The sequence below is a fragment of the Erwinia pyri genome (assembly GCF_030758455.1).
Classification (GTDB): domain Bacteria; phylum Pseudomonadota; class Gammaproteobacteria; order Enterobacterales; family Enterobacteriaceae; genus Erwinia; species Erwinia pyri.
The window spans coordinates 570,891-686,233 of the sequence record NZ_CP132353.1; the positions used below are offsets into that span (position 1 = coordinate 570,891).

General features: G+C 53.8%; 95 protein-coding genes, 1 tRNA gene and 3 pseudogenes (2 of these 99 cut by a window edge). 43 read left to right on the top strand and 56 right to left on the bottom strand.

What is annotated here, in order from left to right:
- Nucleotides 1-376: the 5' end (the start) of a ubiquinone anaerobic biosynthesis protein UbiU gene (gene ubiU / locus Q3V30_RS02735; protein ID WP_306210239.1), read on the bottom strand. 620 nt of this gene lie to the left of the window's left edge; only the first 376 of its 996 coding nucleotides appear in the window; the start codon lies at nucleotides 374-376; its stop codon lies beyond the left edge, outside the window.
- 206 nt (nucleotides 377-582) lie between these two features.
- On the opposite strand from ubiU, the gene ubiT reads away from it, so the two are divergent.
- Together ubiT and Q3V30_RS02745 are read left to right on the top strand one after the other, a co-directional pair.
- On the top strand, nucleotides 583-1,110 hold the full coding sequence (gene ubiT / locus Q3V30_RS02740) for a ubiquinone anaerobic biosynthesis accessory factor UbiT (protein ID WP_306210241.1): 528 nt from the start codon (nucleotides 583-585) through the stop codon (nucleotides 1,108-1,110).
- Nucleotides 1,104-1,610, top strand: a complete 507-nt coding sequence (locus Q3V30_RS02745; RefSeq protein ID WP_306210243.1) for a GNAT family N-acetyltransferase — start codon at nucleotides 1,104-1,106, stop codon at nucleotides 1,608-1,610. The genes ubiT and Q3V30_RS02745 overlap by 7 nt, the downstream gene beginning before the upstream one ends.
- On the opposite strand, the gene Q3V30_RS02750 is transcribed toward Q3V30_RS02745, so the two are convergent.
- Nucleotides 1,594-1,905, bottom strand: coding sequence for a GIY-YIG nuclease family protein (locus Q3V30_RS02750; RefSeq protein ID WP_428979232.1), 312 nt, complete (start codon nucleotides 1,903-1,905; stop codon nucleotides 1,594-1,596). The two genes, Q3V30_RS02745 and Q3V30_RS02750, sit on opposite strands and share 17 nt — an antisense overlap.
- Nucleotides 1,906-1,977: 72 nt before the next feature.
- On the opposite strand from Q3V30_RS02750, the gene Q3V30_RS02755 reads away from it, so the two are divergent.
- Entirely contained in the window at nucleotides 1,978-2,406 is a 429-nt protein-coding gene (locus tag Q3V30_RS02755) for a YhbP family protein (RefSeq protein WP_306210245.1), read from the top strand.
- 31 nt (nucleotides 2,407-2,437) lie between these two features.
- Here Q3V30_RS02755 and Q3V30_RS02760 read toward each other — a convergent pair whose 3' ends face one another.
- Nucleotides 2,438-2,959 (bottom strand): type 1 glutamine amidotransferase domain-containing protein, encoded by a 522-nt coding sequence (locus tag Q3V30_RS02760; RefSeq protein ID WP_306210247.1) that lies wholly within the window; start codon nucleotides 2,957-2,959, stop codon nucleotides 2,438-2,440.
- A gap of 168 nt (nucleotides 2,960-3,127) precedes the next feature.
- Between Q3V30_RS02760 and Q3V30_RS02765 the strand changes: the two genes are divergently transcribed.
- Nucleotides 3,128-3,763, top strand: coding sequence for an NAD(P)H-binding protein (locus Q3V30_RS02765; protein ID WP_306210248.1), 636 nt, complete (start codon nucleotides 3,128-3,130; stop codon nucleotides 3,761-3,763).
- A 73-nt stretch (nucleotides 3,764-3,836) separates the two neighbouring features.
- Here Q3V30_RS02765 and nrdG read toward each other — a convergent pair whose 3' ends face one another.
- Together nrdG and nrdD are read right to left on the bottom strand one after the other, a co-directional pair.
- Nucleotides 3,837-4,301 carry an anaerobic ribonucleoside-triphosphate reductase-activating protein gene (gene nrdG / locus Q3V30_RS02770; RefSeq protein WP_306210250.1) on the bottom strand — a complete coding sequence of 155 codons (465 nt, stop codon included), beginning with the start codon at nucleotides 4,299-4,301 and terminating at the stop codon, nucleotides 3,837-3,839.
- Nucleotides 4,298-6,430: an anaerobic ribonucleoside-triphosphate reductase gene (gene nrdD, locus Q3V30_RS02775; protein ID WP_306210252.1), complete on the bottom strand. Its 2,133-nt coding sequence runs from the start codon at nucleotides 6,428-6,430 to the stop codon at nucleotides 4,298-4,300. Before nrdD ends, nrdG begins: the two co-directional genes overlap by 4 nt.
- 399 nt (nucleotides 6,431-6,829) lie before the next feature.
- Between nrdD and Q3V30_RS02780 the strand changes: the two genes are divergently transcribed.
- A complete protein-coding gene (locus Q3V30_RS02780; protein ID WP_306210254.1) occupies nucleotides 6,830-9,406 on the top strand; it encodes a DEAD/DEAH box helicase in 2,577 nt (858 codons plus the stop codon).
- Between the two features lie 3 nt (nucleotides 9,407-9,409).
- On the opposite strand, the gene treC is transcribed toward Q3V30_RS02780, so the two are convergent.
- Nucleotides 9,410-11,068 carry an alpha,alpha-phosphotrehalase gene (treC, locus tag Q3V30_RS02785; RefSeq protein ID WP_306210256.1) on the bottom strand — a complete coding sequence of 553 codons (1,659 nt, stop codon included), beginning with the start codon at nucleotides 11,066-11,068 and terminating at the stop codon, nucleotides 9,410-9,412.
- Nucleotides 11,069-11,282: 214 nt separating this feature from the next.
- Between treC and Q3V30_RS02790 the strand changes: the two genes are divergently transcribed.
- Nucleotides 11,283-13,673: a beta-N-acetylhexosaminidase gene (locus Q3V30_RS02790; protein ID WP_306210258.1), complete on the top strand. Its 2,391-nt coding sequence runs from the start codon at nucleotides 11,283-11,285 to the stop codon at nucleotides 13,671-13,673.
- Between the two features lie 183 nt (nucleotides 13,674-13,856).
- Here the strand turns inward: Q3V30_RS02790 and ridA are convergent, their stop codons facing one another.
- The 5 genes from ridA to argF form a co-directional block, all read right to left on the bottom strand.
- A complete protein-coding gene (gene ridA / locus Q3V30_RS02795; protein ID WP_306210260.1) occupies nucleotides 13,857-14,243 on the bottom strand; it encodes a 2-iminobutanoate/2-iminopropanoate deaminase in 387 nt (128 codons plus the stop codon).
- Nucleotides 14,244-14,379: 136 nt separating this feature from the next.
- On the bottom strand, nucleotides 14,380-14,844 hold the full coding sequence (gene pyrI / locus Q3V30_RS02800; RefSeq protein ID WP_306210262.1) for an aspartate carbamoyltransferase regulatory subunit: 465 nt from the start codon (nucleotides 14,842-14,844) through the stop codon (nucleotides 14,380-14,382).
- Between the two features lie 12 nt (nucleotides 14,845-14,856).
- Nucleotides 14,857-15,792: an aspartate carbamoyltransferase gene (gene pyrB, locus Q3V30_RS02805; protein WP_306210264.1), complete on the bottom strand. Its 936-nt coding sequence runs from the start codon at nucleotides 15,790-15,792 to the stop codon at nucleotides 14,857-14,859.
- 11 nt (nucleotides 15,793-15,803) lie between these two features.
- Entirely contained in the window at nucleotides 15,804-16,001 is a 198-nt protein-coding gene (locus tag Q3V30_RS02810) for a hypothetical protein (RefSeq protein ID WP_306210266.1), read from the bottom strand.
- An 80-nt stretch (nucleotides 16,002-16,081) separates the two neighbouring features.
- Entirely contained in the window at nucleotides 16,082-17,089 is a 1,008-nt protein-coding gene (gene argF, locus Q3V30_RS02815; protein ID WP_306210268.1) for an ornithine carbamoyltransferase, read from the bottom strand.
- Between the two features lie 159 nt (nucleotides 17,090-17,248).
- Between argF and rraB the strand changes: the two genes are divergently transcribed.
- The 4 genes from rraB to Q3V30_RS02835 all read left to right on the top strand — a co-directional run bounded on the left by rraB (nucleotide 17,249) and on the right by Q3V30_RS02835 (nucleotide 21,093).
- Nucleotides 17,249-17,668, top strand: a complete 420-nt coding sequence (gene rraB / locus Q3V30_RS02820) for a ribonuclease E inhibitor RraB (RefSeq protein ID WP_306210269.1) — start codon at nucleotides 17,249-17,251, stop codon at nucleotides 17,666-17,668.
- A 121-nt stretch (nucleotides 17,669-17,789) separates the two neighbouring features.
- A complete protein-coding gene (gene miaE, locus Q3V30_RS02825) occupies nucleotides 17,790-18,548 on the top strand; it encodes a tRNA isopentenyl-2-thiomethyl-A-37 hydroxylase MiaE (RefSeq protein ID WP_306210271.1) in 759 nt (252 codons plus the stop codon).
- A gap of 412 nt (nucleotides 18,549-18,960) precedes the next feature.
- The gene (locus Q3V30_RS02830) at nucleotides 18,961-20,295 is read left to right on the top strand and encodes an OprD family porin (RefSeq protein WP_306210273.1); all 1,335 of its coding nucleotides are present in this window, start codon (nucleotides 18,961-18,963) and stop codon (nucleotides 20,293-20,295) included.
- Between the two features lie 12 nt (nucleotides 20,296-20,307).
- On the top strand, nucleotides 20,308-21,093 hold the full coding sequence (locus tag Q3V30_RS02835; RefSeq protein WP_306210275.1) for a histidine phosphatase family protein: 786 nt from the start codon (nucleotides 20,308-20,310) through the stop codon (nucleotides 21,091-21,093).
- Here the strand turns inward: Q3V30_RS02835 and Q3V30_RS02840 are convergent.
- The 4 genes from Q3V30_RS02840 to pepA form a co-directional block, all read right to left on the bottom strand.
- Complete coding sequence (locus Q3V30_RS02840; protein ID WP_306210276.1) at nucleotides 21,088-21,591, bottom strand: GNAT family N-acetyltransferase; 504 nt, start codon at nucleotides 21,589-21,591, stop codon at nucleotides 21,088-21,090. The genes Q3V30_RS02835 and Q3V30_RS02840 overlap by 6 nt on opposite strands.
- Nucleotides 21,592-21,745: 154 nt before the next feature.
- A complete protein-coding gene (locus Q3V30_RS02845) occupies nucleotides 21,746-24,601 on the bottom strand; it encodes a valine--tRNA ligase (protein ID WP_306210278.1) in 2,856 nt (951 codons plus the stop codon).
- 5 nt (nucleotides 24,602-24,606) lie between these two features.
- Nucleotides 24,607-25,062 (bottom strand): DNA polymerase III subunit chi, encoded by a 456-nt coding sequence (locus Q3V30_RS02850; RefSeq protein WP_306210280.1) that lies wholly within the window; start codon nucleotides 25,060-25,062, stop codon nucleotides 24,607-24,609.
- 5 nt (nucleotides 25,063-25,067) lie between these two features.
- Nucleotides 25,068-26,579, bottom strand: coding sequence for a leucyl aminopeptidase (pepA, locus tag Q3V30_RS02855; RefSeq protein WP_306210282.1), 1,512 nt, complete (start codon nucleotides 26,577-26,579; stop codon nucleotides 25,068-25,070).
- A gap of 268 nt (nucleotides 26,580-26,847) precedes the next feature.
- Between pepA and lptF the strand changes: the two genes are divergently transcribed.
- The 4 genes from lptF (at nucleotide 26,848) to Q3V30_RS02875 (ending at nucleotide 31,188) form a co-directional block, all read left to right on the top strand.
- Nucleotides 26,848-27,948, top strand: a complete 1,101-nt coding sequence (gene lptF / locus Q3V30_RS02860) for an LPS export ABC transporter permease LptF (RefSeq protein ID WP_306210284.1) — start codon at nucleotides 26,848-26,850, stop codon at nucleotides 27,946-27,948.
- A complete protein-coding gene (gene lptG, locus Q3V30_RS02865) occupies nucleotides 27,948-29,024 on the top strand; it encodes an LPS export ABC transporter permease LptG (protein WP_306210286.1) in 1,077 nt (358 codons plus the stop codon). The genes lptF and lptG overlap by 1 nt, the downstream gene beginning before the upstream one ends.
- 564 nt (nucleotides 29,025-29,588) lie before the next feature.
- Nucleotides 29,589-30,002 carry a DUF2382 domain-containing protein gene (locus Q3V30_RS02870; RefSeq protein WP_306210288.1) on the top strand — a complete coding sequence of 138 codons (414 nt, stop codon included), beginning with the start codon at nucleotides 29,589-29,591 and terminating at the stop codon, nucleotides 30,000-30,002.
- Nucleotides 30,003-30,024: 22 nt separating this feature from the next.
- Complete coding sequence (locus tag Q3V30_RS02875) at nucleotides 30,025-31,188, top strand: DUF2382 domain-containing protein (protein ID WP_306210290.1); 1,164 nt, start codon at nucleotides 30,025-30,027, stop codon at nucleotides 31,186-31,188.
- A gap of 10 nt (nucleotides 31,189-31,198) precedes the next feature.
- Here the strand turns inward: Q3V30_RS02875 and Q3V30_RS02880 are convergent, their stop codons facing one another.
- Nucleotides 31,199-32,500 carry a DUF445 domain-containing protein gene (locus tag Q3V30_RS02880; RefSeq protein WP_306210292.1) on the bottom strand — a complete coding sequence of 434 codons (1,302 nt, stop codon included), beginning with the start codon at nucleotides 32,498-32,500 and terminating at the stop codon, nucleotides 31,199-31,201.
- A gap of 255 nt (nucleotides 32,501-32,755) precedes the next feature.
- Between Q3V30_RS02880 and Q3V30_RS02885 the strand changes: the two genes are divergently transcribed.
- A complete protein-coding gene (locus Q3V30_RS02885) occupies nucleotides 32,756-33,376 on the top strand; it encodes a LysE family translocator (protein ID WP_306210294.1) in 621 nt (206 codons plus the stop codon).
- A gap of 127 nt (nucleotides 33,377-33,503) precedes the next feature.
- On the opposite strand, the gene Q3V30_RS02890 is transcribed toward Q3V30_RS02885, so the two are convergent.
- Nucleotides 33,504-34,013, bottom strand: coding sequence for a YjjA family protein (locus Q3V30_RS02890; protein ID WP_306210296.1), 510 nt, complete (start codon nucleotides 34,011-34,013; stop codon nucleotides 33,504-33,506).
- A gap of 321 nt (nucleotides 34,014-34,334) precedes the next feature.
- Here Q3V30_RS02890 and Q3V30_RS02895 point away from each other — a divergent pair.
- From Q3V30_RS02895 to Q3V30_RS02905, 3 genes are all read left to right on the top strand, one after another.
- A tRNA-Leu gene (locus Q3V30_RS02895) sits at nucleotides 34,335-34,419 on the top strand.
- Nucleotides 34,420-34,583: 164 nt separating this feature from the next.
- Entirely contained in the window at nucleotides 34,584-35,834 is a 1,251-nt protein-coding gene (locus Q3V30_RS02900) for a tyrosine-type recombinase/integrase (RefSeq protein ID WP_306210298.1), read from the top strand.
- Nucleotides 35,835-36,270: 436 nt separating this feature from the next.
- The gene (locus tag Q3V30_RS02905) at nucleotides 36,271-37,191 is read left to right on the top strand and encodes an AbiJ-NTD4 domain-containing protein (protein ID WP_306210300.1); all 921 of its coding nucleotides are present in this window, start codon (nucleotides 36,271-36,273) and stop codon (nucleotides 37,189-37,191) included.
- Nucleotides 37,192-37,285: 94 nt separating this feature from the next.
- Here Q3V30_RS02905 and Q3V30_RS02910 read toward each other — a convergent pair whose 3' ends face one another.
- From Q3V30_RS02910 to Q3V30_RS02935, 6 genes are read right to left on the bottom strand one after another with little or no spacing between them, the layout of a single operon-like run.
- Complete coding sequence (locus tag Q3V30_RS02910) at nucleotides 37,286-39,604, bottom strand: primase-like DNA-binding domain-containing protein (RefSeq protein ID WP_306210302.1); 2,319 nt, start codon at nucleotides 39,602-39,604, stop codon at nucleotides 37,286-37,288.
- A gap of 9 nt (nucleotides 39,605-39,613) precedes the next feature.
- On the bottom strand, nucleotides 39,614-39,949 hold the full coding sequence (locus Q3V30_RS02915) for a DUF5375 family protein (RefSeq protein ID WP_151036754.1): 336 nt from the start codon (nucleotides 39,947-39,949) through the stop codon (nucleotides 39,614-39,616).
- Nucleotides 39,939-40,208: a hypothetical protein gene (locus Q3V30_RS02920; RefSeq protein ID WP_067709579.1), complete on the bottom strand. Its 270-nt coding sequence runs from the start codon at nucleotides 40,206-40,208 to the stop codon at nucleotides 39,939-39,941. Before Q3V30_RS02920 ends, Q3V30_RS02915 begins: the two co-directional genes overlap by 11 nt.
- On the bottom strand, nucleotides 40,205-40,732 hold the full coding sequence (locus Q3V30_RS02925; RefSeq protein WP_306210309.1) for a host cell division inhibitor Icd-like protein: 528 nt from the start codon (nucleotides 40,730-40,732) through the stop codon (nucleotides 40,205-40,207). The genes Q3V30_RS02920 and Q3V30_RS02925 overlap by 4 nt, the downstream gene beginning before the upstream one ends.
- Nucleotides 40,733-40,745: 13 nt before the next feature.
- Nucleotides 40,746-40,994 carry a hypothetical protein gene (locus Q3V30_RS02930; protein ID WP_306210311.1) on the bottom strand — a complete coding sequence of 83 codons (249 nt, stop codon included), beginning with the start codon at nucleotides 40,992-40,994 and terminating at the stop codon, nucleotides 40,746-40,748.
- Nucleotides 40,991-41,248, bottom strand: a complete 258-nt coding sequence (locus tag Q3V30_RS02935) for a helix-turn-helix transcriptional regulator (RefSeq protein WP_306210313.1) — start codon at nucleotides 41,246-41,248, stop codon at nucleotides 40,991-40,993. Before Q3V30_RS02935 ends, Q3V30_RS02930 begins: the two co-directional genes overlap by 4 nt.
- 517 nt (nucleotides 41,249-41,765) lie before the next feature.
- Between Q3V30_RS02935 and Q3V30_RS02940 the strand changes: the two genes are divergently transcribed.
- The 4 genes and pseudogenes from Q3V30_RS02940 to Q3V30_RS02955 form a co-directional block, all read left to right on the top strand.
- Nucleotides 41,766-42,476, top strand: a complete 711-nt coding sequence (locus Q3V30_RS02940) for a hypothetical protein (RefSeq protein ID WP_306210315.1) — start codon at nucleotides 41,766-41,768, stop codon at nucleotides 42,474-42,476.
- Nucleotides 42,473-42,724 (top strand): ogr/Delta-like zinc finger family protein, encoded by a 252-nt coding sequence (locus tag Q3V30_RS02945; protein ID WP_306210317.1) that lies wholly within the window; start codon nucleotides 42,473-42,475, stop codon nucleotides 42,722-42,724. Before Q3V30_RS02940 ends, Q3V30_RS02945 begins: the two co-directional genes overlap by 4 nt.
- A 331-nt stretch (nucleotides 42,725-43,055) precedes the next feature.
- Entirely contained in the window at nucleotides 43,056-45,638 is a 2,583-nt protein-coding gene (locus Q3V30_RS02950) for an NB-ARC domain-containing protein (protein ID WP_306210319.1), read from the top strand.
- A 254-nt stretch (nucleotides 45,639-45,892) separates the two neighbouring features.
- A pseudogene (locus tag Q3V30_RS02955) lies at nucleotides 45,893-46,749 on the top strand (tyrosine-type recombinase/integrase); the annotation flags it as partial.
- Nucleotides 46,750-47,224: 475 nt separating this feature from the next.
- On the opposite strand, the gene Q3V30_RS02960 reads toward Q3V30_RS02955, so the two are convergent.
- A complete protein-coding gene (locus Q3V30_RS02960; protein ID WP_306210321.1) occupies nucleotides 47,225-48,811 on the bottom strand; it encodes a hypothetical protein in 1,587 nt (528 codons plus the stop codon).
- A gap of 604 nt (nucleotides 48,812-49,415) precedes the next feature.
- On the opposite strand from Q3V30_RS02960, the gene Q3V30_RS02965 reads away from it, so the two are divergent.
- From Q3V30_RS02965 to Q3V30_RS02975, 3 genes and pseudogenes are all read left to right on the top strand, one after another.
- Nucleotides 49,416-49,589 carry a hypothetical protein gene (locus tag Q3V30_RS02965; protein ID WP_428979233.1) on the top strand — a complete coding sequence of 58 codons (174 nt, stop codon included), beginning with the start codon at nucleotides 49,416-49,418 and terminating at the stop codon, nucleotides 49,587-49,589.
- The gene (locus tag Q3V30_RS02970; RefSeq protein WP_125289134.1) at nucleotides 49,579-49,914 is read left to right on the top strand and encodes a DUF5375 family protein; all 336 of its coding nucleotides are present in this window, start codon (nucleotides 49,579-49,581) and stop codon (nucleotides 49,912-49,914) included. The genes Q3V30_RS02965 and Q3V30_RS02970 overlap by 11 nt, the downstream gene beginning before the upstream one ends.
- 9 nt (nucleotides 49,915-49,923) lie before the next feature.
- Nucleotides 49,924-52,228 (top strand): annotated as a pseudogene (locus tag Q3V30_RS02975) (primase-helicase zinc-binding domain-containing protein).
- 342 nt (nucleotides 52,229-52,570) lie between these two features.
- On the opposite strand, the gene Q3V30_RS02980 reads toward Q3V30_RS02975, so the two are convergent.
- Nucleotides 52,571-55,633: an NACHT domain-containing protein gene (locus tag Q3V30_RS02980; protein ID WP_306210324.1), complete on the bottom strand. Its 3,063-nt coding sequence runs from the start codon at nucleotides 55,631-55,633 to the stop codon at nucleotides 52,571-52,573.
- A gap of 1,676 nt (nucleotides 55,634-57,309) precedes the next feature.
- Between Q3V30_RS02980 and Q3V30_RS02985 the strand changes: the two genes are divergently transcribed.
- The gene (locus Q3V30_RS02985; protein WP_306213292.1) at nucleotides 57,310-57,465 is read left to right on the top strand and encodes a hypothetical protein; all 156 of its coding nucleotides are present in this window, start codon (nucleotides 57,310-57,312) and stop codon (nucleotides 57,463-57,465) included.
- Nucleotides 57,419-58,531 (top strand): DUF4153 domain-containing protein, encoded by a 1,113-nt coding sequence (locus Q3V30_RS02990; protein WP_346433467.1) that lies wholly within the window; start codon nucleotides 57,419-57,421, stop codon nucleotides 58,529-58,531. Before Q3V30_RS02985 ends, Q3V30_RS02990 begins: the two co-directional genes overlap by 47 nt.
- Before the next feature lie 72 nt (nucleotides 58,532-58,603).
- On the opposite strand, the gene rtcR is transcribed toward Q3V30_RS02990, so the two are convergent.
- A complete protein-coding gene (rtcR, locus tag Q3V30_RS02995) occupies nucleotides 58,604-60,184 on the bottom strand; it encodes an RNA repair transcriptional activator RtcR (RefSeq protein WP_306210326.1) in 1,581 nt (526 codons plus the stop codon).
- Between the two features lie 184 nt (nucleotides 60,185-60,368).
- Between rtcR and Q3V30_RS03000 the strand changes: the two genes are divergently transcribed.
- The gene (locus Q3V30_RS03000) at nucleotides 60,369-61,592 is read left to right on the top strand and encodes an RtcB family protein (protein WP_306210328.1); all 1,224 of its coding nucleotides are present in this window, start codon (nucleotides 60,369-60,371) and stop codon (nucleotides 61,590-61,592) included.
- Nucleotides 61,593-61,597: 5 nt separating this feature from the next.
- Nucleotides 61,598-62,392, top strand: coding sequence for a nucleotidyltransferase domain-containing protein (locus Q3V30_RS03005; protein ID WP_306210329.1), 795 nt, complete (start codon nucleotides 61,598-61,600; stop codon nucleotides 62,390-62,392).
- A gap of 226 nt (nucleotides 62,393-62,618) precedes the next feature.
- Here the strand turns inward: Q3V30_RS03005 and Q3V30_RS03010 are convergent, their stop codons facing one another.
- The 3 genes and pseudogenes from Q3V30_RS03010 to Q3V30_RS03020 all read right to left on the bottom strand — a co-directional run.
- Entirely contained in the window at nucleotides 62,619-62,945 is a 327-nt protein-coding gene (locus Q3V30_RS03010) for a helix-turn-helix domain-containing transcriptional regulator (protein WP_306210331.1), read from the bottom strand.
- Between the two features lie 12 nt (nucleotides 62,946-62,957).
- Nucleotides 62,958-63,290: a type II toxin-antitoxin system RelE/ParE family toxin gene (locus Q3V30_RS03015; protein WP_306210333.1), complete on the bottom strand. Its 333-nt coding sequence runs from the start codon at nucleotides 63,288-63,290 to the stop codon at nucleotides 62,958-62,960.
- A 113-nt stretch (nucleotides 63,291-63,403) separates the two neighbouring features.
- A pseudogene (locus Q3V30_RS03020) lies at nucleotides 63,404-63,700 on the bottom strand (integrase core domain-containing protein); the annotation flags it as partial.
- 134 nt (nucleotides 63,701-63,834) lie between these two features.
- On the opposite strand from Q3V30_RS03020, the gene Q3V30_RS03030 reads away from it, so the two are divergent.
- Nucleotides 63,835-64,080, top strand: coding sequence for a hypothetical protein (locus Q3V30_RS03030; RefSeq protein WP_428979234.1), 246 nt, complete (start codon nucleotides 63,835-63,837; stop codon nucleotides 64,078-64,080).
- A 170-nt stretch (nucleotides 64,081-64,250) separates the two neighbouring features.
- Here Q3V30_RS03030 and symE read toward each other — a convergent pair whose 3' ends face one another.
- The 9 genes from symE to Q3V30_RS03075 form a co-directional block, all read right to left on the bottom strand.
- On the bottom strand, nucleotides 64,251-64,592 hold the full coding sequence (gene symE / locus Q3V30_RS03035) for an endoribonuclease SymE (RefSeq protein WP_306210335.1): 342 nt from the start codon (nucleotides 64,590-64,592) through the stop codon (nucleotides 64,251-64,253).
- A 316-nt stretch (nucleotides 64,593-64,908) separates the two neighbouring features.
- Nucleotides 64,909-66,153 carry a tryptophan permease gene (mtr, locus tag Q3V30_RS03040; RefSeq protein ID WP_306210337.1) on the bottom strand — a complete coding sequence of 415 codons (1,245 nt, stop codon included), beginning with the start codon at nucleotides 66,151-66,153 and terminating at the stop codon, nucleotides 64,909-64,911.
- Between the two features lie 424 nt (nucleotides 66,154-66,577).
- A complete protein-coding gene (locus Q3V30_RS03045; protein WP_306210339.1) occupies nucleotides 66,578-67,720 on the bottom strand; it encodes a hypothetical protein in 1,143 nt (380 codons plus the stop codon).
- A 62-nt stretch (nucleotides 67,721-67,782) separates the two neighbouring features.
- On the bottom strand, nucleotides 67,783-68,376 hold the full coding sequence (locus tag Q3V30_RS03050; RefSeq protein WP_306210341.1) for a class I SAM-dependent methyltransferase: 594 nt from the start codon (nucleotides 68,374-68,376) through the stop codon (nucleotides 67,783-67,785).
- On the bottom strand, nucleotides 68,376-69,389 hold the full coding sequence (locus tag Q3V30_RS03055; protein WP_306210343.1) for an HNH endonuclease family protein: 1,014 nt from the start codon (nucleotides 69,387-69,389) through the stop codon (nucleotides 68,376-68,378). Before Q3V30_RS03055 ends, Q3V30_RS03050 begins: the two co-directional genes overlap by 1 nt.
- A 134-nt stretch (nucleotides 69,390-69,523) precedes the next feature.
- Entirely contained in the window at nucleotides 69,524-70,351 is an 828-nt protein-coding gene (locus tag Q3V30_RS03060) for a hypothetical protein (protein ID WP_306210345.1), read from the bottom strand.
- Entirely contained in the window at nucleotides 70,348-71,940 is a 1,593-nt protein-coding gene (locus Q3V30_RS03065) for a hypothetical protein (protein ID WP_306210347.1), read from the bottom strand. Before Q3V30_RS03065 ends, Q3V30_RS03060 begins: the two co-directional genes overlap by 4 nt.
- 14 nt (nucleotides 71,941-71,954) lie before the next feature.
- Nucleotides 71,955-73,439: an OmpA family protein gene (locus tag Q3V30_RS03070; protein WP_306210349.1), complete on the bottom strand. Its 1,485-nt coding sequence runs from the start codon at nucleotides 73,437-73,439 to the stop codon at nucleotides 71,955-71,957.
- Between the two features lie 661 nt (nucleotides 73,440-74,100).
- Entirely contained in the window at nucleotides 74,101-76,173 is a 2,073-nt protein-coding gene (locus Q3V30_RS03075) for an FUSC family protein (RefSeq protein WP_306210351.1), read from the bottom strand.
- A 358-nt stretch (nucleotides 76,174-76,531) separates the two neighbouring features.
- Here Q3V30_RS03075 and aroD point away from each other — a divergent pair, with 358 nt between their 5' ends.
- From aroD to Q3V30_RS03105, 6 genes are all read left to right on the top strand, one after another.
- Nucleotides 76,532-77,422 carry a type I 3-dehydroquinate dehydratase gene (gene aroD / locus Q3V30_RS03080; protein ID WP_306213050.1) on the top strand — a complete coding sequence of 297 codons (891 nt, stop codon included), beginning with the start codon at nucleotides 76,532-76,534 and terminating at the stop codon, nucleotides 77,420-77,422.
- Nucleotides 77,423-77,583: 161 nt separating this feature from the next.
- Nucleotides 77,584-78,345 carry a gluconate 5-dehydrogenase gene (idnO, locus tag Q3V30_RS03085; RefSeq protein ID WP_306210352.1) on the top strand — a complete coding sequence of 254 codons (762 nt, stop codon included), beginning with the start codon at nucleotides 77,584-77,586 and terminating at the stop codon, nucleotides 78,343-78,345.
- A 384-nt stretch (nucleotides 78,346-78,729) separates the two neighbouring features.
- Entirely contained in the window at nucleotides 78,730-79,626 is an 897-nt protein-coding gene (locus tag Q3V30_RS03090; RefSeq protein WP_306210355.1) for an ABC transporter substrate-binding protein, read from the top strand.
- Complete coding sequence (locus tag Q3V30_RS03095) at nucleotides 79,623-80,540, top strand: amino acid ABC transporter permease (RefSeq protein ID WP_306210357.1); 918 nt, start codon at nucleotides 79,623-79,625, stop codon at nucleotides 80,538-80,540. The genes Q3V30_RS03090 and Q3V30_RS03095 overlap by 4 nt, the downstream gene beginning before the upstream one ends.
- Nucleotides 80,533-81,294: an amino acid ABC transporter ATP-binding protein gene (locus tag Q3V30_RS03100; RefSeq protein ID WP_306210358.1), complete on the top strand. Its 762-nt coding sequence runs from the start codon at nucleotides 80,533-80,535 to the stop codon at nucleotides 81,292-81,294. The genes Q3V30_RS03095 and Q3V30_RS03100 overlap by 8 nt, the downstream gene beginning before the upstream one ends.
- A gap of 26 nt (nucleotides 81,295-81,320) precedes the next feature.
- Nucleotides 81,321-83,663, top strand: coding sequence for a molybdopterin-dependent oxidoreductase (locus Q3V30_RS03105; protein WP_306210360.1), 2,343 nt, complete (start codon nucleotides 81,321-81,323; stop codon nucleotides 83,661-83,663).
- Nucleotides 83,664-83,773: 110 nt separating this feature from the next.
- Here the strand turns inward: Q3V30_RS03105 and Q3V30_RS03110 are convergent, their stop codons facing one another.
- Genes Q3V30_RS03110 through Q3V30_RS03120 form a run of 3 tightly spaced genes read right to left on the bottom strand, consistent with a single transcriptional unit; the run spans nucleotide 83,774 to nucleotide 86,840 of the window.
- Nucleotides 83,774-85,135 (bottom strand): MmgE/PrpD family protein, encoded by a 1,362-nt coding sequence (locus tag Q3V30_RS03110; RefSeq protein ID WP_306210362.1) that lies wholly within the window; start codon nucleotides 85,133-85,135, stop codon nucleotides 83,774-83,776.
- Nucleotides 85,129-86,292, bottom strand: coding sequence for an amidohydrolase (locus tag Q3V30_RS03115; protein ID WP_306210364.1), 1,164 nt, complete (start codon nucleotides 86,290-86,292; stop codon nucleotides 85,129-85,131). The genes Q3V30_RS03110 and Q3V30_RS03115 overlap by 7 nt, the downstream gene beginning before the upstream one ends.
- On the bottom strand, nucleotides 86,289-86,840 hold the full coding sequence (locus Q3V30_RS03120; protein WP_306210366.1) for a GNAT family N-acetyltransferase: 552 nt from the start codon (nucleotides 86,838-86,840) through the stop codon (nucleotides 86,289-86,291). The genes Q3V30_RS03115 and Q3V30_RS03120 overlap by 4 nt, the downstream gene beginning before the upstream one ends.
- Nucleotides 86,841-87,162: 322 nt before the next feature.
- On the opposite strand from Q3V30_RS03120, the gene Q3V30_RS03125 reads away from it, so the two are divergent.
- Entirely contained in the window at nucleotides 87,163-88,233 is a 1,071-nt protein-coding gene (locus Q3V30_RS03125) for an iron-containing alcohol dehydrogenase family protein (protein WP_306210368.1), read from the top strand.
- A 54-nt stretch (nucleotides 88,234-88,287) separates the two neighbouring features.
- Nucleotides 88,288-89,589: an LLM class flavin-dependent oxidoreductase gene (locus tag Q3V30_RS03130; RefSeq protein WP_306210370.1), complete on the top strand. Its 1,302-nt coding sequence runs from the start codon at nucleotides 88,288-88,290 to the stop codon at nucleotides 89,587-89,589.
- A gap of 85 nt (nucleotides 89,590-89,674) precedes the next feature.
- Here the strand turns inward: Q3V30_RS03130 and Q3V30_RS03135 are convergent, their stop codons facing one another.
- From Q3V30_RS03135 to Q3V30_RS03150, 4 genes are read right to left on the bottom strand one after another with little or no spacing between them, the layout of a single operon-like run.
- A complete protein-coding gene (locus Q3V30_RS03135; RefSeq protein WP_306210372.1) occupies nucleotides 89,675-90,793 on the bottom strand; it encodes an NAD(P)/FAD-dependent oxidoreductase in 1,119 nt (372 codons plus the stop codon).
- 48 nt (nucleotides 90,794-90,841) lie between these two features.
- Complete coding sequence (locus tag Q3V30_RS03140) at nucleotides 90,842-91,615, bottom strand: amino acid ABC transporter ATP-binding protein (protein WP_306210374.1); 774 nt, start codon at nucleotides 91,613-91,615, stop codon at nucleotides 90,842-90,844.
- Between the two features lies 1 nt (nucleotide 91,616).
- Nucleotides 91,617-92,429, bottom strand: a complete 813-nt coding sequence (locus Q3V30_RS03145; protein ID WP_306210376.1) for an amino acid ABC transporter permease — start codon at nucleotides 92,427-92,429, stop codon at nucleotides 91,617-91,619.
- A gap of 58 nt (nucleotides 92,430-92,487) precedes the next feature.
- Complete coding sequence (locus tag Q3V30_RS03150; protein WP_306210378.1) at nucleotides 92,488-93,318, bottom strand: ABC transporter substrate-binding protein; 831 nt, start codon at nucleotides 93,316-93,318, stop codon at nucleotides 92,488-92,490.
- A gap of 202 nt (nucleotides 93,319-93,520) precedes the next feature.
- Here Q3V30_RS03150 and Q3V30_RS03155 point away from each other — a divergent pair, with 202 nt between their 5' ends.
- On the top strand, nucleotides 93,521-94,603 hold the full coding sequence (locus Q3V30_RS03155) for a LacI family DNA-binding transcriptional regulator (RefSeq protein ID WP_306210380.1): 1,083 nt from the start codon (nucleotides 93,521-93,523) through the stop codon (nucleotides 94,601-94,603).
- Here Q3V30_RS03155 and fucO read toward each other — a convergent pair.
- From fucO to Q3V30_RS03185, 6 genes are all read right to left on the bottom strand, one after another.
- Nucleotides 94,575-95,726, bottom strand: coding sequence for a lactaldehyde reductase (gene fucO, locus Q3V30_RS03160; protein ID WP_306210381.1), 1,152 nt, complete (start codon nucleotides 95,724-95,726; stop codon nucleotides 94,575-94,577). The two genes, Q3V30_RS03155 and fucO, sit on opposite strands and share 29 nt — an antisense overlap.
- A 149-nt stretch (nucleotides 95,727-95,875) precedes the next feature.
- Nucleotides 95,876-97,450 carry an APC family permease gene (locus Q3V30_RS03165; RefSeq protein ID WP_306210383.1) on the bottom strand — a complete coding sequence of 525 codons (1,575 nt, stop codon included), beginning with the start codon at nucleotides 97,448-97,450 and terminating at the stop codon, nucleotides 95,876-95,878.
- A gap of 324 nt (nucleotides 97,451-97,774) precedes the next feature.
- Nucleotides 97,775-98,968 carry a D-alanyl-D-alanine-carboxypeptidase/endopeptidase AmpH gene (ampH, locus tag Q3V30_RS03170; protein ID WP_306210385.1) on the bottom strand — a complete coding sequence of 398 codons (1,194 nt, stop codon included), beginning with the start codon at nucleotides 98,966-98,968 and terminating at the stop codon, nucleotides 97,775-97,777.
- Nucleotides 98,969-99,111: 143 nt separating this feature from the next.
- Entirely contained in the window at nucleotides 99,112-100,683 is a 1,572-nt protein-coding gene (locus Q3V30_RS03175) for a methyl-accepting chemotaxis protein (protein WP_306210387.1), read from the bottom strand.
- Between the two features lie 107 nt (nucleotides 100,684-100,790).
- Entirely contained in the window at nucleotides 100,791-103,088 is a 2,298-nt protein-coding gene (opgB, locus tag Q3V30_RS03180) for a phosphatidylglycerol--membrane-oligosaccharide glycerophosphotransferase (RefSeq protein ID WP_306210389.1), read from the bottom strand.
- Between the two features lie 453 nt (nucleotides 103,089-103,541).
- Nucleotides 103,542-105,281 (bottom strand): glycerol-3-phosphate dehydrogenase/oxidase, encoded by a 1,740-nt coding sequence (locus tag Q3V30_RS03185; protein WP_306210391.1) that lies wholly within the window; start codon nucleotides 105,279-105,281, stop codon nucleotides 103,542-103,544.
- Nucleotides 105,282-105,613: 332 nt separating this feature from the next.
- Here Q3V30_RS03185 and Q3V30_RS03190 point away from each other — a divergent pair, with 332 nt between their 5' ends.
- On the top strand, nucleotides 105,614-106,765 hold the full coding sequence (locus Q3V30_RS03190) for a porin (RefSeq protein WP_306210394.1): 1,152 nt from the start codon (nucleotides 105,614-105,616) through the stop codon (nucleotides 106,763-106,765).
- 174 nt (nucleotides 106,766-106,939) lie between these two features.
- On the opposite strand, the gene Q3V30_RS03195 is transcribed toward Q3V30_RS03190, so the two are convergent.
- A complete protein-coding gene (locus Q3V30_RS03195) occupies nucleotides 106,940-107,329 on the bottom strand; it encodes a tautomerase family protein (RefSeq protein ID WP_306210397.1) in 390 nt (129 codons plus the stop codon).
- 136 nt (nucleotides 107,330-107,465) lie between these two features.
- Between Q3V30_RS03195 and Q3V30_RS03200 the strand changes: the two genes are divergently transcribed.
- Both Q3V30_RS03200 and mug read left to right on the top strand, forming a co-directional pair.
- Nucleotides 107,466-108,389: a LysR substrate-binding domain-containing protein gene (locus Q3V30_RS03200; protein ID WP_306210399.1), complete on the top strand. Its 924-nt coding sequence runs from the start codon at nucleotides 107,466-107,468 to the stop codon at nucleotides 108,387-108,389.
- 2 nt (nucleotides 108,390-108,391) lie between these two features.
- Entirely contained in the window at nucleotides 108,392-108,919 is a 528-nt protein-coding gene (gene mug / locus Q3V30_RS03205) for a G/U mismatch-specific DNA glycosylase (RefSeq protein ID WP_306210401.1), read from the top strand.
- A 367-nt stretch (nucleotides 108,920-109,286) separates the two neighbouring features.
- Here the strand turns inward: mug and rpoD are convergent, their stop codons facing one another.
- The 3 genes from rpoD to rpsU form a co-directional block, all read right to left on the bottom strand.
- Nucleotides 109,287-111,128 (bottom strand): RNA polymerase sigma factor RpoD, encoded by a 1,842-nt coding sequence (gene rpoD, locus Q3V30_RS03210; protein WP_306210403.1) that lies wholly within the window; start codon nucleotides 111,126-111,128, stop codon nucleotides 109,287-109,289.
- 170 nt (nucleotides 111,129-111,298) lie between these two features.
- Nucleotides 111,299-113,044, bottom strand: a complete 1,746-nt coding sequence (gene dnaG / locus Q3V30_RS03215; protein WP_306210405.1) for a DNA primase — start codon at nucleotides 113,042-113,044, stop codon at nucleotides 111,299-111,301.
- 112 nt (nucleotides 113,045-113,156) lie between these two features.
- Nucleotides 113,157-113,372, bottom strand: coding sequence for a 30S ribosomal protein S21 (gene rpsU / locus Q3V30_RS03220; protein WP_001144069.1), 216 nt, complete (start codon nucleotides 113,370-113,372; stop codon nucleotides 113,157-113,159).
- Nucleotides 113,373-113,675: 303 nt separating this feature from the next.
- On the opposite strand from rpsU, the gene tsaD reads away from it, so the two are divergent.
- Complete coding sequence (gene tsaD, locus Q3V30_RS03225) at nucleotides 113,676-114,689, top strand: tRNA (adenosine(37)-N6)-threonylcarbamoyltransferase complex transferase subunit TsaD (protein WP_306210407.1); 1,014 nt, start codon at nucleotides 113,676-113,678, stop codon at nucleotides 114,687-114,689.
- Between the two features lie 92 nt (nucleotides 114,690-114,781).
- On the opposite strand, the gene plsY is transcribed toward tsaD, so the two are convergent.
- Nucleotides 114,782-115,343, bottom strand: the 3' portion of a protein-coding gene (gene plsY, locus Q3V30_RS03230) for a glycerol-3-phosphate 1-O-acyltransferase PlsY (RefSeq protein WP_306210409.1). Its footprint extends 56 nt past the window's final position; 562 of the gene's 618 nt are visible here — the last part of the coding sequence; the start codon falls outside the window, past its right edge; its stop codon occupies nucleotides 114,782-114,784.

The following is a 115,343-nucleotide window of genomic DNA, read 5'->3' on the forward strand; positions in this document are numbered from 1 at the left end:
CCGCTTCCACATTAGTCGCTGAAGCCTGGACAGAGACGTGACGCTCAATATGCGGGTAGCGGCTGGCGGCATATTCCAGCATCGCAATATCCGCCAGAATCAGCGCATCCACGCCCGCCTGCGCTGCCATATCTACAGCGCGCTCCCAGCGCTGATACCCCTGCGGATGGGCAAAAGTATTAATCGCAACGTGCAGTTTACGTCTATGCTGATGAACGTAACGGGCCGCTTCCTGCAGGCGTTTCTCTGTGAAGTTCAGACCGGCAAAGTGGCGGGCATTGGTGTCATCTTTCAGGCCGATATAGACGGCATCTGCGCCGTTTTCGATCGCCGCTTTCAGGGCGGGCAGATTACCTGCAGGACAAAGCAGTTCCATATGAAGAAATTCCGGATAAACAGAGGAAACGTTGAGTTTAGTCAGCCTCAGGACGACAACTTTTGATTTAAGGCAGCTAATGGCGTATTGATGGGAAGAAGATTTACCGACAAAAACCGGAAAGTTCGCGCGCTTTTTTGATCCACCTGCCCGATCTGTTTTGCTGATATGGCAGAATAGCCGAAATTTACCTAAAAGGAGTCAGAATGGTGTTGAACCCATTACGCGCTCAACTTGTGCGAAAAGGCCCCCAATGGCTGCGAATTCCCGTGCAACTTGTGCCTTTCATGCTGAAGAAACAGCTGCTGCAGCAGATCCTCAGCTGGCAATTTCATCATGCTCTGACCGAAGGTGAGTTAGACTTTCTGGAGGGGCGCTGGTTAGGTATTGAGATCCGCGATCTGGGGCTGCGCTGGGCAACAACGGTTGAGCAGGGGAAATTACGGGTAGCGGACCACGCACAGGCTGACGTCTGGTTTCGTGGCGACGCGAACGATCTGCTGCTGGTGGCTGCACGCCGACAGGATCCCGATACGCTGTTCTTCCAGCGCCGGTTAGTGATTGAAGGGGATACGGAACTGGGGCTTGAAGTGAAAAATCTGATGGATGCGATTGAGCTTGAATTCATGCCGGCGCCATTGCGCTTTGGCCTAATGCAACTGGCCGATCTGGTTGAGGCTGGACTGACTGAGGACGCGAATTCCCCAGCGGATCGCGCGGGTGCACCATGTTAATTCGTACTGAAATTGGGGTAGATGCCGCCAGCATAGACAGTCTGCTGCGCCGCTGTTTTGCCACCCCAGCGGAGGCTGAGCTGGTCCAGCAGCTGCGTGAAGATGGTCTGCTCACGCTGGGCGTTGTCGCCACCGACGAGGAGGGACAGGTGCTTGGCTACGCGGCATTCAGTCCGGTTACGCTGAATGGCGAAGATAACCAGTGGGTGGGATTAGCGCCATTAGCGGTTGATGAAAGCGTTCGTGGCCAACAGTTGGGCAAGCAGCTTATTTATGAAGGGTTGGATACGCTGAATGAGTTTGGCTATGCCGCCGTGGTGGTAGTGGGCGATCCGGCCTATTATGGACGCTACGGATTCGAGCCAGCCGCCCGCCACCAGCTGCGCTGCCGCTGGCCGGGGACGGAAGCCGCTTTCCAGGTTTATAAACTGGCCGACAATGCTTTCACCGGTACGGAAGGGCATATCGATTACGCCGAGCCTTTCAACCGCGTGCGTTAAGCCACAGGCTTAACGAAACAGGCTGGTGCTCAATCAGCCTGATTTTTTCCTGCCTCTTTAACTGCTTTACCTGATACTCCAGGCGTGAAGCGCTGGAGCGGTCGCCCGCATCACACTGGAACAGCAGTTCCAGCGGCCCTTTGCCACGCAGCGCTTTCGCCCCTTTGCCACACTGATGCTGCCCAAAACGCCTTGCCACGTCATTGGAAATGCCGGTGTAGAGCATACCGCTGGCGGTGCGCAGGATGTAAAGGCGCCACGGCGCAGGTTCACTTTCACTCATCGGTTCAGCCATCTTAATTCCTCTCTGCGCAGCATAGCAAAACCCGCCGCAGATGTGGCAAAGTAACGTTTTCAGGGAGAAACCATGTTTGATAACGATCAACTGAGCGCCATTACCCGCTATCTGAAAAAGCAGCATGTGCTGTCGCTCTGCAGCGGCAATCCGGTGTGGTGCGCTAACTGTTTTTATCTCTTCGATGCTGAAAAGGTCGCCTTCTGGCTGATGTCGGAAACCACAACTCGTCACGGCGCGCAGATGAAGGATGGCGCACAGGTAGCAGGCACCATCAATGGTCAGCCCAAATCCGTGCTGCTGATTAAAGGCGTGCAGTATGCCGGGCGGATAGCGTTGCTGGAAGGCGAAGAGGAGCAGACGGCGCGCAGGGCCTATATCAGACGCTTCCCGATTGCGGCCAAAGTGACGGCACCGTTGTGGGAAATTGAGCTGGATGAGTTAAAGATGACCGATAATGCGCTGGGCTTCGGCAAAAAACTGAGTTGGATGCGGGAATAAAGGGCCGGGAACTCTCCCGGCCACTCTCTTATCAGACAGTTTCAAGAATACGCAGTGACTCGCGGTTAAAGGCGGGCAGATCGTCAGGCGTACGGCTGGTGACAAATTTGTCATTGTCCACCACCACTTCTTTGTCATAGAAGTCGGCGCCAGCGTTCTTCACATCAATCGCAATCGCCTTCACGGAGGTCATTTTGCGGCCACGCACGGCGTTGGCGCTGATCAGCAGCTGCGGCCCGTGGCAGATGGCGAAAATGGGTTTACCCAGTTCCACAAATTTTTTGGTGAATTCCACGAAGCGGTCATCGCTTCTCAGGCTGTCCGGCGAATGGCCGCCTGGCAGCAGCAGCGCATCAAACTCTTCGGCGCTGACGTGATCGATATCTTTATCGATCTTCACGGTGGCTTTTCCCTGCTTACCGGTGACAGTGATCCCCGCTTTTTTCTCAATGGTCACCACCTGGTGGCCTGCTTTGGTATAGGCTTCTGCAGGGGACGTGAATTCTGAGTCTTCAAATTCATCGGTAATCAGTACCGCAATCTTCTTGCTCATCTTTTCCTCCGGTGATTATGTTGTTCAACACCCTTAAGTGTGGTTGGTGATCCTGAAAAATCAAGCCAGACTGAAAGTTACCGCTTAAGATCGCGGATAATAGTGAGGATTTAACGGCCTGTTGTGCCATCTCTGCAGCACACTATTTATTACCAAAGGGAGAGGTTTATGAGTCGGGTACTGCTTACCGGAGCAACGGGGCTGGTGGGGAAGCATCTGCTGCGTATGCTGATTGAAAAGCCAGAGGTCAGCGAAATTATTGTTCCCACGCGCCGCAAACTTCCGGACTACCTTAAAGTCACTAATCTGGTTGAGGAGGATCTCACTGACGTCCTTGGCCCACTGCAGACGCAGGTCGATCTGGTGTTCTGCTGTCTGGGAACCACCCGCAAACAGGCGGGCAGTAAAGAGGCTTTTGTGCATGTGGATTACACGCTGGTGGTGGATACCGCCATTGCGGGGCAACGTCTGGGGGCGCAACATCTGGTTGTCGTCAGCGCCCATGGCGCGAATACGCACTCGCCGTTTTTCTACAGCAAGGTGAAAGGCAAGATGGAGGAAACGTTGCAGAACCAGCAATGGCCCCGCCTGACCTTTGTCCGCCCGTCACTGTTGCTGGGCGAGCGCGATACCAAAAGAAGCGGCGAATCACTAATGGCGCCCCTGTTCCGGCTGCTGCCGGGTAACTGGCGCGCCGTGTCCGCCAGAGACGTTGCCGCAGTAATGATGCGGGAAGGATTCTCTTCCTCCGGGCAGGGAGTGAAAATTATCGAATCCGCTGAAATCCCACGAAACAGTGCGTGAAATGCTCGCCGGGGAATGGAGAGAGGCAAGCTGACTGCCAGTGTGGCGTTGGGGGCCGGGCGCACTGCTGCCCTTAGCGCAAGTAGTGCACGATCTGGTTGCTGCTTCCCCGCCAGAGCAGCGCCGGATCGCGCAGCGCCTCAACATACCTGCCGTCAATCATCACGTTTATCAGATCTACCGCCCGTAGCTGCTCTGCTGTCAGCTCCTCCAGACGATAACCGCTCCACAGCCAGACATCCTTACCGGAACACTCACGACGTATGCGCTTCAGCAGTCTTACTACCTCCGGCACATTAGCAGGATGCAGGGGATCGCCTCCCGACAGGGATAACCCCTGGCGCGGGATACGCGTATCGTTGAGGTCGGCAATCAGCTGCTCTTCCTGCTGAACGGTAAAAGGCCTGCCTGAATTCAGACGCCAGGTACTTTTGTTATAGCAGCCGGGACACTGATGCTCGCACCCCGCCACAAACAGCGTACAGCGGGTACCCGGCCCGTTGACAATATCCACCGGGTAGTACTGATGAAAATTCATCCCAGTGGCCCGTTCAGGTGCTTAACCCGGCGTCTGACCTCCTCCTGTTTGCCGGCATTAAACGGACGCGCGTCCGGGCTGCCCAGATAACCGCATACCCGACGGGTGACGGAGACCCGGGCCGCATCGTGATTGCCGCATTTCGGACAGGTGAAGCCTTTGCTGGTGCAGGAAAACTCGCCGGTAAAGCCGCAGTCGTAGCACTCATCAATCGGCGTGTTGGTGCCGTAATAGGGGATGCGGCTGTAGCTGTAATCCCAGACATCCTCCAGCGCTTTCAGGTTGTGCTGAATGTTGGGATATTCGCCATAACAGATGAAGCCGCCATTGGCGAGGGGCGGATAGGCGGCCTCGAAATCTATCTTGTCGTAAGGATTGACCTTTTTTTCCACGTCCAGATGGAAGCTGTTGGTGTAATAGCCTTTGTCCGTGACGCCCGGCACCACGCCAAACTCGGCCGCATCGAGCCGACAGAACCTGTCGCACAGGTTTTCGCTTGGCGTGCTGTAGAGGCTGAAGCCATAGCCGGTTTCCGCCTTCCAGCGATCCGTTGCCTGGCGCAGATGGCTGACAATAGCGATCGCTTTAGCCTGTAACCCTTTGTCATCATAAGGGTGGATTTTACCCCCGCTCAGGGCGTTCAGGGTTTCATGCAGGCCGATATAGCCCAATGAAATCGAGGCGCGTCCATGTTTGAATATCTCCGCCACCTCATCATCAGCTTTCAGCCGTACGCCGCAGGCCCCTTCCATATATAAAATCGGCGCCACGCGCGCTTTCACCTTTTCCAGCCTGGCGATACGCGTCATCAGCGCTTTTTTCGCCAGTGCCAGGCGTTGATCCAGCAGCGTCCAGAAGCGCGCCTCCTCTCCTTTTGCCTCCAGCGCGATACGCGGCAGGTTCAGGCTGATTACGCCAATATTATTCCGCCCTTCGTGGACTACTTCGCCATTCTCTTCCCAAATCCCTAAGAAACTGCGGCAGCCCATCGGCGTTTTAAACGAGCCGGTCGTTTTCACCACCTGCTCATAGTTAAGAATATCGGGGTACATCCTTTTGCTGGCGCACTCCAGGGCAAGCTGCTTGATATCGTAATTCGCATCGCCCGGCAGGCGGTTAAGCCCCTCTTTGATGGCAAACACCAGCTTGGGAAACACGGCCGTTTTATGATTTTTCCCCAACCCGGCGATGCGGTTGCGCAGAATAGATTGCTGCACCAGCCGGGCAGACCAGCCGGTACCCAGCCCGAAGCCGAAGGTGACAAACGGCGTCTGGCCGTTAGCGGTATGCAGAGTGTTGACCTCATATTCCAGCGACTGAAAAGCGTCATAGCACTCTTTTTCGGTGCGCTGTTGCGCATAGGCTTCCGCCTCCGCTATCTGCCACTCCTGCGCCGTTCTGCGGTGCTTCTCCAGGCTGGCCTCCACAAAAGGTGCCAGCACTTCATCTATCCGGTTGATGGTGGTGCCGCCGTAGATATGGCTGGCAACCTGAGCAATGATCTGGGCGGTGACGGCGGTGGCGGTGGAGATAGATTTCGGCGGTTCGATTTCCGCATTGCCCATCTTGAAACCCTGAGTCAGCATCCCTTTCAGGTCAATCAGCATGCAGTTAAACATCGGGAAGAAGGGGGAGTAGTCCAGATCGTGATAATGCAGCTCGCCACGCTCGTGGGCCATCACAATATCGCGCGAGAGAAGGTGCTGGGTGGCATAGTGTTTTGCGACAATCCCCGCCAGTAAATCCCGCTGAGTGGGAATGACTTTACTGTCTTTATTGGCGTTCTCGTTCAGCAGCGCAGGGTTAGTTTGCTCCACCAGCCCCCGGATAGCTTTATTCAGTTTGCCCCTGCGTTCACGGGCGAGATCGCGATCGTGACGATATTCAATATAGGTGCGGGCAAGCTCCGGGTAACGGCCAGCCATAAGATGGTTTTCAACGGTTCGCTGAATATCGTGAATATCCAGGCTCTCCTGTTGCAGGAGCTGACGGCAGATCTCTGCGGTGGCTTCTGCACAATACTCTTCATCATCAATCGCCGCAGCGCGGGCGGCCCCTCTGATCGCTTCGCCAATGCGCGACGCGTCAAATGGCACGTTACAGCCATCTCGTTTGATTACCCTGACCACTCGCCGTCTCCTTACCTGATATCTATATATAGTTTTATTCAGGCATGATAAACCCTATATGTAGTGATTGCGCGAGTTTAACTGGGGATTTCTTGATCCAGAACATTGACTGGAAAACTCTGGAGGCTTCCTCGCCAGCGCTCTGATAACGGCTGATTTTCAGGCGAAGAAGAGAACAGGCCGACTCCAGCAGGGGAGGTCGTTGCAGGCGCGGGACGGAGCCAGTGGGGAAGATTTACGGAAGCTGGCGATGGCTCTCTGGCCAGAGAACGCGCAGGATCGCATTTTTTGCGCCCCGAATAGCCAGCTGTGGTTGCATTAGTAGCAGAGGAATTCATATTATTGCCTGTTATGCGGAGCAAACAGGGTTTTGCTCAGGTCATCCCGGGATAGAGTCTGATGCTTTCTGTGACGTACAATGAGAAACAGGTTAGCCGATGGATCGGTGCGCGCACCGTCGCCAGGGCTAAAAGCCTGGTAGAGAAAGCGCAGAATATTCAGTGGCAAAACAATCTGCTGACCGGTGAAGTGCCGGGCAGAAAGGTAGAACCGTTTCAGGTTATGGTGCATTTCAGCCGCCCGCAGGGCAAGCTCCATGCCAGCGGCGAATGCACCTGTCCGGTGAAGAACAACTGTCGCCATGTGGCGGCCGTGATGCTGGCTAACCTGCAGCACCCTGTTGCCACAGCGGTGAAAGAACCGGCAGCAGAGAGCCTCTCTGTGCAGCCCGTTCCCACGCTCAGGCTGGAGTCCCGCGCAAAATTTGTCAGTGGGTTTGGCCGCTACGGCCACCGTCAGAAAAAGCTCGATTTCGCTGCGGTGCATTTTGACTATGCCGGGATCGCGGTGGCCGCGGGCAGCAGCGGCGAGCGTTTCACTAACCAGAAAGGCACGCCGTTTCTGATCCAGCGTCACGCTGCACTGGAAGAGAGCTGGCTGAATGAAATCAATGCCGCCGGGCTGAACACTATCCCCGCCGGCCATATCTATACGCCGGAATCGGCGCCTTTACCGCCCTCCATATTTGCGCCCGATACGCCAACCGGGTGGCGGGACTTTATTCGCCTTCAGCTTCCCAAACTGCGCAGGCGCGGCTGGAAGGTGAGCATGGATGAGGACTTCACCTGGAACGTCACGGAGATTGCTGAAATTGCCGGCAGGGCGATTCAGGATCAGGATGGCTGGTTTAACCTGGAGCTGGAGGCGAACGTAGGCCGCCGTCAGGTACGAATGCAGCCGCTGCTGGCGGGGCTGTTTCAGAAAGACCGCCGCTGGTTTTCCGGCAATCTTAACCAGATCCCCGATGAGGAAGTGATCGAGCTCAGAAGCGATCGTAACGAGCGGCTGCATATCAACGCTGGCGTGATGAAGCCGCTGGTGGGCAATCTGATCGACCTCTTTGCTAAGGGGATGAGCACGCCGCTGCGCATTGCCCCTTATGAGGCGGGGCGATTAACGGCGCTGAATGAGACCGGGCGCTGGCAGTTCCACGGTGAGAGCGGCGTTTATCAGCTGGCGGAGCGGCTACGCTCCAGCGAGGGGATCCTGCCCGTTGAGCCGCCAAAAGGGCTGCAGGCACAGCTGCGTGATTACCAGCAGCAGGGGCTGAACTGGATGCAGTTTCTGCGCGCCCACGATCTCTCTGGCGTGCTGGCGGATGATATGGGGCTGGGGAAAACGATCCAGACCCTGGCGCACCTTCAGCTGGAAAAAGAGGCGGGCAGGCTGGATCGTCCGGCGCTGATCGTGGTGCCGACCACGCTGGTCTATAACTGGACGCAGGAAGCGAGCCGTTTTACGCCGGAGCTGAAAGTACTGGCGCTCACCGGCCCCGATCGTAAAGCCTTTTACGACGACATCCAGCACTACGACGTGGTGCTGACCACCTATTCACTGCTGTGGCGCGATCAGCCGCAGCTGCTGGGCCACAGCTATCACCTGTTGATCCTGGACGAAGCGCAGTATGTGAAAAACAGCGCTTCCCGCGCTGCCTCGGTGATCCGCTCGCTGAAGTCCCGCCACCGCCTCTGCCTCACAGGCACGCCGCTGGAAAACCACCTTGGCGAACTCTGGTCGCAGTTCGATTTCCTGCTGCCCGGTTTCCTTGGCAGCGAAAAGGAGTTTACTCAGGAGTGGCGTATTCCTGTGGAACGTAACGGCGATCGGGTGCGCCGGGAGCTGCTGGCGCGGCGCGTCAGGCCCTTTATGCTGCGGCGACGCAAGCAGGAGGTGGCGAAGGAGCTGCCGCCAAAAAATACCATCGTACGTTCCGTGGAGCTGGAGGGCAGCCAGCGCGAGCTGTATGAATCGGTGCGCAGTGCGATGCAGGAGCGTGTGCAGCTGGCGGTGCAGCAGCAGGGCGCGGGGCGCAGCCATCTGCTGGTGCTGGATGCGCTGTTAAAGCTGCGGCAGATTTGCTGCGATCCCCGGCTGGTGAAGATGGATAAGGCGGCGAAGGTAAAACACTCCGCCAAGCTGGCGCTGCTGCGGGAGATGCTCACCGACCTGCTGGCGGAGGATCGTCGCATTCTGATCTTCTCACAGTTCACCGCCATGCTCTCTCTGATTGCTGAGGAGCTGCAAAAGGCGCGCATCCCGTTTGTGACGTTAACAGGCAGCACCCGCGACAGAACCGAGCCGGTAAGGCGTTTTCAGGAAGGGGAAGTGCCGGTGTTTCTGATCAGCCTGAAAGCGGGCGGCGTCGGGCTGAACCTCACCGCCGCCGACACGGTGATCCACTACGATCCCTGGTGGAACCCGGCGGCGGAGAACCAGGCAACGGACCGGGCCTACAGGCTGGGCCAGGAGAAACCGGTCTTTGTCTATAAGCTGATTGTGGCGGGCAGCATTGAAGAGAAAATCGTGGCGATGCAGCAGCAGAAGGCGGAGCTGGCAGAGGGCATTCTGGAAGATGAGCTGAGCGAGCCGGGCCAGTTCACCAGCGATGACCTGGCCTCGTTGCTTGCTCCGCTCTGACGCTTAGCGCTTCTGATACCACCAGACCGCTTCCCACGGCCGCAGCATCACTTCGCCAGGCGTGACGTGGGTATCGGGGTAGTTGCTGATCAGCACATCCCACTGGCCGCTGTAGGCGGGTGGATGCCATACCTGCGTCTCGGAACTGAAATTGGTGGCAACCACCAGCGTCTCTTTTTCATAGCGGCGGCAGTAGCACCAGAGCCAGGGATGCTCTGGCAGCAGATCGAGATAGTCGCCCCAGGTGAGGATCGCATACTCTTTTCTCAGCTGGATCAGCCGCTGATAGGTGTAAAACACCGAGCCTTTATCCGCGACCGCCGCCTGCGCATTGATCGTCTCCATGTTATCGCACATGCCGATCCACGGCGTGCCGGTGGTGAACCCGCCGTTTTCACTGGCATCCCAGGGGATGGGCGTCCGGCCATTATCGCGTGATTTACTGGCGAGGATCTCCAGAAGGTTATCGCTGTCGCGCCCCTGCGAACGCAGCTCCGCATACATGTTATGGCTTTCAATATCACGGTAATCCAGGATGCGGGTAAAATGGGGATTGGTCATCCCCAGCTCTTCACCCTGGAAGATGTAGGGCGTGCCCTGCATACCGTGCAGCACCAGCGCCAGCATTTTGGCGGACTGCACGCGATACTGCCCCTCATCGCCCCAGCGTGACACCACGCGGGGCTGATCGTGATTACACCAGAACAGCGCGTTCCACGCCTTGTTATGCATCCCCTGCTGCCAGTGGGTGAAGATCGCTTTCTGCGCCACCAGATCCAGCGGCGTCAGCGTCCATTTCTGACCGTTGTAAAAATCCACCTCAACATGATCGAAGCTGAACACCATCGACAGCTCTTCGCCTTCCAGCGAGCCGTAGCGCTGGCAATGCTCCAGCGTTGCCGAGGACATCTCGCCCACCGTCATCAGCTCGCGCGGGCGGAACACGTCACGGCTCATCTCCTGCATAAATTCATGAATGCGCGGGCCGTCGGTGTAGAGGCGCAGGCCGTCCCCGTTGGGATCGTCAGGAAAATCCTGATGCTTGGAGACCAGATTCACCACGTCCAGCCGCAGCCCGTCGATGCCGCGATCTGCCCAGAAGTTGACGATTTGCTTGAGTTCCGCGCGGAGATTGTCGTTCTCCCAGTTCAGCTCCGCCTGTTCCGGCGCCCAGAGGTGCATATAGTACTGCGCGCTTTCCGGGTGCCAGCGCCAGGCGCTGCCGCCAAATTTTGACTGCCAGTTATTCGGAGGCTGGTTGGGCGTGCCGTCGCGCCAGATATAGTAAGAGCGATAAGGGCTCTCTTTATTCAGCGCTTCGTAGAACCAGTGGTGCTGCGTGGAGCTGTGGTTAAACACCATATCGAGAATAAGGCGCATTCCGCGGGCGTGCGTCTCCTCCACCAGCCGGTCAAAGTCGTTCAGCGTACCGAAAATGGGATCGATAGCGGTGTAGTTCGCCACGTCATAGCCATTGTCTACCTGCGGAGAGATATAAAAGGGCGTCAGCCAGATAGCATCCACGCCCAGCTCCTTCAGGTAATCGAGTCGCTGTATCACCCCCGCCAGATCGCCCATGCCGCTGCCGGTGGTGTCCTGAAAACTCTTGGGATAAATTTGATAGATAACGCCGTTCTGCCACCACGGTGGAATTTTTGTCATTGCTCAATCCTGATTCTCAGGTGAAAAGGTCTGGCTGCGCACAAGAGTGTTCTAACGCCTTGTTGTTCTTCCCTAAGATTAGCCATTAACTCGCAAGGTGTCACAAAACAAGAAGCGGGTTGTTTCCTGAGCGACCTGTAACTTGATGTGTAAAACGAATTATGTTTTATGGGTTTTTTGCTTTTTTTGCCCGTCGCCCCTCTGGAGAAGTGTAATGATCGGATCCCTGCGTTTTACCCTGCTTGCCACATCATTATTGGTCTCACTCTATGCTCATGCCACCCCTGCTGGCAACCTGCCGTTGATGCCCTGGCCTCAGCAGGTTGAGCAGCCGGAAGGGGGCGGCAGCCTGGCGCTGAATAACCAGCTCTCTATTAACATCAAAGGTGATGCACTGCCGGGCGCAGTGGAGCGCTGGCGTCAGCGGATTGGCCTGCAAACCGGCTGGCAGATGCTGCCGCAAAGCGGGGAGGCGGCGAACGCCACCATCAACATAATTATCGCCAAAAGTGTCGATCCTCTTCCCCAGCCGGACAGCGATGAGAGCTATCATCTGCAGGTAAACAGCGAGGGCGCTAAGCTGGAGGCAGCCACCCGGTTTGGCGCGATGCGCGGCATGGAGACGCTGCTGCAACTGATACAAAACAACGACAAAAACAGCGCTATTCCCTATGTGGATATCCATGACAGCCCACGCTTTCCGTGGCGCGGGATCCTGATCGACTCCGCCCGCCACTTTATGCCGCTGGAGACGATCCGCCGGCAAATCGACGGCATCGCCAGCGCCCGCATGAACGTCTTTCACTGGCACCTCACTGACGACCAGGGTTGGCGCTTCGCCTCCACCCACTTTCCTCAGTTTCAGCAGAAAGGCAGCGACGGCCTGTTCTATACCCAGGATCAGATGAGAGCGATCGTGCAGTACGCGGCGGATCGTGGCGTTCGCGTGGTGCCGGAGATCGATCTTCCTGGCCACGCTACGGCACTTGCAGCGGCGATGCCGGAGCTGATCAGCGCGCCCGGCCCTTATCAGATCGAGCGCGGCTGGGGCGTATTTAAGCCGCTGCTGGATCCCAGCAACGAGCAGGTTTATGCCTTTATCGACACGCTGATTGGCGAGGTCACAGCACTCTTCCCCGATCCCTGGCTGCACATTGGCGGCGATGAGGTGGACGCCACGCAGTGGAAGGAGTCCAAACCCATTCAGGCGTTTATGCAGCAGAAAGGGTTGAAGGATGAGCAGGCGCTGCAGGCCTATTTTAATCAGCGAGTCGAGAAGATCCTGGCAAAACATCAGCGGAAAATGGTGGGCTGGGATGAGATAGCCCATCCCGATCTGCCCAAAAGCATCCTGATCCAATCCTGGCAGGGGCAGGATGCGCTGGGGGAGGTCAGCAAGCAGGATTATCGCGGCATTCTCTCCGCCGGGTTCTACCTCGACCAGGCGCAGCCTGCGGCCTATCACTATCGTAATGAAGTCTGGCCGGAGGGGCTGAACGGGCAGGACCGTCTGCAAAAAGAAGACCATGCCCAGAGCTGGCAATTTATTCTGCCGCGCCTGAAGGGAAGCGCGGTGAAAGGCAGCTTTACGCTGGTGGAGCGGGACGGGCAGTGGCGGGGCTTTATCGATTTTGCCGGCAAGTCGCGCCGCCTGGTGCGCAACGTTGAGTGGCTGGCGCCGCAGCAGGTTACCTTCAGCGTCGATACATGGATGGGCGAACTGCAGCCGGTGGTCACGCTGACGGGAGAGAAACTCACGGGCTATATGCGGGTAGGCAACGTGCGCTATCCCACGCAGGGCAGCAGGCTGAAAGCCGTGCCTGAAGGCATTCAGCCCAGCGTACCAGGCGAGCAGCAAATGAAGGAGAACCTGCTGGGCGGCGAAGTGGCGCTGTGGGCGGAAATTGTCAGCCCGCAGGTGATTGATCTGCGCCTGTGGCCGCGAGCCTATGTGGTGGCCGAGCGACTCTGGTCGGCGAAAGATGTCACCGATGAGCAGAATATGAGGCAGCGGCTGGCGCAGGTGGAGAGCTGGTCTGCCGTTTCAGTGGGTTTACAGCAGCATGCGCAGGCGCAGACCCAAATGATCCGCCTGGCAAACAGCAGCAGCATCATTCCGCTGGAAATTTTTGCCGAAGCGCTGGAGCCGGCACAGTACTACACCCGTCAGCACCTGAAGTTTCAGGCGGGACACTACGATCTCAGCGAGCCGCTGAACCGCCTGGCCGATATCCTGCCTGCCGAAAGCAACAAGGTTCGAGAGCTGGACCGGCAGGTTGATACGCTGATTGCCAGTCGGGATAACCGCCAGGCTATGCAGGCTATTCGTCACCAGCTGCGGCAGTGGCAGCAGAATGTGCCGGAAGTGATGCCGCTGCTGGCGCAGAATTATCAGCTGAAGCCGTTAAGGCCGGTGGCGCAGCAGCTGCAGGAGATCGCCAGCATGGGCTTATCATTGCTGGATGCGATGGAGCAGAATCGGGAGTTTGGCGCGGGGGAAGTCACCGCAATGCAGGCGAAGCTGGACAAGGCCGCCGCTGTTCAGGATGAAGTGGTACTGACACTGGTTTATCCAGTAGAGAAACTGCTGCGGGCGTTACGATAAGCGTAAAACCCTCTCCTGCGTGCGGGAGAGGGAATGGCTGGCCGCTTCGCTGTTTACCGTATCAGTAAGCAGAGCGGCTGCCTGCTTCTTCACCTCTGCGGGAGAGGAATGGCTGGCCGCTTACCATTTCAGTAAGCGCTGAACGCCTGTCTGTCTCTTCACCTCTGCAGGAAAGGCAGGCGCTTAGCGGCGAACGGCGATCGCTTCGATTTCGATTTTTACATCTTTAGGCAGGCGGGCAACTTCCACGCAGGAACGGGCCGGGAAGCTGGCCTGATGCTCAGTGAAAAACGCTTCATAAGTGCTGTTAACGGTGGCGAAATCGTTCAGATCCTTGACGAAGACGGTGGTTTTCACAATATCGCCCACCTTCAGACCGGCAGCTTCCACAATCGCCCTGACGTTTTCCAGCGACTGGCGCGCCTGAGCGGCGATATCGTCGGCAACGGAGCCGGTTTTAGGATCGACCGGGATCTGGCCAGATGTGATGATCATGCTGCCCAGATCGACGCCCTGCACGTAAGGACCGATAGCGGCTGGTGCGTTTTCAGTGCTGATTTCGCGAGACATAATTTCTCCCTGTAGATGAAGTTGTGGGTGAGGGGGAGAAGCGTCTCCCGCTGTACCACCCGGATATCGCTGGCATCCTGCCTGAGTCAGGACAGGAGGCCACAAATGCGGCCCATTATAGGCCGCTGAAGACTGATTACCAGTTCGCCAGCACCACGTGGTGAGCAAAGGATTTTTCACAATATTTGCAGGTCAGACGCACGTCTTCTTCACGCTTTTTCACCGCAAAGCTGGAGTTAACCGGCTCGCTGCGGCTGATGCAGTTGCTGTTAGGGCAGGTCAGCACCTGTTCGATACGTTCCGGCAGCGCCGGGGCAATTTTGCCGACCACTTCATAATTATCGATGCGGTTAACGGTGGCATGGGGCGCATAGACCGCCAGCTGGTTGATCTGATCGTCGGTAAGAAAAGTGTTCTCGATCTTAATCAGATCCTTACGGCCCATCTCGCCGGAAGGCAGATTCAGACCGATGGTGATGCGCTGATCGGTTTCTGTCAGGCGGAACAGCGACAGCAGCTTAAAGCCAATCTGTGCCGGAATGTGGTCGATGACCGTGCCGCGTTTGATCGCTTCGACCTGCAGTTTGTTATCTTGCGTCATGATGTTTACCTCTTACAGAACCGGTTCGCTGTTCAGGACCAGCGCAAGCAGCGCCTGGCGTGCGTAGATGCCGTTTCCGGCCTGCTGGAAGTACCAGGCGTACGGCGTTTTATCCACATCAGTAGCGATCTCGTCGATGCGCGGCAGCGGATGCAGTACCTTCATGTTGTCACGGGCGCCAGCCAGATCGGCCGCGCGCAGCACAAACTGCGCCTTCACGTTGGCGTATTCCGAGGGATCGAGACGCTCTTTCTGGACGCGGGTCATATAGAGAATATCAACCTGCGGCACCACCTCTTCAATGCTGTCGTGGCGGCTCCAGATAATGCCTTTCTCATCCAGCACGTCGGTGATGTAGGCGGGCATCGCCAGCGCGTCCGGGGCGATAAAGAAGAAGCGGTTGCCGTCAAATTTCGCCAGCGCCTGGGTCAGGGAGTGCACGGTACGGCCATATTTCAGATCCCCAACCATCGCCACGTTAAGGTTGCTCAGACGGCCCTGGGTCTCCTGAATGGTAAACAGATCGAGCAGCGTCTGGGTCGGGTGCTGGTTGGCACCATCTCCGGCGTTCAGAATGGGGATGCCGTTGGAGAACTCAGTCGCCAGCCGCGCCGCGCCTTCCTGCGGATGACGCATAACGATGGCGTCCACGTAGGTGCCAATCACGGAAATAGTATCGGCCAGCGTTTCGCCCTTTTTACCGAGCGAGGTGTTGCTGCCGTCTGCAAATCCCACGACGGAAGCGCCCAGGCGGTGCATCGCCGTTTCAAAAGAGAGGCGGGTACGCGTGGAGGCTTCAAAGAAGCAGCTCGCCACCACGATGTGCTTCAGCAGTTCCGGCTGAGGAGTCGCCTTGAGGCTGGCGGCAGTGTGCAGCACCAGCTCCAGCTCTTCCCGGTTAAGGTCATTGATTGAAATGATATGTTTTTGAAACAGGGGATTAGCCATGATCTCTCCTCTTAACCTTCCGCCTTCAGGGCCGGCTCTGGCCTGAAAGCTGTCGGCATGCCAACGCTGCGAGCTGAAAAATGGGCAAAAAAAAGCCCCTCAACGAGGGGCGTTTTTTGATGATCGGCGGTGCCAGGGAAGAAGAAACGGCGCTGCCCGCCTGCGGACAGGCTGGTAACTCCAGCAATGTGAACGGTACTCAGTTTCATGCATCCTCCCGGCAAACGGTGGCGATTATACGCGTTCAGTTTGCGGCGGCAAGCAAAAATCCGCGGCTTTGAGCGGCCGATCAGAGCCTGGTGAGCGTCGCGACCATTACCGCTTTAATAGTATGCAGGCGGTTTTCCGCCTGGTCGAACACCACGCTGTGCGGGGATTCAAAGACTTCATTGGTGACTTCCATGCCGCCGTGCAGATCGTACTCTTCAGCCATCTGCCGGCCCAGCGTGGTCTGGTCGTCATGGAAGGCAGGCAGACAGTGCAGGAACTTCACCTTCGGGTTACCGGTTAATGCCAGCATCGCGCTGTTGACCTGATAGGGACGCAGCAGGGCAATGCGCTCTTTCCACACCTCTTTCGGCTCGCCCATTGAGACCCAGACGTCGGTGTAGATGAAGTCCGCGCCGTGCACGCCTTCCGCAATCTCTTCCGTCAGGGTGATTTTCCCGCCGGTTTTCTCTGCGGCTGCGCGGCACTCCGCCACCAGCTCCTCTTCCGGCCAGCACCCTTTCGGCGCTACCAGACGCAGATCGAGGCCGACCAGCGCTGCCGCTTCCATCATGGTGTTGCCCATGTTGTTACGCGCGTCGCCCACGTAGGCAAAGGTCATCTGGCTGAACGCTTTTTCCGGCAGATGCTCTTCCATAGTGAGCAGATCAGCCAGCAGCTGCGTAGGGTGAAACTCGTTAGTGAGGCCGTTCCATACCGGCACGCCCGCATGTTCAGCCAGCGCCTCCACCAGCGCCTGGCCGTGACCGCGATACTGAATGCCGTCATACATCCGGCCCAGCACGCGGGCGGTATCTTTCATCGACTCTTTGTGGCCAATCTGGCTGCCGCTCGGGCCGAGGTAAGTGACGTTAGCGCCCTGATCGTAAGCGGCAACTTCGAAAGAGCATCGGGTACGGGTCGAGTCTTTTTCGAAGATGAGCGCGATATTTTTGCCTTTCAGGTGCTGAATTTCTTCGCCATTTTTCTTATCCATTTTAAGCGTGGACGCCAGCGCCAGCAGATTGGTCAGCTCTGCGGGCGTGAAATCCAGCAGCCTGAGAAAATGGCGTTGATATAAGTGACTCATAAAGCACTCCAGGTGACAATTATTGAATTAAAATTCAATCTAACCGTATGAATATGCATTTTCAACCCCGCCGTGCAGAAACTTTTGTTTAAAGGTAGTGGCGGGAACGGCACTGTGGGAAAATACTATCAAGAGATGCCACATACTGAGGAACGGATCATGGCAAACGAAGCCTTGCTGGAAGAGCAGCGTGAAGAGACGCGGCTGATTATTGAAGAGCTGTTAGATGATGGCAGCGACCCGGATGCCCTCTACACCATTGAACACCACCTCTCCTGCGACAGCTTCGACGCGCTGGAAAAGGCGGCGGTGGAAGCGTTCAAAATGGGTTATGAAGTGACCGAGCCGGAAGAGCTGGAGCTGGAAGATGGTAGCAAAGTGATGTGCTGCGATATTCTCAGCGAAGGTGCGCTGAATGCCGAGCTGATCGATGCTCAGGTTGAGCAGCTGGTGGATCTGGCCGGTAAGTTCAACGTCGATTACGACGGCTGGGGCACCTATTTTGAAGATCCTGACGCGCAGGATGAAGAGGAAGATGGCGACATCATCGACGAAGAAGATAACGGCATCCGCCACTGATTGCGTCTGACCAGGCCCGGCGCTGCGCCCGGCCTGCTTATTATCAGGAGGCCCGTTCGCGCTCCGCAAGACTCAAAGGGTGAACGCCGCTTCGCCCTTATCTATTTTCCGGACGCTCTTCATGAATACCGAACCACTCCTTGCCCCCATTCACGCTTTCCTGCACTGCCGCACGCCGCAGGCATGGACAGATGAAGCCCGCAAGCCTGAGAACCTGCCGCTGCTGCTGACCGACCATCTTGTCTGCGAACTCAAGGCAGCCCAGACCGCCATGTGGCTGATCCGCCGTTACGTGGCAGACAAAGAGAGCAGCGAAGCGCTGCTGGCCTGGCTGAAGCCGTGGGAAGAATTTATTCACCTGCAGAACAACGATCTGACCTTTCTGGAGCAACAGAAAGGGTTATCGAAGGCGGTGATCAGCCGTGCCGACGTAAAGTACGGCGATATGCTGGTGGACAAGATGGTGCTGCTGATTAAAGAGGAGCTGCACCACTTTTATCAGGTGCTGGAGATCATGCAGGCGCGCGGCATTCCCTACAGAAAAATCACCGCCAGCCGCTATGCCAAAGGGCTGCTGCGTGAAGTCACCACTCACGAACCGCAAACGCTGGTGGATAAACTGATCTGTGGCGCCTACATCGAAGCGCGCTCCTGCGAACGGTTTGCCAACCTGGCGCCGCATCTGGATCGGGAGCTGGCGGACTTCTACGTTTCGCTGCTGCGTTCAGAGGCCAGACACTATCAGGATTATCTGGCTCTCGCAGAGCAGGTAGCAAAAGCGGATATCAGCGAACGCGTCAGAAAAATTGGCGAGACGGAAGCTAAGCTGATCCAGGAGCCAGACAGCCAGCTGAGATTTCACAGCGGCATACCGGCTTAACAGATGAAAACGCTGCTGTTTAATTTAAACCTGACGCTTAGCGTTTAACTTAATTGTCAAAATCAATAAAAGTTAGTAGATATAAAAGCAGCAAAAATAATTAAAGTTTCCTGTTATTAAAAGCAGTAAATTTATAAGGTCATGAGTCGGATGGCTATTATTTTTCTCTGTTTTTTATTTGCGTAACAGATCACAAAACTTATAATTAACTTTTTTTATTTAGTAAGTGTTGTGTATATTTCTGGCAGCACATCAGGATTGTTACCTCGGGCAAAACCTGATTCACGAAGTTAAGCTGAATAAGCTTCGGGAATCAGGTTTTTTTTTCGTGCAATCCGCAGTGTTAATGCGAAAGGTAAAATAAAAATCCGTTGTAAAAATAATTAAGGAGTTATTTAACAAGGAGAGAACAATGAAAAACAGGATTGTTTTTATACTGGCGATTTCGCCTTGTTTTTATTCTCTGCCGGGGCAGGCTGTCCAGAAACCTGATGCCACTGTTTCGCTTACAGACAGCAATTTTTTTACCCAGACCCAGCTGAATATGACGCTGAGGAACCAGTGGAAATACCTCAAAGAGAACGAAGCACAACCGAAAACGGTTCACAATGCCTGGGGGCAGGCTATCCAGTTTGATTATCTTTCCGGCTATCTGTGGGATGTGGTGGGCGTGGATGCCACCTGGAACAGGGCGATAAAGCTCGGCGCCAGCGATTATTTTGTGACGCGCGGCCTGCTCTACAATCACGGTGAGGGGATGGATAAAGAGAACGCCCACGGCTTCAGCAAATTCGGTCAGCGTTATCTCAAGCTGAAGTTGGGTAACGACTCGACAGGGATCAAAGCGAAGGCAGGCTGGCAGGCATTAACAAATTTCGGCGTGTTAACTACCGCTAACCGCCTGTCCCGTAACAGCTACCTGGGTTATAGCAGCACCTTTAACTGGCAGAAGCTGAGTCTGGATGCGGCTTACGTTACCAAAGCTATCCGGTTTGATTCTCCGCAAAGCCTGCATTTAGAGACCAACGATAAGAAAAATATCCGTGCGATTTATACCGCTGGGGTGACTTACCGGCAGCCGGATAACCTCTTCTCCTATTCCTGGGGCGAGGCGGATAATTATCTGCGGCGTCATCGGCTGGAAGCCGCCTGGCAAATAGCGCCGGCGTGGCATCTCTCTTCCCAGGTCTATGGCAGCGAGGGGTTGGATAAATACACTTCAATGCCCGCCAGTAAAAGAGAGTTCGATCGTCATGCCTGGCATTACGTGGGCCAGGCCCAGTGGCAGAATAACGGCTGGAAACAACGGATGGTGCTGGCCTGGACATCAGCCCCCAGGAGAAATGGTGTGGGTTACTATGCCCGGCCATTAACCAAAAATACCCGGGGGCGTTTCAATGCATTAACTTCCGCGGGAAAAGATTATATGAGAGATAAGGAGCTGGCGTTAGTTTCTCTGACGGAATATCAATTTATCCGCGATTTGGTCAGCGGAATACAGCTTAACTATGGCCAGTTTTCTTATAAAAACCAAACCGTGCGCAGTGGTGAAGTAGCGCTGGTTAATAGCTGGAATCCTTCAACTCGTGCATTAAAGAATCTCTCTGTTTTTACCCTCTTCGGTTACGGGGTTTCTTATAAAAATAACAGGGAAACACCGCTGTTTAATGACCAGGGGAAACCTGTCCGCTCGCCCAGTTTATCGGCGGAAATCGCAATTAATTATAAGTTTGGCTTATTCAACTAACAGGATGGCTATATGAACGCAAAAATAAAAGTGCTGATAATTATGCTGCTTACGATGTTCAGCGTGACAGAGTGCCTGGCTGCAGATGTTTACCTTTATCTGACGCGGCACGGCAAAACCATGTTCAACACCGTACACCGCGCGCAGGGTTGGGCAGATACGCCGTTAACCTCTGAAGGCGTGGAAGGAGCACAAAAGTTAGGCCGGGGAGTGCAGTCAGTGAAATTTATTGCGGCCTGGTCCAGTGATGCTGGCAGAGCGAGGGAAACCGCGCAGCTGGTGATGCAGGGTTGGAAAAAGCCGTTGCCACTGCAGGAGAGCAGGGGGCTGAGGGAAATCAACTTTGGCTTATTTGAGGGGGACTTGGACGAAAACATGTGGGGCGCGGCAGCGAAACAGGTGGGTTATCCGTCACAGGCGGCGCTGATGACCGCTTTCTCCGACCGTAAAATCGACCTTGATCAAATGATTGACGCGATAAAAAGCGCGGAAGCTCAGGGAACGGAGGCATTAAAAGGCATCAAATCTACCGGCGCTGCCGAAAGCTACCGGCAGGCGGCTACCCGTCTGACCAGAACTATTACTGACATTGCGCAGCAGGCGCAACGTCAGGGCGGCGGCAATGTGCTGGTGGTTAGCCACGGGTTAGCAATTATGGTGCTGCTGAAAGAGCTGGGAGAGACGTCGGTTAATCATGGCCTGAGCAATGCCGGCGTCACTAAAATTCGCTACACTGATGCAGGAAAGTTTGTTATTGAGTCGATTGATGACCTGAGCTACGTGCAGAACGGTTCATAGCTTACGCAGCATTGTCACTTCGCAGTCGACGTGTCCGGTGTTGCCCATCGGGCCGTCGATATGCTCAAAGCCAAGATGCTCATACAGGCGAATGGCGCGGGTCAGCGATGCGGTTGTTTCGAGATAGCAGCGCTGGAAACCGCGTTCGCGGGCAAAATCCATCGCCTGCATTGCCAGTTCGCGCGCCAGCCCCATGCCGCGCACCGCGGGCATAAAGTACATCTTCTGCAGCTCGCACACCCCTTCTTCACTGCCGTGCAGCGGCGCAACGCCACCGCCACCCACAATCTTCCCTTCCAGCTCAATCACCCAGTAGGCGCTGTCCGGCTCGCTGTAAAGCTCAAACAGATGGTCAAGGTTGGGATCGGCGACGGTAAAGCCTTTATCGGCGGTAAGGCCAAATTCGGCGGAAACGTCGCGGATCACGCGGGCAATATGCGGGTTATCAGCGTGTTGCATCGGGCGAATCCGAAGCGAAGTATTGGTGAAAATAGTCATAGCGGTGCCGTGTTAGTCTGCATGAACGCAGTGTAATAATATTAAGCGGGGTGATGCAATCTTCACCTGCTCAGGCCAGCAATTATTGTAGCCCGGCAATAAAAAAGGCCCGGTGAGAAGCTCTCAGCCGGGCCTGGTGCAGGGCGCTTACTGCTTACAGCGCTTTGATCACCGCCTGCTGTTCAATCAGTTTCGCTTTCGCCTGACCGAACTCGGTCATACGCTCGCGCTCTTTGGCTACCACCGCCTCTGGCGCGCGGGAGACAAAGCCTTCATTGGAGAGCTTGCTTTCGATCTTGCCGATTTCCACTTCCAGCTTGGTGACTTCCTTCGCCAGACGCTCCAGCTCAGCCTCTTTGTCGACCAGATCCGCCATCGGGATCAGCAGCTCTGCGCCGTCGATGATTTTGGTCACCGAAACCGGTGCTTTCTCATCAGCGGTCAGACAGGTGATGCTCTCCAGACGCGCCAGCGTTTTCAGGAAGCTGTGGTTATCGCTCACGCGACGAACCACATCAGCACTGGCACCGCGCAGCAGCACATCCAGCGGTTTGGAAGGGGAGAGGTTCATCTCCGCACGGATATTACGCACGGCAACGATAGCCTGCTTCAGCCACTCGGTATCGCTCAGCGCCGCTTCATCCACCTTAGCGGTGTCGAAAGCGGGCATCGGCTGCAGCATGATGGTGTCGTCGCTGATGTTCTTCAGCACTTTCACCCGTTGCCAGATGGTTTCAGTGATAAATGGAATAATCGGGTGCGCCAGGCGCAGCAGAGATTCCAGCACCTCAACCAGCGTATGGCGGGTGCCGCGCAGCTGCGCTTCCGTTCCGCCATTCATTACCGGCTTGGCCAGCTCCAGATACCAGTCGCAGAACTGGTTCCAGGTGAACTCATACAGGATGCCGGCCGCAATATCGAAGCGGAAGGTATCCAGCGCTTCGCGGTAGGCTTTCACTGTCTGATTGAATTCAGCCAGGATCCAGCGGTCCGCCAGCGACAGCTCCAGCTCACCGCCGTTGAAGCCGCAATCCTGCTCTTCGGTGTTCATCAGCACAAAGCGGCTGGCGTTCCAGAGCTTGTTACAGAAGTTACGGTAGCCTTCCAGGCGCTTCATGTCCCAGTTGATGTCGCGGCCGGTAGAGGCGAGCGCCGCCAGGGTGAAGCGCAGGGCATCGGTGCCGTGCGGCTCAATGCCGTTCGGGAACTGCTTCTCGGTGCGCTTGCGGATCTTGTCGGCCAGCTGCGGCTGCATCATGTTGCCGGTACGCTTAGCCAGCAGATCTTCCAGCGAAATGCCGTCAACCATATCCAGCGGATCGATGACGTTGCCTTTCGACTTCGACATCTTCTGCCCTTCATCGTCACGGATCAGGCCGGTCATATAGACCTTTTTGAACGGGACCTGAGGCTTGCCATCTTCATCCTTGATGAAGTGCATGGTCAGCATGATCATGCGGGCGATCCAGAAGAAGATGATGTCGAAGCCGCTGACCATCACGCTGGTAGGGTGGAAGGTGCGCAGCGCCTCGGTGTTCTCAGGCCAGCCCAGCGTGGAGAAGGTCCACAGGCCGGAAGAGAACCAGGTATCCAGCACATCTTCATCCTGGCTCAGCGCCACGTCGGCGGCCAGATTGTTCTCTTCACGCACTTCTTCTTCGGTGCGGCCTACATAGACGTTGCCTTCCGCATCATACCAGGCCGGGATGCGGTGACCCCACCAGAGCTGACGGGAGATACACCAGTCCTGAATATCGCGCATCCAGGAGAAGTACATGTTTTCATACTGCTTAGGCACGAACTGAATCTCGCCCTGCTCAACGGCTTCCACCGCCACTTTTGCCAGCGGCGCGGTACGCACGTACCACTGGTCGGTCAGCATCGGCTCGATAACCACGCCGCCACGATCGCCGTAAGGCACGGTCAGGTCGTGTGGCTTCACTTCGTCCAGCAGGCCAAGCGCATCCACAGCGGCAACAATCGCTTTACGCGCGGCGAAACGTTCCAGATTCTGGAATTCAGCCGGGATGGCGGCGTCGTAAACGTCCGACTCTTCACCGTTGCAGTCATAGACCTGCGCCAGATCGCGAATATCGCCATCAAAGGTCAGGATGTTGATCATCGGCAGCTTGTGGCGGCGGCCCACTTCGTAGTCGTTGAAGTCGTGCGCCGGGGTGATTTTCACGCAGCCGGTGCCTTTCTCCATGTCCGCGTGCTCGTCGCCCACGATCGGAATGCGGCGATCCACAAACGGCAGCACCACAAACTTGCCGATCAGATCTTTATAACGCGGATCTTCCGGGTTCACGGCCACGCCGGTATCGCCCAGCACCGTTTCCGGGCGGGTGGTGGCTACTACGAGATAATCTTTGCCGTCAGCGGTTTTTGCGCCGTCAGCCAGCGGATAGCGGATATGCCACATTGAGCCTTTCGACTCGCGGTTTTCCACTTCCAGGTCGGAAATAGCGGTGCGCAGTTTCGGATCCCAGTTAACCAGGCGTTTGCCACGGTAGATCAGATCTTCTTTGTAGAGGCGCACAAACACCTCTTTTACCGCATGAGAGAGGCCATCATCCATGGTGAAGCGCTCACGCTCCCAGTCCACGGAGTTGCCCAGGCGGCGCATCTGGCGGGTGATGGTGCCGCCAGACTCTGCTTTCCATTCCCAGATTTTGTCGATAAACGCTTCACGACCGTAGTCCTTACGCGTTTTGCCCTCTTCAGCGGCGATTTTACGCTCCACCACCATCTGCGTGGCGATCCCCGCATGGTCGGTACCTGCCTGCCACAGAGTATTTTTACCCTGCATGCGCTGGTAGCGGATCAGCGTATCCATGATCGTTTGCTGGAAGGCGTGACCCATATGCAAGCTGCCGGTCACGTTCGGCGGCGGGATCATGATGCAGTAGCTTTCCTGGCTGGTATCGCCATTAGGTTTGAAGTAGCCCTGCTGTTCCCAGTGCTCGTAAAGCGGCTGTTCGATCTCTTGCGGGTTATATGTCTTTTCCATTTCTGCTATGTCTTAGGCACGGGGGGCGGTGCCGTATTCAAGTGGAATCCAACGCTGCGATACGCTTTGTAGCGGTCGCGCGCCAGCTGTTTCAATGATTCTTCGTAAGGAACGAAGTCTACCACTTCATAGAAAGCGGTGGCAAAATCTGCAAACTGCGGCAGCAGGCTGATCAGCAGGTCACGCGGGGCGTTTCCGCGACGCTGTGGCCACGCCAGCTCAACCGGTGCGCCATACTTCGGCCCTTCGCCCGCCAGATTGTGCGGCACAAAGGCGTTCGCCGGACGCTGCCAGAGCGCTTCGTCCAGCCGGACAGCCTGCGCTTCATCCTCGCAGGCTACCAACACGCGTTTTCCCTCGCGCCAGCGCGCCTCTGCTATATCGCAGACCAGCGCCTCAAGGGCGCTGATCCCGTCAACCGGGGTATCGGTTTCCAGCAGATAGAAGGTTGCGGTTTTCATCAGTTTTAATCGTCGCCGTTAAGGCCAGCGCGGTTCAGCAGGAACTGGGAGAGCAACGCCACAGGACGGCCGGTGGCCCCTTTGGCTTTGCCGGAGCGCCAGGCCGTACCCGCGATGTCCAGATGCGCCCAGTTATATTTACGGGCAAAACGCGCCAGGAAGCAGGCAGCGGTGATCGCGCCGCCAGGACGGCCGCCAATGTTCGCCATATCGGCAAAATAGGAGTCGAGCTGCTCCTGATACTCATCCGCCATCGGCAGACGCCAGGCGCGGTCACCCGCCTGTTCAGAGGCGCCAATCAGCTCATGCGCCAGCGGGTTGTGGTTCGACAGCAGACCGCTGACGTGGTGTCCCAGCGCAATCACGCAGGCACCGGTCAGGGTCGCGACATCAATCACCACATCCGGATCGAAACGCTCCACGTAGGTCAGCGCGTCGCACAGCACCAGACGACCTTCCGCATCGGTATTCAGCACTTCCACGGTCTGACCGGACATGGTGGTCAGCACGTCGCCCGGACGGTAAGCCCGGCCGCCAGGCATGTTTTCACAGCCTGCCAGCACGCCGACTACGTTCAGCGGCAGATTCAGCTCGGCCACCATACGCATCACGCCATAGACCGACGCCGCGCCGCACATGTCGTACTTCATCTCATCCATCGCTTCGCCCGGCTTGAGGGAGATGCCGCCGGAGTCGAAGGTGACGCCTTTACCCACCAGCACGATGGGCTTGCTCTCTGCGTCAGGGCTGCCTTTATATTCAATAACCGACATCAGCGACTCGTTCTGCGAGCCCTGGCCTACGGCCAGATAGGCGTTCATGCCCAGCTCTTTCATCTGTTGCTCGCCAATGACGCGAGTGGTGATGTTTTTGCTGTAGGCATCCGCCAGCTGACGCGCCTGGGAAGCCAGGTAGGCGGCGTTACAGATGTTTGGTGGCATATTGCCGAGATCTTTCGCGGCTTTAACGCCGGCAGCCACGGCCAGGCCGTGCTGAATGGCGCGTTCGCCGCTGGTGAGTTCACGGCGGGTAGGCACGTTAAAGACCATTTTACGCAGCGGACGGCGCGGCTCGGTTTTGTTGCTTTTCAACTGATCGAAGCTGTACAGCGTCTCTTTAGAGGTCTCTACTGCCTGGCGTACTTTCCAGTAAGTGTTGCGGCCTTTAACGTGCAGCTCGGTCAGGAAGCAGACCGCTTCCATTGAACCGGTATCGTTCAGCGTGTTGATGGTTTTCTGGATCACCTGCTTGTACTGACGCTCATCAAGCTCGCGCTCTTTGCCGCAGCCAATCAGCAGAATGCGCTCAGAGAGGATATTGGGCACGTGATGCAGCAGCAAGGTCTGGCCGACTTTGCCTTCCAGTTCGCCACGGCGGAGCAGGGCGCTGATGTAGCCATCGCTGATTTTATCCAGCTGTTCAGCAATCGGTGACAGCCTGCGCGGTTCAAACACGCCGACCACGATACAGGCACTGCGCTGCTTTTCCGGGCTACCGCTTTTTACACTGAACTCCATGCACTCTCCTGAATCTTAAAGACAACGGCGCTTGCTGCGGCTAGAATGTAGCGCTTTCGTCAAGCTCGGTGCCAGGCATTACGCCACTGGGGTATCGGGCGTCTGAATGAGTTTTGGTGATAATACGTTTTTTTTTGCATCACCAGAACGCGATTGTTGTCATACTATTTTAGCTATGACGGAGGCCATTGATGAGAAAAAATGGCGTATAAGCGATGAAACTAGCGATTTTCCTGCAAAAAGACAAGTTTTCACAGGCGTACTCAGCGTGATCATCATTAGATATCTGGTTAGGGAAACGCTCAAAAGCCAGCTGGCTATCCTCTTCATCCTGCTACTGATCTTCTTTTGTCAGAAGTTAGTCAGGATTTTGGGTGCCGCGGTGGATGGCGAAATTCCAACAAATTTAGTCCTGACATTATTGGGCCTTGGCGTGCCAGAGATGGCGCAGCTTATCCTGCCACTGAGCCTGTTTTTAGCCATTTTGATGACGCTTGGGCGGTTATACACCGAAAGCGAGATCACGGTGATGCACGCCTGCGGCCTGAGCAAAGCGGTGCTGGTCAAGGCGGCGATGGTGCTGATGCTCTTCACCGCGATAGTGGCTGCCATTAACGTCGCCTGGCTTGGCCCCTGGTCTTCCCGCTATCAAAGTGAAGTGACGCAGAACGCCAAAGCTAACCCGGGCGCCGCCGCGCTGGCTGCCGGACAGTTCCAGCAGTCGGGCGACGGCCAGTCGGTGATGTTTATTGAGAACGTTAAGGGCAACACCTTTGGCAATGTCTTCCTGGCGCAGCTGCGGCCGAAAGGCAACGCCCGTCCTTCTGTGGTGCTGGCTGATAAAGGCCATATGACCCAGCGGCCAGACGGCTCGCAGGTGGTGACGCTGGAGAAAGGGACCCGCTTTGAAGGCACGGCGATGCTGCGCGACTTCCGCATCACGGATTTCGTCAACTATCAGGCGATTGTCGGGCACCAGGATGTAGTGCTGGACCCGAACGATGCTGAGCAGATGGATTTCACAACGCTGGCGCAGTCTGACAAGCCGGAGTTCAGAAGCGAGTTCCACTGGCGCATCACGCTGGTGTTCTCGGTGCTGGTGATGGCGTTAATGGTGGTGCCGCTCAGCGTGGTCAACCCGCGTCAGGGCCGCGTCCTGTCGATGCTGCCCGCTATGCTGCTCTATCTGATCTTCTTCCTGCTGCAGAGTTCGCTGCGCTCCAGCGGCCAGAAAGGCCGCCTCGATCCCGCTATCTGGATGTGGGTGGTGAATATCTCTTACCTGGCGCTGGCCGTGCTGCTTAACCTGTGGGATACCGTGCCCATGCGGCGTTTCCGTGCCCGCTTCAGCAAGGGAGGCTCCGTCTGATGTTTGGCGTACTCGACAGATATATCGGTAAAACGATCTTCAACACCATCATGGCGACGCTGTTTATGCTGGTGTCGCTCTCCGGCATCATCAAGTTTGTAGATCAGCTGCGCAAAACCGGGCAGGGTGAATACACCGCGCTGGGCGCCGGGTTGTATACCGTGCTCAGCGTGCCGAAAGATATTGAAATCTTCTTCCCGATGGCCGCGCTGCTTGGCGCGCTGTTAGGGCTGGGGACGCTGGCACAGCGCAGCGAGCTGGTGGTGATGCAGGCTTCCGGCTTCACCAGGATGCAGATTGCCGCCTCGGTGATGAAAACGGCTATCCCGCTGGTGCTGCTGACCATGGCAATTGGTGAGTTTGTGGCGCCGCAGGGCGAGCAGATGGCGCGTAACTACCGTGCGCAGCAGCTGGTGGGCGGTTCGCTGCTCTCCACGCAGAACGGCCTGTGGGCGAAGGATGGCGACAACTTTATCTTTATTGAACGCATTAAGGATAACAGTGAGCTGACCGGCATCAGCATCTACAGCTTCAACAAAGAGCGTCGCCTGCAAAACGTGCGCTACGCCGCTTCCGCCAAGTACAACGCGGATAAAAAGTCCTGGGATCTGGTGCAGGTGGATCAGTCTGACCTCACCAACCCTAAGCAGGTCAGCGGCAGCCAGACCCTGAGCGGTGAATGGAAAACCACGCTGACCCCGGACAAGCTGGGCGTAGTGGCGCTGGATCCCGATGCGCTCTCTATCAGCGGCCTCTATAACTACGTGAAGTATCTGAAGCAGAGCGGTCAGGTTGCCGGGCGTTACCAGCTGAATATGTGGAGCAAAATCTTCCAGCCGCTGTCGGTAGCGGTGATGATGCTGATGGCGCTGTCGTTTATCTTTGGCCCGCTGCGCAGCGTGTCGATGGGAATGCGGGTGGTCACCGGTATCAGCTTCGGCTTCCTGTTCTACGTGCTGGATCAGATCTTCGGGCCGCTGAGCCTGGTCTATAACATCCCGCCTATCCTGGGCGCGTTGTTACCCAGCGCAGCGTTCTTCGCCATCAGCGTCTATATGCTGCTGAAACGACGTTAGTCAGGTTTGGCGGCACAGCGTACCGGTCATAGCACCGGGCTGGTTGTCACCTTCAACAGATGAGTGATACCGCAGCAGAACTCAGGCCCGCCAGCGAAAGTTGGCGGGCCTTTTTTATTGCCCGCAAAGAGTACTGTCACTCTTCCCGCTTACTGCAGAATGTCACTTTCAGTGACCGCAACGTAGGCGTAAAGACTTCAGGCTCGCACCGCTTTACTCTCCCTTATGTCACTTTTCCGGCGCAGCGTTGACAGAACCTCTGGTACTGGCCGGTTCAGACAAAAACGTCATATAGCTTTTTGATTTGCCGCTTCGCTTATTGCAATCAGTTGTGTTAATTGCAATTTCTTTTCCGATTTTACAACTTCAGGAAATTAATACAGAGGCATCTTTATCTCATAGGCGAAATAACGTTAACAATAAGGTCCAGCCGTTATTCTGCTTTGTCAGTGAAAAAAATTTTCCATTACATTTTATTTTCCTTCCCCCCGATAAAGCGCTGCGGCTGCGCTAAGATTTAATCACATTGAGTAATTAATACCTGGCCTTGTTAAAGGAGTCGCTATGGGCGGCAAATCCGATCCCCCGCAGCCCGCTTCCGGTGAAGAACAACGGCTGCCGCTGATAGAAGAACATGCCACTCTCGACAAGGCCCGCGTGCTGGACAGCCGCATCAGCATCGAGCGAACCACCATCTCTGCTGAAGAGCTGCTCGAAACGGAATTAGCGCGTGATGAGGTGGAGATTAAACATATTGCTAAAAACCAACTGGTAGAGGATGACTACTCTGCTGAGGTCCGGTATGAAGGCGACCTCTTAATTATTCCGGTCATAGAAGAGCGTGTTGAAATTATTCGCCGGAAAGTGCTGAAAGAAGAAATACATATCCGCAAAGTTAAAACAGTAGAGCCTTATCAACAAAACGTTTTGATAAGAAGCCAGGAGGTGAAGATTCGTAAGGAGAAAGGAAAACCCTAAACCCATTTACGAGGAAACTGTTATGGCCCATGAAAAAATCGTTACCGCATTTAACCAGGAACAGCAGGCGCAGGTTGCCCGTGAAAAGCTGATTGCCGAAGGCATTGCCGAGAAAAATATCGATATCATCTCCGGTGAGCGCCTGCGGGTAGCGGATAAAGAGATCCGCCATCCCAGCTTCTGGCAGCGCATTTTTGGTGACGATGTGGATGAAAATTACGCCAGCGAATATAACCGTGCGCTGCAAACTGGCGGAGTGTTGCTGACCGTTCGCGTCTCGCAGGAGGAAGCAGGTAACGTCGAGATGCTGCTGGATCAATACTCCAGTGATTACTCAAGCCTTACGCCGAACGCCGGGCAGGGAACGGATCGTGAGTTCCTGGGAGAGACGGATGACCGCCTTGCCAGAGGACCGGGTGGCAGCTACGAGACTGACAAGAATGACTCTCTCGCCGCTACGCTGGGCGGCACTCCGGTGACGGGTAAGAACGATTCTCTTACCGGCACGGCGGGCAGTGGTTATGCCGCGGACAAGGATGACCCTCTTACCGGCACAGCGGGCAGTGGTTACGCGGCGGATAAGGATGACCCTCTTACCACCACTTCGGGCGGGAGTTACGGCACGGCTACTGATGGCCATCTCTCCACCGGTGCAGACAGCCTTTTGGGTACAGAGAAAGAGGACCGTTTCGGCACTGACGAACCGCTGTACGATGAAGGCGCAGATCGTCCGCTGCTCGACGAGGGTGTGGCGCCGGTCGGCAGTGGAGGACTCCAGCGCGATGATGAGCACGAAGGGCTGACGCTGGCCGAGGAAGAGGTGGAGATTGGTAAACGTCAGGTCAGCGACGGCTTTGTTCGCCTGCGTCGTTACACGGTGGAAGAGTCAGTCTCTGAAGACATTTCACTCTATGATCAGCATGCCGAAGTGTTCCGCCATGCGGTAGATGAGCCGACCTATCTCAACGACGTGGACTGGTCCGACAAAACCATTTCGGTGGAAGAGTCTCACGAAGTGCCGGTAGTCAGTAAAACGGCCCACATCAGAGAAGAGGTGGGCGTACGAAGCGAAGGCACCGAGCGCGTGGAAACCGTGAAGGATAGTGTACGTCGCCAGGAAGTGGAGGTGGAAAAAGAGAGCAGCACCGACCACGACCTGACGCGCCTTGATGACGACCGTAAATAATCTTCTGCCTTTATGACGCTCCCGCGCGGATCCAACCGATCAGCGCGGGAAGCTGCGTCAGCCCCCATAAGATCAGACCAATCACGCCCCCCACCACCGTGCCGTTAATGCGGATGCGCTGCAGATCTTTGCCGATGTTCAGCTCAACCTGATGTGACATATCGCTGGCATCCCAGCTTTTCACCGTATCGCTGATATGGCTGCTGAGGAAGGCGGAGAACTCCGGCGCGGCGCTGGTGGCCGCTTCTTCCATATGCTGATTCAGCGAGGCGCGCAGGCTGGCATCCTGCATCAGCGTCTCGCCCAGCCACTGCCCGGCCGCGCTGACCTTGGCATGCAGCGTGGAGTCCGGCTTATCGAGATCCTCCTTCAGCCAGTTGCGCAGATCGCCCCACAGCTGGCTGATATAGGTGTTCAGCGCCTCATCCTGCTTGAGATAAGCTTTGATCTCCTCCGCTTTCTCCGCCATCTCCGGATCGTTGCGCAGCCGCTCGATCAGCCGCTGTACCGCGCGGTTAAAGCCCTGACGGATCTCGTGTGCGCCATCCTGCTCAATATCGTTAAGGATCGACTTCACCGCGTTAGCGGCCAGCTCCGCGCTTTTTTCTCCCACCCATTCCGTCGGCAGCATCTTCTCTTTCAGCGGATGCTCCCGCTTCAGCCAGCGCATCACCTGCTGGGCGATAAAGTCGTGCGTGGCGGGCTTGTTCACCAGATGCAGCACCTGCGCAATGGCGTCATCCAGCAGCGCCTGATGTCGGTTATTTTTGGTCAGGCTCTCCAGCACCATAGCGGCGGACTGCGTCAGATCGACCTTATCGATCGCCTTATGGATGGCGCGGCGCATAAATGCCTGAATGCGCGTGTCGTCCGCCAGATCCAGAAAGCCGCGAACAATCTTCAGCAGGTAACCGCCAAGCCGCGCAGCGTTGTCCGGCTGGCTCAGCCAGGTGGCGATGATCTGCGCCGGATCGTGACGGCGGATCAGCGTCAGCAGGGATTCAGTGTTGAGGAATTTATCCTGCACGAACATCGCAAGGTTATCGGCGATGCGATCTTTATTGCGCGGGATAATGGCGGTATGGCGGCCCACCAGCGGGATCGGCACGCGGCGGAACAGCGCGCTGACGGCAAACCAATCCGCCAGCGCGCCGACCATTGCGGCTTCCGACACCGCTTTCAGCGCGCCAACCCAGTGATTGTTGGGATACCACAGCGGGTAAAGCACGGTGGCGATAAAGAGAAGGGCAGCCATGCACAGCAGCAGCAGCGGCAGACGTTTTGCTCTGATCAGTTCTGATTCTTTATCCATAGGTGCACTACTCTCCCGGTTACTGCTTTCCCTAATCCAGCCCATTGCCGGGCTCTCCCTGGTGGCGCGTTTAACGCAGTCTCTGACTGTAGCAGGGCTGGCGGCAGATTGTTAATCCCGTTCGTCTGGCTGCAGGCTGCTATTCATGATTTGTTGGCAGGATTATGACCGGCACGCGGCGAAGCGAGAAGGGGATTGCCCTTTTTGGCCCGCCATGCCTATGTTATATCGGGATAGTTATCAGAGGCGAGAAAATTGGAAACGACAATTCTGTCAGTAGTAACGATTGGCGGCGCGCTGGCGCTGGGGGCCATGAGCCCTGGCCCGAGCTTTATTTTAGTGGCAAGAACGGCGGTGGCCTCTTTACGGCGGGCCGGTATGGGCGCGGCGCTGGGCATGGGCTTTGGGGCAGTTATCATATCCCTGATCGCGCTGCTAGGGCTGAACACGCTGCTGGCGGCGGTGCCGTGGTTGTGGCTGACGCTGAAGACCGGCGGCGGGATCTATCTGCTGTGGATGGCGTATAAGATGTTCAGAGGCGCGCGCGAGCCGCTGCATGTTGAAGGCGGAACCGGCTCCGGAAAAAGTTTCCGTAAGGCTTTTCTGCACGCTTTTATTACCCAGATCAGCAACCCGAAAACGGCGGTCGTCACCGCCGGGATATTTGCCGCGCTGCTGCCTGCGCAGATCTCCCCGATGATGTATGTGGCGCTGCCCGCCGTATCATTGCTGGTGGATGGTCTGTGGTATGCCTTTGTGGCTTATGCACTCTCTTCACGCGGCCCGCGCACCACTTACCTGCGCTACAAGGCGATGTTTGATCGTCTCGGCGGCGGCGTAATGGCACTGCTGGGCATCAGGCTTATCGTGAAATAAAAACGAGCCGCACGGTGGCGGCTCGCGGGAAGGCGGTGAGGGGACAGCCTCACCGTTTCAGAGAGAGTGAGGAGAGAGCTGTGATCGGTACAGGTTCGGCCCTGTATAATCAGCAGCCCCGCCTTTATCAGGAGATAAAGTTTTTGCCCTGCTTCAGCACCAGGTCACAGGCTTTGGTTTTCACCTTCTTGCCCATAGTGGTATCGCCCAGGCTGCTCAGGTTCACCTGCTGGTTGTTGCCAGTATTCAGCAGACCCATCAGACCCTGTTTGTAGTCGGTGGTTTCCTGCTGTTTGGTGGTATCGGTCAGGCCCAGCTTGCCCAGCAGCTGATCTTTCACCGAGCTGACATTGTTATCCACCAGATTGTTCTTCATGCAGTACTGCAGCACGCCCGTGGCGTTGGTCATGGTGCTGGAGCTGAGCGACTGATTGCCGCCGTTCAACAGGCCGGTCAGTGCACCCAGCGAGGTGCCGGTTGGCTGCGGTGAAGTGGTGGAGGAACTGGAGGAGTTAGAATTCTGGCTGAGCGAAGAAGCCGCGCTGCTCAGCTGATCCTGCCAGCTGGCCGCCGAGGCCACGCCAGCGAACAAGGAAGTTGAAACCGTCAATGCCAAAACCATCTTAGAAGCTTTCATAGTTAACCCTTTACGTTTGTTATCCGGCGCGTGCCCTCCTGGCATCACGCTTTATCTCCCTTTGGGACTACCGGATTGCAGGGGAGTTCCGCGTAAACAGGGAAGAGAAGGACGGGAGCGGGGCTTTGAGATTTGTCTTAAGGGTAGGGGGATGAAAGGGGAACAGGGCAGGGGAAATATGTTTGATTCCTCTCCGGGCGGAGAGGTGCATCCTCTCTCTGCGCTGCATTTTTCAGCACTTGCATCACATTGGGGCGGATAGTAGTTGCGTGCTGAGAGGGTAACGGTATAATCCACAACGTTTTCCGCATACCCTTCAGTGCCGAAGTGGCGAAATCGGTAGACGCAGTTGATTCAAAATCAACCGCCGCGAGGCGTGCCGGTTCGATTCCGGCCTTCGGCACCAGTATCCTATCCCTCCCCGTCCGGGGAAGTCCAAAAACCATTTAAAATCAACGTTAACGGTTTTTCTATCGTCCATATGCGTCCGAGGTCATCCATTGACATCCGGCAAGTTTGGGGGTCAGAATGGGGGTCACTTCGCTTCGATAAACTTTTGACCCCCAAATTATGCCTTTAACTGATGTGGCGGCCCGTACCGCTAAGCCTCGAGAGAAAGAGTACAAACTCACTGACGGCCACGGATTGTATCTTCTCGTCAAACCAACCGGTTCTAAGCGCTGGTATCTCAAGTACCGTTTTGAAGGGAAAGAGAGCCGAACGGCGTTAGGTGCTTATCCTCTTCTTTCCCTGGCAAAAGCGCGTGAGAAACGTGATGAGATACGACTTTTGATTGCAGAAGGTGTCAGTCCCAATGCGAAAAAAGAAGAAGTAAGGCAACAGGAAGAGGCAGCACTTAACACTTTTGAAAAAGTGGCTTATGACTGGCATGCGAACAATAAACGCTGGTCTGTCGGCCATGCTGAGCGAGTATGGCGCGACCTTGAACGCAATATCTTTCCTGCTATTGGAAAGCGAAATATTGCTGATTTAACAACTCGCGATCTGCTATTGCCTCTGAAAGAGGTAGAGCAGAGCGGCCGCCTGGATGTGGCTTCCCGCTTGCAGCAGAGGATCACGGGTATTATGCGTTATGCGGTTCAGATTGGTATTACTGAGCGGAACCCTGCTCAGGATCTTGCTGGAGCCATTATAACGAGAAAAGCTACTCACAGACCGGCTCTACCTTTAGAACGCTTACCTGATTTTCTTCAGCGTATCGAAATACATAAAGGCCGCCTGCTTACCCGTTTAGCTCTCAGGCTAAGCCTGTATGTCTTTATCCGTTCCAGTGAATTGCGGTTTGCACGGTGGAGCGAAATCGACCTTAAAAAAGAGCTGTGGACTATTCCTGCCGAGCGCGAAGCGATTGAAGGGGTCAAACACTCCCATCGTGGTTCGAAAATGCGAACCGCCCATCTGGTGCCGCTATCAAGACAGGCTTTAACCATTCTGGAAGAAATCCGGGAGCTGAGCGGAAACAGAGACTTAGTGTTTCCTGGCGATCATCATCCCACAAAACCAATGAGTGAAAACACCATTAATCACGCTCTTCGCAGGATGGGATATGACACGAAAACAGAGATATGCGGCCACGGGTTCAGAGCTATGGCGTGTAGTGCATTAGTTGAATCTGGCTTATGGTCTCGTGATGCTGTTGAGAGGCAGATGAGCCATCAGGAACGTAATGGGGTTCGTGCTGCCTATATCCATAAGGCAGAGCACCTTGAAGAGCGGCGGCTTATGGTGCAGTGGTGGGCTGATTATTTAGACAGCAATAATGCATATCATCTAACCCCGTATGAGTTCGGCAGGCGCTAAGCCAGAAAAAAAAGATTTTACGGAAAAAGTGTTCACCCTGTTCACCTTTCATTTTTGTTGTTTATTATCAGGATATTGAAGGGTGATCACTTGCGGGGGGAGTCTTCACTACTCTTCACCCGGGGTGAACACTGTTCACCTTCAGACGTGAAAATCGGTCTAGCCAGTTTGGTTTTTCATATAGGTATGTATCACACTGAACCACCTAGTTAACTTCACAGCTTGGCAAATCAAAGTCAGGCCGAAGAGTATGGCGAAGTGTCACTGATTTGCATATTGCCCATCGCCTAAGTCCAAAGGCTGCTATGTGCGACAAGCGGAAATGGGTGCGGGATGGTTTTTTTCCGTCGATCTCAGTGCATTTACTCAATTATGCTTGCTCAACAATTGAATCAGCCATAGATTTGCGGAAAGTCATAAACTTCTGGGGGTGAACGTGGCTTATTTTAGCGATAAAGAGAAAGGCTCTGTACCGAGAACGAACAATGATGTCTCTATGATCGTCTGGACCGGGCTTGTCTCCTACATCAATGTTCTGGTAAATAAGGGTTATTTTGGGAATAATTTCCCAGAAGAATGCCCTGACGGGCAAGGGTGCATTGGTACAAATGAAGATAATTTCAAAGCTGCACTACAGGCGGAGATACCAAATATAGGATGGCCATTGGGAGTCGATCCTGAAGATGTAGATCGGTATGGCCACAGGTCAAGAACACAAGTTACGTTCATACCAGACTATCTCGTCGTTATGGATTTACTTCAATTTTGCTATAAACATGTTGCCGCTCCTATTGAAGGCAATGATTACCACTCGTACTACCGTCACACTCATATTCACGATTTTGATGTTGATACTGGAAGAAATGAATTCCTCGAAAAAGTTAACGTCATTTTTGCCCGAAATGGTATGGCTTATGAGCTTAAAAAATCAGGAGAAATTATCCGGATTCTTAGTCCTGAATTAGTCAAAATGATGTCCAGCGTGAATGATCCTGCGGAAGTTGAGCTAAAAAAAATACTTTCTCGTGCAAATGCTAAAATAGTAAGTTTTGATGTTCAGATTCGCTATGACGCAGTGAAAGAACTCTGGGACTTCTGGGAGCGGATGAAAAGTGTACACAACCCATCAAATAAGAAAATATCAGCTAAAAAATTACTTGATGACGCAGCTGCTACACCTGAGTTTCGAAATATTTTGGAAGTTGAAGCTAAATATTTGACCGATATCGGTAACGAATATTTTATACGTCACGCCGAAATGAATCAGGTGAAAATTCAAGAGAGCGATCATATTGAATACCTGTATCATCGCATGTTTAGTTTAATTCATCTGCTCATGAAAACTTTTACCCATTAACTGGCCTGATTCCTATATTTAAGGAAAAAAGCTACTGACAGCGTCCGCTCCTGGCACAAACCGGCCGGAGCCGGTTAGTTGTCTGTCGTCTGGCTTATGCATCGCAGCGCGGCAGCCAGTCTGCCTCGCAGTCTTCGCTCAGCTCCAGGCTGGTCTGTATGCCGTTCTTTGTCTTGCGCTTCAGCAGCTCAATCTCATACTCCTTCAGTGTCTGCGGCACCGCCTGGCCGAACGCGGTCAGGCTCATGGGGTGCTGATGGCCTCTTGCCTCCATAAAAGACAGGTAGGCGTGATAGAGGTAGCGGCGTGGATTCATGGGCCTGATATTGGCGTTGCCGATAAACAGCCCGGTTGGCGTGCTCAGCGGGGTCAGGTAGCCGCAGAAGTCAACCAGCGGGTCGGCGCTGCGCTTGATTTCCAGCGCTTCTTCCGACGACTGCTGCGCCTGCAACAGCTCGCGGGCGTCGTCAGGACGGGTGAAGCGCTGCATCAGGTGGCGCACGATAACCCCCAGCTCACCGGCAATCTTGTCCAGCAGTTGCGGGTCACGCTCGCTGGCCGGTATCACGTCCGGGAACGGCAGGATTACCCGCCGACGTGACACGCCGCCGCTGCGGTCGCTGAAGCGCATAGGGTTGTTGTTCACCGCCAGTATCACCGCCGGGATATGGGTTGAATAGGCGTCGCGGTACTTCGGATCAATTGCCACGGCGTCGCCGCCGGTAATTGCCTTGATGCCCGCGCCGTCGCCGCTCCACTTCTCCTGGTCCGGCAGGATAATTAAGGAGTAGCCCACCACCGCGGCGCGCTCGCGGGACGACTCCAGCGTGTCGATGGTGGCGGCCGTGGTGTTGTCCTCTCCGGCCAGCAGGCGGGCAATGGACGCCATCACGCTTTTACCGCTGCCGCCGGGGCCGGTGACCTCAAGGAACAGCTGCCAGTCATAGCGGTTTGCCAGCACCATAAATAACGCCGCGAGGATGCGCTCCTGCTTTGCCTCATTGCGTCCGGCCGCCCGCGTCAGCCATTGCCAGAAGTATGGCGCATCGTCGGCCAGATTCTCGCCCGCCTTCGGCGTGGTGTAGTCGACGCTGTTAACGGTGCGAAGCCAGTTCTCTTTTTTGTGCGGCCCAAAGGTGCCGGTCGCGGTGTCAAACACGCCGTTACGAAAGCCAATCAGCCGGCGGGCCGGTGCGCCCATCTGCGGCACCATCAGCTTGAGCGTGTCCACGATGCCGCCGATACCGGTTGCCGAGAACGGCGCGCGCACCTTCTGAAACAGCGCGGCAATCTCGCGGCTGAGCACGCGGTAAGGCAGCACCTGCCACGCGCCGCCCTCGTAGCGGCAGAGGTCTTCACCCACGACCGGCACGGCCAGCGTGTTGTGGTAGTGCGCGGCCAGCAGCTCTGCCTTCTGGCTGGCGCTCATCGCCTTCAGGTCGGCCTCGCTCACCGACTCAAACGGGCTGAGCGCTCTCGGCTGGGTGAAGGCGGTCAGCATGGCCTGCGTGGTCATTTCCCCTTCAGTCTGAAACACGTCGTTCCAGTCGCCTGTGACGGGCGGCAAAGCGGGCCTGCCGTTGCAGCGCTTCGCGGCGGCTTCGGCGCGCAGCTGCCCGGTGCCGTTCTCGTCGTTATCAGCGGCAATCAGTATCATCGCCTCCGGGTATTCGGCGTGGAGGCGATCTGCCAACGCGGGCAGGTTGTTGGCGCTCAGGGCAACGTAAACCGCCTGGCCGGTAAGCCGGTGCACTGTCAGGCCGGTGGCGTACCCTTCGGTCAGCCAGAGGGTATCGCCCGGTTCGCCGAGGCGGTGAAAGGCCTCTTTTACCTGACCGCCCGCCAGCGTGCGTTTGGTGCCGTCAGCGTTAATCAGCTGGGCGTTGACCGTTTCGCCGGAAATGCCGGTCAGCGGCACCAGCAGGTCGCCGGGCTGATAGGTGGTGTCGCTGATGCGCTTTGCGGTGGTCAGCGTCAGGGCGCTGTCGTCAGCCAGCCCCTTGCCGGTCAGGTAGGCGTTCCCGGCCTGCGCTTTCGCACCGGCAATAAGCCGTGCGGCCTCTTTTGCGGCGTTAAGGCGCGCACGCGCCTTCTCTTCGCCGGTTTTGTCTGTGGATGTCTGAACCAGCTTAACCGGCAGCGTACCCATCAGGTCGGCCACCCGGCAGGCGGCCTCCTTTATGTTAACGTCCAGCGCCTTTCCAACCAGCGCCAGCCCGTCGCCCCCACCACAGCAGTTACAGACCCACGTGCCGCGCCCGGCCTTGTTGTCAAAGCGGAAGCGGTCTTTGCCGCCGCAGACGGGGCACGGCGTGTGCTGACCGGCGGCGTTAATGCTGATGCCCAGCGCGGGCAGCAGCTGAGGCCAGTGACCGGCGGCTGCGCGCACGGTGTCGGTGACGATATGTTTCATGCGGCCTCCTTAATGCAGCGTGGCTTTGGACGCGGCCAGGCGGCCACACAGCAGTTCATCCATCATGGTTTCACCCATGCGGGTTAGTCGCGGTGCGGCGACCAGCACGTCGGGCTGTACCATTTCGCTGAGCATGGTGCAGGCCATGTCCATGCCGTTCTCCGGGCCGTACTTCCGCACGTAATAGCCTTCCAGCTCCAGCGCGATGGTCATCTGCACCTCGTCAAGCGAGGCGGAAACGTTGAGGCCGTAGTGCTCACAGGCGCTCAGGTAGCCCTGGGCAACGGCGCGGCGGTAAACGGCGGTGCGAACCTCAACGGGCAGGCAGGAATGATTAGTTGTCACGGGCGGAGACCTCCATATCGGTGAGCATGACGGATTCACAGGTGTTGACCACTTTACCCAGCTGGTCGGTAAGCAGCGCCACCACGGACGCCAGCGCATTGCCATCGGGGCCGCCGTGGCGGTTACCGGAGCATTCGATAATTTCGAGCATATCGAGCACGGTCACGCCAACGCTGTGGGCATGCTGAAGGCGCAGAAAATCGGCATGGGGAATGGGATAGCTGGCGTGTTGGTTATGACGGGCTGACAGGGTATTCACGCGGCCACCTCACACAGCGGCAGGCGACCGGCAAAGGACAGCACGTAATCGCGTGCCAGCAGGCGGCGGGCGACCATTTCGGTTTCGGCGGTGGTGCGCAGCATGCAGGGACGGGCGGCGGTATCGGCACGGCGAACGGCGGCAAATAAAAAGGTGAACTGCATGCGTGCAGAAATGAGGGTTGCGGCCATAGTGGCAGACTCCTTGAAGTAGCGGTTTCTGCTACCACCAGAGTTCCTACACTCGGGGGTGGTAGCCCAGACGGGGGTAGGAATACCGGCCTTCAAGGACACCGGCCAGCCCGAGGGCTGCCCCGCCTGAGCCACCATTGTCTTAAAGGCACAACGGCACAAGAACCGCTGCGCTAAAAAATGGCGCACTGAGGCAACGACGTAAAAAAACACGCATGGCGCGTGTCGTGTCGCCTTGAAGTAACTCGGGTTCCTACGCCCGGCTGCCGATTTTGCGGCAGCGGGGAAACTGTATACCGGCGGCTCGCCAGAAAAAAGCCTTTTTTTAAACATCGGGCCTTTTTCCTCAGCAATCGGTCAGGACGTGATCGGATTGCGGCGGATTTGATCGGAAGTTCTCGCTTTGTGCGCCTTCACTTCCCTTTGCAGGCTTAGACTTGTCGGCGAACACGGAAATATGGCCGTGACGGCCGCTGTTAAATGCGGGCAGCGTGGGCGCTTTGCCACCGGCGGCGGAAAGCAGGCTTTCCGCCACGTAAACGGCCTCTTCCTGGCTGAGCGGGTAGCTGCGGGTGCCAACATTGAGCTTAATCATGCCGCACCTCCGGCACGCTGCGCGATGCGGGACTGCATCCAGTCGTCAATCTCTGACGCCAGCCAGGCAACGTTCTTGCCGCCGAGGGAAATCTGTGACGGAAACTGCTCACGGCAAATCAGGTCGTATATGGTCGAACGGGACAGCCCGCAGATGCTGATAACTTCCGGCAGGCGCATAAAGCGGTCGCGGGGGTATTGCAGGTTGTTCAGGGGCGGCGTTGCCGGGACTGAAACTGAAGCGGTGGAAAGCATGGTGTTACCTCATTCTGTATCCGGGCGGCGCTGGCCGGTTCCGGTCGTGGTGTGCTGGTAACCCCCTATTGTGAGAATATTTTTGCCCGTGTAAACAAGCCCCTGTCGTGTGATAAATGAACAAAAATGCGCTCTGTTCTACCCTGTTGCACAGTATGAGTCAATATAGGTCAATATAGGGCAGTTGAATAAATCCACCTATTAATGTCGTTTTATTAAAAGGTAAAAACATTCAAATAGGCTCGCCAGAAAAAGGCTGTTTAAAAAATCGGGTGAACAGTGGTGAACACCCGGTGAACAGTTAAACCTCAAGTGTTCACCCCTTTACTTACTGTATTTATTATCTTTTTCCTAAAGGTGAAGAGTAGTGAACAGTTTTATATAAAACTAAAAGCTCAGTGGGGGTATCAGGCCAATATGTGGCCGTGTTTGCTGAGCGACAGGCAGGCAGCAATGAAATGATTTGTCCGGTGGTGAACGACAGAATAGCGACAACCTTTACAGAGAGAGAAAAGCTATGAGCACCCCGGAAAAGAGCAGCACCCTGGCAGCCTTTGAGCAGGCCCGAACCGCACATCTTGAGAAGATGAAAGAGTACAACGCTATCTGCGCCGACATTACCCGCTGCACCAAAGAGCGTGAAGCGGCCATTGATGCAGGAAAGGAAGCCGAAACAAACTGGCGTATGCGTTTTCGCACCCTGCGCGGCAACCTGACCGACGAGCTGAAGGCTGAACACAGCCAGCGCATTGCCAGCCGGGAACTGGCCGACGAGTTTACCGGGCTGATTGCCGAGCTGGAGCTGGATAAGCAGGTCGCCATGCTGAATGCATGCGGCACGGGTAAGGATTATATCTACGCGCACAAGCTGGCGTTTAACGAGTTTGTCGATGCGACCTGGCAATCGGCGCTGCGTAACGTCAGCCCGTCGCTGTTATGGGCCATCCGCCTGCGTCTTCAGCGTGAGAAGGTGAATCCCCGTGACGACGACGAGCGCAGCGACGTACAGGTTGTGGCGGAGCTTATCGGGAATGCGCTGACCCGTGCGGCGGCTGCGGTGCCTGAGAAAGCGCTGACGGAAGCGCCGGTGCTGGAGAATATTGGCCTGTGGCGCCCGGCACTCACCGGGGTGGATATGGCGCTGTATGCCAGCCCGGGTAAGCGAAACAAGCAGTGGGATGCCATCCATGTACACCGCCCATGGATAAGGGAGGGTAAAAAGAAATGATGCACTGCCCATACTGCAAAAGCCCGGCACATACCCGTTCAAGCCGGTATATGTCTGAACAGGTGAAGGAACGTTATCACCAGTGCACAAACCTTGACTGCTCCTGCACCTTCAAAACTAATGAGAGCATAACGAAAGTGATAACCGCGCCGCCGCAACCTGAACCGACCCCCGCAGTGATCCCGGAGCCGGTCAAAGAACGCCAGACTATCGGGCGCTACGGTTCATCCTTCCGCTCCCTCCATTAACCATAACGGCCGCTGAAAACAGCGGCTTTATTGTTTCCGCGTTCCGTCCTTTCAACGCCCTTTTTCTGGCCAGCCTGGTTTGTAAATAGCGATGCATGCATAAGGTGCATGGATTTGCATGCAGAGTGCAGCGCCTGAGATGCCCAGTCAGCCCACGTCTGGCCCGGTTTTGCACGGCTCATGCATCTGCATAAAAAACGATGCATAAAGCGGGCAGGCGAGGTGGGGGTAGCATTGCGCGCTTATAGTTGAAGTGGTTAAAAAAACTATTGCAAGCAAAGAGAACATAAGAGATATTTAAGTTATTAGGAATAATCTTAAAGGGGCGGACATGCAAGTCTTTATTGATCAAATCATGCGTAAAGTTGAAACATCTAAAAGCGAATCAGATTTTACTTTTTTCTTTAATTTATTAGTAGCTGGAGAAGCTTTAACAAAATTAATTGCATTAACAGTTACCGCTAGCTTGAAGAATGATAAAGACAGGCATCAATACAGGATTCTACATGGTTTGGTTCGTGCAAATGGTATTGGTGAATGGAGTCGATCGATTGAAGATTTACTTACCGGAACGGCTTCACAATATCTTCCTGATGCCATGCGCACACATCAAACTGAGTTTACTAAAAAATGCCCTGAAGCCGAATGGCAATACCAATCCGTGCAAGATCTTTATTTGGCAATGAAATGTTTTAATTTACTTCCAGATTCTATACCCGTTAAGCGTGATTTAAAAATGTGGTTCAAAGGATTTACCGAGTTAAGAAATGCAACAAGAGGGCATGGCGCTACAATGAGTAAGGCCGCTTCAGCCGCCGCTCCACATCTTGAAAAAAGCATAAGAAGAATAATTGATAACCTTTCATTATTAAAGCTGCCTTCAGCTTACTTAAAAAGGAATATGAGTGGTAAGTTCAGAGTTACGCCTTTAAATATAATAAATGAGCATCTTGAAGAGGTTAAAAAGACAGATATTTATTCATATGAAGAAGGCGTTTATGTCTATTTGGATAAGCTTATTTTAATACCTTTGCTAAAAAGCGATCCAGATCTCAAAGATTTTTATATAGCTAATGGTGGGTTTACGCACTCCCATTATGAGATGCTTTCATATGTTACCGATGATAAAATTCATGAGGAATCTAAGAACTATACTGCACCTAAAGGTCAACTGCCGCCGAGCGAGTCTGAGGGTTTGGGGGTATTAATGACTTATGGTAATTGTTTTTCTAATGTACCTGGCCTAAGTTATGATTATATTAACAGGGGTGAATTGGAGAATGAACTTTATGAACTATTGATTGATGATAGGCATATTGCTATTACTTTATTAGGTAGAGGGGGTATTGGTAAGACATCTCTAGCCTTAAAGGTTATTCCTAGGCTTTATGATACTGAAAGGTTTGATGCTATCGTTTGGTTTAGCTCACGCGATATAGACTTATCTTCTAATGGTGCCAAGTTAGTACGCGCTGATGTAATGTCAAACAAAGACATAGCACACTATTATTCTCGGCTGTTCAAATCAGATGAAGAAGTAAAAAAGAAAGATTTTGATCCGATTAGCTATTTTCAGGGCCAGCTTACCAAAGCAGATGCTGGGGCAACTCTATTTATATTTGATAATTTTGAAACTGTCGATAACCCTATAGAAACTTATAAGTGGGTTGATACATTTGTACGTAACCCCAATAAAATTTTAGTCACTACAAGACTCCGTGATTTCAAAGGTGACTATCCATTACAAGTACAAGGTATGAGCTATGTAGAGTCAATGGAGTTGATAAAAAGAACCTCAGGTAACCTCAAGGTAGAAAAACTATCTCAGGATAATAAGGATAAAATATATCGGTTATCTGCGGGCCATCCCTACATAATGAAAGTATTGATTGGGGATTTTGCACGAAAAGATACAAAAGGAAATATGGAGCGTCTTATTGCAGGTAGTGATGAAATACTTACCGCGCTTTTTGAGCGAACATATTCCGTGCTTACCCCATGCGCTCAAAGGACTTTCTTAACACTTTCATCATGGAATTCAGCAGTACCAAGATTGGGGTTAGAATCGATATTAATGTTTTCATTGGAGGACGCACTTGAAGTTGAAAAAGCAGTAGATACCTTAATTCAATACTCAATGATTGAAGAGTTAAAAGCTAGTGATGGACACTATTTTTTACAACTTCCTTATGTAGCATATTCTTTTGGAAACAAAAAGCTGAAGATTAGTTCACTTCAGCATATTATAAATACCGATGTTATTCTTATGAGGAAGTTTGGGGTTTCAAGCATAGATGATAAAAAAATATCTTTAAGGGATAATTTCACTCGATATCTATCTTCAGTGCATCATAATGAAGATTTTCATAAAGTTCACAAGATTATCTTGGAAAGGATATGCTATACATTTAATGATGGTTGGAGGCTTCTTGCTAACTGGGCTATGGAACCTGATGTACTTAAGTTCAATGTATTTGCAGAAGAATGTATTCAAAGATATCTTGAAAATGAAAAGTCAGAAAAAAACAAGCATAACGCATGGTATGTATATGCGTCAATCGCAGAGCGTTTATCGAAACCTTATGAACAAATCCTTGGTTTAACACAAGCATCTTCTTATGAGTCAATTCTTATTGATGATTTATCTAATATCACTAACAAAATAAATCACTTATTCAAGACGCATGAATTTTCTTTGGGTGAAAGCATTAAAGAAGAGCTGTTGATAAAGCTTTTCACATTGATTTATAAAAGAAGAAATGAAGCTGATGCAATTGCATGCTCTAGGTTCGCATGGTTAGGGTTACATTTAAATAAAGAAAGAGAAGCTAAATCATTAATTGAAATAGGGTTGCGAAATGAACCGGGAAATATATTTTGTCAAAGGCTCAAAAGAAAGTTTGAACGGGAGTAGTTTAGCTGTATTAATGCACCATAATTTATGATTATTGATAATAGATGCTTTCACAGGATCTGAAAGCATCATAAAAGAGTCATTAATCCTCCTTACATCAGGGGTGGGGTCATATTTGGGGTCTAAGTTGGTTGTTATTGTATAAAATTCATGTATAAACAATGATTTATAATATTTCTTTGAGTCCGGCCTTCGCACCATGAATGCGTATGAAAAAATCAGTCACCTTATGGGTGGCTTTTTTTTTGCCTTTGATTCGGCGCTTATCTACAGGCAAAGAACATCTAAATGTTTATTTAACGAATGCCATTAATGCCAATAGTAGGTATGACGTTGCTCAACGTCTGAAGTAGCGTGTAACGGCAATCACGCGTTGTGTTGTCCAGAATGACTACATTAATTCAAATCCTTCTATTGATGTGGTAGGAGCACTTTCAACTACAAAATCCTGTCACTATCCCGCTTTAACCTTTAGCCGCTTCCCTCAGTTTTTGAACATATTGCTGCATATCGTGGACGCAAGATGACTCGCATCGCTGTAGAGCTTTCGTTACTTACCTTTGTACATTCCAGTGAACTTCGCTTAGCACGGTGGGATGAGTTCGATTTTGAAAGAGCCTTGTGGCGAGTTCCTGCACAGCGCAAAGAGATAGAAGGTGCTCGTTACTCTCACGGTGGCATGAAGATGAAGGAGGAGCATCTTGTACCGCTAAATCGTCAGGTTTTAGCCTTGTTGGAAAAGCTGAAGCAATTAAGCGGTGATAACGAGAGACTTTTCCCCGGCGATCACGATCCCAAAAAAGTCATGAGCGAAAACACGGTTAACAATGCCCTGCGTGCTATGGGGTATGGCACGGAGACCGAGGTTTGCGGGCATGGCTTCAGGACAATGGCACGAGGCGCGCTGGGTGAGTCAGGATTGTGGAGTAATGATGCGATAGAGCGGCAGTTGAGCCACTCCGAGCGTAATAATGTACGCGCTGCATACATTCATACTTCTGAGCATCTTGATGAACGCAGATTAATGGTGCAATGGTGGGCTGATTTTCTTGAGGTCAATCGAGGTAACACAATTACACCTTATGAATTTGCTAAACTCACAGCAAAGTAATTTAACTGATTTTTTATATTAAATAATTTGGAGTGCTGCGAGAAAATCATAACAGAATGAATTTAGGTGATTTTTTAATAATAACAAGCTCAACTTTAAGACGTTATTTTAGAGGGAGGTGCTGGAGTTCACTCTGAGATGATAGTAAAAAAGAAATTTTCACACGTAATGATATACGTCAGGAGGATAATTATTGAGGCTGCTGTACAAGAGGGTTTTAGTTAATCAGTCTTCAGAAAAAAGCGGCCAAATACAATGTGAGGCCTCTCTCGTCTAGACTATCCGAATAGTAATTCAGCTTACTTAACTTATTGAATAACTTATGTTATACCATTTTAATTTATCCTGTAAAGATATTGAATCAAGTCTAACTATTTTTTTTAAATTTTTGCATTCATTATTGGAGGGTTTATTTAGAAATAAAATAATGGTTGTTCGTATTATTATTTTTTTTCAAAATCACACAATTGAATAATTAAGGTTTTGCCTGCGAGAATGAGTTGTAATAGTAAAAATCCATATCATCATTCTCGAATCTCTGGTTTACTTTATCAGAAACTATCTGACATTGCTTCTTAACTCCCCTAAGATCGTCTGCACGAATTAATTTTTCAATATTTATTGCGTAATCATCAAATGTCATCGCTTTATTTTGATATGTGAAAGAACCTTTAGCAACGCAAGCAAGGCAAATAGAAAAAGATGATAAAAATAAAGGAATGGCAATAAATATTCGTAATTCCTTACTAGAATCAATGTCATCATTGGAATCTGGAATCTCTAAACGAAGAACTGGTTCGCCACCCGGAACTTTGCTAATTAAAGCGTGCATTCTTTCTATATCTTGTTGTTTCTTGATTAATTCATTTAAACTTACTTTGCAATCTTTATCGACTCTGAAGTAAGAAGCAACTTGTATCAAAGTCAAAGCTATTTGTTCTGCCTTAATGATTTCGTTAGTAATTGGATTTGCAGAAAATGAATTGTTCGAGGCAAAAAAAGATGTTTCGTTACCCTCATTGTTTTTTATTGTTAATTTAAGATCACCGTTAGGTGCGTTTAATATCTTCATTAATAAAAGTAATTCTCTAAGATCAGCTAAATGAAAGACTTTATCATATGATTCAAAATCTATTTTTATTTTATTATTTTTAATCCGAACTATTAAATCAAAAAAATCCGAGCGAATCCTAAAACTTGCCAGATCAACTGGAGCATTAAACGCAATAGTAGAAACAAAAAATTCACACTTAAAAGAGACATCTTCTTTTTCATCTTCGAATCTTATAGATCCTGTTGAAAATGCTTCAACTGATGTTATCTCAATAATGGCTTTTTCAGCGGTCAGATCTTCCATTCGAAAATTAATATCAAATCTAGTGTCCCAACCTTGCACATCTTTTATATTTATTCTGGTCGGGTATCCAAGAGTGGCATTAATAAGAGGCTTATAATCGTCATCATTAACAATTTTAAAATTTAACGCATAACGACTTTCCTTATATCCTATGTCACCTAAATCTCGCAGTTTATCTTCACAGTACCTTTTCATCCCAAATGGGATATGTTTTTCAATGGCGTTTTTGAGTGCGCTTTTATTAAGTAGAACTATTTCATCCTCGCCAGAATAATTTACCGTGAAAGAGAGTTTATGAAGTGGTGATTTTTTTTCTGTGTCATTTTGACGAATTCGTTTCAAAACTTGAAACATGATATCTCTATTAATATGAACGAGATAAGCCGATTCAATACTTGCATTCCCGTCATAACGAGCAAAAAAGAAAAAACAGGGAAGTGGCGTGTCACAAAAACGTTTCATGTTAGAAACTTTGACCTGAACACCTTTTCTTGCGCCGTCAGTAGACTTTATCTGCACTAAACATTGTATAGGCTGTTCGTTCAAGCTATTTAATAAGGCTATACCACCTATTAGAGGAAATTCAACAATAGCATCCCATCCTCCTGAATCATCTTCAGAGGAGCTGTTGTAAATCAAGCCCGATGCATTACAAAGTCTGTCAAAGTCACCACGCCCCATATTACCAACTTTTCTTAAACTCATGAACACACCCCTCCTTCATATGCGCGATACTAGATTTAGCTTTCCCTATTGTAGGAAAAAACTGTAAAGGTTGGGTTGAAAATTAATAGCTAAATTTGCCGCTTGCAGGATGCCTACGAGGATTAACTGAGGATGCCTCGGGGTAGTTTTTTACGCCCCAACATATTTTTTTCCTGAGGCATACAACGAGCCGCACGCACCATAATCACACCACCATCATAGTTTTAAACAGAAAGATGTTAGCCATCATGATTAAAACGGTACACACCATCCTGCGCGCAATGCTACCCCCGCCTCGCCTGCCCGCTTTATGCATCGCTTTTATGCAGTTGCATGAACCATGTAAAGCCGGGCCGGGCTTGGGCTGAAGGGGGGTCTGAAGTCCCGCATTCTGCATGCAAAATCATGCACCCTGTGCATGCATCACTATTTACAAACCGGGCTGGCCAGAGAAAGGGCGTTGAAAGGACGGGTCAGCGGAAACACTAAAGCCGCTGTTTTCAGCGTCCGTTGTGGTTAGCCGCATGAATACTATGTCCGCCCGACTCAACAACCACGACAGCTATCCCATTCCCCACGCCTTCAGCATGCCCACAGCGTCGGCGTGACCGTGCTCGACATGCTGGACGTTATCGAATGCTCCGGCAACCGTAAGGACGGCCCGGACGGCAACGCGCTGGCGTCCGTGGTGGCGCTGCTTACCGACCAGCTGGGGAAAGTCGTCAGCACCTGTGAATCCGTCATGCTTAACGATATGGAGGTCTCCCGTGACAACTAATCAATCCTGTCTGCCTGTAGAGGTGCGCACCGCCGTCTACCGCCGCGCCGTTGCCCAAGGCTATCTTTCCGCCTGTGAACACTACGGCCTCGACGTTTCCGCCTCGCTGGACGAGGTGCAGATGACCATCGCGCTGGAGCTGGAAGGCTATTACGTGCGCAAGTACGGCCCGGAAAACGGCATGGACATGGCCTGCACCATGCTTAGCGAAATGGTACAGCCCGACGTGCTGGTCGCCGCGCCGCGACTGACTCGCATGGGGGAAACCATGATGGACGAACTGCTGTGCGGCCGCCTGGCCGCCTCTAAAGCCACGCTGCATTAAGGAGGCCGCATGAAACACATCGTCACCGACACCGTGCGCGCCGCCGCCGGTCACTGGCCTCAGCTCTTACCCGCGCTGGGTATCAGCATTAACGCCGTGCCCGGTCTGCGGCGGCAAAGACCGTTTCCGCTTTGACAATCAGGCCGGGCGGGGCACATGGGTTTGCAACCAGTGCGGCGCGGGCGACGGGCTGGCGCTGGTTGAAAAGGCGCTGGACGTGAATACAAAGGAGGCGGCCTGCCGGGTTGCCGACCTGATTGGCACGCTGCCGGTTAAGCTGATTCAGACATCCACAGAGAAAACCGGTGAAGAAAAGGCACCTGCGCGCCTTAACGCCGCAAAAGAGGCTGTACGGCTTGTTGCCGGTGCGAAGGCACAGAACGGTAACGCCTACCTGACGCGCAAGGGACTGGCTGACGTCACCGCCCTGACGCTGACCACCTCAAAGCGTATCAGCGACACCACCTATCAGTCCGGCGACCTGATTGTGCCGCTGACTGACTTTACTGGCGAAACGGTCAACGCCCAGCTGATTAACGCTGAAGGCGTGAAGCGCACGCTGGCGGACGGCCAGGTGAAAGAGGCGTTCCACCGCCTGGGCGAACCCGGCGATACGCTCTGGCTGACCGAAGGCTATGCCACCGGCGTGACCGTGCACCGCCTTACCGGCCAGGCGGTTTTTGTGGCATTAAGCGCCAACAATCTGCCCGCGCTGGCGGAGCGCCTGCATGCCGAATATCCGGACGCTATGATACTGATTGCCGCCGACCACGACGAAAACGGCACTGGCCAGCTGCGCGCTGAATCGGCCGCGAAGCGCTGCAGCGGCAAACCGGCCCTGCCGCCCGTGACCGGCGACTGGAACGACGTCTTTCAGGCGGAGGGTGAAATGACTACCCAGGCAATGCTGACCGCCTTCACGCAGTCAAAAGCGCTCAGCCCGTTTGAGTCGGTAAGCGAGGCTGACCTGAAGGCCATGAGTGCCAGTCAGAAAGCCGAGCTGCTGGCCGCGCACTACCTCGACACGCTGGCCGTGCCGGTCGTGGGTGAAGACCTGTGCCGCTACGAGGGCGGCGCATGGCAGGTGCTGCCGTACCGCGTGCTCAGCCGTGAAATTGCCGCACTGTTTCAGAAGGTGCGCGCGCCATTTTCGGCAACCGGTATCGGCGGCATTGTGGACACGCTCAAGCTGATGGTGCCGCAGATGGGCGCACCTGCCCGCCGGCTGATTGGCTTTCGTAACGGCGTGTTTGATACCGCGACCGGCACCTTCGGCCCGCATAAAAAAGAAAACTGGCTCCGCACCATTAACAGCGTCAACTACACGACGCCAAAGGTGGGCGAGAACCTGCCGGACGACGCCCCGTACTTCTGGCAGTGGCTGACGCGGGTGGCAGGGCGTAATGAGGTGAAGCAGGAGCGTATCCTCGCGGTGTTATTTATGGTGCTGGCGAACCGCTATGACTGGCAACTGTTCCTCGAAGTGACCGGCCCCGGCGGCAGCGGGAAAAGCGTGATGGCGTCGATTGCCCGCCTGCTGGCCGCCGGAGAGGACAACACCACGGCGGCGACCATCGACACGCTGGAGTCTTCACGGGAACGCGCCTCGGTCGTGGGCTACTCGTTGATTATCCTGCCGGACCAAGAGAAGTGGAGCGGCGACGGTGCGGGCATCAAGGCCATAACCGGCGGCGACGCCGTGGCGATTGACCTGAAGTACCGCGACGCCTAATCAACGCACATTCCTGCGGTAATACTGGCGGTGAACAACAGCCCGATGCGCTTCAGCGACCGCAGTGGCGGCGTCTCCCGTCGCTGGGTTATCCTGCCTTTCCCGGACGTGATACCGGCAAACGAACGTGACCCACAGCTGCTGGAGAAGATTTCTGGTGAGCTGGCCGTTATCGTACGCCACCTGATGCAGCGCTTCACCCGCCCTGACGATGCCCGCGAGCTGTTACAGGCGCAGCAGTCGTCTGAGGAAGCGCTGGGAATCAAGCGCAGCGCCGACCCGCTGGTCGACTTCTGCGGCTACCTGACGCCGCTGAGTACCCCGACCGGGTTGTTTATCGGCAACGCGAATATCCGGCCGATGAACCCGCATCGCTATCTCTATCATGCCTATCTGTCGTTTATGGAGGCCAGGGGCCATCAGCACCCCATGAGCCTGACCGCCTTCGGCCAGGCGGTGCCGCAGACGCTGAAGGAGTACGAGATTGAATTACTGAAGCGCAAAACGAAGAACGGTATTCAGACCAGCCTGGAGCTGAGCGAAGACTGTGAGGCCGACTGGCTGCCGCGCTGTGATGCATAAGTAATTCAGTAAACATTAAACCGGCTCTGGCCGGTTTCCTTTGAATTAATCAGTAATATTCACAAATAAAATAAACGCGGATTTCTTTTAATTACAAGTCATTAAAAAATTAAAAACTTAGTGTTAATATCACTCCAATCTTATCAATTAACTATAACTCGTGCTTTTAATGACTATGTAAAGTAGGTCGCTAAGTATCAATTTAAAATCTCTTGGCGTAAGTGATTAATTATTAAGTGGTGGTTAATTATAGAAGTTGAAATTTAACAGGTAAAAAAACTTGTGATAGTAAAAACCTTTATCCAAAAACATATGAACAAAGGTTTTACATTGCAATGATATTTATTTTAGTAGTCTGTCCTCTAAAATCTGTCGCAATTCCTTCAAGTTGTCTTTTTTTTCATTTGATTTTAATGCTCGTTTTGTTTTTTTAGTGCTTAAACATTTTGGCCTGGAAATTCCATCATCCCTACTTGCAATGTTTTCAATGCGTAGAGTACCCAATACAAAAGATGAAAAAACGCGAACAGCATGAACGTCGCACATCAAGTTATCATCACTCTGAAGCCAGAAGATGAGCTGCTCATAGTGGTCTGCAGAATAAGCGATTGAAATTTCAGAACCTCCTTTTTCCTTTTCTTTATTTAGCATGCTTAAAGAGCGTTTATTTTCAGATCTTGCTTTTCTTGTGCCTATCAATATTTTTACTATTATAAAAAAATTAAAAGTGGAAAATGCAATAAAAATTCCGATTAAAAAATAAGCAGAGGGGTTTCCCCGAGTAATTTCTTTAAAATGATTTGAAATATGATCTTCTGCAAAAAAAATAAATGCGTAACCAATGGCTATGCATACTCCTAAAAATATAGAAGAGGCAAACAAAAATAAGAGGGTTTGTGTGATGAATTTTCTGCTCATTACTTGGTAAAATAACCATTGAGCTAAGTCTATAACACTTACTTTCTTACCTAAATGACGAACTAAGAAAGGTGAAAGCATCATAAAGAGGATGGCTATCATTATTAAATCTATAACGAATAAAAAATATAGCAGAGTTGACTTATACTTTATCAGGTTTATTGAAACTACAAGCCAAGAAGTTAATAATATGGAAAATAAGAAACTAAAATCGAAATCTGATTTAACGTTTTGATAATTAACTTTCATTTTTTCTAATAAATTCTTAGGTATAAAGCTTGTTGTATTAAATATCGAACTAAACATAAACATAAAAACTGCAAAATGATCGATCATAAAAAATCTGGGTACAATTTTCTTTATGATTCCGAGATTACGCCTCAGGCGTTTACATCGTGTGACTACAATATTGGCCCCCATATCTTGAGGAAGTCTGGCTGCTAATGCCTCTATAGCAAGTAGATCTGCTCTATCTTTAGCTGCAATAACTTGATTTGAAAGCATTTTTAAGACTGCAGCTCTCGCTTGCTCCGGAAGTCCTTGTGTAAAAGCCGCTTGACGGAATGCGTGCAGTCGCTCAGATTTAGTTCCATGACTAAAAGTCTCAACAAGGTATTTGACTAAAATATCATGTGGTAGAAGTCCACCTAAACATAGAACCTCACTGCGATCCTTGGAATCCCCTGTTTCCCATCGAGGCTTTAAGAAGTTTAACACAGCACTCGTTAACGAATATGGTACATCCTGCAATCTATGTGCTAACCCCTCTTGTAGCAGGCTAAGTAATGGTTTAGCAGTTTCATTCAACCAATTATAATAAATTAAATTTGAAGGCAGAGGGGGCTCTTCGCACATAATAAAATCATTTTTTTCTGCACGTTCACTAAGGATAAAGCTAGCATGACTTAGCAGGTCACTAAATTCCTCATAATCGCGTGTTTGTAAAAGAGTAACTGTATATTCTCGCCAACGAGTTTCTGTAAGAAGTGCTCTTGGAGATATTATTTCTGGGTGGGTTGTTAAGTAGCGGACGAATAAAGCCTCTTGATAGCGACGATGTGCAAAAGCAAAACGCTTATCTCCGTGCTTGGCATTTGGCACATCTGCTCGCCCAATTTTAGAGTCAACTAAGGCGGAAATCAGATTTTCGAGAGAGTCTCCTGGGATCTCTTCTGCTGAGAGTTGAGTCCTTATCTGATCTAGGGTAGGCGCTAGACTCAAGTTTTCGTCTTCTGCGAACAGCCTTGCTAAGCGTTCAGCCCCTTTAACAAGCTCCTCGGGGCTTAATTCGTACTTGCGTTTTAAATATTCTGGTTCCCTGCATGCTAATCTGTCAATATGTTGAAAAAGTATATCATGATCATTATTTGGCGGTTGATGCTCATCGCGAACATAACGACATAATAGTGTCAAAAAAAGAGGGGTTGCTCCTATGCTACTGTGTGAGCTGGCAAGATGTTGACGCACCATGCTCATATTTTTCTCGTCAAGGAAAGAGTTACGGATAAGCTCATCTTGCTTTTCACCAGTTAAGGGGAGAATACGTAATTTCTTCCAAGGTAAAGCTTCAGGACCTTTAAACTCTCGTGATGCTAGAATACCTTTGCACTCTCCCATTCCTTCTAAAAAATGCCTAAGTGCTTGAGAGTATTTCTTTATTATATCACTACCTGTCTCCGCATGAAGTATGGCGGGTATTTCATCGAAAGAATCAAATAGGAATAACCATATTCCTCTGCTGCAGTAGTCCTGCCAATTGTCCTTAACAAAAGCTGAGGTATCTGCATCCCCACGACGAATATTATCAAGTATAAACTCGCGTATACTATCAGCATTAATATCTTCTTTATTTAATAACTCTATTTCACGTAAGTTAATGTAAAGCGGAACAATGGCTTTTTTATCATTTGATTTTCTACCTTGCTCTGCAAATTGTTTAGCTAAGTGTCGCAATGCTACACTTTTACCTGACCCGGGCTCACCTACGAGTTGCATTGCTCGTTCAGTGCTTGTAGTTATTGCTCGGATAAGAGAATGTTCTTTTCGCAACCCAAATGATTTTTTCTTTAATAGTTTATTCAAGGCTGAAGCATAATAACCACCTTCGGTTTCGACATCAGCTTCAAGATCTGTAAAATATTGATCATTCCAGTTTTCTGCTTTTGCTAGGTAAGCTAAGTCAGCATCTAATACCGAACAGAATTGCTTTCTCTTTTTTACTTTTAGTTTATTATCTTTGTTTAGCCAAAGAGGAAGCCCACTAGATTTATAGGAGTCAATTAATTTTGCAGAACTTTCAAATACACTACTAAGAGTTTTGAAAGCAATAATAAAAATTATAGTTATAATAATTAAAAATAAGGAGATTAGTATTATCCAATGCCATGAATCGTGCGTAAAGTTATCGCTCCACACCGAGTTAAAAATTCGCTCAGCCAGCCCTAGAACCTTCTCGATGGTTCCAGTATCCCCGTCATTCGCAGCCACACTTTGTCCTTTCTTAATCATGAGAAGAATTAATGATAGCATCATAAATTCATACTTTAAAATAATCAATAATTCAAATTTTTTAGTTTTTTGCTCTGTCTTTAGGTTAATAATAGAATTTTACACTGAAAATTTAACTTTAATTGCAAATTTTTTTAAATAATAAAGTTTTTTCATCCTTTTACGAAAAATTGTGAGCTTAAGCTTTTCATTCGTGTCGGTCAGACTATATAAGTGTCTGATGTTATGATCGGTTTGTGCATCTAACCATGTGAATTTTAAGGTTAATTTAAATTTCTGTCCGTTCATTCATATGATCTTAAAAAGTATGAATCAAATTCCGGGGCTAGACGATAGTGAAATCAAAAAGCCGATACGCACATTAACAGTTGTAGTCGGCTTCAAGATCTTACATATGGAGTAAAGAAAATTCATAAGATTTGCCCTTGGTTGTTTTATTTTGTTATTAACAGTACACATCTTGGATGAGAATTAAATAAATATTTTTTTCAAACTACTAGTATCTAATAATTAACCCATGAAAAATAAAGGTATAAATTTTCTGCAAATCCCTTTTAATGAAAATCCTAAAACTATTAAAATGCCTGTGAAAAATATGTAGATGTCCCTGATATAATGAATATGTTCATTTTTTCATTTGTATTATTTATTAAGGATTAATGACTTATTGGCAATAAGCCACTTTTATAATATCTTTGGATTTGGATGGTAAATTATGTAAAACTTCATAACGTTATGCTTTAGCTTTCAGCCGCCTTAAGCTTCGCCAAGCCGATAAGATAATTAGATGTTTCGATAATTAAGATAGCTGTCTAAAAAACTCCCATCACCGTTTTATGACTGATGGTAAACACTGTTCACCATATGATGAACAGTAGTGAAGAGTAACAGTACAAGTGATCATCCGTTAATACATTGATAATTAACGATAAAATTGGAAGGGCGCACTGGATGAACACTTTTCCGTAAAACTGTTTTTTTAGGGCCTGATGACATAATCTCAAGGTTTGAAGGGACAGTAAGGATGTACAGCACAAACCTAATCGAGAATTTTATAAAAATGTATGAATGATTTTTAAAAAATGTCATAACCTCTGTTTTCAAGGCGATAGCCATAAATTATTTTGGGGGCATAATTGGGGGCATATATAAGCATGCCTCATTTAAAGTGTTTTTAAATACAATGACTTAATATTGTGTTTGAGTCCGGCCTCCGTACCAAGTATGCAAATTTAAGTCGCTTAAGGGCGGCTTTTTTGTGTCTGAGATTCAGTATTTACCTCTCCTACTCTTTATAACCTCATCTGGTATTATTTTTCTGTCAGGCAATAAATATCTGAAGTAGATAAAGAAGTTAGTGTTGATTATGAGCTGATCATTATTGCAAGTAGTATCCTCGCATATCGATGAGTTAAAACACGATTCACAACTCTTTACTGGTAACAGGAGATGGCATTCAAGTTGAAGACGGTGGTCACGGTTTCAGGACTATAGCCTGGAGCTTATCAGTTGAATCTGGATTGTGGTTGAGAGATACGGTTGAACGAGAAATGAGGTATAAAATTTCGTATTGAGATCTTGGTTTGAGCATTAGGGAGCTTTACACTGTGCCATCTTAAAATCCGCGTTCTTACTGTTATATCAAGGCAGGAGCCATGACTAGTCGCCCGCAGATGATTATTAATGTTCTTCAGGCCAACCCTGATGAACAATTCACAGCTCGTCAGCTTGCCCAAAAGATCATCGATCACTACAGCGCAGAGCTTGCCAGTAAACGTCAAAATCCTCGAATTGATTACGCGGGCGGTTAACATACTGCTGCCTTTGCACGCGGTCGCCTTACTGCTGTTTCTGGTCTGTTTGCCGTTTACCGGACTGGCAATCATCCCCAAAGCTTTTTCAGCCACGACGCTGTTGCTGATCATGACGCTGATGATGCTGACGTTCAGCGCCATCGCTGATGAAAGCACACCTGGCGTATCTCGCGGGCAGCGTGTGATGAGGCGCGTGGTGCTGGTTGCGCAGGGCCTGACGCCGCTGCTGGCCGGGCTGGCTGTCTGGGCGCTGTGGTTGCGTATCGCTGACTATGGCTGGACAGTGGAGCGGGTTTACGCCGCTATGATTGCACTGATCGCGGTGACTGGCTCGCTGCTGCTGTCAGGGTTCCAGCGCCGTGCCGGGGTGCAGGGTGCCGTCAGCATGAACACGTTTATCCCCCTGATGCTGACTCTGACGGCCTTCAGCTGGTTTCTGCTGCACACGCCGGTGGCCGATCCATGGCGCATTACCGTGAAAAATCAACTGGCGCGCTTTGCAGAGGGCAGGGCAAAGGTGGACGAAGGGGATCTCTACTTATTCAGTAATGCTGGTCGCCGCGGAAAACAGGCGTTGCAGGAGATAAGCAGGCATCCGCAGTGGCTCAGCGATCCTGCCCGGCAAAAAGCCGTGCTGGTGCGGCTGCTGGCAGAGCGGGACACCAATAATGCTAACCCAACCATTAGCGACCTTCAGCGCAGCATCCCGCTACGGGCAGGCAGCGAAGCGCCGCCGGAAAGCTGGTGGCAGATGCAGACGCAATATATTGAGCAGGAAGCGGGCATCTGCCTGGTGGATACCGGTTCCTGCCTGGTGTGGATGCAGGATATGAACAACGACGGCACGCCGGAAGTGCTGCTCTATAACCGCAATCAGCAGAGCATCACTCTCTATGCCCACCAGGCCACAGGCTGGAATCAGATTGGCAGCGTGACGCTGTCGGAAAGGCTGGAGCAGGCTCTCCGGGATAAAATACCTGAAACTGTAGTTAAGCCGTGGCGCGATCTGGAAGTGAACGGCCAGCGGCTTCCGGTGCAGTACTACGGCTTTGAAGGACAATAGCGCATTACCCGCTTTTGCAGCCGTGCAGCATCAGGCCCGGCGGCAAAAGCGTTACGGCTGTCGCCGGTTACGTTACCCTTTAACCTTCTCCCAGTTCAGCCCAAACCGAGCCAGATACTTACGCAGGCGATCGGCATCGTTGGGCTGTTTTTTCCCCTGACGGGAGACGGCAAACAGGCGCCGGCCCGCTTCGGAAAGCGAATCCGCCGCGCGGCAGACGCTCAGCACCGTCTGTAGTTGACACTCGTCAAACAGATCGTACTGGGCTGAAGGAAGATCGGTAAGAGTGGCCTGCGGTGCCGTAGTGCGCCAGCTGGCGCGCAGCCGGGCGATCTCTTCTTCCGCCAGTTCCTGCGAAATCCTTCCCTGTTCCGCCAGTGTTGCCATCCGCGTGACGGAAGCGCCCAGCTCGCGGAAATTGCCTCGCCAGCTGGCTTCTGTCGAGCAGGCGAATCGCAGAAAATGGCTTCTCGCTTTTTTATCAAAGCGCACCTGGGTCTGCTGTTCCCGGGCGTAACGCGCCAGCTCAAAATCCAGATTGGGTTCGATATCTTCGCGGCGTTCGGCCAGTCCAGGCAGTTGAAACGTCCACATATTGATGCGGGCAAACAGATCTTCGCGAAAGCGGCCTTCGGCAACCCACTGCTGCATATCCCGGTGCGTGCCGGCGATCAGCTGAAAATCGCTGCTGACCTCTTTATCAGCGCCATAAGGGAAGAAGCGTTTCTCCTCGATGGCGCGCAGCAGCATCGCTTGCTCATCCAGCCCCAGCTCCGCTATCTCGTCCAGAAACAGCATGCCGCCGTCGGCTTCCCGCAGCAGCCCGCCGCGCGCCTGCTGTGCGCCGGTAAAGGCGCCCTTAACGTGGCCAAACAGCGTGGACATCGCGTTGTCGCCGCGCAGCGTAGCACAGTTAACCGCCACGAATTTACCGGCCAGCCGGTGGCGGGCATGGCGCAGCTGATAGATGCGCTCCGCAAGGAAAGATTTGCCCGCGCCGGTTGGGCCGGTCAGCAGCATCGGGGCGTCCGAGCGCAGCGCCACGCGTTCAATCTGCTCGATCAGGCTGTTAAAAGTGGGGTTGCGCGTCTCGATGCCGGATTTTAAAAACGAGGTGGAGTGCTGCTGTTCGCGCTGAAAGCGGCTGGTCAGCGTGGCGTATCGGTTCAGATCGAGATCGATAATGGAATAGTGGCCGAGCGCGGTTGGTGTCTCCGAGCCCTTGCTGGCCGGCGAGGTCTGCAAAATGCGCGCGGGCAGATAGCGGGCTTCGGTCAGCAAAAACCAGCAGATTTGCGCCACGTGCGTGCCGGTAGTGATATGCACCAGATACTCTTCGGCGTCGGTATTAAAAGGATAGCGGCTGACAAAATCGAGGAAGCTGCCGTAGACCTCTTCAAAGTCCCAGGGATCTTCCAGCTTAACGCTGTGCAGCACCACTTTGGTGGAGGGCGACGCCTGGGTGATATCTTCCGCCACCTGCTGCGCCATACTGACATCACGCGGTTGATGCAGCAGCTCCAGCCTGTCGATCTGTAAGCCTTCCTGCTGGCAAAGTGCGACGGTTGGCCGCCATTTACTCCAGCGGTTTGCGCGCTTGCCGCGTTTATCCAGCACCGTGCCCAGCACGCCGATCACTACGTTAGCTTTCATGCTTATCCCAGAAGATAAATAACTTATCCAGTAAGATAATTTTCTCTATCGGTAATGGCAATGCTCAGACGCGATACAATAATAAATAACATTAATAATCAATTAGATAAATTTTATTATGCAGCGTAGCGGTCTTCTGGCACGGCATTCGCAATAGCTATGCTATAGCAACGAGGAAAAGAATATGAAAAACAACTATCAGACTCTGCAGCAGGCGAAAGGCGTGCCGGTAAAAATGTGGACCAACGGCGTACCGGTGGAGCCGGAAGCGCGTGAGCAGCTGTTGAACACGGCGAAAATGCCGTTTATCTTTCGCCATCTGGCGGTGATGCCGGATGTGCATCTGGGCAAAGGATCCACCATCGGCAGCGTGATCCCGACCAAAGGCGCAATTATCCCGGCGGCGGTCGGCGTGGATATCGGCTGCGGCATGATTGCGGTACGCACCTCGCTGATGGCCTGCGATCTGCCGGACAATCTGTCGGGTGTGCGCAGCGCCATTGAACAGGCGGTGCCGCACGGTCGCACCAATAACCGTTCCGGTCGCGATAAGGGCGCCTGGCAGACGCCGCCGCAGGAGGTGGATAGCCACTGGGCCAAACTGGCACCGCGCTTTAAGACGCTGACGCAAAAACATCCAGCGCTGTTTAAGACCAACAACTACCAGCACCTTGGAACGCTGGGAACGGGCAATCACTTTATTGAGGTCTGCCTGGACGAATGCCAGCAGGTCTGGGTGATGCTGCACAGCGGGTCGCGCGGCGTAGGGAACGCCATTGGCAACCTGTTTATCGCACTGGCGCAAAAGGATATGCAGCGGCATATCGCCAATCTGCCGGATCGCAACCTCGCTTATTTTGAAGAGGGCAGCAGGCATTTTAACGACTATGTGGAAGCGGTGAGCTGGGCGCAGGATTATGCTCGCCACAATCGCGAGGCCATGATGGAGCGCGTGCTGGCGGCGATGTCGCGCGTCATCAGCAAGCCCTTCAGCACGCATCTGGAAGCGGTGAACTGCCACCACAACTACGTGGAGCGGGAAACGCACTTTGGCGAGTCGGTGCTGGTGACGCGCAAAGGCGCGGTCTCAGCGCAGAAAGATCAGATGGGCATTATCCCCGGCTCGATGGGCGCGAAGAGCTTTATCGTACGCGGCCTGGGTAACGAAGAGAGTTTCTGTTCCTGTAGCCACGGTGCGGGGCGCACCATGAGCCGCACGGCGGCGAAAGCCCGCTTTACCGTGGAAGATCAGCGACGCGCGACGGCGCACGTGGAGTGCCGCAAAGATAAAGAGGTCATCGACGAAATCCCGATGGCTTACAAAGACATTGATGCTGTTATGGCCGCCCAGTCTTCGCTGGTGGAAGTGGTGCATACGCTGTCACAGGTTGTTTGCGTAAAAGGATAAAAAGAATGAGAACAGGATTGCATGGAGTAGATAGCGCAATGCGCAAGCGCGTACGTGGCGTGCTGCGTCAGGTAGAAGAGGAGCACGCAGTCAAAGTGCTGTATGCCTGCGAGTCGGGCAGTCGCGGCTGGGGCTTTGCCTCGCCGGACAGCGATTACGATGTACGTTTTCTTTATGTGCATCAACCGGAGTGGTATCTGCGTATCGAGCCGCCGCGCGACGTTATCGAGCTGCCGATCGACGATACGCTGGACGTCTGCGGCTGGGAGTGGCGCAAAGCGCTGGGCCTGCTGAAGCGAGCCAACCCAACGCTTGTCGAATGGCTGGACTCGCCGGTGATCTATCAGCAGGAAGAAGCCATCATCGCCGATTTACGGGCAAGGATACCAGACTGGTTTTCGCCGCTACGGGCGCGCTGGCACTATCTCTCAATGGCAAAAAAGAACTTTCGTGGTTATCTGCAGGGCGACAGCGTGCGGCTGAAAAAGTACTTTTACGTATTGCGTCCGCTGCTGGCGGTGCAGTGGATAGAAGCCGGAAAAGGCGTGCCGCCGATGCGTTTTGAAGAGCTGCTGGCGGGGACGGTGACGGACCCCCTCCTGCTGGCCGAAATCGAACAGCTGCTGGCGCGTAAGCAGCGCGCAGGCGAAGCGGAATACGGCGAGCGTCTGGATCGCATCCATGCATTTATCCGCCAGCATCTGGATGAGAACCGCGTCAGCGAAGATCTGCCGGATAGCGAGCGGCGCGACTGCCGCGATCTGGATGCATTGCTGATGAAAACCGTGCTGAGTGTATAGCTTATTACTGGTCTGGCATTGTGCATAAGTAGTTCAGGGTGACAGCATTATCTAACAGAACGTTTAGACACATAGTCTGTTCGATACCAGAATTAGGGATCCAGCGGCGGTTTAACAGCGTATCTATGTTTTATTTTAATGTTGCCGGTGAGGGGAATTAGTCGCGAACGGTGGTTGCTATTAAAAAGCCCGGGATATGCCGGGCTATAATTTTGTCTGGCTTGCATTAAGCATTTGCATGCGCATTGACTGTTGCAATACGCGAAATTGGATATCCTGTTGCCGATGCAAGTGCGGCGACGCGCTTAAAGGATGGATTACCTTTTGGAGAAAGAGACTTATAAAGCGATTCACGTGACATACCTGCACGTTTTGCAATAGCAGTCATGCCGCCCGTTGCCTCAATAACATGGCGTAGCGCAAGCATGAATGCCTCATAGCCACCTTCTTCATCAATTTCAATGAAGGCCTGGTGGAGGTAGAGCGGCGCAAATGCCGGATCGTCTTTGATGAGTTGAACCATTGCATCATCATGAAGCACTGATTTAGCCATAACATTCACCTCTTATGTTCTGCTTTTATAGTCTTTAAGATATTCGACCGCCTGATCAATATCTTCATCCTGCTTTTTCTTGTTGCCGCCCAGCAAAACCAGGCTTACTGCACCATCAGTCGGATCGGTTAAATCGCTAAAATAAACGCGATAACCTGGCCCCTGATCAATCCTTAACTCTGACACGCTCTCCCTGCATGGTCTACAATCTCCGTAGTTCCCTGTAGCCATTCTGGCAATACGGGTTGCAATCTTAGCCTTTGCGATAGGGTCTTTTACATTACGCAAAAACTCATCAAAGGGGTCGCGGCCATCGGTTGTTTTGTAATGCTTAACCTTAGCCATAATTGTAGCTCATAGTTAACGATGAGTAGGGGGATTGTACTCTTTGGGTTACGATTTACAAGGTCGGCAGCGTTATCATGTTCAGAACTTACGAACAACAAGCAGTGTAGTGGTCAAGCAAAACTGGTCACGGCTTTAGCATTTTTCCATAACAATCTTTCTGATTTATTCGGCGTCAAACCACCATCATATTGATGGGGTCTGAGCTGGCTGTAATATCCCGTGGTGTAATTCGCTATTCCTGTGCTGGCTTCGCTAAAATTAGCGTATCCGTTATCCGGTACCCACTCCGTTTTCAGACTTCTAAAAAATCGTTCCATTGGGCTGTTATCCCAGCAATTTCCCCGGCGACTCAGGCTTTGTTTTATCTGATATCTCTGCGGTAACTGCCACGAAAACGCGCTTACGTAAAGCTTTTCCAGCTACTGAAACGCGAACGGATAAAGAGAAAGATCTACGGAACGCGGGAAGGAACCCGCAGCGATGTTTTTGATTACATCGAAATGTTTTATAACTGTAGGCGTCGGTTGGCACAAGTAATCAGATGCCACTGGCTGAATATGAAAACCAGTATTATCAACGGCTCGAAAGTGTCTGGATTATCCGTGGCGATTCAATTGAGGCACCTCCAGCCAGCGCCAGTATTGAGCGGTTATTCAGGGTATTTACAGTGCTGGGAGTTGAAATGGTACTCTCTTCCGGGCCAAGGGTTGTTTTCTCAATGTCATCTTCAACAATCGAAGAAACAGAAAAGCAAACGGATTCACCCGCCAGACGGGAAAAATGGTGAGGATATGCGCAGAGAAAACGTATCTGCGCTTCTTCCTGAGGCGTTTCCACCTGAGTTAGCTGAAGCTATTTTTAATGGTATGCGACAGCAGTGTGGGTGTTTGGCCGGGAGAGAGTAAAGGTGATAAGCCTCGTAAATCCCGGCTCAATGAGCCGGGATAAAATCAATTTCTAACCACGAACCCGCTTAGCACCAACAACCTCTATAAACTCCTGCACCTGCCGTTGCTTGCGGGCAGAGAACTTACAAACTTGCCGTAATGACTTCATCAGCTCCGGTTCTTCAGGCTCCGGCGGACGGGCGGTCAGTACCAGACATCCCTTCATCACCCGCACATCAACCACCGACCCGGTATCAAAGCCAGCCTCCGCCAGCCATTTGCCTTTCATCGCCAGTGAGGGGATTTGTTCATAATCTGGAAAGGTTCTCGCATAGCTCACCTTTATCCGGCGCAGTGTGGAACTCGCGACTTCTTTTGCTTCAACTTCTGAATTACAATCTTGCTCAGCCATGATAACTACCTTGTATAGTTGTTGTGGTCAGCGGTGTGAATGTGTTCCCGCACATTCGCATCGCGATTAAATAACCCCGTTATTATACCCCGCTAATAAATCCACTCCACAGAGATTTTACGTTATTAACCTGAAGTACAGTGCCGCTCACAATTATAATGAAAGTCGTGAAAATAATATTAGCTGGATGGCTTTGCGCAAAGATTATTAATCATGAATTAATTACTGATGTTTAATCCGTAATATTTTTAACCCGGTTTGCGACCCATCCGGCATAACGGCACTTAACGCGTTATGCCGGACATAAGGCAGATACCTAACGATAGACAGGCAGCAGATTAAAACTGGATAGAATATGGATCAGCGCGTTGCTGACGCCGAAGAGCAAAATCACAACGATCATGGCGTTACCGCCCCATACCCGGTAGTGCGGGCTGTTGAAACGCTTACGCGACGCGCGGGCCAGCAGGGCAGGAACAATCGCCGCCCAGACGGTGGCGGCCAGGCCCGCAAAACCAATCGCGTAGATAAAGCCGTCAGGCCAGATCGCGCCGCCCAGCATCGGCGGCAGGAAAGTGACCGCCGCCGTCTTAAAGCGTCCCGTCGGACCGTCATCAAACTTAAACAGATCGGCCAGGTAGTCAAATAACCCCAGGGTGACGCCGAGGAAGGAGCTGGCGACGGCGAAGTTGGAAAAGATGGTCAGCAGCAGATCCAGCGTGGCGCTGTTCAACAGTCCGCTCAGGGTCTGCACCAGCACATCAATATTGCCGCCTTTTTCCGCAATTTCTGTAAACGCCGGACGCGGAATATTGCCCATCGTGCCCACCAGCCAGATGATATAGAGCACCAGTGCCATCAGCGTTCCCAGCACCAGGCAGCGGCGGATAGTCAGCGGATCTTTACCGTAATATTTCATCAGGCTCGGCACGTTGCCGTGATAGCCAAACGAGGCGAGACAGAAGGGCAGCGCCATCAGCACATAGGGCATATAGCTGGGGTTCACCTCTGCGCTGTTCAGCAACACAGCGGGTTGAACGTGCCAGAGCAGGCCACCAAAGGTCATAAAAAAGGTGAGGATCTTGGCCCCCAGCACGATGGTAGTCATCCTGCCCACCGCCTTCGTACTGAGCCAGACGATAAACGCCACCGCGAGGGCAAAAAGCAGGCCGCCCAGCCGCGCTGGGAAGGCGATATCCATCTGCGCCAGGGTATGGTGGATCACCGAGCCGCTGGCGGAAATATAGGCGTAGGTCAGGATATAGAGCACGAACGCCACGCTCAGACCGTTGATGATATTCCAGCGGCTGCCCAGCAGATCTTTCGTGACCGTGTCGAAGCTGGCCCCGATATGGTAGTTGAGGTTCGCTTCCAGAATCATCAGCCCCGAATGCAGCATGCAAAACCAGGTAACAACCAGCGCCAGCAGCGACCAGAAAAACCAGGCGCCGGACATCACCACCGGCAGAGAAAACATGCCCGCGCCGATAATGGTGCCGCTAATGATCATTGCCCCGCCTATCAGAGAGGGTGCTTTAGTTGTTGCCGATAGTGTAGCCATTACGTGTTTTCCTTGCGTGGCGATGCCCGGTATAGCGCAGCGACCATGCGATTCGCCCCTGCGTGAATGCATTGAAGAGTGTGTGAAGGGGAACAGCAAAACGCGCTCCCATTGCAGGCGCGGGAGTATACGTTATTTCTCCGGTTTCAGTCTCGTCAGGGCTTGTTGTAACAGGGGAAGCTTGCAGGAGAAGGGTAGTGGGTTGATAAGGGATAACGCGCTCTCAGGACTGACAGCGCATATCGCTAAACAGATCATCGGCATCATACAGGCATCAAGTAGCCCCGGTATTAGTCATCCGGTCGCTGCTGGCCGTGGCTGGCAGGCCCACCTCCGCAGATTTTAAGATTCCTCCGTTTGCCGCCGTTCTGAATGCACCAATAGTATATTCAGAGATATTCAGTCTTTCCCGCTGATCAGCTTTTCATACTGAAGGGGCCGTGCTCTGTGATTTCTTTTCAGAATCTTTGTCTTTCTGCCAGAAAAGCGTTGATCCGGTTTTATTTTCGATTTCGATACAATTTTCCATGTCTTTCGAAGCACCTCGTGATTTCTCCAGACGGCTGAAAATTGTGGTTTCTTCTATCAGTTTTTTTTGTATTCTTGCCTGACTGTCCGCAGGACAGATAACTTTGATATTGCTGTTCTGAAAAATAGCATATCCTTCAACCCATATAGTTTCATTTTCTCTGTACTTAACCGTCCACTTATTTTTGAACCAATGCGCAGGGTACTCGTTAGCCTGGATTTTATATAAATTAATATGGTTGCTTTTGAGGCCTGCCAGGTAAATAGCATGATCGTTAGCACGCACGAAAAAGCCTGGCGTGATATTTAGCGTGACATAAAAAATAATAATGAAAGTAGTGGCTAAGGAAATGATTGTCTTTTTATTGATTCCCCTTTTGGTTCCATTAAAAAAATCATAAATTGCCATTATAGGAAAATAACATATTGTTATATATAAAAAAATAGTAATAAACCTGTAAAAACGATCTATACCGGAAAGATCCGCCTTGTTATAAATGAATGCTAATATAATAATAAATGCGACATTGATAATGATAGCAGAACAGTAAATATTTAATTGTCTCTTCCAGTCTCCATATAACAAATAGGTAATTAAAATAATGCAGTAGCCTGAAAATATAAATATTAAAGTCAAAAAGGCTGTTTCACTTTCAAGTACGCCAGTTACAGCAATAATCATGCTGATAAGAAAAGAATGAGGGATGATGGCCTTGTCTGGTTTATGCTCCTTTGACAGGAGCGTTTTCGCCAGGTAAAAAATTGCTGGCATAAGAAGAGTAATGAAGAAGGCGACTATGATGCCTGCAAGCGCAAATGAGATAGCTAACAACGTTGAGGGCGTGGTCAGCATAGAGGGTAGTAACGTAAGGTGATCAATCCGGTACAGATAAAACCACAGGTTGAAACAACCCATCATCACTAAGATAAGACTGATTTTAGTAATATTGTTCGCCAGGTATCGAAGTACGTTAAAGACAGGGGGGCTTTTTTTCAAAGGCTTATTACTGCGGATTTTTTCTAATGTTGATCTATTCATAAAAGGTTCCATTTCAGGGAATATGACCGGGAATTTTATTACTTCCTGTACTGAATAATTGACTAATTCTGCATAGGTGTATTTCTGATAAGGAGGGCATTCAGCCACCGCTCAGCCTCTCTGCCGGGCCTTGCGTCACCGGTAAGCCAGACTTTTTCAATCTCAACGCCAGACCCCGCAACTATTTTTCTCAGCGACGCCTCATCCATATCCGTAAACCGCCGTCCGTCTTTCTCCCGTTCACCGCATCCATATTTAAACGACAGATACCATACTCCGCCGGGATTCAGCGCTCTGACAAGCAGCGCCATCACTTCAGGCAACGCTTTCTCCGGCACATGCAGCAGCGAAGCGCAGCACCAGATGCCGTCGTACTTCTCAACCGCCGTCATCTCATGAAAGCGCATCACTTCAACCTGCCTGCCGGTTAACTGCCTGGCGCGTTCAGCCAGTTCCGCAGAAGCATCAAAAGCCTTCACTTCAAAGCCCAGATCGCTGAAAGCTCTGGTATCGCGGCCTGAACCGCAACCGGCATCAAGGATCCGCGCACCGGGCTTCAGATGCGCCAGAAAAGGTTCGTACAGGGCGGACATATCCACGTTTACCGTGTCGTCGTAAAAGCGCTGTGCGTTTTGCTGGTAGTAGTCGTCGTTCATCAGAAAATCCCGTCTCCCTGTGCGGCTGGTTCCCATTCATGCAGCAGCGTGTTCTTCGCTGTCTGCCAGCGCTGCTGCAGGAAATTATGCCGCAGTACAGGCGTGTTGCCAGTCTGGCGGATCAAGGTTTCACGCAGAGGAAGGTGGCTGTTAATGAAATACTCGTTACGGTCATGCAGGCGCTGAAGCAATTTTGTCGACGGGATGCGGGCGAACTTTCCTTTTGCCCCACGGTTGCAGCTCTGACAGGCCAGAACCAGGTTCCAGACGCCATCCAGATTGCTGATAGCGTCATTAAGCGTGAAGGGCAGGAAGTGATCGACATCGGCAAGATTTTCTCCTGCCATCACCACGCTGACGGGGCGGAAGCAGTAGAAGCAGTAGCCTTTCTGGTAGCCGTTCAGGCTGTCGCGGCAGCTGGTAATAGTGATGCGCCGGTTGCTGCGGCGGCTGAACAGCATCTTGCTGTCATCATCATATTCCACCGCAATCAGGTTACGGGATACGCCCATTGCCCAGGCTTCCTCAACCAGCCGCCAGCGCGCGTCGGTTTCCTGTATCAGGTTCGGGAACTGATCGTTCTCTGTCAGGTAGTAATAGTTGTCGGTCAGGCGTATGCCTTTTGACGTTTTGCGCTCATCCAGGAAGAATCGCTTGTCGATCTCAGCCTGATTAACGTTATGAAAAGCATTGATCACTGCGCCGAACCCGAGTTTAACGGTGATCCCGGTCAACTGCTCTTCTGTTATTTCACCCTTATTGAACTGAACACAGGCATCCAGAAACTGACTTCGCTGGCTGGTGATCTGTTTAGGTGCCTGTTTAAGATGCGCGCAAATATGGCGGGCAAAAGGAACGGCCAGCGCCTCAAGGGTGATCAGATCGTTGTCTGGCTGCTTCAGATCATAAAGCGCATGGGCGAGAGCGAATTTGTAAGAGGCGACATTTTTGCCAAAAAGGATCACCCCACGCCAGTAGTGCTCCAGCTTGGGATCGGCCTGATAGAAACGCATAAAAGTCCTGTTTTGTGAGGCGGCTCGAAAGAATCGGAGTTACGCGATCACATAACAGAATGCATGAATTGTAAATCAAAAAAATGCCTCCTGAACGGAGGCACCAAACCTTCAGATTTGAATGAAATGGAGAGCTATTTGATCTCAACAGTGAGTTCAGGTGCGCCAAAACTCACCAGCTCTGCATTAGAAGCGGAAAAGTAGCGACGCCAGAAATCCTCAAGTTGCTGCATGATCTTACCGGAGCGATAGTTATTCTTAGCCGAAGTATCTATCAATCCGGCACCGGCCACATAAATACTGGCACCATTAAAATCAGCAATCAGCCCCTGTTTACTTACTCTCTCCAGCTCTTTCTCCGGCGCTATCAGGCGGATCTGGTTGTTACTGTAAAAGCTGCCAAAAGCGCTGTTTTCCAGCATATCCGAGATCAGAACCACCGACTTCTGTGGAGCCGGATCGCTTTTCAGATCCTCAGCAATACGATGCAGGCTGTCGATGATTTCACTTTTGGCGATGCTGTCCCCTTCTGCAGCGAAGCTGCCCGCCATCAGTTTCCCAATGCCCTGATCGAAAAACTGTTTTTGCTTTATCAGGCAGGCATCAAGGTTTTTCAGGCTTTCCATACCCATATTGTTACGTGCATGCTGGTCGGTAAACAGCGCCTCCAGCCTGCCGTCGAACACCCGCTTGAGGTAGTTGTCCTGTAGCAGGGCGGAGAACTGATACAGCACCACACGGTCGCCGGGCTGTACATAGCGGGTAACGTGCTGCCAGATAGATTTTTTCAGCGCCAGAGGGACTTTGACCGTCTGGTCGATAACGATCACCAGCTCACGCCCGCTCTCCGCAGGGCGTTGCGCATCCAGCTTTGCATAGTGATAACAGCTGGGAATATCGTTACGCTCGGCAGCATGCGTATACCACGCCAGGCTTAGCAGGATCAGGGCAAGCCCTCTCATACTCCCTCCTTCGCCCGCGTTTTATTCAGCAACTGCTGTACACGCTGACGCTTCAGTACCGCTTCCAGCGACAGTCCCTGATCTTCCGCAATCAGCGCCAGGTCTTCCTCATCTAATCCCACCAGATCGCCAAGAGCGTTAATGCGCTCCTTGTCGTTGTCGCCGGCTGCCGGAACCTGAACCGCTGCGGCCACTGGCGCTTCTGTTACAGGAGCCACTGGAGGCAGGTCCTGAACCTGTTGAGGTTGGACAGGCGCTTGCTGGGTGGCAGATGCATAGTTAGCATTCTTGAGATGTTCGCTCAGTTCGTGGTCGGAGCGCGCCTTGTCACGAATCTTACCGCTAACGAAGTCGTTGAAGGTGGGGAGTTCATTAAGCTGCTGACTCTGGCTGCTGGTGCGTTTCATCACCAGGCGGTTCTGCAGCGCGCTCAGCTTTTCCTGTGCATCACGTTCTACCCGCTCACGCCGCATGCTGTGCCAGGCAGAAAATTCCTCAGAGCCGCTAAAATTACCGGCATATTTTGCCGCCATTTTAGATTCCACCCCGGCAAAGGAGCGGTAAAGACCAATCAAAATACCAATCAACTGTACGCCTACAAATATCACCGAAAGGATAATAAAGGTCAGCTTGGAAGCAAATACGCGATTATTGCCAATCTCTTTGGTCGCCTGGCTGTCTGCTTTAGCGTTATCCGCTACCGCATCCGCAGGGAGATCGAAAGGCGAACTTTGCGTATCCATTGTCTGGCTGAATGGCGTGCCGTTAACGGCCTGAGTCTCTATCGAATCGATGGTGGCGGCACGAACAAAATAGGCGCCAACAGCAAAGAACAGGATCAGCGCCAGCGCAATAGCCGTAGCCCAGTACTGAGGCTTAACGTGCACATTGGTACTGATGCGATTAAGCATCTGGATATAGTTCGGCTGATCGTCGTCAAGGCGCGTCTCTTCCAGCGACAGACGGGCGTTCTTTGAGAGTCCGACAGCATTATTGTTATGGCGGGCATCTTCATACCAGTAACGAATTTTTTTGAGCAGGCTGTTTTTATGCAGCTCGGCACCCATTAAATGGGTAGCTGGCACCAGCACCACACCAATCAGAACGGAAATCACTACCGCTGAAAACTCAGCCTGGTTGGCGGAGATGTTGTTGGCGATGAAAGGGGAGAGCACCAGGGCAAAGATAAAGGCTTCCAGCAAGACCAGCGCAACGCTACAGAACCACAACACCGGCCCGGTAGGCTTGCGTCCACGCTCATCTACTTTGTTCAGATAGTTAACGCAGCGCAGATAGAAATCAGCATTGTGATTAAAGGTTTTATAATGCTGCCAGTATTTAGCACAGAGCGCTTCTTCTGCCGGATACCAAAGTTTTCCGCCCGTGCCGGTTCTGCGTGGTTCATTACTGCGTGACAGACGCGCAATAAATCCCATTACCGGAAGGGTGCTGAACAGATTCAGGAAAAAATAGCTGACCTGCTCCCACCAGCGAATAAAAACAATGATCAGGACCAACAGCCCCACTAATGGCCAGAAAATATAACGGTAAAGGGAGATCGCTTCCGCGATGCTCTGGAAAAGTTCCATTGTCTGTTCCTTGATTAACTACGGACCGGGCGATAACCCGCCATATAAGCACTGTTGTGGTTTGAATAGAAAAGCTGTCCCTGCTGCGCTTTCGTGGCGTTCTTCGGCACCAGCAAATCGATACAGGAGAGCGGCTGCTCGTTGCTGGCTGGCAGGTAAACCCGGTAAAGAATATCTTCTTCACCTTCCCAGGCATTGGCAACGGCGGCGATGGGTGCATCTGCTTTACGGTTACCGCGGGACTGATAATTTTGTGTGATATACACCTTTGGATTAGCGTCCACAGTGGCATTGTCCGTTAACACCTTAACGGGCGAGAGGGTAACCAGATGGTTGTTAACCAGCCCCGCCCAGGCGCGCCCGTTCATACCTGCGTAATATTCTCTGGTCTTATGGCTGTCCAGCGCTTTACCACTGGCGAGGTTTTTGGCTTCACCAGCCACACGGGCGTTATCTGCAAGACAGCTTCCTGTCACCGGGCTGGCGTTCGCCTCGGCTATCAGGCTGAACCCGCTGCTGCGTGGTTTGAGATTGGCAGCAAGTGAGGCAGTTGAACGGCTGACGGGCTGACCGCCGAAATCGATCCAGTTCTTACCGTTAGCAGGCTGGGAAGCGGTCTGCACACTCTCTTGCTTACCGGAAGCCGTAACAGGGGTGCGGTCAGTGGAAGGCCCGGAAGGTTTGGCTTTTGTGGCAACAGAGGCCGTCCGCCTGGATGAGCTGACTGGTTTTGTGGGGGTGGCAGAAGATTGCGTGCCGTAACGCAGATAGGCGAGGTTGCTGCCTTCCTGTTCCACTCGCTGCTTCAGCAAGGTTTCATTCGCAAGACCCACAATTTCCACTCGACGGTTAGCTGAACGGCCACTGGTAGTCGTATTGTCAGCGACAGGGCGGGAGGAGCCAGCGCCCTGATAATAAAGCCGCTGAGGATTCAGGCCTGCCTGCTGAAGAACGCGGCCAACGCTTTGTGCGCGGTTCTCTGAAAGCGTCTGATTCCAGCTGGCGTTGCCGGTCGCATCAGTGTGACCAACAATCAGCACTACACCATTTTGATCATCCTGTTTCATGACGGCGGCAATTTTCCTGACCTGGCGCAGGCCGTCAGCGGAAAGCTGAGCACTGTCCGTATCAAACATGCCACTGTCTGCAACCTGAGCGACAATACCCACATTCTGTTTGCCACTGCCTGCCTGCGCCTGTAATGAGCGGGTAGCAATGGCAATGTGTTCTTCCTCGGCAATTTTGGCAAGTGCCTGCTCACGCTTTTGCCAGGCATTGCCTGCCGCACAACCGGCTATGCCACCCACCAGTCCACCGGCAATCGCTTTACCGGCATCTTTAGTGAGTAAATACGTCAGTCCGCCGCCAAGCGCCGCACCGCCAATACATCCTATAGCGGTACCATATTCAGAGCCGGTTTCATGCAGACTTGCGCAGCTTGAAGAGAGCATAACCATCGCAGTCAGTAAGCTGATTTTCCCTAAATGATGACGTTCCACTTTATCTCCTTTGTCCTTGTCCATCCCAAAAAGCAAAAGTCCCGTGGCTTAATCCTCAGTAAAAGGATCGAGCCAAAACAGGAGCAATAATTATTTTATAAAAATAGCGCTTACGGATCTCAGCCAGAGCAGCAGGCAAGTTTTTGTAGATAACCTGATCAGGTAATAGCTGAAACTCTATAATTCTCTGCATTAACTCAAACTTCACCGGATATAACGCCAGCAGAGTCCCGTTTACAGGCAGAATAATTGGAATATTATTTCTTAACAGAGTGCAGGAAGGTAATGACGCTGATAATAACGTACGGTTACCGTTCAACATACTGAGAAGGAAGCACATTATTACGAGAGCCTTAACGGATGTCCAGCACTTAGAAGCCCGCAAAATGAGACGAGGGTCTGAGGAAGGTAGGCAAACTTAGGTAAGTGGGGAGGGGGAATAATCAAAGGGCAACAAAGAGAGCATAATTCATAGCTATGTGGCTCTGTTCCGAATAGCGAACCAAAAATAACCCGAAGAGTTTCCTGCCTGCGTTAAATGCCTTCAGGCTGAATAAAATTAAAGATATTTCGATTACTGAATTATCTGCATGATAAAGCTTAAGGCGATAAACAGATCTGTTGCCACGAATCGTTGCCTGTTTCTGTTAACCTACAAACCTCACCGCCGTGCCCGTAAATGCCCCAGGCTTCTCGCAGGCCAGCCCTGCTCAGGGAAAATCGAAAGCCGGATACCATACAGATGGAACAGCGGCGTAAACAGCTGCTCATCCTTTGCTGCTAACACTTCCAGCTCCAGCAGCAGCAGATCCAGCTCATCCAGCAGGCCGGTATGCGGGGCAGCCTTCTGCGACTTCATCCGGCGTTTCAGGAACAGCGTCAGCTCGTGGAACATCTGGCCGCTGTCGAGGTGATGGTGAGCCAGAACCTCGCGGCTGCGGGCGTAATAGTCATAGCAGTTCACCCCCAGCCACACCTCTGTCACCAGGTTGCCCGCCAGCAGCAGGTCGGGATGCGGATCAAGGCGCATACGTGGCAGAATGACGTTCACCCGCTCCAGCATGCCGGTGATAAAGTGCTGACGCGCCAGCAGGGAGGAGCCGTTTCGCTCCATCTCCTTCACAAAACGCAGCAGCTCACGCAAACCTGAACGCACCGCCCTTTGGGCGATCCAGGCGGGGCGCTTGTTGCGGATCAGCGCGGTAATGACCACAGCAATAAGGATGCCGCTCATGGAAGCGATCGCCGTATTAATGGCGCCGGGCAGGTCTGGCTTGAGGTGATGACTCATGCCGAGCAACCCCGGGATCTGGATGGCGGCGCTCAGGCCGATCATATTGGTGGCGGGATTGGCAATCACCAATCCAAGCACGAAGAGGCCCGGCACCAGGCAGAGCAGCAGGCCTTCAAAGGTGATCGCCTGCGGGATTAGCACTGCCACGTAGAGCACGCTGATCACAATAGAGAGCACCGTCCCTTTAATAAACAGCTTCATCGGGTTGCCTGGCGTGTCCGCACTGGCGAAAAAGGAGCTGATGATGGCGGCCATCATCGGTGCGGAGGCGCCCTCGCGCCAGGCTGTACCCATCCAGAGCAGGCAGGCGCCAAAGGTTGCCAGAAACGAGGTGGCGGCGGAGAGCAGAACAAGACCGGTGTCCGTATGCGGGCGCGAGCGTTCTTTGCGGGCGAGGCTGGTATCGCCGGAGAGATCGCTGACCAGATGGCTCACGCTGTGATAAGCCCCGGCAATGCGCACAAAATCGGCAAGGCGTTCCAGCAACCCCGTTAACATCAGGCACTCACTTAGGGGCAGCGTTCCCTGCCGCCAGGCGTTTTTGAGATCCCTCTGGCTGGCGGCAAGCGTAGCCTGAATAGTCAGGCTCTTCCTTGCGCTTTCCTCTGCATTCAGCCACTGCAAAAATTGCTGAAAGGCCAGCGCTACCGTGTCGGGAAAGCGAATATTCAGCTGCGCCATCTGATGCAGGCGGCCTTCAATGGCGACCAGCGTCGGGATCAGGTAAGAGAGATGACGATACTGCACGCTGACCAGGCGGATCAGCCTGCGCGCCGCGTTGCCCTCATAAACGCAGTGGGTGATCAGCGCCTCAACCTGCTGCGGATACTGCGTCATACGGATCAGGATCTCTTCCCGCTCCGGCGCCGTCTCTTTGGTGATCCCGCTCAGGAGATCGCTGCACAGCTTACGTCCGTTCTGGTACCAGACGGTGACGCTCTGCTCCAGCAGGCTGCGCATCGAAACGGGCAGCAGCAGGCCATGGATCAGGCTGCTGCAGGTGACGCCCAGCGCAATCTCTTCAATACGCGAGATCACCGTGCCGGTAATAGAGAGCGGCTGGGTAACGGAGGGGAAGCCCATAATGGCGGCGCTGTAACCCGCCAGCATAAACACATAGCTTTTGGGCGTACGGTCATGCAGCGAGAGATAGAGGCAAAAGCTCACCCACAGCGAAACGCAGAGGCTGAACAGCATAGGAGACTGCACGGTCTCAGGGTAAATAAGAAAAATAAAAAATCCGCCCAGCAGAGTGCCCAGCAGCCGAAAAAGGGATTTAGAAAAAGTAGAGGCTGAATAGAGCTGGGAAGAGACGTAGACGGTGGTCAGCGCCCAGGCCGGTTTATCCAGATTCAGTTCAAGCGAGAGATAAAGAGCAATAAAAGCGGCAAGACAGGTCTTAACTGAAAAAAGAACGGCATTCTTCGAAAACCACTGCATGACAACTACCAGAGACGCGCTAAGTGCGCCGATCCTGCCAGAACAGGCGCCTGATTCACGGTGATTACTGCGACAAATTGTTTCGCCATAAAAATAAATATTCCCGCAGAGTGATTAATGACAGCGGAAACTGTGCAAACAATTTTGATCCGGTAGCGGGGCAGGAATTCTTAATAATCGTGGATGGGAAATTTGTTCCAGACAAAACAGCGGGATGCAGCTTGCGGATAACATCTGAACTATTAAGCTTGTCTATGATAAATATCAACTGCGCGTCAGTTAGCGAGCAGCAAATAGCCGGGAACCATAAAAAAGATTCGTAGCGGTTCCCGCATGGCGGAAGGAGTAAAGAGTGAATATGCGACATGCTGTTATTGCGATGGCGATGCTGCTGGGGGGAGAAAGCGGGGCGCTGCTCTCCTCATCAGTATGGGCAGCAGGCAGCGAGCCAGCCGTGACAGCAACGCCAAGGGAGGCAATACCGGTGAAGATAAAAAATACCGTAATCGGCCAGGGCGCGCCGAAAATTATTGTTCCCACCACGGGGAGCACGGTGGAGCAGGTACTGGCACAGGCTAAAGCTATTGGTGAAAACCCCAATGCAGATCTGATTGAATACCGCATTGACTACCTGGAGTTCGCCACCGATGCAGGCCGGGTCGCTGCTCTGGGAAAACAGATTGTGGCGGTGGCAAACGGCAAGCCGCTAATCCTGACGTTCCGAACCCAGCCAGAAGGCGGCAAGCGCAAAATCAGCGATCAAGAATATGGGGCACTGTACAAGGCGCTGATTAGCGCGCACTTTATCGATATCCTCGATGTGGAAATGTTCCGCCAGCCGGAAGTGGTGCAGCAGATCCTTGAGGCTGCCCATCGGGCCGGGATCAAAGTGGTGATCTCCAGCCATGACACCGAGAAAACCCCGGAAACGGCAGAGATGGTAGCGCGTCTCCGTAAGCAGGATCGGATGGGGGCAGACATCCTCAAAATTGCGGTGATGCCGCATGATGCAAAAGATGTGCTCAGGCTGCTGGATGCCACCAACCAGGTGCGCGAAAGCTACTCCCGCAAGCCGTTGCTGACGATGTCGATGGGCGGGCTGGGCGCAATCACGCGGCTCTCTGGCGAGGTGTTTGGTTCCGATCTCACCTTTGGTATGACCGGCGAGTCATCTGCGCCAGGCCAGATTGAGGCGAAGTCACTGCGTCAGGCACTGGAGACCGTTAACACCGCTATCAAAAGTGAATAACGTTCGCTGTACTTTGCTGACCGCCATCAAGGGTGAATAGCTTACGCTGTACTTTGCTGACCGCCTTAAAGATGAATACTTGCGCTGTACCCAACTGGCCGCTGACTCAGGTGCAGCAACGCGGTCGCGCGCTCAACCGACTGACACTCTGGAGAAAACCCATGACGCTTTTCAGCTTAGAGAACAAAAGGATCCTGGTGACCGGCGCGGCACAGGGCATCGGCTTTACCATGGCGCGCGGTCTGGCGCAGCACGGGGCTGAAATCATCATCAACGGCACCTCAGAAGAGCGCGCGGAAAGGGCGGCGGCAAAGCTGCGTGAGGAAGGTTTTATCGCGCATACGGCGGTGTTTAACGTTGCTGATCCGCAGGCGGTGGAAGCGGCAATTGAGAAGATTGAGACCACGGTCGGGCCGATCGACGTGCTGTTTAACAATGCCGGTATTCAGCGCCGTCACCCTTTTACCGAATTCCCGCTAAACGAGTGGAATGAGATTATTGCCACCAACCAGACCGGCGTGTTCCTGGTTTCTCAGGCGGTAGCGAAGCGGATGATCGCCCGTAACGCGGGCAAAATCGTCAATATCTGCTCCATGCAGAGCGAACTGGGGCGCGACACCATCACGCCCTACGCGGCAGCCAAGGGCGCGGTGAAAATGCTGACGCGCGGCATGTGCGTGGAGCTGGCCCGCTACAACATTCAGGTTAACGGCATCGCGCCGGGCTATTTCGACACGCCGATGACCAAACCGCTGGTGGAGAATCAGGAATTCAGCGACTGGCTCTGCAAACGCACGCCCGCCGCCCGCTGGGGCAACCCGGAAGAGCTGGTTGGCGCGGCGGTGTTTCTGTCATCGAAAGCCTCTGACTTTGTGAACGGGCATCTGCTGTTTGTCGATGGCGGTATGCTGGCCGCGGTTTAACTTTGCTTGTCTGAAACTAAACCGTGGCTTGCCACGGTTTAACTCTCACTCTGAAATCATGCCATGGCACGCTAATGCCACGCTGCCTGCGGTGTAATCCCCTCTCTGAAAGTCAGCCGTGGCGTGCTACGGCCACGCAATAACCTCTCCTCTCCCTGATAAACCCGCCCTAATCCTGGTTCTTATGCTGTGGATCGCCCGCAAGCCCTTACTGCTGCCTGCTTGCGCTAAATCCGGCAAAGCTTAGTTTTTTTTCACATTTGCCCTGGTTCCGCGGCTTCAGTGAGAATGAACCAGATGTAACAGCAAATCAGATCCGGCGGCATTTTGTTTTTCTGCTTTCACAGAGAGCAGAATTTTTATTTTTCAGGAGAAAGAGAGCACATGACATTATCTAAATGGCTGTTTTCAGCTCTGATGGTGGGCAGCCTGCCTGGCGCCTGGGCAGCAGAACAAAATGTTCCTACCGAAAGTACGCTGCATCTCTCAGCAGACAGCAAGCTGAAAAGCCAGCTCCCGGCCGACATCCTGAAGCGCGGTTATATTATCGCCGGGACCAACCCCAATACGCCGCCGACCACATTTTACAAAGAAGATAACCGCACGCTGGCAGGGCGTGAAATCGACATCATGAATGCCGTGGGCGAAAGGCTGGGCATTCCGGTGCACTGGCAGGATACCGGCGGCTTTGACAACATTATTCCCGGCCTGAAATCGGGGCGTTATGACGTGGCGCTGTCGAATATTAACGCCACCAAAGCGCGTCTCTCTCAGGTCGATTTCGTCGGCTATTACAATGCCTCTCGTCTTGGGATCATTGCCCCGAAAAGCGCTGACGTGAAGCCGTTCACCTCGCTGATGGCGGTCTGTGGCAAAACGGTGGGTGCCGGAGCTGGCACCACGCAGCTGACCCGTCTGGAGAGCGCCAGCAAAGAGTGTGAGGCCGCTGGCAAAGAACCCATTAAAACGGCGGTGTTCCCGGACCGTCCGGCGGGCGTACAGGCTGTGGTCAGCGGACGCGTGCCGATGTTCTTCGGCCCTTATGAAGGCCTGACTTATCAGGTCAGCCAGGTGCCCGTGCTGGCGCTACCGGGTCAGATCCACGTAGATGACGCGCCGGTGTCCGTGGCCTTTGCGAAAGAGTCGCCGCTGGAGCCCGCCGTGCAGGCTGCGCTGAATTCGCTGATCCAGGACGGCTCCTACCAGAAGATCCTCGATAAGTGGTCAATTGGCTTCGGCGCGGTGAAAGAAGCCAGACGTAATCAGGATATCTTCCAATGAGTACGAATTACGATCCCGACTCACTGCGCATCGTGGGCAAGCGCTACTATGGACGCTGGCTCGGTGCCGTTGTCGTGCTTTTACTGCTGGCGGCGGCGGTCAGCTCAATGGTGCACAACCCGCGTTTTGAGTGGCAGGTAATTGCCGACAGCTTTACTCAGGACTCCATCCTGCAGGGAGTGTTGATGACCCTGCAGCTGACGGCGATTTCCGTGATACTGGGCTTTACCGGCGGCACCGTGCTGGCGCTGATGCGCCTCTCTTCCAATCCGGTGCTGGTCAGCGTGAGCTGGGCCTACACCTGGTTCTTCCGCGGCGTGCCGATGCTGGTTCAGCTGTTTCTCTGGTACAACATCGCTGCGCTCTACCCTGAAATTTCGCTGTCGCTGCCTGGCGTCGGGGAGCTGTGGAGCACCTCTGCAAACTCTCTGATCAGCCCATTCAGCGCGGCGGTGATTGCACTGGTGATGCATCAGGCAGCCTATGCCGCAGAGATAGTGCGCGCGGGGATCCAGAGCGTAGGCAACGGCCAGTTGGAAGCCGCAAAAGCGCTGGGATATCGCCCCGCTGAAATCTTCCGCTATACCGTGCTTCCACAGGCGATGCGCGCCATTCTGCCGCCCGCCGGAAATGAGATTATTGGCCAGCTGAAAACTACCGCCGTGGTGTCGGTCATCGCTCTGCAGGATGTGCTGTTCTCGGCACAGATTATTTATCAGCGTACTTATCAGGTGATCCCGCTGCTGCTGGTGGCCACGCTCTGGTATCTGCTGATGACCTCGGTACTTTCCGTGGGGCAGTTCTACGTAGAGCGCTATTTTGCGCGCGGCGTGACGCGTAAAGAGAAGCGCGAGTGGTTTAAACGCAGGCCAGAAGTCTGTGTCGCAGAGCAGGGGAGAGTCAGTAATGGCTGAGGCTATTTCATTACGCAAAATCACTAAACGCTTTTCCGGCGTCACCATCCTTAACGGGATCGATCTGGATATCGCAGCCGGCTCGGTCACTACCATCCTCGGCCCTTCCGGGTCAGGCAAATCGACCCTGCTGCGCTGCATCAATCATCTGGAAAAGCTGGACGGTGGCACCATCCGCATCGGCGGTGCCCTGGTGGGCTATCAGCAGAAGGGGCAGCTGCTGCATGAACTCAGCAATAAGCAGATTGCTGCCCAGCGGAGCCGGATCGGCATGGTGTTCCAGCAGTTCAATCTGTTTCCTCACCGTACCGTGCTGCAAAACGTCATCGATGCGCCGGTGCGGGTGAAGAAGCTCAGCCGCCAGCAGGCGGAGAGCCGCGGGCTGGCGTTGCTGAAGCAGGTTGGTCTGGCGGGGCGGGAGCATGACTGGCCCCAGCAGCTTTCCGGCGGACAGCAGCAGCGCGTGGCGATTGCCCGTGCGCTGGCGATGGACCCGGACGTGATGCTGTTTGACGAGCCGACCTCCGCGCTGGATCCGGAGCTGGTGGGCGAGGTGCTACAGGTGATCAAACAGCTGGCGCACTCCGGCATCACCATGGTTATCGTGACCCATGAAATCGGCTTTGCCCGTGAAGTGGCAGATAACATCGTCTTTATGGAAGAGGGAAAAATTGTCGCCTCCGGGCCGACCTCCACCGTACTGGGCGAAGCGCAGAATCCGCGCGTCCGCCATTTTTTAGCCACGGTACTTTAACCGTCGCCAGTTAACCGGGAAATTCCATGACCGCAACCCGCGCTATGCACAGTTCGCACTGGGGGGCGTTCAGCGCCCTCAACGACAACGATGCGCTGCAGATCACCCCTTTTAGTGGCGATCCCGATCCCAGCCCTTTGCTGAAAAATTTCGAAAACGTGCTGCGTCATCCGATCCGACTGGCGACGCCAATGGTGCGTCGCGGCTGGCTTGAGAACGGGCCGGGGCCTGACGATCGTCGCGGCGCTGATGAATACATCGCCATTAGCTGGAAACAGGCTTACGGCCTGGCTGCCGCTGAGCTTAAGCGGGTGGCGGAGCTGGCCGGGCCTGAAGCCGTTTTTGGCGGCTCCTACGGCTGGTCCAGCGCCGGACGTTTTCATCATGCGCAGAGCCAGGTTCACCGCTTTCTCAACACCACTATTGGCGGCTACGTGCGGTCAGTGAACAGCTACAGCTCGGGGGCGGCTTCGGTGATCCTGCCGCATATCGTCGGCGACATGAATGAGATTGCGCGGCGCGGCGTGAGCTGGCAGGAGATTGCGCAGCACAGCGAGGTGGTGCTCTCCTTTGGCGGCCTGGCGCTGAAAAATTCCCAGGTAGCCAGCGGCGGCCTCAGCGAGCACACTGAACGTGGCTATATGCAGCAGGCGGCCAGACGCGGCGCGCGTTTTATCTCCGTCAGCCCGCTGGCGAGCGATCTTCCTGACGAGGCACAGGGCGAATGGCTCGCCATCCGGCCGGGGACAGATGCGGCGCTGATGCTGGCCCTGCTGCAGATCCTGTGGCAACGAAAGTGGAGCGACGAAGCGTTTCTGGCTGACTACTGCGTGGGCTGGGACGCGCTGGTGGCTTATCTTAACGGAGAGCAGGACGGCCAGCGACGCGACGCGGTCTGGGCCGCCGCAATCTGTGGTGTTCCGGCTGAGCGCATAGAGGCGCTGGCGGAGCAGCTGCATGGGCGGCGGGTTATCGTCAGCGTGGCGCACTCTTTGCAGCGGGCAGAGCATGGCGAACAGCCCGTCTGGCTGGGGCTGGTGCTGGCCGCCGCGCTGGGTCAGCTGGGCCTGCCCGGCGGCGGTTACGCCTATGCGCTGGGTGCGCTGGGCCATTACGGCAAGCAGCATAACCTGGTGTCTTTTCCCGCGCTGCCGCAGGGGCAGAACGGTATTGACCGGCTGATCCCGGTGGCCCGCATCGCCGACATGCTGCTGCATCCGGGCGAAAAATTTCACTATAACGGCCGCACGCTGACCTACCCGAAGATCAAACTGGCCTGGTGGGCGGGCGGCAATCCGTTTCATCATCATCAGGATCTGGCGCGGCTGCGCAGAGCATTCAGCAGGCTGGATACGCTGATTGTGCATGAAATTGCCTGGACCGCCACGGCCCGCCATGCCGATCTGGTGCTGCCCGCGACGCTGACGCTGGAACGTGAGGATGTGGGCGGCGCGCCGACTGACCGGCATCTGATTGCCATGCAGCGCGTGGCCCAGCCTTACGGCGAGGCGAAGGATGATTACAGCATCTTCAGCGAGCTGGCGCGCCGGCTGGGCAAAGAGCAGGCGTTTACCGAAGGCCGCAGCGCCCGGGAGTGGCAGGCGCATCTCTATCTTCAGCTCCAGGAGAAACTGGAACTTCAGGGCGTTACCGTGCCTGACTTCGACGCCTTCTGGCAGCAGGGGGTGCTTGAACTGCCGCAGAGTGATGATGCAGGCAGGCTGATGCGCAACTTCCGTCAGGATCCGCAACGCCATCCGCTGCCCACGCCCAGCGGCAAAATCGAGATTTACTCCGCCAGGCTTGCAAGCTTTGATTACGCGGACTGTCCGGGGCATCCGGTCTGGCTGGCGCCCGTGCAGCAGCCCGATGCAGAGCACCCTTTTTACCTGATCGCTAATCAGCCCGCTTCCCGCCTGCACAGCCAGCTGGACTTTGGCAGTTTCAGCGTCAGCGAAAAGCGCGGCGGGCGTGAAGTCTGCCGTATGCATCCCCGGGATGCGCAGCAGCAGGGGATTGCGGAAGGCGACACGGTAGAAATCACTAACCAGCGCGGAACGGTGCTGGCAAGCGTAACGCTGAGCGAGAAAGTCAGAACGGGCGTGGTGCAGCTACCGACCGGTGCCTGGTACGATCCGATCGATCCTCTGGCCGAAAAGCCGATCTGCCGTCACGGCAATCCCAACGTGCTGACGCTGGATATCGGCACTTCCTCTCTGAGCCAGGGCTGCACCGGGCAGATTACCGTGGTGCAGATCCAACGCTATCAGGGCGATCCGCCGGAGGTGAGGGCCTTTGAGCCGCCGGTAATCAGTGATGGACGACAGGCACAGAAGCCGACAGGCTCGCTGCTGAAGCCTGAAGCCTGAAGCCTGAAGCCTGAAGCCTGAAGCCTGAAGCCTGAAGCCTGAAGCCTGAAGCCTGAAGCCTGAAGCCTGAAGCCGAACGCGACGCTCAGGCTTCAGGCCACTGCTTAACTTTATTGCGGTGCGGGATAAAGCGCAGCCGTCAGGATCGCCACAAGGCGGGGCAGCGCTTCCGGCGTTTCCAGTCGGCAGAGCGTGGCAATCTCTGCTACTTCCGCAGCAGATGCGCTGCGCAGGCAGCTGCGCAGCTTCATCCGCAGATCTACCGGTTCAGCCAGGCTCTCTTTTCGCGTCATCCTGCAGCTCAGCGTTTCGCCTTCACGGAACCAGATCGTCACCCGATGAAAGCGAGCCGCGGGATCAAGCTCGTCCGGCGGTGCCGAGAGATCGGGGCAACGCTGCACGCGTTCCGCCAGGCTGGCAATCACAGGGTTGACCGGCCCCTCCGCCACATCTTCCAGCGCCACCCCGTCAAAGAGCAGGCAGGAAGCGATCACATATTCCAGACTGAAGCGCGCTTCCGTGCCGTTAGCGGGATGCGTCACCGAGGCGGCAATATCGCCACCGGGCGGAAAGGCGACGTCAATCCGGCTGATAGCGTCAACCATCTTCTCCACGCTCTGCTGAAAACGAGGCAGCGCCTGGTGGCGTAAACGGCGCGCAACGTCGGCGGCAGTATGCGTTCCGCCACAGGTCGCATAGGGCTTGAACTCCAGGCCGGGCGAGACGATCCGCCACGGTGCTCCCCACTGCTCTACCAGGCGCGACGCGTTGCTCTGCTCGCCGCAGCAGGCCAGCAGAAAAGCGTCAATCACTCCCTGTTGCTGTCCGGTGAAGCCCGCCAGCGTCAGCCGCCCGGCCAGCACGGCGTTTTGCGCCGCCAGTCCGGCATGCAGCGGCTTGGTCGCTGAACCGAACTGCGCACGCAGGCCGCTGGCCTGAGTCGCGGCAATGCCCAGCAGGGTTGCCGTCTGCTCCTCGCTGGCCTGCACCAGACGGGCTACGGCAGCGGCTGCCGCCAGCGTGCCCAGCGTGGCGGTATTGTGAAAGCCGGCCTGATAGTGGCGCTGCGTGGCGGCCAGACCCAGTCTGCCTGCCATCTCCACGCCGACAGCACAGGCATCCAGCAGGGCATCAGCATCCGGCTGCACCTCTGCCGCCAGCGCCAGTAGCGCAGGCAGGATCACCGTGCCCGGGTGCCCGCGAAAATCAGGATGAAAATCATCATAGTCCAGCGCATGACCGGCATAGCCCAGCAGCAGGGCGCGGGTCTGCGCATCCCTGGCCTGACAAACGCTGCGAAGCGACACTAATCCGCTCTCCCTGACCTCACCTCGCAGCACCGGCAGCGTTACCGCTACATAATCCAGTACGCCAGCCCTGGCCCGCTCGCGGGCTTCGCTCCCCGGCTGGCTGGTGACTATCAGCCGGGCCAGCTGGCGGGTGATATCCTCATCAACGGCGCTGGTCAACATGGTTCCGCCTGACTGAGCTTTTCCAGTGCTCTTACTGCCAGCTTCGCCAGATAATCAGCCGTGGGGAACAGCGCACGGTCATCTACGCGAAATTCGGGATGATGCAGGGCGAACGGCCCGCCGGAACCAACCATCAAAAAAGCGCCCGGAAGCTTTTGCTGATAGAAGGCAAAGTCTTCACCAATCGGGCTGGCTTCCACCACTCTGGCCTCAAAGCCTGCCTGCGGCGCCTGCGCCAGCGCAAACTCCACCCAGGCGGGATCGTTGATCACCGAGGGCGGTCCCGGCTGCCAGTCGAGCTGGATGCTGGCGGCAAAGGCGTCGCCCAGGCCCTGCACCACCTGGCGAAAACGCTGCTCAATCTTTTCTCTCGCCGTCTGGCTGAACGTTCTTACCGTTCCCTCCAGCCAGGCGCTCTCCGGGATCACGTTCCAGGTGGTGCCGCTGTGGATCTGGGTGATCGACACCACGGCATTCTCATTTGACGGCACGTTGCGGCTGATCACCGTCTGCAATGTGCCGATCAACTCTCCGGCGATGACGATCGGATCGTTGCTTTCATGCGGCCTGGCCGCGTGGCTGCCGGTACCCGAAATGGTCAGGGTAAAGCGATCGACGCCTGCGGTGAGCGCACCGCCTTTACTGCCAATTACGCCCACCGGCAACGTAGGATCGTTATGGATACCGAAGATCGCCTCTGCCTGATCCAGTGCGCCGGTGGCCAGAAGATCGGGCGCGCCCATGCCGGTTTCCTCGGCGGCCTGAAACAGGATCCGCACCCGGCCAGGCAGAGTGGCTTCACGCTGCCTGAGAAGAATGGCCGCGCCCAGGGCTGCCGAAGCATGAAAATCATGGCCGCAGGCGTGCATCACGCCGGGATTCTCCGAGCTGAACGGCACGCCCGATTTCTCCTCTATGGGCAGGGCATCGATATCGGCGCGCAGCACAATCAGCGGGCCGGTTGCTATACCCACTTCCGCCACCAGCCCGGTCGCCAGCGGCAGATCCAGAATGCGAATCTGCTGCTCTTGCAGCGCGGCGCGAATTCTGGCTGTGGTCTTAAATTCCTGGTTTGAAAGTTCCGGATGGCGGTGCAGCTCATGGCGAAATGCCTGGATGCTGGCGGCAAGTGGCTGATGCGCTTCGCTGATCTTCATAGATTTTCCTGGCGGGTTGCGGGCGGAGCTAATTTCTCAAGCCACAGCTGGTGGGCGGCCTCGTCGAGGATCTTTTTCATGTAGAGGGTGATATGGCCTTTACCTAAATTGGTCTGATGCATCGCCGTGAATCCGCGCTGGAGATACATTTCCTTAAGCCAGGGATGGCTGACGGCGGTACCCAGGGAGACGGCGGGCGCTTTTAACTGCCCGCGCAGAATATGCTCCTCAACCCAGGCGAGCAGAATGCGGCCATAGTGTTGTCCGCTAAAAGCCGGATCGGTACCAAACCAGCCGATGTGCGGCAGGCCAAACGGGCCAGGCAGCGGCCCCCACGGGTAGCGCAGCGTCAGGGAGCTGACGAGCTGGTCCCCGGCGAACAGCCCGTAAACGCCGTGCTGCTGAAGATGGCGGCTGACGCGATCAAGATCGGCGGTGGCGGCATCAAAATGGATCCCCAGTTCGCGTATCGGCGCATAGGCGGACAGCATCAGGGCTAAATAGGCATGACGATCGTCCAGCGTCAGCTGACGGAATTGCAGGTTCATGCTGGGTTCCCCTGAAAAATAATAATGTTATAAACAGTTCCGCTTTTATTTATTCAACGCGCAATTGGTAAACGTTCAGAATAATCATGCCGCTTTTGAAATTGTTACAGCAAGCTATTTATGGGCTTAGCTTTTATTTGCATAAGGACTTGCAAATTTGTCGTAAAGGATAGGAAAAGCTTGATTGCTTCTGCTCTTTTCTTTGTAGCATGATGAAAGAACAGCCTCTGTTTGTGCAGAAGATAAAGAATTTTTATTAACGTCATTATTTTCAGAGCGAAGTTCAGACGGTTCCACGCAGAATAAATTAAAAGGTTAAAGCGTGTTTTCAATAAAATCACCCAAACGTTATTTGCAGCTTCCCGGTATTTGTGCGCGGGCCGGGGAATTAATTTCGCCGCTTTCCACCCATGTTTTTATTATTTCCAGCCCGGCCGCCTGGCGGGCAGTAAATCCTGAGCTGGAAAAGAGCCTGTCGGCAGCCGGGATACGTTTTGAGCTTGCGCTGTTGACCTCCGAGTGTACCGAGGCGGCAATAGCAGAGCTGACAGCCCAGATCCTGCACCAGGGCGCTTCATTAGTGCTGGGCATTGGCGGCGGCCGCGTGCTGGATGCCGCCAAAGCGGCAGGCAATGCCGTAGAAAAGGTGGCGGTCGTTACCCTGCCAACGCTGGCAGCCACCTGTGCAGCCTGGTCGCCCCTTAGCATTCTTTATACTGCCGACGGCGCGCATCAACGCAGCCAGCCCTTACAACGGATGCCGGAGCTGGTGCTGGTGGACAGCGAGGTCATTGCCCGCAGCGACGTGCGTTATCTTAAAGCGGGCATCGTTGATGCACTGGCGAAATGGTATGAATTCCAGCCTTATCAGCAGAAAAATCCCGATAACCTGGCGCTTAATCTCAAAGCGTTAATGGCTCGCCAGGCCGTTGAACTGTTTGAGAAATGGGGCGCGCAGGCAGTGCAGGATAATCAGCATGGCAGGGTGACACTGGCGCTTAACAAGGTCATTGAGGGTTGTATCGTGCTTGCAGGCATGGCCAACAGCATTCGCGATGCCGATCCCACGCCGGGATTTGCGCACGCCATCCACAACCGTCTGACCCGACAGCCAGAATTACATGACTGGCTGCATGGCGAAAAAGTCGGCTTCAGCCTGCTGGTGCAGTCGCTGATGCAGCAGCCGGACGGCAAGCCAGAGGCCGGTCTGCTGGCGCTGCTTCGCCAGTATGGCGCACCGCTGACGCTGGCTCCGCTGACGGGCGACCGGCATCAGGCGATCGGCGCTATCGCCCGTGAAGTGAAGTTCTCTGCCGAAAACGCCACCCGCCTGCCGTTTGATACCTCTGCCGGGGCGCTGGAAAAAGCGCTGCTGGCGACGGAAATCGGTTAATCCTTTTCTTTGCGCAGGCCGGTGAGCAGGCGCAGCAACTTTTCAGGACATCTTATGCAACCTTCCGCATCCCGCCAGCTTCGTCTCGGCCTGTTTGTTCAGCCTTTAGGGCAGCACGTCAGCGGCTGGCGACTCACCTCTCAGCTGGGTTCGCCGACCGATATCGCATGGCTGACAGAAATCGCCCAAAAGGCCGAAGCTGGCCTGTTTGATATGTTTTTCGTGGGGGATGCGCTGGCGACCAGCGTACACCGGCTGCCTTCAACCATGGCGCGCCTTGAGCCGCTGACGCTGCTGGCCGCGCTGGCGGTCTCTACCCGGCATATCGGCCTGGCGGCGACCGCCTCCACCACCTTCAGCGATCCCTTTACCCTGGCGCGCAGTTTCTCCTCCATCGACCATATCAGCCGGGGCCGGGCGGCCTGGAACGTGGTGACCTCATTCTCCACCGACGTGGCACGTAATTTCAGCCGCGACGATATGCCAGGCCATGCTGAACGCTACGCCAAAGCTCGCGAGTTCCTTGAGGTCTCCTTCAAGCTCTGGGAAGCCTGGGAAGAGGGCGCGGTGCAGCCGGATGCCGCCAGCGGCAGCTATTTTGTGGATGATAAAATCAAGGCGATAAACCATCGGGGTGAGCATTATCAGGTACAGGGACCGCTGAACATCTCCCGTTCGCCGCAGGGCCGGCCGGTGATTATCGAAGCGGGATCTTCTGAGGATGGTCAGGCGCTGGCCGCCGCAACGGCGGAAGTGGTCTTTACCGCCTCTGCCAGCCTCGAAGAGGGACAAACCTTTTACCGATCGCAGAAGCAGCAGGTTAAAGAGGCGGGGCGTAACCCTGATCATCTGCTGATTTTGCCTGGCGTGATGCCGATTGTGGGGCGCACGCTGGAGGAGGCGAAAGCGACCTGGAAAGCGCTGAACTCGCTGGTGGATATTGAAAACGGACTTCGCCAGCTCTCGGCGAGATTCGGCATGGATCTGAGCCAGCTTCCGCTCGATGGGCCGGTCCCTGATGCGCCGCAAGGTGAGGGCAATCAGAGCCGTGTGAAGCTGTTTACCGAGATGGCGAAGCGCGACAATCTTACGCTGCGCGAGCTGGCTGCTGTAGCCGCTGGCTCACGTGGGCATCGTGTGGTGGTGGGCACCGCCAAAGAGATAGCCGATGATTTTCAGCAGTGGCTTGAGCAGGAAGGCGCGGATGGCTTCAATATCATGCCTGCCACGGTACCGGATCAGCTCGACCTCTTTATTGAGCTGGTGGTGCCGGAGCTTCAGCGACGTGGTTTGTTCCGCGAGCGCTATCAGTTTAAGACCCTGCGGGAAAATCTGGGTCTGCCTGACTATAACTGATCCTTTTCTCTGCCGCTCCCAGACCATTTTCATGACTTAGCAAGGCGTGAGGGACGTCACCTCGTAAAGAGATGACGTCCGGCGATCAGAAGCGTTCGGCGCGGAACTCCTCGAGCATAGGATGTTTCTCCCCACTGATAATTTCCCCGGCCAGCAGTTCACCCACAATCAACCCCAGCGTGGCGCCGGAATGGGTGAAAGCCACAAAGCAGCCGGGTACTTTCTCCAGCTCACCCAGCACCGGATTTCCATCACCGGGAATGGGCTTCAGGCCGGTTTTCCATCCGGCGGCTTTCAGCGGAGGATTTCCGGCCAGCAGCTTAGCGGATTCTGCCATCAGCTCTGTGATAACTGCCTCCGGGATTTGATAGCGGCCATCCGCATCCTGTGTGAACTGCGCCTCGTACCAGTCATGATCCATTACCAGCGTGTTGCCAGGATTAGGGCGGACGGCGGCGCGCGGCGTGTTCAGCACCGCTTTCAGACCATGTTCCAGCGGTTCGCTGGTCACCAGCATTGAGACTGGCGATCCGTTTGGAATAGTCACGCCAAGCGGCTTCACCACTTCCGGCGTGTATGGTCCGCAGGCTACCACCACTACGTCGGCAGTAAAGTCGCCCGCTTTCGCGGTTGAGACGCCACAGGCGTTGCCAGCCCGATCCGTTTTAACGGCAGCCTTACCCGCCTGTTCAACCCATTTCCCGCCGCCAGCCTGAAACCCGGTCAGTAAAAAGTCGATCAGATGCGGCAGGCTAACCCAGCCTTCGCCAGGGTTAAAGATGGCCGTGTCGGCCATCGCCTCACGGGCGATGTTCGGCGTGAAGCGGTCAATGGTCTGCGGCCCGGTCAGGGTTGAGTCGTAACCGAGAGCGGTTTCATAAGCGTGACGCGCCTGGCTGCCCGCGTCGTCGTTCTTGCTCCAGCAGAGTCCGCCGTCAAAGCGCAGCCAGCCGCAGTCAGGCTGTCGGGCGAAAAGCGTGCGGTAGCGGTCAATGCCCGCCATGCGTAAATTGTGATAGGCAAATGAGCGCTCCCCCGCAGAGTTAAGCCAGGCCAGGGAGCGACCGGAAGCGCCGGAAGCCCTTTCTGCCTCAGTAACCAGCGTAACCTCTGCCCCCTGGCGCAGCAGGTGGGTCGCGATTGATACGCCCATCACGCCGCCGCCGATCACCACTACGTTTTTTGTCGATGCGTTTACAGCCATAAAACAGATTCCTTCTCGGTGAGAATAAGATAATTGCCCGCTTCAGGATCAGAGCACTTCAGAGAGAAACTGGCGCAGTCGGGCGGACTGGGGCCGGTCAAAAATTTCGCCGGGCGTGCCGCTTTCCACGATTTCGCCCTCGTCCATAAACACCACCTGATCTGCCACCTTGCGGGCAAAACCCATCTCATGAGTCACTACCACCATAGTCATTCCTCGCTGGCAGAGATCCGCCATCAGGGTCAGTACGCCCTTCACCAGCTCAGGGTCTAGGGCCGAGGTGGCCTCATCAAACAGCATCACTTCCGGATCCATCGCCAGCGCGCGGGCAATCGCCACACGCTGCTGCTGGCCGCCGGAGAGATCGCGCGGGCGATGGTCGGCACGGGCGGTCAGACCGACCTCTTCCAGCCGGTCAGCGGCAACCCCGAAAGCACGCTTTTTTGATAATCCCTTGATTTTCCAAGGCGCCAGCGCCACGTTTTGCAGCGCGCTGTGGTCGGGAAACAGATTGAAGTGCTGGAAAACCATGCCAATACGCAGGCGTAGCGCATCCGGTTTATCTTTTAACACCGAACGTCCGGCCAGCAGCACGTCGCCCGCTTTCGGTTCATGCAGGCGATTGATGCCGCGTAACAGCGTCGATTTGCCCGACCCGGAAGGGCCGATAATGCAGGTGGTGGTGCCTGGCGCAACGTGAAAAGAGACGTTGCGCAGCACTTCGATATCGCCATAGGCCAGCGTCAGCCCACGCAGCTCAAGGCTGGCGCCGTGGAACGCTCTCTCCTCAGCCAGCTCTGTGGTCGTTGCAGCATTCAACATATTATTGTCCTCTCTCGGGCGTGAGGTGTGAGGCGGCCCCGGTGGCCAGCGCGTTACGCTGCTGTACCTCCTGCACTTCTTTCAATCCGCTCTGCGGCGCGCTGGCCTTGCGTCGCCCGGTTCGGTAGCGGGCATCAACAAAGTTCACCAGATGGGTCATGGGTACGGTGATCATCAGGTAGAACAGCCCTGCCAGCATCAGCGGCGAGAGATTGCCGGTCAGCACGGCGGCATCCTGGCCGACGCGAAACAGCTCCCGCTCGTTAACCATCAGACCCAGCAGATAGACCAGCGAGGAGTCTTTAATGATGGCAATAAACTGATTCACCACCGCCGGAAGTACACGGCGGATCCCCTGTGGAATAACGATCAGGCTCATGGCCCGCGCATAGCTCATACCGAGTGCGCGGCACGCTTCCAGCTGCCCCCGCTCCACGCTTTGAATGCCGGAACGGAAAATTTCACCCATATAAGCGCTGGCGATCAGGCTCAGCGCGAAGATCCCTAACGGATAGGGACTGGGGCCGAAAATCTGATAGCTGAAGCGGGCGAAGCCCTGGCCAATCAGCAGAATGGTCAGAATGGAAGGCAGCCCGCGAAACAGGTCGGTATAGAGGCGTGCCGGAATACGTAGCCAGCGGGAAGGGGAGATGCCCATCAGCGCCAGCACCAGGCCAATCGTGGTCCCCATGACGGTGGCACACAGCGAAATAATCAGCGTATTGATCAGGCCCGTTCCCAGCAGCTGCGGCAGAACCTGTAGCATTGAGGGAAAATCGAAAAACGTTCTTCTCAGGATCTCGATAATATCCATAGTCTGGACTCTCTTTCTTATCCGGCACGCCAGGCGCGCCGTTGGCTAAAGGGGAGCCTCAGGATTGCGAGGTCTGTTCAGTCACTGGAAGATACTGTTTCGGCATCGGCGAGCCGGGGAACCACTTCTCATAGAGGCGCTTCCAGGTACCATCCTGCATCGATGCTTTGATGGCCTTATCCAGCGCGGCCTTAAACGCCCCTTTGTTTTTAGCAATAGCGAACCCGGCTGGCGCATCAAAGGAGGGGATATCGGCGGCATGGCGCAGGCCGTAGCGATCGGCATAGCTTTTAGCCGCCTCATAATCCAGGAATACCGCGTCTACCGTGCCGTTATTCATTGCCGAGATAGCGGCGTTGTTATCGGGGAAGCGCACAATATCGGTCTGCGTGAAATGATCGACTGCGTAACTCTCCTGAAGCGTGCCCTGAACAACCGCCAGCCTGTGTTTCGCCAGCGTATCAACATTGCTGACGCCGGAAGTCTTGGTGGTGAGCACGGTCAGATAGCCAGCCAGGTAGCCGGAGGAGAAATCCACTGTCTGCTGGCGGGCTTTGGTAATGCCGATGGCGGCAACGCCAGCGTCATACTGGCCATTCGCCACGGCGGGCAGAATGCCGGCAAAATCCTGGCCGATAAAATCCACCTTCTGGATCCCCAGCCGGTGAGCCACGTCAGTAAAGAACTCGACGTCGAAGCCGGTAAACTGGCCACTGGCATCGGTGAACGTGTAGGGTTTGGCATCGCCCAGGCTGGCAACCCGCAGGTGTCCCGGCTCAATCAAACCATAAGGATTATCGTTACTGGCCGCCGAAGCAGCGCTGGTAAAGAGAGTGACTGCCGCGAGCAGCGAGGCGGCCAGAGCGATCAGGGGTTTATGCGATTTCATAGTCGGTCCGTTTTTATTGGGGTTAACATCAACGACTATTGAGAGCGGGGTCGGTTTATGCTTATGAGACCGGTCTCAATGCAGGTGGCTGAAGGGCGACAGGGTGGTTGTGAGACCGGTCTCAAATCAGCTATAGTGATAGTAGACACAGCCGGTAAATGTCGTCAATCTTCTGTAACCCAACTTGTGATTCGAAATTATTATGACCAGAGCAGCGTTAAGGGCAAAAGCCCCCACCATCACCGATGTTGCCCGCGAGGCGAACGTTTCAAAAGCTCAGGCTGCACGGGCATTGGGGGGGTATGGCTCGGTGAGCGAAGAGGTCGCAACGCGGGTTAATGCGGCGGCGGAGAAACTGGGCTATCGCCCGAACGAGCTGGCGAGGAGCATGAATACTGGTCGTTCTAACACGCTTGGCGTGATTGTAGGCGATATTGAAAACCCACATTTCGGTCTGGCGCTGCGGGGCATCTCCGATGTGGCGCGGCTGGCGGGCTATCATGTGCTTCTCAGCAACAGCGATGAGAAGGCAGAGATTGAACAGGAGGCGGTAAGAGTCATGCTGGATAAGCGTGTCGATGGCATCATCGTTGCGCCCTGTAGCTCTGCCGCCGGGCAGAATCCCCATCTTGCACAGGTGCTGGCGAACGGCTGCGCGCTGACGCTGTTTGATCGCGCTGTTTCTGACCTGGAAGTAGAGGTGATCAGCGTTGATTTTACGGCTGCTGCGCTTGAGGCAACCCAGGAGCTGCTTGAGCTGGGGCACCGCCGCATTGCCTACGTTACCAGCATGCAGTGTAACGGTGCCTATTGTCGTCCGGAGGATTTAGGGTTAACGCCAGTAGCCCAACGAGTAGCCGGTATGGAACTGGCATTTCGCCAGGCGGATCTCGCTTTCCAGCCGGAGTTAATCAAAACGAATGCGCTTGATGATGCCGCTATTGGCAAGATTGTTGGTGAGCTGTTCGACTGCGGAGAGCCGCCTACAGCGGTGATCGCTTCAGACAGCCTGATCGCCCAGTCGTTGATGCGCGAGTTTGCACTGCGAGGCTTACGCATTCCCCAGGATCTGTCGTTTGTGATGTACGACAATTTCCCCTGGACTGAAATTGTCTCGCCGCCGCTTTCGGTCATTGAGCAGCCAGTTTATGAAATGGGCCGGGAAGCCGCCCGGCGTATCATTTCACAGATCCGTGGCGACACCGCCGGCCCGCAGCCCGTTTTTACCACGCGCTACATCCGCAGAGGCTCGGTGGTCAGTAAAGCTGGCGATAAAGCTCGGTGATCTCCGCCAGGGTCGCCTCGCGGGGATTGCCACCGGTGCAGACATCGTCCAGCGCGGCCTGCGCCAGGGCGGGAATATCTTCCTCTTTCATCCCTACATCGCGCAGCCTGGCGGGAATACCTACGTCCGCAGAGAGCTGTTTTACGGCCTGCACGGCGGCGGCGCGCACTTCATTCAGGTTCATGCCGCAGACTCTGCCCACGCCCATTGCGCGGGCGATATCCCGGTATTTTTCCCCGGTGAACTCCGCATTCCACGCCATAACGTGCGGCAGGATGATGGCGTTAGCCACGCCATGAGGGACATTGTAAAACGCGCCCAGCGGGTGCGCCATGCCGTGCACCAGCCCCAGCCCGACGTTAGAGAAGCCCATGCCAGCGATATACTGGCCGAGCGCCATATCCTCCACGCCTTTCGCCTCCCCGGCAACGGAAGCCCGCAGCGAGCGGTTAATGATCTGAATCGCTTTCAGGTGCAGCGCATCAGTAAGTTCCCACGCGCCTTTGGTGATATAGCCTTCAATGGCATGCGTCAGCGCATCAATGCCGGTGGCGGCTTTCAGGGCGGGCGGCATGCTCGCCATCATCTCTGCATCAATAATCGCCAGAATGGGGATAGCGTGCGGATCCACGCAGACAAATTTGCGGCGCTTCTCTTCGTCGGTGATCACATAATTGATGGTGACTTCGGCGGCCGTTCCGGCAGTGGTGGGGAGGGCGATAATCGGCACGCAGGCGTTGCGGGTTGGCGCAACCCCTTCCAGACTTCGCACGTCAGCGAACTCCGGGTTATTAATAATGATGCCAATGGCTTTGGCGGTATCCTGCGGCGAGCCGCCGCCGACGGCAATCAGGTAGTCCGCGCCTGATTTTTTGAACAGCTCCACGCCTTGCTGCACGGTGGCGATGGTGGGATTGGGCACCACCTCGTCATAAATCATAAAAGGGAGCTGGTGCTTCGCCAGCAGGGCGGTGACTTTCTCGACCACGCCCGCTTTAATCAGGGTTTTATCTGTTACCAGTAATGCTTTTTTAAAGTTTCGTTTCGTCACTTCCTCCACGATTTGCGAAAGCGAACCGGTGCCAAACCAGGCGGTTTCATTCAATACCATTCTGTGTTGCATATTTGCTCCTGCGTAAAGTTTTTATATTTTTTAAAGAGAGGCCGCAGGAAATATGCGCAGGATTAAGCGGAGGAAGTATTGATAAAGATCACTCCGGGACGAGATTCCCCGTCCCGGAGTGATTACCCGGCGAAAGCGCTGATACCGGATTAGTTGCCAGGCGCGTCCATGATCTCCTCATCATCGGTAATCTCGGGAACGGACAGACTGGCCGACACGCCCCAGTAATAACAGGCCAGGGAGGCTACCACTACCAGCACCATATCGACAGGAGAGCTGAGCGCATTGATGCCGCCAAAGGTGCCGAGATAAGAAAGGATAAGGACAACAACATAATAAACCAGCAGCCACCATGCGCACTGCAGGTCACGGCCGGAGGTATCGGACTTTTTGCCGAACACTGCATAGCCTACCCAGGCCAGCAGCAGAATCGGGATCAGGATTTCGTTTACTGACCAGCCGCTCCAGTAAATCAGCAGCGTACTGGCAGCAAAGGCCAGCGGGCTGAGCACTGCAGCAACTGGCAGGCGGAAGGGACGAGTCATGCCCGGCAAATGACGACGAAATGCGCCAAGGGTGACAGGCCCGGGCATATAGGTGAATACCGTGGCGGAGGTCACGGCACCAATCAGCCCACCCCAGACCTGAAACTCAGATGGCAACGTCCAGGCGATCGACAGGATCAGCGACAGCCAAAGCGCCCCGCGAGGCACCCCAGATTTGGCATCCACTTTGCCAAAGATTTTAAACAGGTGTCCATTGCGCGCCCAGGCAAACAGCACGCGGCTGGCACCCGCCAGATAGATATTGCCGGTTCCGGCGGGAGAGATAACGGCATCCACCAGGATCAAATTAATCAGCCAGGTGATGCCCAGGCTACGTGCCAAATCGGCATAGGGTGACTGAAAGACTTTCTTCAATCCATCCCAACCATTCGCGGAAAGCGCTTCAGAAGGCACGGCGCCCATAAAAGCATATTGCAGGGCGATGTAAATCACAAAGCTCACCGCGATGGCAATGATGATTGACAGAGGCACGTTACGCTGCGGATTTTTGGCTTCGCCGGCAAAGTCCACGGCCTGCCGGAAGCCCAGATAGGCGAATACGATGCCAGCGCCAGTCAGAGAGGTGAAGATGCCGTGCGCGCCACCAGGCGGCGGCGGCGGAACATTCAGGTTTGCGCCGTTATAGTAGAGAAACAGCGTACCGATGGTCAGCAGCGGGACGATAAATTTAAACGTAGTAACAATGGTGTTCACCCGGCCGAAAAAGCTCACGCTCCAGTAGTTCAGCAGGAAGAAGCCCACCAGCAGCAGGATTTGTACGGTAAAGCCTAAGGCAGTCGGACCGCCATCGCTGTTACTGACAGCAGGCCACCAGTATTGCGCATACTGACGTACCGCCTCCACTTCTACCCCAGCCGTGCTGGTATAAGCCAGCAGCGAACTGACGCCGATTACAAAGCCGACAACGTTACCGTGGGAGAAGTTGGGATAGCGCACAAAGCCACCAGCACGCGGGATCGCGGCGGAGAGTTCCGCAAAGACCAGCCCAATCATCAGCACGATAATGGCGCCCAGGATCCAGGCCCAGCCAGTTTGTGCGCCAGCATAACCGGAACTGGTCAACGCGGCATACAACCAACCAGAGCCGATCATTGACCCGATCCCCAGCAAGCTGAGATCGAGCAGTCCTAATTTTTGTTTAAATGCACCTTTAGCCATATACCCTCGTGTTGTGATGTCAGAGCTTATTGAGAACACCCTGTATTGGTAATAGCTAAAGAAAGCATATTCTGTGCCAGAAGAAATAACGGTGTGTGACGAAATGAATATTAAGAGAGTTAACAGGGGTTACGGCGGAGAGAATTTCGAGTGACTCACAAAGGGGATAAAAAACGAAATAACCATGAATGTCAGCGGGCCTTGAGAGTGCATGTTGCACTCTGGCGATCCTTTATTTAATAATTATCATGGATATTTACATAATGATATAATTGGCTGCTTCCGGAGCGGTTAACGCTTATTCCGCTCCGCTGAATTGCTCAGTTAATTAGCCATAATACTTGCCGCAAGCTGCGCGCTGTCCGGCGTATTGCCAATCAGCTCTGTCAGCAGATTATTCACGCCATCGCTCATGGGCGTGAAACGGGTCTGCGCCGAGCGGGTCACCACAATAAATACGCCCACGCTGTACTGCGGCACCATCGCCATATAGGTAATAAAGCCGCCGCCGCCGCCGGTTTTCTGAATAATTCCCGGCCGCCCACCTTGCGGAGCCATATAAACCCATCCCATCCCCAGCGCAGAAGCTTTGCCCGGTACATCCATACCGATAACCCTGGTCAGCTGGTCACGCTGATAAATCATGGTCTGAATTCGGTCTGCCTGTGTAGTGCGCGGGTGCACGTCAGAAGAGAGGAACTGCTGCATCCAGCGGCCCATATCGTCCGGGGTGGAGTAGATACCGCCGCTGCCAATCGCCGCCAGCGTATTCATGCACGGGCTTGCGCCTTTTTCCGCCACCATCAGGCGACCGCACTGATCGGGGGAGGGGGTAAAGGTGGTGTCTTTCATCCCCAGCGGGCGGGTAATTTCACGCTGCAACAGCGTGGGATAAGGAACGCCAGCGGCTTTAGAGAGCGCATCGCCCAGCAGGTCAAACGCCAGGTTCGAATACGCGGCCTGCGTGCCCGGCGCGGCTTTCAGATGCGCGCTCTGCAGCCAGTTCCAGCGCTGGCTGTAGGTTGGCCAGACAAACACCGGGCGATGCGGCTTTCCGCCCGGCTGTTCCCGAGGCAGTCCGCTGGTGTGGGTGGCAAGATTAATCAGACGAATAGTCTGCCCGGCATAAGTGGGTACGCTGCTGCGCGAGGGAGCATATTTACTCAGCGGATCGTCAAGCCTTACCACACCCTGCTCAGAGAGTTTGACTAACAGCTCGCTGGTCAGCAATTTCGTCAGGCTGGCGATACGGATAACGGAATCTTTTTGCGGGCGAACCTTACTGCCCGGACGGATAACGCCCTGGCTGGCAAAGACGCGCTGGTTGGCATCAATGGCCACTATCGCCATGCCGGTCGCTTTGGTGTTATAGAAGATGTTCTGCGCGTAGCGATCAACAATCTGGGACGCAAGCAGCGGATCGGGGGCGGTTCGTGCGGCCATCACGCTGAGCGGAGTCACCACAACGAGCAGGGCCAGCAAACGGTGAAGAATGGGTTTCAACGTGCGTACATCCATCTGAATCAGGCTTAAGATAATTCGTATAGTAATCTGTTTTATACCGGCTTCCAAAGGCATCGGTACGGTTTTTTTTGCACTTAAGCATGAGATGCACAAACGGCCGTTTCGGCCGTTTGTTAACGCTTTTATACCTGACTGACTCAGACTGGTGAGTAGTGCGTGTCGTTTACCTTGAAGACGCTGATCGCCAGCGAGAGCTGTTCAGCCTGCTCCTGCAACGACTGAGCTGCCGCCGCAGACTGGTTCACCAGAGAGGCGTTCTGCTGCGTCACCTGGTCCATCTGGTTGATAGCCGTGCTGATTTCAACAATACCGGTGCTCTGTTCTGAGCTGGCAATGGAAATCTCGCCCATAATGGACGTCACGCTTTTCACGCTGTTCAATACCTCATCCATGGTGGTGCCCGCTTTAGCAACCTGCCTGCCGCCTTCATCCACCTTGGCCACGGAGTCCTGAATCAGCTGCGCAATCTCTTTCGCCGCTGAAGCGGAGCGTTGTGCCAGGCTGCGCACTTCGGAGGCCACCACAGCAAAACCACGACCCTGTTCGCCGGCACGCGCCGCTTCTACCGCTGCGTTCAGTGCCAGAATATTGGTCTGGAAGGCGATGCCGTCAATCACGCTGATAATATCGACAATCTTCCGGGAAGAGCTGTTGATCATATCCATGGTGCTGACCACCTGTTTCACCGCGTCACCGCTCTGGATCGCCACTTTAGAGGCAAGTGCGGCCAGTTCGTTAGCCTGACGGGCATTATCCGCATTCTGCTTCACGGTGGAGGTCATCTGTTCCATCGCGGAGGCGGTCTCTTCCAGTGAGCTGGCCTGCTGCTCAGTACGGGAAGAAAGATCCATGTTACCGGCAGAGATCTCGCTGGAGGCGGTGTGGATCAGGTCGGTACCGGAACGGACTTCAGTAACGATACGCAGCAGGTTCTCATTCATGTTCTGCAGGGCCTGCATCAGCTGACCGGTTTCATCGGTAGAGCTGACGCGGATCACGGTGCGCAGATCGCCCGCCGCCACGTTTTCAGCAATGGTCACGGCTTCACGCAGCGGACGCACGATAGAGCGGGTCAGGAAGAAGCCCAGCAGGATCGCAGCGACCACGGCAAGCGCAGAGAAGATTAAGGTGATCTGAATGGCGGTATTGCCTTCAGTATTGGCCACCGCGCCTTCCGCCATCAGCTGGCTGGACTGGGAGTCAGCAAATTTGGCTGCCAGATTCAGAAAGTTATTTTGCGAAGGGGTCATTTTCTGCAGAGCAAAGGCCGCCGCGTCATCGGCGTTGCCCGCACGGATCATGGCAATCAGCTCCGTTTTGGCATTTTCAAAAACCTGAGCCGCTTCGGTAACGGCCTGGATTTTCTTTTTACCTACGGCAGTTGTCTGCAACTGAGCAATTTTATCAATGGCCAGCGTGGTTTTCTTCGTTGCGTCGTCAAGCTGACCGTAACGCTTGACGTTATATTGTGGACGCGTGGTATCGATCACCATCCCGCGAAGATATTTAATCTGTTCATTTACGCCATCGCGCACGTCAAAGGCCAGGCGGACTTTAACGTAACGGTCGCTAACGATACTGTCTACTGCGGTGTTGATATTGTTGATTTTCAATATTGCGGTTGCGCTCACGATGATCAAAAGCAGGATCACCAAACTGAACGCTGCGCCGAGGCGAACCCCGACCTTCATATTTTTCACAGATGCCATCACATGTTTCCCTCTGAAAATAGGGCTTGCTGTTTACGCCCCTCGAAGCCCAGTAAATCGGCAGCGGGGGCGAAAACTTGATGAATATCTGTGAAGCAGTTCGCAATTTATTCGGTGGCGGTGACCTGCAGGCTCACCAGGCCGATCCCCAGTTTACGGGCAGCAAAACCGTCCACCGCGCCTTCGGCGGTCTCTTCCGGTGCGGGTGGCTGGATCTCAATGGTTCTGGCCTGTGCCCGATTAGTGAAATGCACTTTGACCGTGGTGTCGCCATTGCTGAAGGTAATCTTATGGATCATATCCCCCACTTTGATGCTGAACGGCTGCTGGCTGTTTTTGCCGAATGCCCGCGCGATCAGCGTCAGATCAAAGCTGGCTGGCAGCGGTTCCAGATACTGCACGGTGACCACAGGAAGCAGATTGGCATCGGACCAGCGTCCGCCCCAGGGTTCGATAAAGGATAAGCCGGTCACTTTTTGCACCTGCTCAGGCAGGCCCGGGAGCCCAAACAGAATGCGGTCAGCGGTGTAACGGAGGTCATCGTCGCCAATGCGCAGCCGCGTTACCGCCTGCTGGTAGCGATCGTCGCTCTGCGTGCCGGTCTGGCTGAAGGTTGCTTTGCCCTGCGTGAGGCCGGGTTTAACCTGCTGGATCTGTGGCGGAGAGTTCAGCGTTCCTTGCGCTATGCAGAGGTTCGGGTTCAGCTCCAGCTTCTTATCCCAGACGTCGCCCATCTTAAAGCAGCGATCGATCCAGACAAATTTCTCGTCGGGCGCAAATTTTGCCAGCTGCTGTTTCAGCGGCGCCGCCAGATAAACATCAAACTTTGGCTCAATTTTATTGGGCATCACGGAGAGCAGCAGCGGCAGCTTGAAGTGCACGCCAGAGAAGCTGAAGGTGTTCTTGTCGGTATCAATTTCGTAATCTGAAATAACCTTCGGGAAATTCCACAGTTTGATGACGTCCGGCTTCCACTCGTTGATTTTCTCTTTGATATTAAGATAGGTGGCCGCCAGCGAAGTTGAGGAGAGGCTGCTGCGCCCCAGACCAATAAAGTTGTCGCCACCCATCGCATCCAGCACGGTTGCGCCATTATCCAGCGTGCTGCGTTTAACCGGGATCACTTTACTGCTGACATTATCCCCGCGCACCATAAAGAACAGGTCGCTGCGGTCATGCTGGTTGAGGTATTTGTAAGCGGTATTGTTCATCGCCAGATGGTCGGAGCTGACCACAATAATGGTGTTTTTAAAGTAAGGCGTAGCCTGAATGCGCTGGATCAGGCGCGCAATATGCTCCTGGCTGCAGGCCACGGCGGCGAACGATTTATTGGCCTGACCCTCATACGGGTAATCTTTGCGCTGGCAGCTGCGCGAGATAAAGCCGTCAGGATGATGGGTATCGACGGTGAGTGCAAACAACGAGAAAGGGCGGTTCTTACGAGCCAGCTCAAGATACTTATCAAACACCACATCCAGCAGCGTGTCGTCGTACCATCCCCAGTCGTTGCGGTAGCTCTGGTCTTTCACCACGTTTTTCAGCTCGTTCAGGCCATAAAGATGATCAAAACCGTGGGAAGAGAGAAACAGATCCTTACCGGCAAAGCTCAGGCTGGCGCCCTGGTAAAAGTAGTTCTGATAACCGGACGACTTCAGGATATCGCCCAGGCAGACGTTTTGCGGATAAAAAGTGGAGAGCGAGCTGGAGGCGTTGCCATCAAAGGGGGCAAACAGTGGAATACCGCATTGCGAAGCCACCATGCCGGCAATGGTGTATTCCGTACCGGGTAGCTGTTCCGTATTACTGAAGTCAAAGGCGTTGTTTTTGATCTGGCTCAGCTCCGGTGCCAGGCCCGGAAACGCTTTTTCATCAAAATAGGTGCGTTCAAGGCTCTCCGCATAGATATAGACCAGATTAGGTTTATCGCCCTGAATCTGTTTTCCCGGCACTTTATAATGGGTGTAGAAGTCGGAGTTCCCTTTGCCTACCTGCGATTTAATCAGGCTGGCAACCTGCTGATAGGCGGGAGTGGTATTAATTGAACCCAGCGCCAGCAGCACCGCCAGCAGACTGTAGAACTGACTGGTACGATGCCCTTTGCGCAGGCGCAAAACCCAGGATAAAAATATGAACAGCAGCACCAGCATCACAATAAGGCCAGCCGCAGGCAGAATATATTTACTGACGCCTGCACCGCTCAGGCTGCTGGTAATGGTGTAAATAACCGCGTCGTTAATTCCTTCACCGGTAAAATAATTACTCGCCAGCAAAGAGGCATTAAGAATGATATAGATGCCTAAAAACAACAAAATGGCGGTAAACCAAAGTTTGTTCCTTCCCGCTTTCCAGGTGTAAAGCGTCACTGAAGCAATAAACAGTACCAGCGAAAGTAATTCTGAACCCATAAGTTGTTTTTATCCTCAACCTGGCGCGATCCCCGTCCTGTGCCGGTGAAAGGGGGAAGATCTGCGCGGAATAAGCCAATTTAGCGCAGCGAATTATCCCTGGCAATATTGGGGCGGCACAGAAGAATGTCCCCGCACCGGCATTTCATTGCACTCTGTTTACACTTTGTTTAACTTTGTATGAATTCCACATCGAAGTGATTAACGTATCAGGCAGCGTTTTCGCGCTACAAAGAGGGAGATATCACGGAAAACGTGCTCTGTGGGGTGGGATATTATTATTATTGTTAAATAAAATTAATATTCCCTTTCGCTGACCGGGCCGCTGTTCAGATGCAGGAATTCAGATTTAAGTCACACTCTACAGGGAGGGGCGGTAAGCCTTTTGTGTCGCCACCAGGCCCACCGCCGTTTTTGCAGGCGAGTCAGGGTAAATCAGAAAGCGAGGCGAAGTCAGGATGGCGAGGATGGCGGTAAAAGTCTGCCAAGCCCGTGCCGGGCAGCCAGACGGCTCAGGGTTTCCGCAACGTGCTGTTCCTTATCGTGAACAGACCAGCTACGCTCCTGCGCCAGCAGCGCGGCTACCTCTTCAATCAGCGGGAGGGTAAGCTGGCCGCTGACAGCAAGATGCGTACGCCTGATCAGCAGGTCCTCCAGCGTCTCTACCTGCTCATAGCGGATAAGGAAACGCAGCTCATTCTGGCTCCACTCCGGGTGGGCCTGCAGCTGTGTGTCGGGTTGCTGCTGCATAAAAGCCATAACCGCTTCTGCCCGCGTACCGTAGCGCGAGAGCAACTGAGCAGTGCGGGTCGGTGACAGCGCATAGGTACTGCTCTGCTGCTTTATCCACTCCTGTCTGCCTGCGGCGGCGGGAAAATGGCTGCCGCCACCAATCGCCATCTCTACGGTGCTTACTTTGCGCTTTTCCCCCAGCAGCTTCAGCACCCGGTCAGCGGCTTGTTCGCCGAAGCTGCGGAATGTGGTCCATTTGCCACCGACCAGACAGAGCGTGGTGAAATCCCGCCCGGCAAGAGGCGGCAGCAGAACCAGCGAGTGGTTACGGGAAATAGTGCCGCTGTGAGTGGCTTCGCTGGCAGGCAGCGGGCGCACACCGCTGAAGGTGTAAAGCACGTCTTCCCCGCTCACCTGAAGGTTGGGGAAAATAAAGCGCAGGGAGTCCAGAATATAGTTCTGCTCCTCCTCTTCGCACACCGCCTCCGGGTTATCTACCCGTATATCGGTTGAACCAACCAGCACGTTGCCGTACCACGGGAACATAATACAGACCCGCCCCTCCTGGTTTTCGTAATAGATCATTTCGCCATCCAGCATCTGCAACAGCGCCGGACTGCGCAGGATCAGATGCGAGCCTTTGGTGCCGCCAATCAGCTTATTTGCTGGCAGGGCGGGGCTTAACGTGCCGTTCAGCTGGTCAATCCATGCGCCGGTAGCGTTCACCACTACATGGGGCGTCAGCGTAAAAGTCTCGCCGCTCAGGAGATCGCGCAGGGTAAGCTTTTCGCCGTCGCACTGCTCAACGCTGAGGTAGTTCAGCGCCAGCGCACCGGGCGCCGCGCGTTCAGCATCCTCAATCAGCTCAAAACCCAGGCGTTCCGGGGCGGCGATCCACGCATCATAATAGGCCGCGCTGTATTTCACCCACCCGGCAAACCCTGGCCAGCGCTGGTGCGTTTGCTGCTGATTATGCATCTGATGTCTGGGCATGGTGCCAAACTGGCGGGACCAGGTATCGTAAAGCGTCAGACCCGTTTTAATCACCAGTGCCCCGCGTCGGCTGGGCTGGTCTGAAAGCTGCAAAAAGCATTTGCCGGCATTCATCAGCCCGCCGGTCCGGCTGCCAATGGGCACAGTGGTACGTAAAGGAGCAACGTAGTGCGGAGCATTCTTCAGCAGCCGATCCCGCTCCTGTACGGACTCTTTAACCAGCCCAAACTCACCGGTTTCCAGATAGCGCAATCCGCCATGGATCATACGCGACAGTGCGCCGCTGGCTGCCTGGCACCAGTCGCCTTTCTCCACCATCACTACCGGGATCCCCTGCAGAGCCAGCTCACGAAAGGTGCTGATGCCGTTGATCCCTCCACCGATAATCAGTACCGGCACGCGGGTAAGCTGGCGGAGCCGCGCCAGTCGCGCATTACGTCCCTCGGGCTCTCTGCTCGCTGATGTCATGCCTTCCTCCCGCTTAACGAACCTCTGTGAGGTATAGCCAGGCAGGAGGAGAACACCACTCTCGCGTTACAAAAGTGTTAACTGGAACGAAGGGGGGCTGCGGAGATAAAAAAATAAAACCAGCAGAGCAGAGAGCAGGAGGGGCGCATGACATAAATAAAATACAGCACAAAATGACCATATTTGTGTGTATTTACGTCAAATGACATATTTTCTTAAAGATTATGTAAGAAAAACCGCACGAAAGGGTCATATAAATCCACATTTTGTCACGCTTCTCAGGCTACTATCTCACCCGGAAAATCTAAGACAATTCTTATCAGGGATCTGTGATGTTAACAAAAATGCGTGTTTTAACTCAGGCCATTGGGCTGGGGCTGCTGGTGGGCAGTGCGTCGTTTGCCGCTCATGCTGAAATTACCGTTCTGAAAGCCGATCCGCAGGCTGGCGACCCGCTTAGCCGCCTGAACTTTACCGTCGGTGGCAGTATTCGTCCGCAATTCAACAATCTGACCGGCGATGGGGATAAAGGTTCCTATAAGCGTAACGGTTTTGATGGCGGCACCCGCTTCCGTTTCCTGGCGGATTACTACCTGTTTGATGATGTAAGCTGGGTAGGTTACTACGAGCTGGGCGTGAATATTCCGGCGCTGTTCAACTGGGACAATCACCATGCTGATAACGATCACGATACCAGTCGCCGTATGCTCTATACCGGTTTCCAGAGCAAAACCTGGGGTAAGCTGACGTTTGGCCAGCAAAACAGCGTTTATTATGATGTTGTTGGCTCAAAAACGGATATCTGGGACTACGACATGTTGGCTCAGGCTCCTGGTATCGGCATTAAAGGTGATTACGACGGCTCTTATCGTTCCCGTAAAATGCTGAAGTATAAAAACACCTTCGGCGATGCTGACCTCTATGCTTCTTACCTGTTTGAAGACAGCGAATATCTGCCGGGTAACGGCCTGCGCTACAAGCGTAACGGCGGCGGCTCGCTGGGCGTGGATTATCACCTGACCAAAGACCTGACCTGGGGCGCGGCCTGGAACTATACCCGTGCAGAGATGCGCAACCCGGGTAACGATGATTCAAAAGCCTACGACCAGAACATCTACGGTACCGCTCTTAGCTGGAAACCGGATAACTGGACCTTCACCTTCGGCGGTGGATACTACCAGGACTTTGCCCCAACTAAACTGAAAGATGTGAATAACTACTTCGCTAACGATGCGTGGGGAATTGAATATCTGGCTGGTTATACCATCCCGGTTGGCCAGTATGGCCTGAAAACCTTTATGCCATACGTTATGGGTGACCGTCTGGAATTTGTTAACGGCCGCGATTACCAACGTATCGATAACGGCGTGGGCGTGACCTTCCAGCTGGATTACGGCTTCCGCGTGGATTACGAGCACGTATTCACCTCCAGCACCGACAACCTGGGTGATATGAACCTGGTTCGTCTGCGTTACGACTTCTGATTTCCTGAACGCTGCAGGGAGCAAGTTCCTCCCTGAGGTGTAGCGAAACCAGCAACGCTCCGGCCTTTGCCGGAGCGTTTTTATTCAGCCAGCGCGGCCACTATTCCTTCCCGAAAAAACGCTGAGTCATCTTCATGACAGGGATCTGCACCTGAGCGTGATGATGCACTGCTGTCACAGGTCGCCAGTCATGTATTGCGCTACGCCGTTACCAAAGCTCCAGTCACCTTTGCTGTTAGTGATAAAACTGATCATCACGTCGCTGGCCAAAATACCGCAGCTCTCTTTCAGCTCCCGGCAGAGTTCCGCCATAAAGAATTGTTTCTGCTCGTCGCTGCGTGGGCTGGTGAAAACCCTTACCATGACCAGGTTATCGGTACGCGTCAGCCCCAGGCCGGTATCTTCAAAAACCATCTGGTAAGGTTTGTTTTCATGAACAATCTGGTAGCGATCGCGCTCTGGCACTTTAAAAGCAGCCAGCACCGCACGGTGAGCGGCATCCAGCAAAGTTCGCATCTCAGATTCTGAACGGCCCTGAATCACATCAAATTGCAGTAAAGGCATACTTTTCCCCTGATATCAGTTAAATCACAGAGAGAGGACAGGCTCTCTGCGGCTATGTCAGAACTCACTTTACGGTGATTAAACGGTGGGAAAAAGCGCTATACTTAAATTGATTATTTACTATAGTGAACAATAGATGAAAGAGGCAAAGAGCGACGCCCTGTGGGTACACCTGCACTGGCTGATGATGCTGGCTGAGCAGGGGAGCTTTACCCGCGCAGCAGAAAGGCTTGAAGTCAGCAAAGCGGCCATGAGTCAGAAAATTAAGGAGCTGGAGCAATTCGCCGGCGTGCCTCTGGTGATGCGAACCACGCGCAGTGTACGGCTCACCAGCGCGGGGGAGAAGCTGGTAGAGGAGCTACGGCTGCCTTTCGCCCAGATCGAGCAGAGCTTCTTCAGCGTGCGTGATTCGGCAGGCCCGCTGCGCGGGTTAATACGGGTTACGGCGCCCGTAGCTTTTGCCCGTCAACAGCTTGTACCCCATATCACCGCTTTTCTGCGTGAACATCCACAGGTTCGTATTCAGTTAGAAGTCTCTGACCGGCTGGTCTCTCTGGCCAGTGAAGGCTTCGACCTGGCTATCCGTCACAGCGACAGCCTGCCGGAAACGCATGTTGCGTTACCGCTTTGCGCCACCCGCGCGCAGGTTGTGGCATCGCCCGCTTATCTGGCTGAACACGGTTTTCCGCAGACGCCGGAAGAACTCAGCGCTCATCAATGCCTTTATTATCCTCGCGGGACGGAAACGCCCCGCTGGACATTCACTTCGTTGCATCAGGGGCAGGCACCGGTGACGGTAAATGTATCCGGCCCCTTTGCGACGAATAACAGTGAATCCATCCGGGATGCCGCGCTGGACGGTCTGGGGATCGCGCTTTTACCCGATTTCAGTGCACGGGCTGCGCTGCGGCAGGGGCGACTGGTGGAGATTTTGCCTGACTGGCAAACGGCCGGAGCATTTGCCAGTACGCTGTATGTGCTGCGCCCGTGGTCTGCTCAGGTGCCCCGCGCCGTCAGCACTTTTATCCACTGGCTGCGTCAGGCTTTTCAGGAGAAGTAAACATGAACGAAACCGATGAACATACGATAACGGATATCCTGGCTCCGGGATTGCGCGTGGTTTTTTGCGGCATCAATCCGGGTAAATCCTCTGCCCATATGGGTTTTCATTTTGCCCATAAAGGGAACCGCTTCTGGAAAACGATCTGGCTGGCGGGCTTTACGACCCGGCAGCTGAAGCCGGAACAGGAGCAGCAGCTGCTTGATACCGGCTGCGGTATTACCATGCTGGTGGAGCGTCCCACTAAGGAAGCGACTGAACTGTCGCGTGACGAATTGCGTGAAGGGGGCAGGGCGCTGATTGAGAAAATTCAGGTCTACCAGCCCACTGCTTTAGCTGTACTGGGTAAACAGGCATGGAAGCAGGCGGCCAGGGTCAGCAAGGTGGAGTGGGGCAGGCAGCCGCATACCATCGGCGAAACGGAAGTTTGGGTGTTGCCCAACCCAAGCGGCCTGAACCGTGCTTCTCAGGATGAGCTGACGGCTGCCTATCGTGAGTTAGATGTGGCGCTGGCGGCGCGGGGTCGTTAATTCACGGGGAGCGGTAGCCGCGTTTCAGCCCGGTTGCATAAAAATTAGTGCCAGATCGTACTTTAGTGAATCAGAAGGAAGTAAGCGAAGCGAGTGCGCTACACTGCGCGACGGGTGCTCAGGATCTTTCTGTCCTGAGTTGCCGGGACAGAAAGAGAAAAGCCCCACTTGACGTTAATCAAAGTGAGGCCGCTCTTACATCGCACAATGTAAAGGTAGCCTTTTACCCGCTGAAAAGCAATGGAGAAGGAGGCCAAAGATGGCACAAAAAATGTTCACCCTCTGTTTAATAGTGGTCTGGTGAGCACCCTTCGGACATAAAAAAAGCCCCGGCCTGTGCCGGGGCTTTTTACCTGCTCAGGACAAATTAATCGTCCAGGAAGCTACGCAGTACTTCAGAGCGGCTTGGATGACGCAGTTTACGCAGCGCCTTCGCTTCAATCTGACGGATACGCTCACGTGTCACGTCAAACTGTTTGCCCACTTCTTCCAGCGTATGGTCGGTATTCATATCAATACCAAAGCGCATACGCAGCACTTTCGCTTCACGAGCGGTCAGGCCAGCCAGCACATCGTGCGTGGCAGAACGCAGGCTCTCGGAGGTGGCTGAGTCCAGCGGCAGCTCCAGCGTGGTGTCTTCGATAAAATCACCCAGATGCGAATCTTCATCATCACCAATCGGCGTCTCCATGGAGATCGGCTCTTTAGCGATTTTCAGCACCTTACGGATCTTATCTTCCGGCATCAGCATGCGCTCGGCCAGCTCTTCCGGCGTCGGCTCACGGCCCATCTCCTGCAGCATCTGGCGAGAGATACGGTTGAGCTTGTTAATGGTCTCAATCATATGCACCGGAATACGAATGGTGCGCGCCTGGTCAGCAATGGAGCGGGTGATAGCCTGACGGATCCACCAGGTGGCATAAGTTGAGAACTTATAACCACGACGATATTCAAACTTATCAACCGCTTTCATCAGACCAATGTTACCTTCCTGGATCAAGTCCAGGAACTGCAGGCCACGGTTGGTATACTTTTTGGCAATGGAGATAACCAGACGCAAGTTTGCTTCAACCATCTCTTTCTTCGCACGGCGAGCCTTGGCTTCACCGATAGACATACGACGGTTGATATCCTTAACCTGCTCGATAGTCAGGCCGGTCTCTTCTTCAATCTGACCCAGCTTCATCAGACCACGCTGCACGTCTTCAGAAACATCTTTCAGCTTTTCAGACCATGGCTTGTTCATCGCCAGAGCCGCTTTAAACCAGGTTTCGCTGGTTTCATTGCCGGTGAAGAGCGTGATGAAGTTCTTCTTCGGCATCTTACAGATCTCAACACAGAGCTTCATGATCAGACGTTCTTGCGTACGAACGCGGTCCATCATGGTGCGCATGTTGTTTACCAGGAAGTCGAACTGCTTCGGCACCAGGCGGAACTGTTTGAAGACGTCAGAAAGATTCTGAATCTCGGTAACGGCATCGGCGTGACTGCGGCCTTTGGCTTTGATAACGGTACGCGCTTTCTCGTACTGTACGCGCAGGTCGTTAAACTTCTCGCGCGCCAGTTCCGGATCGATGCTGTTGTCATCGTCGGCGGTGTCGTCATCTTCTTCATCTTCATCTTCGTCGTCGTCACGCTCATCTTCAGAAAGCTCCGACCCTACATGTGTTGCGGTAGGGGCGATATCTTCTTCAGCGTTAGGATCGACAAAACCGGTAATCATATCAGACAGGCGTGCTTCGCCCGCTTCAACGCGATCGTACTGCTCCAGCAGATAGGTAATCGCTTCCGGATATTCAGCAACGGAACACTGTACCTGGTTGATACCGTCTTCGATGCGTTTAGCGATGTCGATTTCGCCTTCGCGCGTCAGCAGTTCAACGGTACCCATTTCACGCATGTACATGCGAACCGGGTCAGTTGTACGTCCGATTTCAGATTCAACGCTGGATAACACTTGAGCAGCCGCTTCGGCAGCATCTTCGTCCGTGTCGCTGCTGTTTTCGTTCAGCATCAGATCGTCGGCATCAGGCGCTTCTTCCACAACCTGGATGCCCATATCGTTGATCATCTGAATGATGTCTTCGATCTGATCGGAGTCGACGATATCTTCCGGCAGATGGTCATTGACCTCGGCATAGGTCAGATAGCCTTGCTCTTTACCACGGGTGACAAGAAGCTTAAGCTGTGACTGCGGGTTTTGCTCCATAAGACGGTATCCACACTTCTGTTAAATTAGATTGGTGTCGGTCAGCTATGCATGATGCCAACAATAACAGTGAGGGCGTTGGATTTTTGCCGCTGCCCATCGAAGCGGCTGCCAGGCTCGACCTGGCGCATTATCGGCACTTAAGCCGCGGATATTCTGTAATAGTTATCTTATTTCTTTGCTAAAGCCTGGCTCAGCGTCCAGAACTCGCGGCGTTCTTCCGCGTTCAGTCCATGGGTGCGGTCGCGCGCAATCAGCTCTTCAAGCCTGCGCTCCAGCGCCGCGTCATACATGCTGGCCAGCGAATCCTTAAACATAGTTTCCACTTCATCTTCTACGATCATGTGGTTCCATGTGGCCAGAGTTTCAAGGCTCTGGCTAAATTTTGTTCCACGGTATAACTCTAGTAGCTGTCCAGTGGTCAGGCCAGGATGAGCAACGCAAGTGCTCACTAACTCCACAAATAGTGGAAAGCCCGCCATCTCTGACGCCTGCAGCCCGTCAAGGGGCGGAACCATCGCCGCCAGCGCCGGATTCTGAATCAGTAACCCAATCAGTATACGCATGGTGGTGCGTTTAAGCTGCGGCTGCTGCGGCGGTTTCGCATTCTCGCCCTGTTTTGGCATCAGCTTGTCCAGCTGATTATCATCCAGGATGCCTAACTTGCTTCCCAGCGTCTGCCGCAAATAGATACGTAACGTTTCGCCGGGAACCTGACTAATCAGCGGTAATGCCAGCGTACTGAGCTGAGCGCGACCATCCGGCGAACGCAAATCCACCTGCGGCAGCAGCGTGTCAAACAGGAAAGCGGAGAGCGGCATAGCCTGCTCCATCCTGGCTTCAAAAGCTTCTTTTCCCTCTTTACGCACCAGCGTATCGGGATCTTCGCCATCCGGCAGGAACATAAAGCGTAGCTGACGACCGTCATTCATGTAAGGCAATGCGGTTTCCAGCGCTCGCCATGCTGCTTCCCGGCCCGCTCTGTCGCCGTCATAGCAACATATAACGTTATCGGTCGTGCGAAACAGAAGTTGAATATGTTCAGGCGTGGTAGAGGTCCCCAACGACGCAACGGCATAATCGATGCCAAACTGCGCCAGCGCCACCACATCCATATAGCCTTCCACCACCAGCAGCTTCGCCGGTTCAGGATGCTTTTTTTGCGCTTCATAGAGGCCGTACAACTGCCGGCCCTTGTGAAAAATATCCGTTTCCGGTGAGTTAAGGTATTTCGGTACGCCATCGCCAAGCACGCGGCCGCCAAACCCTATCACCCGCCCGCGCTTGTCGTGGATCGGGAACATCACCCGCTCGCGGAAGCGGTCGTAACTGCGGCCCTGATCGTTAGTGACCAGCATGCCCGCATCGATCAATGCCTGGCGATCGTCCTGATTGCGACCAAATCGCTTCAGGGCGTTATCCCAGCCTGCGGGAGCGAAGCCGATAGAGAAATGCCTGATGACATCGTCACTCAGACCACGATTAGCGAGGTATTCGCGCGCGGCGGCTGCCTGACTCTGCGAAAGCGACTGCTGATAAAACTCGTTCAGGCCGCCCATCAATTGATAGAGACTCTGGCGCTGATGGCGCTCAAGCTGGCTGGGACCCGTGCCGCTTTCATAGGGCACTTCAAGGCCGTAAAGCGTAGCCAGCTCCTCAATGCTCTCCACAAATTCCAGACGATCGTAATTCATCAGGAAGTCGACGGCATTGCCGTGAGCGCCACAGCCGAAGCAGTGGTAAAACTGTTTTTCACCGTTCACGGTGAAAGAGGGGGTTTTTTCGTTATGGAAAGGACAGCACGCGTGGTAGTTCTTGCCCTGCTTCTTTAACTTTACGCGCGCATCGATAAGATCCACGATGTCCGTGCGTGCCAGCAAGTCATTGATAAATACACGTGGAATTCGTCCAGCCATAAGCCCCGGTTTATCAGCTCATAAACGAGAACAAGCCGCGCATTCCTTTCGGAAAGCACGGCCTTCTTAACTACTTACTTATCTGTATTGCGTGAGGGCGAACCCTCAAAGATTAGTACAGACGAGTACGGCGTGCGTTTTCGCGAGCCAATTTCTTCGCGTGGCGTTTAACAGCAGACGCTTTAGCGCGCTTACGTTCGGTAGTCGGTTTTTCATAAAACTCACGACGACGAACTTCAGCCAGAACGCCTGCTTTCTCGCATGAACGCTTGAAGCGACGCAGTGCTACGTCAAATGGCTCGTTTTCACGTACTTTAATTACCGGCATGTAACTCTCACCTCGATAAATTCGGTTTTGTTGCTGACGTCGGTGCCAGCTTGTTTCAAAATGGTGCGGAATTTTACTCCAACACAGGCCGCGTTGTAAAGCACCATAGCATAATGTCACCAACAGATGCGCCTGTGCCACTGCCGGTTTTTTTCAGGCCAAGGAGTATACATCAATGCGTGCGCGGCGGCGAAAATATTTTCCCCAGCATTATCAGTGAGTCACGCTTTTGGCTGCAAAATTGGCGCCTCTGGCCTGGCCTTCATGCTACACTGCGCGCCGCAAGAATGAGGTAAAAAAGCCATGCGTGTACTCGGAATTGAAACGTCCTGCGATGAAACGGGGATCGCCATCTACGATGAGGCGGCCGGTTTACTCGCTAATCAACTTTACAGCCAGGTTAAACTGCACGCCGATTACGGCGGCGTAGTACCGGAACTGGCGTCGCGCGATCACGTGCGTAAAACGGTGCCGCTTATCCAGGCTGCTCTGCAGGAAGCGGGATTACAGGCACAGGATATTGATGCGGTTGCCTATACCGCAGGCCCTGGCCTGGTGGGTGCCTTACTGGTAGGCGCAACGATCGGTCGCTCTCTGGCGTTTGCCTGGGATGTGCCTGCCATCCCGGTACACCATATGGAAGGCCATCTGCTGGCTCCGATGCTGGAGGAGAATCCGCCGGAGTTTCCTTTTGTGGCGCTGCTGGTCTCGGGCGGACATACCCAGCTGATCAGCGTAACAGGTATCGGTGAATACACGCTGCTGGGCGAGTCCGTTGACGATGCGGCGGGAGAAGCGTTCGACAAAACGGCGAAGCTGCTGGGGCTGGATTACCCGGGCGGTCCGCTGCTCTCTAAGATGGCGCAGGCTGGAACAGAAAAGCGTTTTGTCTTTCCGCGTCCGATGACCGACCGTCCGGGGCTCGATTTCAGCTTTTCCGGCTTAAAGACCTTTGCAGCGAATACCATCCGTGAAAACAGCGATGATGCTCAGACCCGTGCCGATATTGCCCGCGCGTTTGAGGATGCGGTAGTTGATACGCTGGCGATCAAATGCAAACGTGCGCTGGAGCAGACCGGTTTTAAAAGGCTGGTGATTGCTGGCGGCGTCAGCGCTAACCGGACATTACGCAGTAAAATGGCTGAAGTGATGAAAGCGCGCGGCGGCGAAGTTTTTTATGCGCGGCCTGAGTTCTGCACCGATAACGGGGCGATGATCGCCTATGCCGGGCTGGTTCGTCTGAAGGGCGGGACTCATGCTGAACTGAGCGTCACGGTGCGCCCGCGCTGGCCGTTGGCGGAGTTGCCCGCTATCTGACGTATAAACAGAGCTTCATATTAACGCCTGATGAAACCTCATCGGGCGTTTTTCATTTACCCCTTCACCTGTTTGTCTCTGCCTGCGCCGGATTACTCAAGCGGCCGCTCTTCTTTCTTCTTTTTCTTCTTCCAGATCTTTGTTTCCTGCCCACGCCACAGACGTTGAATATTGTCATGGTGACGCAGTAAAACCAGGCAGGAGAGCATCGCGACCGGGAAGGTCAACTGGGGTTTAAACCACCAGACGTAGAAAGGAGCAATCAGGGCGCTGATAATGGCACCCAGCGAGGAGTAGCCGCTCAGCAGCACGGTGAGGAGCCATGTCCCGGTCATCAATCCCGTTAAATCCCAGCCGATAGGCGCAATGGCACCAAACGCCGTCGCCACCCCTTTGCCGCCCTTGAAATGGAAAAAGACTGGATAGATGTGGCCCAGGCAGGCGGCAATGGCGATCAGGCCAAGATAGAGCGGAGAAACACCATAGTGGTAAGCCAGCCAGACCGGCAGCATCCCTTTAAGAACGTCAAACACCAGCACCAGAACCGCGGGGACTTTTCCGCCGATTCGCAATACGTTGGTGGTGCCAGGGTTTCCTGAACCATTCAGGCGGGGGTCGGGCAATCTGAACAGACGGCAAACCAGGATCGCGCTG

Bases quoted from the DNA above. Each gene is read 5' to 3' on its own strand.
- Q3V30_RS03195 (WP_306210397.1), bottom strand. From the start codon at position 107,329: ATGCCTTTACTGCAATTTGATGTGATTCAGGGCCGTTCAGAATCTGAG.
- Q3V30_RS02790 (WP_306210258.1), top strand. From the start codon at position 11,283: ATGATCGGATCCCTGCGTTTTACCCTGCTTGCCACATCATTATTGGTC.
- Q3V30_RS02845 (WP_306210278.1), bottom strand. From the start codon at position 24,601: ATGGAAAAGACATATAACCCGCAAGAGATCGAACAGCCGCTTTACGAG.
- Q3V30_RS02750 (WP_428979232.1), bottom strand. From the start codon at position 1,905: ATGGCTGAACCGATGAGTGAAAGTGAACCTGCGCCGTGGCGCCTTTAC.
- nrdG (WP_306210250.1), bottom strand. From the start codon at position 4,301: ATGAATTTTCATCAGTACTACCCGGTGGATATTGTCAACGGGCCGGGT.
- Q3V30_RS03060 (WP_306210345.1), bottom strand. From the start codon at position 70,351: ATGAGAGGGCTTGCCCTGATCCTGCTAAGCCTGGCGTGGTATACGCAT.
- Q3V30_RS02960 (WP_306210321.1), bottom strand. From the start codon at position 48,811: ATGAGTTTAAGAAAAGTTGGTAATATGGGGCGTGGTGACTTTGACAGA.
- Q3V30_RS03175 (WP_306210387.1), bottom strand. From the start codon at position 100,683: ATGGCATCTGTGAAAAATATGAAGGTCGGGGTTCGCCTCGGCGCAGCG.
- fucO (WP_306210381.1), bottom strand. From the start codon at position 95,726: ATGCAACACAGAATGGTATTGAATGAAACCGCCTGGTTTGGCACCGGT.
- tsaD (WP_306210407.1), top strand. From the start codon at position 113,676: ATGCGTGTACTCGGAATTGAAACGTCCTGCGATGAAACGGGGATCGCC.
- lptG (WP_306210286.1), top strand. From the start codon at position 27,948: ATGTTTGGCGTACTCGACAGATATATCGGTAAAACGATCTTCAACACC.
- Q3V30_RS02840 (WP_306210276.1), bottom strand. From the start codon at position 21,591: ATGACTATTTTCACCAATACTTCGCTTCGGATTCGCCCGATGCAACAC.
- Q3V30_RS03015 (WP_306210333.1), bottom strand. From the start codon at position 63,290: ATGGCTAAGGTTAAGCATTACAAAACAACCGATGGCCGCGACCCCTTT.
- Q3V30_RS02760 (WP_306210247.1), bottom strand. From the start codon at position 2,959: ATGAGCAAGAAGATTGCGGTACTGATTACCGATGAATTTGAAGACTCA.
- Q3V30_RS03145 (WP_306210376.1), bottom strand. From the start codon at position 92,429: ATGGATATTATCGAGATCCTGAGAAGAACGTTTTTCGATTTTCCCTCA.
- ampH (WP_306210385.1), bottom strand. From the start codon at position 98,968: ATGGATGTACGCACGTTGAAACCCATTCTTCACCGTTTGCTGGCCCTG.
- Q3V30_RS03050 (WP_306210341.1), bottom strand. From the start codon at position 68,376: ATGAACGACGACTACTACCAGCAAAACGCACAGCGCTTTTACGACGAC.
- ridA (WP_306210260.1), bottom strand. From the start codon at position 14,243: ATGTCTCGCGAAATCAGCACTGAAAACGCACCAGCCGCTATCGGTCCT.
- symE (WP_306210335.1), bottom strand. From the start codon at position 64,592: ATGGCTGAGCAAGATTGTAATTCAGAAGTTGAAGCAAAAGAAGTCGCG.
- Q3V30_RS03190 (WP_306210394.1), top strand. From the start codon at position 105,614: ATGTTAACAAAAATGCGTGTTTTAACTCAGGCCATTGGGCTGGGGCTG.
- Q3V30_RS02875 (WP_306210290.1), top strand. From the start codon at position 30,025: ATGGCCCATGAAAAAATCGTTACCGCATTTAACCAGGAACAGCAGGCG.
- Q3V30_RS03185 (WP_306210391.1), bottom strand. From the start codon at position 105,281: ATGACATCAGCGAGCAGAGAGCCCGAGGGACGTAATGCGCGACTGGCG.
- Q3V30_RS02880 (WP_306210292.1), bottom strand. From the start codon at position 32,500: ATGGATAAAGAATCAGAACTGATCAGAGCAAAACGTCTGCCGCTGCTG.
- Q3V30_RS02930 (WP_306210311.1), bottom strand. From the start codon at position 40,994: ATGATTAAGCTCAATGTTGGCACCCGCAGCTACCCGCTCAGCCAGGAA.
- pepA (WP_306210282.1), bottom strand. From the start codon at position 26,579: ATGGAGTTCAGTGTAAAAAGCGGTAGCCCGGAAAAGCAGCGCAGTGCC.
- Q3V30_RS02755 (WP_306210245.1), top strand. From the start codon at position 1,978: ATGTTTGATAACGATCAACTGAGCGCCATTACCCGCTATCTGAAAAAG.
- Q3V30_RS03005 (WP_306210329.1), top strand. From the start codon at position 61,598: ATGAGAACAGGATTGCATGGAGTAGATAGCGCAATGCGCAAGCGCGTA.
- Q3V30_RS03100 (WP_306210358.1), top strand. From the start codon at position 80,533: ATGGCTGAGGCTATTTCATTACGCAAAATCACTAAACGCTTTTCCGGC.
- Q3V30_RS03010 (WP_306210331.1), bottom strand. From the start codon at position 62,945: ATGGCTAAATCAGTGCTTCATGATGATGCAATGGTTCAACTCATCAAA.
- Q3V30_RS03000 (WP_306210328.1), top strand. From the start codon at position 60,369: ATGAAAAACAACTATCAGACTCTGCAGCAGGCGAAAGGCGTGCCGGTA.
- rpoD (WP_306210403.1), bottom strand. From the start codon at position 111,128: ATGGAGCAAAACCCGCAGTCACAGCTTAAGCTTCTTGTCACCCGTGGT.
- Q3V30_RS02765 (WP_306210248.1), top strand. From the start codon at position 3,128: ATGAGTCGGGTACTGCTTACCGGAGCAACGGGGCTGGTGGGGAAGCAT.
- argF (WP_306210268.1), bottom strand. From the start codon at position 17,089: ATGAGTCACTTATATCAACGCCATTTTCTCAGGCTGCTGGATTTCACG.
- Q3V30_RS02830 (WP_306210273.1), top strand. From the start codon at position 18,961: ATGAAAAACAGGATTGTTTTTATACTGGCGATTTCGCCTTGTTTTTAT.
- ubiT (WP_306210241.1), top strand. From the start codon at position 583: ATGGTGTTGAACCCATTACGCGCTCAACTTGTGCGAAAAGGCCCCCAA.
- Q3V30_RS02835 (WP_306210275.1), top strand. From the start codon at position 20,308: ATGAACGCAAAAATAAAAGTGCTGATAATTATGCTGCTTACGATGTTC.
- Q3V30_RS03140 (WP_306210374.1), bottom strand. From the start codon at position 91,615: ATGTTGAATGCTGCAACGACCACAGAGCTGGCTGAGGAGAGAGCGTTC.
- Q3V30_RS03090 (WP_306210355.1), top strand. From the start codon at position 78,730: ATGACATTATCTAAATGGCTGTTTTCAGCTCTGATGGTGGGCAGCCTG.
- Q3V30_RS03110 (WP_306210362.1), bottom strand. From the start codon at position 85,135: ATGTTGACCAGCGCCGTTGATGAGGATATCACCCGCCAGCTGGCCCGG.
- Q3V30_RS02925 (WP_306210309.1), bottom strand. From the start codon at position 40,732: ATGTTTAAAAAAAGGCTTTTTTCTGGCGAGCCGCCGGTATACAGTTTC.
- Q3V30_RS02985 (WP_306213292.1), top strand. From the start codon at position 57,310: ATGACTAGTCGCCCGCAGATGATTATTAATGTTCTTCAGGCCAACCCT.
- Q3V30_RS03065 (WP_306210347.1), bottom strand. From the start codon at position 71,940: ATGGAACTTTTCCAGAGCATCGCGGAAGCGATCTCCCTTTACCGTTAT.
- Q3V30_RS02850 (WP_306210280.1), bottom strand. From the start codon at position 25,062: ATGAAAACCGCAACCTTCTATCTGCTGGAAACCGATACCCCGGTTGAC.
- aroD (WP_306213050.1), top strand. From the start codon at position 76,532: ATGCGACATGCTGTTATTGCGATGGCGATGCTGCTGGGGGGAGAAAGC.
- Q3V30_RS02945 (WP_306210317.1), top strand. From the start codon at position 42,473: ATGATGCACTGCCCATACTGCAAAAGCCCGGCACATACCCGTTCAAGC.
- Q3V30_RS03055 (WP_306210343.1), bottom strand. From the start codon at position 69,389: ATGCGTTTCTATCAGGCCGATCCCAAGCTGGAGCACTACTGGCGTGGG.
- Q3V30_RS02745 (WP_306210243.1), top strand. From the start codon at position 1,104: ATGTTAATTCGTACTGAAATTGGGGTAGATGCCGCCAGCATAGACAGT.
- Q3V30_RS02810 (WP_306210266.1), bottom strand. From the start codon at position 16,001: ATGAAACTGAGTACCGTTCACATTGCTGGAGTTACCAGCCTGTCCGCA.
- rpsU (WP_001144069.1), bottom strand. From the start codon at position 113,372: ATGCCGGTAATTAAAGTACGTGAAAACGAGCCATTTGACGTAGCACTG.
- pyrB (WP_306210264.1), bottom strand. From the start codon at position 15,792: ATGGCTAATCCCCTGTTTCAAAAACATATCATTTCAATCAATGACCTT.
- Q3V30_RS02935 (WP_306210313.1), bottom strand. From the start codon at position 41,248: ATGCTTTCCACCGCTTCAGTTTCAGTCCCGGCAACGCCGCCCCTGAAC.
- Q3V30_RS03045 (WP_306210339.1), bottom strand. From the start codon at position 67,720: ATGAATAGATCAACATTAGAAAAAATCCGCAGTAATAAGCCTTTGAAA.
- Q3V30_RS03115 (WP_306210364.1), bottom strand. From the start codon at position 86,292: ATGAAGATCAGCGAAGCGCATCAGCCACTTGCCGCCAGCATCCAGGCA.
- Q3V30_RS02940 (WP_306210315.1), top strand. From the start codon at position 41,766: ATGAGCACCCCGGAAAAGAGCAGCACCCTGGCAGCCTTTGAGCAGGCC.
- rtcR (WP_306210326.1), bottom strand. From the start codon at position 60,184: ATGAAAGCTAACGTAGTGATCGGCGTGCTGGGCACGGTGCTGGATAAA.
- Q3V30_RS03150 (WP_306210378.1), bottom strand. From the start codon at position 93,318: ATGAAATCGCATAAACCCCTGATCGCTCTGGCCGCCTCGCTGCTCGCG.
- Q3V30_RS03095 (WP_306210357.1), top strand. From the start codon at position 79,623: ATGAGTACGAATTACGATCCCGACTCACTGCGCATCGTGGGCAAGCGC.
- Q3V30_RS03030 (WP_428979234.1), top strand. From the start codon at position 63,835: ATGCCACTGGCTGAATATGAAAACCAGTATTATCAACGGCTCGAAAGT.
- Q3V30_RS02910 (WP_306210302.1), bottom strand. From the start codon at position 39,604: ATGAAACATATCGTCACCGACACCGTGCGCGCAGCCGCCGGTCACTGG.
- idnO (WP_306210352.1), top strand. From the start codon at position 77,584: ATGACGCTTTTCAGCTTAGAGAACAAAAGGATCCTGGTGACCGGCGCG.
- Q3V30_RS02950 (WP_306210319.1), top strand. From the start codon at position 43,056: ATGCAAGTCTTTATTGATCAAATCATGCGTAAAGTTGAAACATCTAAA.
- opgB (WP_306210389.1), bottom strand. From the start codon at position 103,088: ATGGGTTCAGAATTACTTTCGCTGGTACTGTTTATTGCTTCAGTGACG.
- rraB (WP_306210269.1), top strand. From the start codon at position 17,249: ATGGCAAACGAAGCCTTGCTGGAAGAGCAGCGTGAAGAGACGCGGCTG.
- pyrI (WP_306210262.1), bottom strand. From the start codon at position 14,844: ATGACGCAAGATAACAAACTGCAGGTCGAAGCGATCAAACGCGGCACG.
- Q3V30_RS03120 (WP_306210366.1), bottom strand. From the start codon at position 86,840: ATGAACCTGCAATTCCGTCAGCTGACGCTGGACGATCGTCATGCCTAT.
- miaE (WP_306210271.1), top strand. From the start codon at position 17,790: ATGAATACCGAACCACTCCTTGCCCCCATTCACGCTTTCCTGCACTGC.
- Q3V30_RS03075 (WP_306210351.1), bottom strand. From the start codon at position 76,173: ATGCAGTGGTTTTCGAAGAATGCCGTTCTTTTTTCAGTTAAGACCTGT.
- Q3V30_RS03105 (WP_306210360.1), top strand. From the start codon at position 81,321: ATGACCGCAACCCGCGCTATGCACAGTTCGCACTGGGGGGCGTTCAGC.
- Q3V30_RS03165 (WP_306210383.1), bottom strand. From the start codon at position 97,450: ATGGCTAAAGGTGCATTTAAACAAAAATTAGGACTGCTCGATCTCAGC.
- dnaG (WP_306210405.1), bottom strand. From the start codon at position 113,044: ATGGCTGGACGAATTCCACGTGTATTTATCAATGACTTGCTGGCACGC.
- Q3V30_RS02870 (WP_306210288.1), top strand. From the start codon at position 29,589: ATGGGCGGCAAATCCGATCCCCCGCAGCCCGCTTCCGGTGAAGAACAA.
- Q3V30_RS03130 (WP_306210370.1), top strand. From the start codon at position 88,288: ATGCAACCTTCCGCATCCCGCCAGCTTCGTCTCGGCCTGTTTGTTCAG.
- Q3V30_RS03155 (WP_306210380.1), top strand. From the start codon at position 93,521: ATGACCAGAGCAGCGTTAAGGGCAAAAGCCCCCACCATCACCGATGTT.
- Q3V30_RS02900 (WP_306210298.1), top strand. From the start codon at position 34,584: ATGCCTTTAACTGATGTGGCGGCCCGTACCGCTAAGCCTCGAGAGAAA.
- treC (WP_306210256.1), bottom strand. From the start codon at position 11,068: ATGACAAAAATTCCACCGTGGTGGCAGAACGGCGTTATCTATCAAATT.
- mtr (WP_306210337.1), bottom strand. From the start codon at position 66,153: ATGGCTACACTATCGGCAACAACTAAAGCACCCTCTCTGATAGGCGGG.
- mug (WP_306210401.1), top strand. From the start codon at position 108,392: ATGAACGAAACCGATGAACATACGATAACGGATATCCTGGCTCCGGGA.
- Q3V30_RS02890 (WP_306210296.1), bottom strand. From the start codon at position 34,013: ATGAAAGCTTCTAAGATGGTTTTGGCATTGACGGTTTCAACTTCCTTG.
- Q3V30_RS03200 (WP_306210399.1), top strand. From the start codon at position 107,466: ATGAAAGAGGCAAAGAGCGACGCCCTGTGGGTACACCTGCACTGGCTG.
- Q3V30_RS03135 (WP_306210372.1), bottom strand. From the start codon at position 90,793: ATGGCTGTAAACGCATCGACAAAAAACGTAGTGGTGATCGGCGGCGGC.
- Q3V30_RS02780 (WP_306210254.1), top strand. From the start codon at position 6,830: ATGCTTTCTGTGACGTACAATGAGAAACAGGTTAGCCGATGGATCGGT.